The organism is uncultured Clostridium sp. (assembly GCF_947039605.1).
Classification (GTDB): domain Bacteria; phylum Bacillota; class Clostridia; order Clostridiales; family Clostridiaceae; genus Sarcina.
The window spans coordinates 1-81844 of sequence record NZ_CAMQZG010000012.1; the positions used below are offsets into that span (position 1 = coordinate 1).

General features: G+C 29.9%; 75 protein-coding genes, 1 tRNA gene, 1 pseudogene and 1 riboswitch. Of the genes and pseudogenes, 55 read left to right on the plus strand and 22 right to left on the minus strand.

What is annotated here, in order from left to right; translation table 11 throughout:
- Nucleotides 1-280 precede the first annotated feature (280 nt).
- Nucleotides 281-356, plus strand: a tRNA-Met gene (locus Q0V24_RS05970).
- Between the two features lie 64 nt (nucleotides 357-420).
- Here the strand turns inward: Q0V24_RS05970 and Q0V24_RS05975 are convergent.
- The gene (locus Q0V24_RS05975; RefSeq protein WP_297519058.1) at nucleotides 421-645 is read right to left on the minus strand and encodes a hypothetical protein; all 225 of its coding nucleotides are present in this window, start codon (nucleotides 643-645) and stop codon (nucleotides 421-423) included.
- Nucleotides 646-839: 194 nt separating this feature from the next.
- Here Q0V24_RS05975 and Q0V24_RS05980 point away from each other — a divergent pair, with 194 nt between their 5' ends.
- The 6 genes from Q0V24_RS05980 to Q0V24_RS06005 all read left to right on the plus strand — a co-directional run bounded on the left by Q0V24_RS05980 (nucleotide 840) and on the right by Q0V24_RS06005 (nucleotide 5917).
- Nucleotides 840-2129: an SH3 domain-containing protein gene (locus tag Q0V24_RS05980; RefSeq protein ID WP_297519056.1), complete on the plus strand. Its 1290-nt coding sequence runs from the start codon at nucleotides 840-842 to the stop codon at nucleotides 2127-2129.
- Nucleotides 2130-2264: 135 nt separating this feature from the next.
- A complete protein-coding gene (locus Q0V24_RS05985) occupies nucleotides 2265-2447 on the plus strand; it encodes a hypothetical protein (RefSeq protein WP_297519054.1) in 183 nt (60 codons plus the stop codon).
- Between the two features lie 270 nt (nucleotides 2448-2717).
- Nucleotides 2718-3227: a hypothetical protein gene (locus Q0V24_RS05990; protein ID WP_297519052.1), complete on the plus strand. Its 510-nt coding sequence runs from the start codon at nucleotides 2718-2720 to the stop codon at nucleotides 3225-3227.
- A gap of 319 nt (nucleotides 3228-3546) precedes the next feature.
- Entirely contained in the window at nucleotides 3547-3882 is a 336-nt protein-coding gene (locus Q0V24_RS05995) for a zinc ribbon domain-containing protein YjdM (protein WP_297519050.1), read from the plus strand.
- Between the two features lie 102 nt (nucleotides 3883-3984).
- Nucleotides 3985-5016: a DNA methylase gene (locus tag Q0V24_RS06000; RefSeq protein WP_297519048.1), complete on the plus strand. Its 1032-nt coding sequence runs from the start codon at nucleotides 3985-3987 to the stop codon at nucleotides 5014-5016.
- 355 nt (nucleotides 5017-5371) lie between these two features.
- Nucleotides 5372-5917 (plus strand): hypothetical protein, encoded by a 546-nt coding sequence (locus Q0V24_RS06005; RefSeq protein ID WP_297519046.1) that lies wholly within the window; start codon nucleotides 5372-5374, stop codon nucleotides 5915-5917.
- Nucleotides 5918-6074: 157 nt separating this feature from the next.
- Here Q0V24_RS06005 and Q0V24_RS06010 read toward each other — a convergent pair whose 3' ends face one another.
- Entirely contained in the window at nucleotides 6075-6509 is a 435-nt protein-coding gene (locus tag Q0V24_RS06010; RefSeq protein WP_297519045.1) for a hypothetical protein, read from the minus strand.
- A gap of 34 nt (nucleotides 6510-6543) precedes the next feature.
- Nucleotides 6544-6717 (minus strand): hypothetical protein, encoded by a 174-nt coding sequence (locus Q0V24_RS06015; RefSeq protein ID WP_297519043.1) that lies wholly within the window; start codon nucleotides 6715-6717, stop codon nucleotides 6544-6546.
- Nucleotides 6718-7024: 307 nt separating this feature from the next.
- Here Q0V24_RS06015 and Q0V24_RS06020 point away from each other — a divergent pair, with 307 nt between their 5' ends.
- Entirely contained in the window at nucleotides 7025-7405 is a 381-nt protein-coding gene (locus Q0V24_RS06020) for a hypothetical protein (protein ID WP_297519040.1), read from the plus strand.
- Between the two features lie 143 nt (nucleotides 7406-7548).
- A complete protein-coding gene (locus Q0V24_RS06025; RefSeq protein ID WP_297519038.1) occupies nucleotides 7549-7803 on the plus strand; it encodes a hypothetical protein in 255 nt (84 codons plus the stop codon).
- 35 nt (nucleotides 7804-7838) lie between these two features.
- Here the strand turns inward: Q0V24_RS06025 and Q0V24_RS06030 are convergent, their stop codons facing one another.
- Nucleotides 7839-8021 (minus strand): YjfB family protein, encoded by a 183-nt coding sequence (locus tag Q0V24_RS06030; protein ID WP_297519036.1) that lies wholly within the window; start codon nucleotides 8019-8021, stop codon nucleotides 7839-7841.
- Between the two features lie 342 nt (nucleotides 8022-8363).
- Here Q0V24_RS06030 and Q0V24_RS06035 point away from each other — a divergent pair, with 342 nt between their 5' ends.
- Together Q0V24_RS06035 and Q0V24_RS06040 are read left to right on the plus strand one after the other, a co-directional pair.
- Nucleotides 8364-10586, plus strand: a complete 2223-nt coding sequence (locus Q0V24_RS06035) for a ribonucleoside-diphosphate reductase subunit alpha (RefSeq protein WP_297519034.1) — start codon at nucleotides 8364-8366, stop codon at nucleotides 10584-10586.
- 159 nt (nucleotides 10587-10745) lie between these two features.
- Nucleotides 10746-11780: a ribonucleotide-diphosphate reductase subunit beta gene (locus Q0V24_RS06040; RefSeq protein ID WP_297519032.1), complete on the plus strand. Its 1035-nt coding sequence runs from the start codon at nucleotides 10746-10748 to the stop codon at nucleotides 11778-11780.
- 115 nt (nucleotides 11781-11895) lie between these two features.
- Here the strand turns inward: Q0V24_RS06040 and pnuC are convergent, their stop codons facing one another.
- A complete protein-coding gene (gene pnuC / locus Q0V24_RS06045; RefSeq protein WP_297519030.1) occupies nucleotides 11896-12693 on the minus strand; it encodes a nicotinamide riboside transporter PnuC in 798 nt (265 codons plus the stop codon).
- A gap of 199 nt (nucleotides 12694-12892) precedes the next feature.
- Here pnuC and Q0V24_RS06050 point away from each other — a divergent pair, with 199 nt between their 5' ends.
- The 4 genes from Q0V24_RS06050 (at nucleotide 12893) to Q0V24_RS06065 (ending at nucleotide 15485) form a co-directional block, all read left to right on the plus strand.
- A complete protein-coding gene (locus Q0V24_RS06050) occupies nucleotides 12893-13018 on the plus strand; it encodes a hypothetical protein (RefSeq protein WP_297519028.1) in 126 nt (41 codons plus the stop codon).
- Nucleotides 13015-13182 carry a hypothetical protein gene (locus tag Q0V24_RS06055; RefSeq protein ID WP_297519026.1) on the plus strand — a complete coding sequence of 56 codons (168 nt, stop codon included), beginning with the start codon at nucleotides 13015-13017 and terminating at the stop codon, nucleotides 13180-13182. The genes Q0V24_RS06050 and Q0V24_RS06055 overlap by 4 nt, the downstream gene beginning before the upstream one ends.
- 284 nt (nucleotides 13183-13466) lie before the next feature.
- Nucleotides 13467-14705, plus strand: coding sequence for a cation:proton antiporter (locus Q0V24_RS06060; RefSeq protein ID WP_297519024.1), 1239 nt, complete (start codon nucleotides 13467-13469; stop codon nucleotides 14703-14705).
- Nucleotides 14706-14972: 267 nt separating this feature from the next.
- Nucleotides 14973-15485 carry a YbhB/YbcL family Raf kinase inhibitor-like protein gene (locus tag Q0V24_RS06065; protein WP_366938272.1) on the plus strand — a complete coding sequence of 171 codons (513 nt, stop codon included), beginning with the start codon at nucleotides 14973-14975 and terminating at the stop codon, nucleotides 15483-15485.
- An 84-nt stretch (nucleotides 15486-15569) separates the two neighbouring features.
- Here the strand turns inward: Q0V24_RS06065 and Q0V24_RS06070 are convergent, their stop codons facing one another.
- Nucleotides 15570-15890 (minus strand): helix-turn-helix domain-containing protein, encoded by a 321-nt coding sequence (locus Q0V24_RS06070; RefSeq protein ID WP_297519021.1) that lies wholly within the window; start codon nucleotides 15888-15890, stop codon nucleotides 15570-15572.
- Nucleotides 15891-16330: 440 nt separating this feature from the next.
- Here Q0V24_RS06070 and Q0V24_RS06075 point away from each other — a divergent pair, with 440 nt between their 5' ends.
- From Q0V24_RS06075 to Q0V24_RS06090, 4 genes are all read left to right on the plus strand, one after another.
- Nucleotides 16331-17563 (plus strand): cation:proton antiporter, encoded by a 1233-nt coding sequence (locus Q0V24_RS06075; RefSeq protein ID WP_297519019.1) that lies wholly within the window; start codon nucleotides 16331-16333, stop codon nucleotides 17561-17563.
- A gap of 200 nt (nucleotides 17564-17763) precedes the next feature.
- A complete protein-coding gene (locus Q0V24_RS06080; RefSeq protein WP_297519017.1) occupies nucleotides 17764-19917 on the plus strand; it encodes a YhgE/Pip domain-containing protein in 2154 nt (717 codons plus the stop codon).
- 11 nt (nucleotides 19918-19928) lie between these two features.
- On the plus strand, nucleotides 19929-22088 hold the full coding sequence (locus Q0V24_RS06085) for a YhgE/Pip domain-containing protein (protein WP_297519015.1): 2160 nt from the start codon (nucleotides 19929-19931) through the stop codon (nucleotides 22086-22088).
- Nucleotides 22089-22261: 173 nt separating this feature from the next.
- Nucleotides 22262-24445 (plus strand): vWA domain-containing protein, encoded by a 2184-nt coding sequence (locus Q0V24_RS06090; RefSeq protein WP_297519013.1) that lies wholly within the window; start codon nucleotides 22262-22264, stop codon nucleotides 24443-24445.
- A 78-nt stretch (nucleotides 24446-24523) separates the two neighbouring features.
- Here Q0V24_RS06090 and Q0V24_RS06095 read toward each other — a convergent pair whose 3' ends face one another.
- Together Q0V24_RS06095 and Q0V24_RS06100 are read right to left on the minus strand one after the other, a co-directional pair.
- The gene (locus tag Q0V24_RS06095) at nucleotides 24524-25111 is read right to left on the minus strand and encodes a DUF4489 domain-containing protein (protein ID WP_297519011.1); all 588 of its coding nucleotides are present in this window, start codon (nucleotides 25109-25111) and stop codon (nucleotides 24524-24526) included.
- A 103-nt stretch (nucleotides 25112-25214) separates the two neighbouring features.
- A complete protein-coding gene (locus Q0V24_RS06100; protein ID WP_297519009.1) occupies nucleotides 25215-26006 on the minus strand; it encodes a hypothetical protein in 792 nt (263 codons plus the stop codon).
- Between the two features lie 132 nt (nucleotides 26007-26138).
- A riboswitch (SAM riboswitch) is annotated at nucleotides 26139-26239 on the plus strand.
- A gap of 96 nt (nucleotides 26240-26335) precedes the next feature.
- On the opposite strand from Q0V24_RS06100, the gene metF reads away from it, so the two are divergent.
- The 7 genes from metF (at nucleotide 26336) to Q0V24_RS06135 (ending at nucleotide 34621) form a co-directional block, all read left to right on the plus strand.
- Nucleotides 26336-27220 carry a methylenetetrahydrofolate reductase [NAD(P)H] gene (metF, locus tag Q0V24_RS06105; protein ID WP_297519007.1) on the plus strand — a complete coding sequence of 295 codons (885 nt, stop codon included), beginning with the start codon at nucleotides 26336-26338 and terminating at the stop codon, nucleotides 27218-27220.
- 13 nt (nucleotides 27221-27233) lie between these two features.
- Nucleotides 27234-27686, plus strand: a complete 453-nt coding sequence (locus Q0V24_RS06110; RefSeq protein WP_297519004.1) for an S-ribosylhomocysteine lyase — start codon at nucleotides 27234-27236, stop codon at nucleotides 27684-27686.
- A gap of 52 nt (nucleotides 27687-27738) precedes the next feature.
- A complete protein-coding gene (locus Q0V24_RS06115; protein ID WP_297519002.1) occupies nucleotides 27739-28416 on the plus strand; it encodes a vitamin B12 dependent-methionine synthase activation domain-containing protein in 678 nt (225 codons plus the stop codon).
- Nucleotides 28406-30790, plus strand: a complete 2385-nt coding sequence (locus Q0V24_RS06120; RefSeq protein WP_297519000.1) for a homocysteine S-methyltransferase family protein — start codon at nucleotides 28406-28408, stop codon at nucleotides 30788-30790. Before Q0V24_RS06115 ends, Q0V24_RS06120 begins: the two co-directional genes overlap by 11 nt.
- Nucleotides 30791-30884: 94 nt before the next feature.
- On the plus strand, nucleotides 30885-31610 hold the full coding sequence (locus tag Q0V24_RS06125) for a staygreen family protein (RefSeq protein ID WP_297518998.1): 726 nt from the start codon (nucleotides 30885-30887) through the stop codon (nucleotides 31608-31610).
- Nucleotides 31611-31769: 159 nt separating this feature from the next.
- Nucleotides 31770-33134: a sodium-dependent transporter gene (locus Q0V24_RS06130; RefSeq protein WP_297518996.1), complete on the plus strand. Its 1365-nt coding sequence runs from the start codon at nucleotides 31770-31772 to the stop codon at nucleotides 33132-33134.
- Nucleotides 33135-33322: 188 nt separating this feature from the next.
- Nucleotides 33323-34621, plus strand: coding sequence for a homoserine dehydrogenase (locus Q0V24_RS06135; RefSeq protein ID WP_297518994.1), 1299 nt, complete (start codon nucleotides 33323-33325; stop codon nucleotides 34619-34621).
- A gap of 96 nt (nucleotides 34622-34717) precedes the next feature.
- Here the strand turns inward: Q0V24_RS06135 and Q0V24_RS06140 are convergent, their stop codons facing one another.
- The 3 genes from Q0V24_RS06140 to Q0V24_RS06150 are packed head-to-tail and all read right to left on the minus strand — an operon-like array spanning nucleotide 34718 to nucleotide 37723.
- Nucleotides 34718-35407: an ABC transporter ATP-binding protein gene (locus Q0V24_RS06140; RefSeq protein WP_297518992.1), complete on the minus strand. Its 690-nt coding sequence runs from the start codon at nucleotides 35405-35407 to the stop codon at nucleotides 34718-34720.
- 9 nt (nucleotides 35408-35416) lie between these two features.
- Nucleotides 35417-36676: a hypothetical protein gene (locus Q0V24_RS06145; RefSeq protein WP_297518990.1), complete on the minus strand. Its 1260-nt coding sequence runs from the start codon at nucleotides 36674-36676 to the stop codon at nucleotides 35417-35419.
- Nucleotides 36677-37723, minus strand: a complete 1047-nt coding sequence (locus tag Q0V24_RS06150; RefSeq protein WP_297518988.1) for a hypothetical protein — start codon at nucleotides 37721-37723, stop codon at nucleotides 36677-36679.
- Nucleotides 37724-37856: 133 nt separating this feature from the next.
- Here Q0V24_RS06150 and Q0V24_RS06155 point away from each other — a divergent pair, with 133 nt between their 5' ends.
- Entirely contained in the window at nucleotides 37857-38195 is a 339-nt protein-coding gene (locus tag Q0V24_RS06155) for a hypothetical protein (protein ID WP_297518987.1), read from the plus strand.
- Between the two features lie 70 nt (nucleotides 38196-38265).
- Here Q0V24_RS06155 and Q0V24_RS06160 read toward each other — a convergent pair whose 3' ends face one another.
- A complete protein-coding gene (locus Q0V24_RS06160; protein ID WP_297518985.1) occupies nucleotides 38266-38634 on the minus strand; it encodes a MerR family transcriptional regulator in 369 nt (122 codons plus the stop codon).
- A gap of 155 nt (nucleotides 38635-38789) precedes the next feature.
- Between Q0V24_RS06160 and Q0V24_RS06165 the strand changes: the two genes are divergently transcribed.
- Nucleotides 38790-39542, plus strand: a complete 753-nt coding sequence (locus tag Q0V24_RS06165; protein ID WP_297518983.1) for an SDR family NAD(P)-dependent oxidoreductase — start codon at nucleotides 38790-38792, stop codon at nucleotides 39540-39542.
- Nucleotides 39543-39584: 42 nt separating this feature from the next.
- Here the strand turns inward: Q0V24_RS06165 and Q0V24_RS06170 are convergent, their stop codons facing one another.
- Nucleotides 39585-40958, minus strand: a complete 1374-nt coding sequence (locus Q0V24_RS06170) for a YjiH family protein (RefSeq protein WP_297518981.1) — start codon at nucleotides 40956-40958, stop codon at nucleotides 39585-39587.
- Between the two features lie 306 nt (nucleotides 40959-41264).
- On the opposite strand from Q0V24_RS06170, the gene hcp reads away from it, so the two are divergent.
- Entirely contained in the window at nucleotides 41265-42914 is a 1650-nt protein-coding gene (hcp, locus tag Q0V24_RS06175) for a hydroxylamine reductase (protein WP_297518979.1), read from the plus strand.
- Between the two features lie 59 nt (nucleotides 42915-42973).
- On the opposite strand, the gene Q0V24_RS06180 is transcribed toward hcp, so the two are convergent.
- Nucleotides 42974-44266: an NCS2 family permease gene (locus Q0V24_RS06180; RefSeq protein ID WP_297518977.1), complete on the minus strand. Its 1293-nt coding sequence runs from the start codon at nucleotides 44264-44266 to the stop codon at nucleotides 42974-42976.
- A gap of 391 nt (nucleotides 44267-44657) precedes the next feature.
- Here Q0V24_RS06180 and Q0V24_RS06185 point away from each other — a divergent pair, with 391 nt between their 5' ends.
- From Q0V24_RS06185 to mgtA, 7 genes and pseudogenes are all read left to right on the plus strand, one after another.
- A complete protein-coding gene (locus Q0V24_RS06185; protein ID WP_297518975.1) occupies nucleotides 44658-45431 on the plus strand; it encodes an SDR family oxidoreductase in 774 nt (257 codons plus the stop codon).
- A gap of 113 nt (nucleotides 45432-45544) precedes the next feature.
- Complete coding sequence (locus Q0V24_RS06190; RefSeq protein ID WP_297518973.1) at nucleotides 45545-45718, plus strand: hypothetical protein; 174 nt, start codon at nucleotides 45545-45547, stop codon at nucleotides 45716-45718.
- Nucleotides 45719-45887: 169 nt separating this feature from the next.
- Nucleotides 45888-46166 (plus strand): SDR family NAD(P)-dependent oxidoreductase, encoded by a 279-nt coding sequence (locus Q0V24_RS06195; protein WP_366938271.1) that lies wholly within the window; start codon nucleotides 45888-45890, stop codon nucleotides 46164-46166.
- Nucleotides 46167-46673: 507 nt separating this feature from the next.
- Nucleotides 46674-47282, plus strand: a complete 609-nt coding sequence (locus Q0V24_RS06200; RefSeq protein WP_297518971.1) for an IS607 family transposase — start codon at nucleotides 46674-46676, stop codon at nucleotides 47280-47282.
- Nucleotides 47275-48447 (plus strand): annotated as a pseudogene (locus Q0V24_RS06205) (RNA-guided endonuclease TnpB family protein). The gene Q0V24_RS06200 and the pseudogene Q0V24_RS06205 overlap by 8 nt, the downstream one beginning before the upstream one ends.
- Before the next feature lie 184 nt (nucleotides 48448-48631).
- Entirely contained in the window at nucleotides 48632-49234 is a 603-nt protein-coding gene (locus Q0V24_RS06210; protein ID WP_297519064.1) for an SDR family oxidoreductase, read from the plus strand.
- Between the two features lie 999 nt (nucleotides 49235-50233).
- Nucleotides 50234-52885 (plus strand): magnesium-translocating P-type ATPase, encoded by a 2652-nt coding sequence (gene mgtA / locus Q0V24_RS06215; protein WP_297518970.1) that lies wholly within the window; start codon nucleotides 50234-50236, stop codon nucleotides 52883-52885.
- Nucleotides 52886-53070: 185 nt separating this feature from the next.
- Here the strand turns inward: mgtA and yidA are convergent, their stop codons facing one another.
- Nucleotides 53071-53880, minus strand: coding sequence for a sugar-phosphatase (gene yidA, locus Q0V24_RS06220; RefSeq protein ID WP_297518969.1), 810 nt, complete (start codon nucleotides 53878-53880; stop codon nucleotides 53071-53073).
- 206 nt (nucleotides 53881-54086) lie between these two features.
- Between yidA and proB the strand changes: the two genes are divergently transcribed.
- Entirely contained in the window at nucleotides 54087-54899 is an 813-nt protein-coding gene (proB, locus tag Q0V24_RS06225) for a glutamate 5-kinase (protein WP_297518967.1), read from the plus strand.
- A gap of 1 nt (nucleotide 54900) precedes the next feature.
- Nucleotides 54901-56145 (plus strand): glutamate-5-semialdehyde dehydrogenase, encoded by a 1245-nt coding sequence (locus tag Q0V24_RS06230; RefSeq protein ID WP_297518965.1) that lies wholly within the window; start codon nucleotides 54901-54903, stop codon nucleotides 56143-56145.
- 49 nt (nucleotides 56146-56194) lie between these two features.
- Here the strand turns inward: Q0V24_RS06230 and Q0V24_RS06235 are convergent, their stop codons facing one another.
- The 3 genes from Q0V24_RS06235 to Q0V24_RS06245 form a co-directional block, all read right to left on the minus strand.
- The gene (locus tag Q0V24_RS06235) at nucleotides 56195-56773 is read right to left on the minus strand and encodes a VanZ family protein (protein ID WP_297518963.1); all 579 of its coding nucleotides are present in this window, start codon (nucleotides 56771-56773) and stop codon (nucleotides 56195-56197) included.
- A gap of 85 nt (nucleotides 56774-56858) precedes the next feature.
- Nucleotides 56859-57293, minus strand: coding sequence for a DNA starvation/stationary phase protection protein (locus tag Q0V24_RS06240; protein WP_297518961.1), 435 nt, complete (start codon nucleotides 57291-57293; stop codon nucleotides 56859-56861).
- Between the two features lie 78 nt (nucleotides 57294-57371).
- Nucleotides 57372-58532: an iron-containing alcohol dehydrogenase gene (locus Q0V24_RS06245; protein WP_297518959.1), complete on the minus strand. Its 1161-nt coding sequence runs from the start codon at nucleotides 58530-58532 to the stop codon at nucleotides 57372-57374.
- Nucleotides 58533-59081: 549 nt separating this feature from the next.
- On the opposite strand from Q0V24_RS06245, the gene ahpC reads away from it, so the two are divergent.
- From ahpC to Q0V24_RS06325, 16 genes are all read left to right on the plus strand, one after another.
- Nucleotides 59082-59645 carry an alkyl hydroperoxide reductase subunit C gene (gene ahpC, locus Q0V24_RS06250; protein WP_297518957.1) on the plus strand — a complete coding sequence of 188 codons (564 nt, stop codon included), beginning with the start codon at nucleotides 59082-59084 and terminating at the stop codon, nucleotides 59643-59645.
- Nucleotides 59646-59794: 149 nt separating this feature from the next.
- Entirely contained in the window at nucleotides 59795-61456 is a 1662-nt protein-coding gene (locus tag Q0V24_RS06255) for an FAD-dependent oxidoreductase (RefSeq protein WP_297518954.1), read from the plus strand.
- A 206-nt stretch (nucleotides 61457-61662) separates the two neighbouring features.
- Complete coding sequence (locus tag Q0V24_RS06260) at nucleotides 61663-62472, plus strand: Cof-type HAD-IIB family hydrolase (RefSeq protein WP_297518952.1); 810 nt, start codon at nucleotides 61663-61665, stop codon at nucleotides 62470-62472.
- Nucleotides 62473-62486: 14 nt separating this feature from the next.
- A complete protein-coding gene (locus Q0V24_RS06265) occupies nucleotides 62487-63221 on the plus strand; it encodes an ATP-binding cassette domain-containing protein (RefSeq protein WP_297518950.1) in 735 nt (244 codons plus the stop codon).
- Entirely contained in the window at nucleotides 63214-64404 is a 1191-nt protein-coding gene (locus Q0V24_RS06270; protein WP_297518948.1) for an ABC transporter permease, read from the plus strand. Before Q0V24_RS06265 ends, Q0V24_RS06270 begins: the two co-directional genes overlap by 8 nt.
- A gap of 206 nt (nucleotides 64405-64610) precedes the next feature.
- Nucleotides 64611-65300: a DUF3784 domain-containing protein gene (locus tag Q0V24_RS06275; RefSeq protein WP_297518946.1), complete on the plus strand. Its 690-nt coding sequence runs from the start codon at nucleotides 64611-64613 to the stop codon at nucleotides 65298-65300.
- A gap of 252 nt (nucleotides 65301-65552) precedes the next feature.
- Nucleotides 65553-68318, plus strand: a complete 2766-nt coding sequence (locus Q0V24_RS06280; RefSeq protein WP_297518944.1) for a sigma 54-interacting transcriptional regulator — start codon at nucleotides 65553-65555, stop codon at nucleotides 68316-68318.
- 249 nt (nucleotides 68319-68567) lie between these two features.
- Complete coding sequence (locus Q0V24_RS06285) at nucleotides 68568-68873, plus strand: PTS sugar transporter subunit IIB (RefSeq protein ID WP_297518943.1); 306 nt, start codon at nucleotides 68568-68570, stop codon at nucleotides 68871-68873.
- A gap of 68 nt (nucleotides 68874-68941) precedes the next feature.
- Nucleotides 68942-69247, plus strand: coding sequence for a PTS lactose/cellobiose transporter subunit IIA (locus tag Q0V24_RS06290; RefSeq protein WP_297518941.1), 306 nt, complete (start codon nucleotides 68942-68944; stop codon nucleotides 69245-69247).
- A gap of 87 nt (nucleotides 69248-69334) precedes the next feature.
- Nucleotides 69335-70225: an N-acetylglucosamine kinase gene (locus tag Q0V24_RS06295; RefSeq protein WP_297518940.1), complete on the plus strand. Its 891-nt coding sequence runs from the start codon at nucleotides 69335-69337 to the stop codon at nucleotides 70223-70225.
- 48 nt (nucleotides 70226-70273) lie between these two features.
- Nucleotides 70274-71365: a MupG family TIM beta-alpha barrel fold protein gene (locus tag Q0V24_RS06300; protein ID WP_297518938.1), complete on the plus strand. Its 1092-nt coding sequence runs from the start codon at nucleotides 70274-70276 to the stop codon at nucleotides 71363-71365.
- Between the two features lie 375 nt (nucleotides 71366-71740).
- Complete coding sequence (locus Q0V24_RS06305; protein WP_297518936.1) at nucleotides 71741-73078, plus strand: 6-phospho-beta-glucosidase; 1338 nt, start codon at nucleotides 71741-71743, stop codon at nucleotides 73076-73078.
- 101 nt (nucleotides 73079-73179) lie between these two features.
- Nucleotides 73180-74466, plus strand: coding sequence for a PTS sugar transporter subunit IIC (locus tag Q0V24_RS06310; RefSeq protein WP_297518934.1), 1287 nt, complete (start codon nucleotides 73180-73182; stop codon nucleotides 74464-74466).
- A gap of 164 nt (nucleotides 74467-74630) precedes the next feature.
- Nucleotides 74631-75842, plus strand: a complete 1212-nt coding sequence (locus tag Q0V24_RS06315; protein ID WP_297518932.1) for an MFS transporter — start codon at nucleotides 74631-74633, stop codon at nucleotides 75840-75842.
- Between the two features lie 182 nt (nucleotides 75843-76024).
- A complete protein-coding gene (locus Q0V24_RS06320) occupies nucleotides 76025-76480 on the plus strand; it encodes a LytTR family DNA-binding domain-containing protein (protein WP_297518930.1) in 456 nt (151 codons plus the stop codon).
- 1 nt (nucleotide 76481) lies between these two features.
- On the plus strand, nucleotides 76482-76901 hold the full coding sequence (locus tag Q0V24_RS06325; protein WP_297518927.1) for a DUF3021 domain-containing protein: 420 nt from the start codon (nucleotides 76482-76484) through the stop codon (nucleotides 76899-76901).
- A gap of 51 nt (nucleotides 76902-76952) precedes the next feature.
- Here Q0V24_RS06325 and Q0V24_RS06330 read toward each other — a convergent pair whose 3' ends face one another.
- Nucleotides 76953-78260: a ComEC/Rec2 family competence protein gene (locus Q0V24_RS06330; protein ID WP_297518925.1), complete on the minus strand. Its 1308-nt coding sequence runs from the start codon at nucleotides 78258-78260 to the stop codon at nucleotides 76953-76955.
- Nucleotides 78261-78418: 158 nt separating this feature from the next.
- On the minus strand, nucleotides 78419-78700 hold the full coding sequence (locus Q0V24_RS06335) for a hypothetical protein (protein WP_297518923.1): 282 nt from the start codon (nucleotides 78698-78700) through the stop codon (nucleotides 78419-78421).
- Between the two features lie 457 nt (nucleotides 78701-79157).
- On the opposite strand from Q0V24_RS06335, the gene Q0V24_RS06340 reads away from it, so the two are divergent.
- A complete protein-coding gene (locus Q0V24_RS06340) occupies nucleotides 79158-80468 on the plus strand; it encodes a PTS transporter subunit EIIC (RefSeq protein ID WP_297518921.1) in 1311 nt (436 codons plus the stop codon).
- Between the two features lie 116 nt (nucleotides 80469-80584).
- Here the strand turns inward: Q0V24_RS06340 and Q0V24_RS06345 are convergent, their stop codons facing one another.
- Nucleotides 80585-81163 (minus strand): hypothetical protein, encoded by a 579-nt coding sequence (locus Q0V24_RS06345; RefSeq protein WP_297518919.1) that lies wholly within the window; start codon nucleotides 81161-81163, stop codon nucleotides 80585-80587.
- 12 nt (nucleotides 81164-81175) lie between these two features.
- Nucleotides 81176-81697 (minus strand): hypothetical protein, encoded by a 522-nt coding sequence (locus tag Q0V24_RS06350; RefSeq protein WP_297518917.1) that lies wholly within the window; start codon nucleotides 81695-81697, stop codon nucleotides 81176-81178.
- Nucleotides 81698-81844 lie beyond the last annotated feature (147 nt).

Below are 81844 nucleotides of genomic sequence, written 5' to 3' on the forward strand. Positions count from 1 at the left end.
CTCATAACCCAAAGGTCATAGGTTCGAGTCCTGTCCCCGCTACCAGAAGAAAAGCGGAAAAGGTCAAATCATTTTAGAATGATTTGACCTTTTGTTTTATATAAATTTCTAAAAAAGTTAGTATTATATTTATAGTATTGAACTATGATAGTTATAAGTAGTTGAAGAGTTATTTTAAGAGTCTAAGAGAGATGAGTCTCTTAGATGAGGAAATATGTTTTTGCACTGATATAATATATGTAGTATAATAAATTTATAGCTTGAGAGAGCAAATTAATATCGCGGGGTGGAGCAGTTGGCAGCTCGTTGGGCTCATAACCCAAAGGTCATAGGTTCGAGTCCTGTCCCCGCTACCAGAAGAAAAGCAGAAGAGGCTAAATCATTTTAAAGTGATTTAGCCTCTTATTTTTTTATAGTTTTTTAAGGTTGGTGATAATAGCTCATACCAGGATAGAAAAATACGATTTTTTCTATATCTATATATACAGTGGTATTTGCTGGTGGGCTTAGACTTGGTGATGTGTTAGTTATGATTAATTGTAGTACAGTCCCTTTTATTGCAATAATTTTTCCTATTAATCTATGATCTATAGATAAATGAAGTGTAATTTCTTGATTTATAAAATCTCTTAAGGTAGCTCCCATAAAAGTCCTCCTAAATATTCAAAGTTTATAATATATACTATTCGACTCAACATAATTCTGTGCATGTTTAATATTTTTTGTAATAATTTTGTTTTGGTAAAAGATTGAAACATTCTTTGGAAATTGGAAGAAAAAGCAGAATGATGGTAAAATGTAAAAAGAATAAAAAAACAAAGGATTAAGGTAGTATTATTATGAACAAAAGAAAATTAGTGGTTATGTTAACAAGTCTAACGCTTGGTGTTATAGGAATTACGTATAGTGGACAAGCTAATGCACAGGTTAAGGAGACAAAACATATAGAAAGTAATGTAGTATTATTAGCAAGACATAATGTTGGTGATACTGTTGCAAATTATACAATCAGTGCAAGCAATAGAAATCGTGCTTGGAATGAAGCTGTAAGACTTCATAGCGGAAATAGAAAAAATAATTGTACTTATTATTTAGCAAGTCTTTTAAGAGGGGCTGGGGTTCATGTTCCAAGTTGGATTGGATATACAACAAGTCTTGGAGATTGGCTTGGTCAAAATGGATGGAAAAGAAGTACAAATATGAGTAATTTAAAGCCAGGAGATGTAGTTTTCTCTGGTGATACACATGCTTATATGTTTTTATCTTGGGCTGATAAAAGTGATTTAATTGCAAATGTTAATGATGAGCAGATGGCTGCTTATGATAATAGAGTTTCTTATGAAAGAAGATTAAAAGGAGCTCATAGTAATGGGACAATCCCAGGTGAGGGTAATAGATGTTCTTATGTTAGAGCGACTTATTATATGACTCCAGCAAATGATAGTCATGATTCATCAGGAAATGTGGAAGCTATAAGTGGAAATACAACTATTCAGAGTTCTATAGGATGGTTAAGATTTAGAAGTGGAAATAGTACAAACTATTCAGAGCTTGGAAAGATACCGACAGGTACAAGTGTTGAAGTTATAGGTAAAAGTAATGGCTGGTATAAAGTTAAATATAATGGAGAAATAGGATGGATTTCGGGTGATTATACTAATGGAATACATTCAGATTCACAAGGGTCTGGAGGATCTGGGGAATCAACAAATGTAAGTGGAAATACAACTATTCAAAGTTCTATAGGGTGGTTAAGATTTAGACGTGGAAGTAGCACTAATTATTCAGAGATTGGAAAAATCCCTACAGGGACAACTGTGAATGTACTTGGTCAAAAGAATGGCTGGTATAAAGTAAGCTATAATGGTGAAATTGGCTGGATATCTGGAAGTTATACAACAGGGGTAAGTCAAGAATCTAAAAGTGATACTTTAGGGTCTACTAGAATAGATAGTTCTATTGGATGGTTACACTTAAGAGCTGGTTATGGAACTAGTTATGGAATCTTAGGAAAGATACCTACAGGGGCGCAGGTTAAAGTTTATTCAAAAGTAGGTAGTTGGTATAAGGTAGAATATAATGGGCAAATGGGATGGATATATTCATCATATACAACAGGAATTAATTAAATTTCAAAAGAGCTTTAGGGCTCTTTTTTTTATGAAAATTTTATTAGGTAAAGTAAAAAAAAGAGTAACATAATTATGCGGCGTGTAATATTATATATTAAAGAAATTTTAATATAATAATAGGAGTTGTTGGTTATGGGAATGTATAATAATTATAATTGTGGATGTTGTGGGTGTTATTCTTGCAAATATTACCTAATAAATGGATGTGTTTATAGCTACGAGTATAATCCATGTACTTGTTGTTATGAGTATAACTTTATAGGTAAGGTAGATCCATGTAAGTGCAAAAAAAGATGCTGTGGTTGTTGTAATTAAAGATACTAATAGTGATAAAGTATTTAAAGAGAAGTAATTAAACCTTTAAAAAGGAGGGAATTACTCTCTTTTTTTTATGTAAAGCAGATGAAAGAGTAACATAATTTAATTGTAGTGAATAGTATATAGTATAAAAATAATTAGAAAGAGGAGCAAAAAATGGGAAGAGATAAATATGGAAATTGTAGTTGTAGCAGTAATAGTAACTGTAATATTTGTGGGTGCAATCCTTGTAGATGTAATAAATCAAATTATGGAAGTTGCAACAATATGAATTATGGAAATTGTGATAATACAAATAGTAGTGGACATTCATATGCAACATTTTGTACTGAAAATTTAGAACAACATGTTTATAGAGGTGAGGAAGTTAGATTTGATAAAGGTAGTAATTGTATTGAGGGTATTAAATTAGTAAGAGGTGGAAGAAGAGGGCGTGATAGACATATAGAAGTATGTGAAGCGGGCGTGTATTATATTTCATATATGGTTCATAATGAAATTATTGGAATTGCTGATTATGATGGAAGTATAAATAATCAAATGTGCATATATGTTAATGATTTAATTCAAGATTGTAGTAGAGGTGGGTCTCTAGTTCCTAATCCAGGTCCTGATAATAAATTATGTACAACAATTACTGGTAGTTTAGTTCTTTGTCTTAGTGCTTGTTCTGCAATAACTTTAAGAAATTGTAGTCCAGATGGCCCAGGAGATCACATTCATCTTTGTACTGATCTTGGAATAGAAGCTAATATTAGTATTTTTAAAATTTGTTAGTTTTAGATTAGTAAGTGTTAATTGATGAAAAAGTAATCTAAGTATTAAAAACTTAGATTACTTTTTTACTTAATATGGAAGAAAAGGGGCTAGTTTGTCAATATTGTAAGACTATGATATTATATACTCCTATAGGGAAATGCCTATATGTTTTTTGCATTAGTAATTAGTACATAACTTATATTTGGGTAAAATAAATTTAGGCTTAATTGTTTAGTTTAATTTGTTAAGCAAATATAAGCAGGAATTCAATTTGCAAAAAAATACGAAATATAAGATAAAGTTATTCTTAAAGAATGCTATTAGGAGGAATTTTAGAATGAGTATACCAAATTGTCCAAAGTGTAAATCAGAATATGTTTATGAGGATGGAAGTTTATATATCTGTCCAGAATGTGCTCACGAGTGGGGTCAAGGTGAAGAAGTTGTAGATGAGTTTGCTTTAGTAGTTAAAGATTCAAACGGAAACATACTTCAATCAGGAGATTCAGTTTCAATGATCAAAGACCTTAAAGTTAAGGGATTTGTATTTGCACTTAAAAAAGGTACAAAAATTAAAAATATAAGACTTGTTGATGGTGACCACAACATAGATTGTAAAATAGATGGTTTTGGAGCTATGTGCTTAAAATCAGAGTTTGTTAAAAAGTTATAATCATGAGAGCTAGTTTTTACTAGCTCTTTTTTCTAGCAATTTTATATTATGTAATGTAATATTGTAAATATAATTATAAAGAAATGAGAGAGGTACAAAAGAATGAATCAATATGCAATTTTAGCAAATCCAGGACATAACAGAATATATTTTGATGCGGCTATGAGTATAGCTTATTCAGAGTTAAAGGCTATAACATCAGGCTATGAAATAGAACTTATGGAAGTGGAAGAGGGAAATATAGGACTTCCAGCTTGTATATGCTTTAAAACTAAAGAACCTTTAACAGCAGAAATATTAAAAGCTATAGGAACATCTTCTATATATTATGCTTTATTTGAAATTGTTGAGGGTGCTTTATTAAAACCAATATCACCAGAAGATTTTAAAACATTCCCAGAGAGTATGACACAAATACTTAGATATAACGGTAAGACAAATGAGCAATTCACAAGACTTATGGTTAATCTTGCAGTTAGTGCATGTGAAACTAAAGCACCAGTTTTAAAACTTTTAGATCCTATGTGTGGTAAGGGAACTACATTATATGAGGGATTAATAAGAGGGCTTGATGTTGTTGGTATAGAGATAGATGAGAAATGGGTACATGAAATAGAAACTTTCATAGTTAGATTTATGAAAACAGGAAAGTATAAACATAGAATACAAACAGCTAAAATACCAGGACCTAATGGCAAAAAGATGGCTGATAGCTTTACGTTAACAGCAGCAGTTGAAAAAGAAGATTTCTTAAACGGAGATTTCCAAACAATGCAGTTATATTCTGCTGATACTAGAAAATCAGATTTGATTTTAAAGAAAAAATCATGTGATATTATAGTTTCTGATTTACCATACGGTGTTCAGCATGGAAGTAAAAATCAGGGAGTATCAAATATGGAGAGAAATCCTTTATGGCTTTTACAGTCAGCATTACCTGCTTGGCACACAGCTTTAAAAGCAAAAGGGTCAATAGTACTTTCATTTAATGAATTTACAATGAAAAGAGAAGACCTTGCAGTTCTTATGGAAGAAAAGGGATTCAAAGTTCTTGATGAGGAACCATATAATGATTACCTACATAGAGTAGACCAATCAATAAACAGAAACTTAATAGTCGCTATTAAAGCTTAATTTAAAACTACCACTAAAATATAGTGGTAGTTTTTTTATGGGATTTTAAAATATACCAATATAATACAAATAGCAATGGTAAAAATACCTTTTAGAAGGCTTTTAAGCCTTTTAAGCATTTCAAAGAGTGTGGAAAGATACTAGCTTTCGCTAAGGTTATATAGCTATAGTTTGCAGAACCTAAGTTAGCGATTCACTGAAAGGGATTTATTTACTTTATAAATTTGTTTATAATTACCTATAAGAGTTTTCTTTGGTAGAAATACACTAAGATTAGCTTATAGAATCCCACCAGCTTTAGTGGTGTGGAGTGTCAATTATACTAATAATTATAAATAAAAGAGGATGAAGTTATATGTACGTATACCATGCTGTTAGGGAAGATATGCTTAGTGAGAAAATAGTTCCAATGAGAGATTTGTGTAAAACAAGCGAAGAGTTATATAAGGGTAAAATGTCTAAATTTCCAAATCAATATAAGCGTGAAAATCAAAAGGTTGGTGTACTTAATTGTGAAAAAAGAGATGTGATTTTTATGACACCTATTCCACCAAATATTTTAGAGGAAGAACTTAAAAGACGAGTTGGAATTAGTTTTGAGGGAACTAGTTTTTATAAAATTGACTTAAATAAACTTGATAGAAAAAAAATGTGCATATACTTAAATTTTGATCCAGATGATGAGAGTGAATTCTTTCCTGTAAATGACAAGACATTGAAAAAATTTGATAAATATATGAGTTATACCCAGGAGGCAAAAGAGTATTGGGAAAACATTATGTTAAATAGCACGAGGTTAAGATCTTTATTATTTGCAGGTACATATTTGTTTTTACATGAGGGGGAAATTGATATTAGTGATTGTGAGATAGTTACAATCGAAAAAGCACAACCTGTATAGGTTGTGCTTTTTTTGTAGACATTTAGGAGTGTCATATGCTTTTTTAATTAATTAAATTAGGGGTAATTAATCAAAAAACATATTGACAAAAAATTTTCGCCAAATATATTGTGGAGTATATTTGGGATTTATAAAAAGCAATAAATTGCTTGATACCTTATTTACTAAGTGTTTTTATCCATTTATCAGCTATATTTTGTTCGTGTTTTTTGAAGTGCTCGTATTTTTTATACTCTCTTAATGAGTGTTTAATACTTTTATCAAGCTCTGCTATATCCATATGATCTTTAGTAGCTTCATTAGTGTAAACTTCTCTAACAGCTTTCATAGCTTCTCTTTGTTCTTTATGGTTTTTAAGATTTTCTAATAATTTTTTAAGAATATCTTTTTTAGCCACAAGATTTATATCAGTTCCTTCTTCAGCAATTGCTAAAAGAGTTTCTAATCTTTTTTTTGTGTGTTTTAAAGTTACGTCCTCAAGACTATCCTCTATTCCGTAAGCTTTTAAGAATTTTTCAAATTCTACTAAGTCTGATTTTTTATTAAATAATGTATCTAATTCTAATTCTAATTCTGTATATAATAATTCCATTTCTAGGTCCTCCTTTGATTAAAAAAATTACTGATTAGTGTTTGTGATGATCAAAAGCTTCGCCACCAAATTTATGTTCTTCTTTAAAACTTTCTTTGTGTTCTTCTTTTAATTCTTCTCTTTGTTCTTCTCTTCTTAATTCATTTAATTTAGTTTTTTCTGTGTGTATTGCATTTTCTTTGAATTTTCTATCACCTGTATGACCCATGTCTAATCACCTCTACTCTTTAATATATTTACATAGTATCACTTGGATTTTAGAATGTAAAAAAAAAAAAATGAGCCTATTATAATCTATTTAAGGAATAAATTGATGAAATTAAAGTGATTTTAAACTTTTTTTACCTTTAGCAAAGCTAAAAGTTTAAAAAAATATTTTTAGTATAAAAAAGATATCTTTATTCTATATATTTCCAATAGTATAAGATGATTAAATATTAAATATACGAATAGTATTGATAAATATTGTATAATGAAATAATAAGAATTTTATTTGATAGGAGATGTTTAAAAAGATGGATTTAGTAACTTTATATAATGAGTATAAAAAATATTCACAGGAATATATGTCATATATATCTGACCTTGTTGATTCAGATTTAGGGAAATGTGAGAATGAGGGGATTTTAGATAAACTTAAAAGTTATCAAGTTAAGTTTGAGGATATAAAAATAAAAGCTGATGTTGTAGAGGTTGATGAGGCTAATATGCAAAATCTTCAAGATTTAAAATATCTAGTGATGGATGTTTTATTTGCAGCACTTGATTTAGCTACTTTTTATTCATATAAAGAAGTAGAGAGATTTAAGATGAGAGCTACAAATATTATAAATAAAAAAAGAAGATCTGAAATGTTTAATGAGTCAATGCACGCTCCTTGTAGAGTGGATTTTTAAAATTTAGAGTTACCTTTATTAAAAGGGTAGCTCTTTTTTATAAATTACACATATTTTTTTAGGATAATAGTAAGTAAATAATAAAAAAAGAGAGAGTGCTTTTAGACACTTGTAGAACAAATGAGAAAGTGAGGCGTATGGAGATGGAAAATTACAAAGAAAAGGATATTAAGTATGTAAGAAATGAAGCAAAAACATTGTATGATTCAATGTTTTCTGATGATGAAGTTGTTGAGGCAAAAAAGCATGTTTATGCTATGATTTATAATAATATGGAGATGATTTTTGGTTGTCAAATTGGTGGTTTTTCAGAACTTGAAATAACTAAGACTGAGATAAAATCAATAATTAAGGAAGTTGTTGATACTGATGCTAGACAACTAAACTATTTAAAATAATTAAAAAAATCTGTGGAAATTATCCACAGATTTTTTTATGCTCTAGTATCTAGTTTAGTTCCACGATTTGAGTCTGTTACCATTATTGATTCTAACATTTGAGTCATTCCATTTGCGACTTCTTGATTATTATTCATTGTCATTTTTAGCAATGATATAGAAACTGCACTTTTAAGTGAGTTTTGACTCATTGACATAGACATTCTTCCTACATCCATAAATTTCTCCTTTCAAATTTATAAGGTCGATAAAATTATCGGCATTTTTTTCATATATTTTAGATGTTAATTTTATAAAAAAATATTTACTTTAAAAGTTATTTGTGGAAAAATAATATAATAATAAATTTTTAATAGTTATTACAGATATACATTAAATATAGAGGTATTTTTAAGTAGCATAAGATTACATAATGTTTTCACTAGAAAACAAAACAAAGTTGGTTTTACAAGGGGTAATTTAATAACTATAATAGAGAAGGCAAAACACTAGATATAGTGTTTAATAGTTGGACGTAAATAAAAGGATACTATATGTTGTATAGGGGGATTTAGAGAAATATGATAAACAAGGCATGTACACAGGCAATGGGCTATTTAAGAGAGGGATCTGAAAGCTATTCAGAGGGGGATTTAAAAGCAGCATTAGAGAATATATTAACATCGAATATGAATGAGAGAGAAATTAACAATTCTATTATACAAACAGCGTTAGAATTGACAACTCAGTTTGAACCGAATTGGCAGGACATAGCTTCACATATATATGTCCTAAACCTAAGAGAAGACATCGCGAAAAATAGAGAGAGAAGTAGCGAGGTAGCTTATGATAATTATTATGAGCTTGTAAAAGAACTAACAGAGAAAAAATTATATGGTAAATATATATTAGAAAATTATTCTAAAGAAGATATAGAAGAATTAGAGAGTGCAATAAAACCAGAGAGAGATTTCTTATTTACTTATAGCGGAATAAAACTTTTAGCTGAAAGATATTTAGTTGAGAATTTTGATAGAAGTAAAACAGAACTTCCACAGCAGATGTTTATGGGAATTGCTATGCACCTTGCTATACCAGAGAAGAAGGAAGATAGATTATACTGGGCTAAGAGATTTTATAATTCATTAAGTCAGCTTAAAGCAACAATGGCAACACCTACAATGTCAAATGCTAGAAAGCCTTTTTATCAATTAAGCTCATGCTTTATAGATACAGTTGATGATAGTTTAAATGGAATATATAAGACTGTGGACAATTTTGCTAAAGTTTCTAAGTTCGGTGGTGGAATGGGAATTTATATTGGTAAAGTTAGAGCGCTTGGGTCTTCAATAAGAGGGTTTAAAGGGGCTTCAGGTGGAATTATACCTTGGGTTAAGCTTATGAATGATACTGCTATTGCAGTTGATCAACTTGGTGTTAGAAATGGTTCTGTTGCTATATGGCTTGATGCTTGGCACAAGGATGTAGCAGAGTTTTTACAGATAAGAACTAATAATGGAGATGATAGAAAGAAAGCACATGATGTTTTCCCTGGTATTTGCTACCCAGATTTATTTTGGAAACTTGCAGAGAAGGATATGTCATCTAAGTGGTATATGATGTGTCCACACCAAATAAAAGAAGTTATGGGATATTCACTTGAAGATTTTTATGGAGAAGAGTGGGAAACAAAATACTATGATTGTGTAGAAAATGATGCAATAGATAAGAGAGTTATGGAAGTTAGAGATGTTGTAAGACTTATAATTAAGAGTGCAGCTGAAACAGGAACTCCATTTGCTTTCTTTAGAGATACAGTAAATAAAATGAATCCTAATAAGCATAAGGGAATGGTTTATTCATCAAACTTATGTACTGAGATTATGCAAAATATGAGTGCTGCGGAGGTGTTGCAAACTGAAATAGTTGATGAAAATGGAGATAAGATAATAGTTGAGAAAACTAAGGCTGGAGATTTTGTTGTTTGTAATTTATCATCAGTTGTTTTAGGTAATGTTGATGTTAACTCACAGGAAGAACTTGAAGATATAGTTGAAACTCAAATTAGAGCTATGGATAATGTTATAGACCTTAATTATTATTCAGTACCATATGCAGAGGTAACTAATAAAAGATACAGAGCAATTGGTCTTGGGACTTCAGGATACCATCATATGCTAACTAACAATAAAATTGTTTGGGATAGTAAGAAGCACTTTGCTTTTGTTGATAAAGTTTATGAGGATATTAACTATTATGCTATCAAGGCTAGTATTAAAATAGCTAAGGAAAAAGGTAGATATAGTTTATTTGAAGGTTCTGATTGGGATAATGGAGATTACTTTAAGCTTAGAGGATATAATACAGAAAAATGGGATAATATAAGAGAAGAAATATCTCAGTTTGGTATGAGAAATGGTTACCTATTTGCAGTTGCTCCTAATGGCTCAACAGCTACAATAGCAGGAACTTCAGAGGGAATAGACCCAGTAATGGCTAAGTTCTGGCTAGAAGAGAAAAAGGGAAGTATAATTCCTAAAACTGCACCAAATTTAACAGCAGATAATGGATACTTATATATGTCAGCATATGACATGGACCAACAGTGGTCAGTAGAAGCTGCAGCTATAAGACAAAGACATATAGACCAAGCACAATCATTTAACCTTTATATAACAACAGATTTAACTATGAGACAAATAGCTAATCTTTATATTCAGGCATGTAATCAAGGCGTTAAAAGTATTTACTACGTAAGAAGTAAGTCTCTTGAAATAGAAGAATGCGCAATGTGCTCAGCATAAGTGACACCCCCAATCTTGATTTGGATAGTGGAACTTACCCAGCTAGCGAAGGGTTTCTTTTAAAGAAGAAAATAGCAATTATAAAATAGATAATAAATAAATTTAGTCCCCAATTTAAAAATTGGGGTTTAAGTTTCTATAAATATAAAGAGGTGTGTAATGATAATTAATAAGAAAGCTCTATTTAATGAGTTTGGAGATATAGAAGTATCTAAAAAAAGAATGGTTAATGGTAATACTACTAACCTTAATGATTTTAATAATATGAAGTATTCATGGGTTTCAGATTGGTACAGACAAGCAATGAATAACTTCTGGATACCAGAAGAGATAAACCTTGCACAAGATTTAAAGGATTATAAATTGCTTGAACATGATGAAAAAACTGCTTATGATAAGATACTTTCTTTCTTAATTTTCCTTGATTCAATTCAAACAGCTAACCTTGGGAATATAAATAACTATGTTACAGCATCAGAGGTTAATTTATGTCTTACAATTCAGGCATTCCAAGAAGCGGTGCACTCACAAAGTTATAGCTATATGCTTGATAGTATTTGTTCACCAGAGCAAAGAAATGAAATATTATATCAATGGAAAGATGATGAAGTTCTTCTTGGAAGAAATAAATTCATTGGTGATTTATATAATGGATTTATAGAAAATCCAACAATGCATACTTTTATAAAATCTGTAATGGCTAACTATATTCTTGAGGGAGTTTACTTCTATTCAGGATTTATGTTTTTCTATAATCTTGAGAGAAATGGAAAAATGCCAGGTTCAGCTCAAGAAATCAGATATATAAACAGAGATGAAAATACTCACCTTTGGTTATTTAGAAATATGATAAGAGAACTTATAGGAGAAATGCCAGAGATATTTACTAAGGAGTTTGTAGCAGAACTTAGAGGTATGGTTCAAACTGGAGTTGAAAGTGAAATAGCCTGGGGTAAATATGTAATTGGAAATAGAATTAAAGGAATGAATGAAACTCTTATAGAGAACTATATTAAATATATAGGGAATTTAAGACTTAAAGATTTAGGCTTTGAAATATTATATCCAGAACATACAGAAAATCCAGCTAAATGGGTAGACCAATATTCAGATCCTAATATGGTTAAAACAGATTTCTTTGAAGCAAAGTCAACAGCTTATGCAAAGGCTGGAGCTTTAGTAGATGATCTATAAAATATAGAATACAAAAGCTATCGAAACTAGTGCATTTTGATAGCCTTTTTCTTTTATAAAGATAAAAAAATGTGGATAACTTTTAATAAAAGTTATCCACATTTTTTATATTATATTAAGCTTTTGCATGTTTTCTTTTGTATAAAGCTCTCCAACAAATGAATCCATAGATAGCACTTGTTAAGTATTGAATCCAACCTACAGCACCTGACATTGTTGTTACATTTACAGTTCCGTGGTGGATAAGTTGCATTACTACTGGTTTTAAGAATAAAACAACTCCTATTCCGTTAGATAATAACCAGAATGTCCATTGCTCTAAGTATCTTTGTCCTGTTAACCAAACGGCATATATTGTTAGGATAGCTGTAAGTGAATCTAGTATAAGATCACTATCAGGAGCTATTTTAACATGGAATAATGCTTCCATTATATTTGGTAGATAATAAGTGAATGCAGCATATGCTACCCAAAATATTACAAGCCCAATTATTGTAAGAATCCATTCTTTTGAACCGAATTTTTTAACATCTATACTATCATCTTGATTATTTGATGCTTTCTTTTTCTTTAAAGCTTTCATCCATGAAATAAGACCAATAACTTCTAGTGGGAAAATAAAAACAATATTTTGTATAACTTGTCCATAAAATTGACTCTTATATGCTATAAATGCATAAGTTAAAGTATTTATTATCCAGAAGAAGTAAGCTCCTATATCTGCTCTTGCGATATAGATTGAGTTAAATACTCCAGAGACTGCTGAAATAAGACTTATAATTGAAACTATTCCAAATACTTCTCCCCATGTTGAACTATGTGTCCAAGCTGGAAGTAAGAATACGATAATACTTATTATTGAGAAAAATACTATAAAACCTATTTGGAATGGCGTGAATTTTTTATTTTCCATTTATGATACCTCGTCCTTTGTTTAAAGTTTATTAAAAATTTGTTTACGATTAATTATTACATTTTTTATTTTAACTGTTTATGAAAAGGATTTCAAATACAAAATAGTTAAAAAATAATTTCAAAAAGAATGAAAGGATTAAGTGAAAGCTTGCGACTATATTATTGAGCATTCAAATGTAAGTGAGGGGTTATAAGTGGTGAAATTAAATTATATAGAGGATTTAGAAATGTTAAGTTATGTTATAGATTTATATTCTAACTTAGTATTCAAAAGGAAGAGAAAAAATATTAGATATAAAGACTGTTGGAAGAATGAGAGATGATAAAACTGATAATGATGGAATTTTTAGAATTCTTTACAGATAAAGGTGCAAAATTATTTGATAAGAAGAAGCTTGCAAAAGGAGAGGCGCTATATTACCTTGCTACTTGGATAATGATTGCGATAGCACTTTTTTATATAGGTAGGGCAATTATTAATTTGTAAAAAATATATTAAAGGTATAGGATTCTACATCTTTTATTTTTATGGTAAAAAAGTAGGGATAGATATATCAATTTGTGTAAAAATATTAATGAGTAAAGTAATACTACTAAGATTATATAGAAAATATAACAAAAATGGTTTATACTAAAGGTAAATCAATATCAATCACATAAAAGGAGAATTTTTGTTAATAAATTATGACAAAATTTTAAAAAATTCAAAAATAATATATAAAATATTATTAAATTACAAAACATAAGATAAAACCGAAAGGGGAAGATTTAATGTCACATGGTTATTTATTAGACCTTGCATTAATACTTCTAAGTACAAAATTATTTGGACTATTAACAAAAAAGTTTAAGTTACCACAGGTTGTGGGAGCACTTCTTGCAGGAGTTATTTTAGGACCATCTGTACTTGGAATATTACATGAAACTAATTTTATAGATCAATTATCATCACTTGGAGTTATAGTTTTAATGTTTGCAGCAGGTCTTGAGACGGATGTAGCAGAACTTAAAAAAACAGGTAAAGCATCTCTTGCAGCAGCTCTTTTAGGAGTTATTATTCCACTTGTAGCTGGAATAATATTAGCAATGGTATTCCATGAAGGTTCAGGTTCTAATGTAATGCTTAAATATGTATTTATAGGAATTATATTAACAGCGACATCAGTAAGTATTACTGTAGAAACTCTGAAAGAACTTGGAAAACTTAGTACAAGAGCTGGAAATACAATACTTGGAGCAGCACTTATAGATGATATCCTTGGAATCATAGGGCTTACAGTGGTTACAAGTATGGCTGATTCAACAGTTAGTATAGGAATAGTTTTACTTAAAATTGTATTATTCTTTGTTTTTGCAGGAATTGTAGGATTTATAGTAAGAAAATTATTTATAAAATGGACAGCAAAGCATGGAAAAGATATGAAAAGATTTGTTATCATGTCATTTGTATTGTGTTTAGGACTATCATACATAGCAGAGGAGTTCTTTGGAGTTACAGATATAACAGGTGCATTTATTGCAGGTATGGTTATATCTAATACAGAGAGAACCCACTTTATAAACAAGAAATTTGAAACATTATCATACATATTATTATCCCCAATATTCTTCGCAAGTATAGGTATAAAGCTAAATGTAGATTCTATGGATATGAAAACTATCATATTTACAATTGTTTTAATAGTAGTAGCTATACTAACGAAGATTATAGGTGGAGGGCTTGGAGTCAAGTTCTTTGGTTATAGCAATAGAGAGGCAATGCAAGTTGGGGCGGGAATGGTTTCAAGAGGTGAAGTTGCACTTATAGTTGCAAATAAAGGAATGGCGGTTGGGCTTATGGCACCAGAGTTTTTAGTTCCTGTAGTTATAATGGTTATTGCAACTACAATAGCAGCACCAATATTATTAAAAATAGTATTCAAAAATAAACCAGGTCAAAATGACCCAGGAGAAGAAAGTATTCAACTTGTAAAAGACTATGTTGAAGTAGCTAGTGAAAGAATAGAATAAAATTTTGAAAAGTTATTATAGTGCTAGAAATAGCATGAATAGTAGCTTTTCTTTTTTTATTTTTAGAGTTAGAGCACAAATAAAGGTTACTTACAAAAAAGTCGGTACTTTTAAAAATTTGTAGGTAGGATATAATAATATTTGTAAGCGACACACAAGTTGCTTTTAAGACAAGTATAAAAGACTTGTAATAATGAATAATAATATTAGCAGAGTAAAATTGACAACTAAGAATAAAATAGATAAACATAAGAGGAGGAATTTTCAATGATGAAAATATTAAGTAACTCTATAAATGCACAAGGTCACTTTGAGGACAAGTTCGGTAAGCATGGTGAAGATTTCACAAAGGGAATGCCATCAAGATCAATAGATTTTGAAATAGAAGGAGCACCAGAAGGAACAAAAACTTTTGCATTTGTATTAGATGACCATGATGCTATGCCAGTATGTGGATTCACATGGGTACACTGGGCAGGAGCAAATCTTAAAAGAACTAAGGTTGCAGAAAATGAAAGTATTACAGCAACAGATTTCCTTCAAGGAATCAATAGCTGGGGTGCAGCAATGATGGGTGAAAATGCTTTATCAAGAGAAGAAGCAGCAGCATATGGCGGAATGGCTCCACCTAACTGTACACACACATATGAGCTAAGAGTTTATGCATTAGACTGTGAGTTAAACTTAGAAGAGAACTTCTTTGTAAATGATCTTTACAGTGCTATGAGAGGTCACATCTTAGAGCAAGCTCATTTAACTGGATTATATAGACACGAGTAAAAGAAAATCCTAAAAGACCAAAACTAAAAAAAATCTAAAATTCCAAATTTGAATTATATAATAAAGAGTTCTAAGAACAGAGTACTACTGCTGTTCTAAGAACTCTTTTCCTATTTGTTGAAAAATAATAAGTCCATCAAGGTATCTTCTACCCCAATCTGTTAAAAAGTACTCTACTTTTAATGGATAACCATCATAGACTTTTTTATCTACTATATCAAATTCTGCTAATTCTTTTAAATGCTGTATAAGCATTTTTTGATTAATACCTTCTATATTTCTCTCAAGATATGATAATTGGTATGGTCCATGTCTTAAAATCCATATAATTATTGGTTTCCATTTTCCTTTTATCAAATCTAGGGATAATTCTAGTGGGCATGTGAATTTATCTCTTATTATCATATATATGTATTGCTATTATTTAGCAATATTTCACCTCCATCATTTTTTATCTTTCCTTATTATAGTATACAAATTTCAAGTTTTAATAGATATTAAAAAATATTAGATAAAGTTTATGTGAATTTATAGTTTCTGATTAAGAAAAACAGTTGAAGTATGAGATAATATTTTTGAAATCAGAAATATATAAGTTGAAATATCAGAAATTTATTAAAAAATAATATATAAACCTTTAATAAAGTGTTAATAATTGTTAATAAATACAAAAAATGGAGGTATAGAGAGGTACACAGAGGATAGAAATGTATTTTAGCTATGTAAAGGTAACAATGAATTAAAATAGATAGAAATCTAAAGAAAGGGATAAAAAGGGGGTTTGTAGAGAAGTTAAAATAGGAATATAATTTTCTTTAGAATTCAATTTAAGGGGGACAATTGTAATGTCACATAAATTTTTGCTAGACATTGCAATTATTTTGCTAAGCACTAAACTTTTAGGCTTAATTACAAAAAAATTGCATATGCCACAAGTCGTAGGGGCTTTAATTGCAGGTCTTGTACTTGGACCTGCAGCATTAGATATTTTGCATGAAACTGATTTTATTCAGCAAATTGCGTCACTTGGAGTTATAGTTTTAATGTTTACAGCAGGACTAGAAACAGATATAAAAGAACTTAAAAAGACAGGGAAAGTTTCATTTTGCGTTGCTATAATGGGAGTTTTGTTACCTTTAATCGGGGGATTTATAGTATCACATTTCTTTAATGATGGTGTAGGTGGAAAAGCTATGCTAGAAAATATTTTTATAGGGATTATTTTAACTGCAACTTCAGTAAGTATTACTGTTGAAACTTTAAAAGAGCTTGGTAAGCTTAATACAAGAGCTGGTAATACAATACTTGGAGCAGCACTGATAGATGATATCCTTGGAATAATAGGTCTTACTTTGATAACAAGTATGGCAGATTCTTCTGTAAATGTGGGAATAGTTCTTCTAAAGATAATTTTATTCTTTGTATTTGCCGCTATTATGGGGGTTGTTTTCCATTTTGTTTTCATGAAGTGGGTTGCAAATTATAAGGCTGATTTAAGAAGATTTGTTATAGTTGCTTTTGCATTATGTTTACTTCTTTCATTTGTTGCTGAGGAGTTCTTTGGAGTAGCAGATATAACAGGTGCTTTTATAGCAGGTCTGATTATATCGAATACAGCAAAAACACATTATATAAATGCTAGATTTGAAACCTTATCATATATGATTTTATCACCTATATTCTTTGCGAGTATTGGGATAAAAGTTGAACTTACAGAGATGAATGGTACTATAGTATTATTTACATTGTTACTTTTAATAATAGCAGTTACAACTAAAGTATTTGGTTGTGCTTTAGGTGCAAAACTTTGTAAGTATAATAATAAAGAGGCTTTCCAAATTGGAACGGGAATGGTTTCAAGAGGTGAAGTTGCCTTGATCGTTGCAAGTAAAGGGATAGCTGTTGGGCTTATGAATCCTAAGTTTCTTGCACCAGTTGTCATAGTTGTTGTTGTAACTACTATAGTTACACCAGTAATGCTTAAATTTATATTTAGAAATGATGATAAAGGCAATGGGGAAGATGATACTAGTTTAGTTGATAAGTATGAGACGGTAACTAGAGAGAAAGTTTATTAAATAGAGTAAAATAGCTTACTAATGCGGATTAGTAAGCTATTTTTTTGTGTTTAGTGTTAGTAAGGTTTTATTAAGTGTAAATTAGTTTACTTGTAAACTAATTTTTGATATATTTAATATAAGAAATAAAATTTATTTTAAATAAATTTCACTAAATAAGAAGACACTATAATATTAAACAAAAGAGGAGGCGATGTTACATGAGGAATGTTTTCAAAGTTTTTAAAAGAGATATTAAGAGTATTTTTACAAATCCAATAGCACTTTTAATAATTGTAGGGCTTTGCATTATTCCATCTTTGTATGCTTGGATTAATATAAAAGCAGCTTGGGATCCGTATTCAAATACAGGAACACTACCAGTTGCGGTCATTAATGAAGATAAAGGTGCGACACTTGCAGGGAAAAACATAAATATAGGTGATGGTATAATAGATGAGCTTCATTCAAATGATAAAATTGGATGGAAGTTTGTGAGCAAGGAAGAAGGAAATGTAGGTCTTGTTGATGGTAAGTATTATGCTATGATTGAAATTCCAGCAAACTTTTCAGAAAGTTTAGCTAGTATAACTACAGAAAATCCTACAAAAGCAGATATTATTTATAAAGTTAATACAAAGGTAAACCCGGTAGCAAATAAAATTACGGAAGTTGCTGAACAAACATTAGTCACTCAAATTAAAACGAGTTTTGTTGAATCTGTTAACTCAGAGTTATTTACAAAATTAAATGCGGTTGGTGATAAATTAAATGAGAATAAGCAAAATATAATTAATCTTAAAGAGTCAATCATTAATATTAATAATAATATGGGACTTATAAATAATGTTTTAAATGGTGTTAGTTCAGGAGCAACTAGTCTTGGGACATATATAAATACAGTTAAAACTGCATTGCCAGCAATTAGCTCAAGTCTTAGTAATGTTCAAAGTATTACAGTAAATACAAGTTCAATTATTGATAATACAAATTCTACTTTAAATTCAGCATTTAATAATATTAGTGTGAATTTAAGTACTGCGAAAGCGAATGTCCAAAATGTTCAAAATTCTTTAGCAGGTCTTAATACAGATAATGTTACAGCAGAGCAAGCAAAGGCTACAATTGCTAATGCAAAGAATAGACTTACTAATGTTGAGACATCACTGAGTGCTATTACTACTTTCTTAGAAAAGATAAATGGGACAGTAAATAATAAGTATGTAACACAAATGATTACTAATGTTACAAATATTAAGAATTCAGTTTCTAATCAAATTAAAAGTTTAGGAATTGCATCAGGTAGTATTGACCAAGCAGGAAAAGTTAAAGAATCAGTTATTACAGGTTTAACTGATGGAACTAATTCAATTTCTAATTCACTTGGAAATGCTATAGATAATTATAACAACAATACAAAGGGTCAACTTCAATCAATAGGAAGTAACCTTTCAAATACAACTAAAACAGCAGCAGGCCTTATAAATGAGGCTAATGGGCTTGTAGGAAAAGTTCAGGATGTTGTTAATTCAGCTAGTTCAAATACACAGATGGCCGCAAGGACAGCTGCAAGTTTAAAAACTACATTAAATCAATTTACTGGAGTTATATCAGAACTTGCAAAAAATCTTGGAAGTATAAGTAATGATAATTTAGACCAAATGATAGCTGTACTTCAAGGAAATCCAGCTATTATGGGTAATTTCATTTCAACACCATTTAATATACACCAAGAATCAATATTTAAAATTGATAATTATGGTTCAGGAATGACACCTATATATACAGTGTTAGCACTTTGGGTTGGTTCACTTTTACTAACTTCACTTTTAAAAACTAATCCTCCTAATTTTGAAGGATTAGAGAAAATTAGTATTAGAGAAAGATATTTTGGAAAGTTACTTACATTTATGGTTATAGCAATTATTCAGGCTATAATAGTTGCACTAGGAGATAAGTATCTTTTAGGAGTTCAAGCAGCTAGTGTTCCATTATTAGTTGGAGTATCAATAGCAACCGCTATAACTTTCAGTATTATAATCTTTACTTTAGTTTCTATTTTTGGAAACTTTGGAAAAGCTATTGCGATAGTTTTAATGGTTATTCAGATTGCAGGAACTGGTGGGACTTATCCAATTCAAGTTTTACCATTATTCTTTAGAATTATAGAACCTTTAATGCCTTTTAGTTATGCAGTAAATGTATTTAGAGAAGCAATTGCAGGACCTATATTCTCTCATGTGGCAAGTGATTTGATTGCACTCGCTACGTTTTCAATTATATTCTTACTTTTAGGATATTTCTTTAAACCTAAGTTACATGGTAAGTTAACTAAATTTGAAGAGAAATTTGAAGAGTCAGGAATTGGGGAATAGGAGGTGAGTGTATGAAAAAGATATTTAAGATTTTTACTAAAGATTTAAAAAAGATATTTACGAATAGAGCGGCGATACTTGTTATAGTTGGGATATGTTTTATTCCTTCACTATATGCTTGGATCACTCTTAAAGCTAACTGGAATCCATATGTGAATACAGCTAATATAGCTATTGGTGTTGTTAATGAAGATATGGGGACAATAGTTAATGGAAAGATTATGAATGTTGGAGATCAAGTTATGGATGAGCTTAAAACCAATACAAGTATAGGTTGGAAGCCTACAACTGTAGAGGCTGGGGATGCACAACTTAGGGATGGTAAGTATTATGCACTTATTATAATTCCAAAAGATTTTTCACAAGATTTAGCATCACTTACAACAGCTAATACTATGAGACCAACAATAATATATAAAGTTAATGATAAGACTAATATTATTGCTACAAAAATTACAGAGGTAGCAAATGAACAGTTAACTAATCAGATTACAGATAATTTTGTAAAAGCAGTTAATGAGCAAACTATAGCACTTGGAAATAGTTTAGGTAAAAAACTTAAAACTAGTGAGCCAGTTTTAAATCAGCTTAAAAGTGTTATGGATTCAGCTGATACAAAAATTTCAGAGATAAAGGGTAACATAAATAATTCAAGTGAGAGTGCAACAAAGCTTTCTAATTATCTTGATATTATGAAACATGATTTACCTCAAATAACAGGACAAATAAATTCATTACAATCAGTAGTTGAAGCTAGTAAAAGTCTTATTTCTTCAACACAGAATAATGTAAATTCAGTTGCTAGTTCAATAAGTAGTAATACTCCCAATATTACAAATACTAATAATGAATTATCCAATCTTATAGGTCAGTTAAAGCAGTTAAGTGATACTGCGGGTGATAATTCTAGTCAAAAAGCTATAATTGATAATGCAATTGGTGTTACAAATAAACTTATAGCAGCAGTTGATAAAAATATAAATCTTTTAGAGGGAATAAATAATCAGTTTAAAAATCCTATAATTTCAGCTGGTATTCAAAAGCTAAATGATGTAAAAGCTCTTATTGTTGCAGAGCAAAATCAACTTAGCTCTATAAAAGGTTTATATGAAAAAGGGGAAGCTAAAGCAGCAGATGTAAATGCTAAGCTTACAGGACTTCAAACTATGAATACAAATCTTATGAATAGTGTAACTGCACTATCAAGTAACATGTATTCAAGTGTGGTTCCAACTGTAAATAATTTATCATCAAATCTTACACAAGGTTTAAACAATGCAAATTCATTGTTAGAAAGCAGTAAATCATTAGTTCCACAACTTCAATCACTTGCAAACTTTGGTATTTCAACAAGTGATATGACAGTTTCAAAAGCTAATGAATTAAAGACAAAGATTAATGGATTTAAAAATACACTTGACGAACTGCAAGAAAAAGCAGGGCAGGTTAATGATGCAGATTTAAATAAAATGATAGATATGCTTAGTAAAAATCCAGGGAAAATTTCTTCATTCTTAGCTTCACCTATAAATGTTAAACAAGAAGAAATTTATGGTAGTTTTGCATTTGGTGTTGGAATTATGCCATTCTATACTGTTCTTGCAATATGGGTAGGTTCACTTTTACTTACTTCATTATTTACAGTAGAAGCAAAAAACAATGAGGAGGATAAGCCTAATCATTTACAAGTTCATTTTGGAAAGATGTTACTATTCTTAACATTATCATTTGTTCAGACAACTATAGTAACTCTTGGAGATAAATTTGTTTTAGGTTTTAGTCCTTATAATATGTGGCTTATGATGGGAATAGCTTGGCTATGTTCATTCACATTTACAATGATAATTTATACTCTTGTTTCATTATTTGGAAGCATGGGAAAAGCATTATGTGTTGTAATCATGGTATTCCAAGTTGCAGGGTCTGGGGCTATATATCCAATTCAAACAAACCCAGAAATATTTAGACAACTTGAGTTCTTATGGCCATTTAAATATGCGCTTGATGGATTTAGAGAGGCAATAGCAGGTCCGATTTGGAGTTATGTGCAAAATGATGTTATATCATTATTAATATTTGCAGGAGTATTCTTCTTACTTGGATTCTTAAAGCCACTGCTTCATAAGCAAACACACTTTATGGAAACTAAATTTAAAGAATCAGGATTATAAAAATAAGGTAAAAAGATTGCATGAGAGTGCAATCTTTTTATTTTTTATAAATTTTGATTCTTTAAAATATTAAAAAATAATATAGAATCAAAAAAATACATTAAAAAGTTCTATTCTTCATATATTTAAATAAAATGAAGGAATTTTGTAGTAATAGTTTAGGAGAAATTGTGATGAAGGTAGGAAGGACTAATATTGAATTTTTAGGCCAAAAAAATTTGATGTTCGAAAGTAATAATAAAAATTGTAAGTTTTATTCTTTAAAGTTAAATGCTGAATCAACAAATTGTATAAATCACCATATACTTTTAATTGATGTTTCAAAGAGTATGGGGGATGTTATTGATAAGCTTAAAAAAAGCATGAAAGAGACTTTGAAAGTTTTGAAAAAAGAAGAAAACAACTATGTTTCTATAATTCTTTATTCAGGAGAGAAAGATGTTACTCTTATTGCAAGGGCTATTAAGTGTGATGATAATTCATATAGGTTAACAAGAATATATAAGAACATAGATGAAGAAGTTTATTCAAGAGAAAATACTGTGCTTTCTAGTGCTTTAAAAAGAACTGAAGAAATAATTGAAGATATGGATATAGAGGGCGTAAAGCAACATATAATTTTATTTACAGATGGATATATAGCAGAGCTAGATAACCAAAAAGCTGAGAGAAAAAGTTGTTTTGATATAGTTAAAAGATTAAGAAAAAGACAAGTATCACTTAGTGCTATAGGACTTGGGTTTTATTATGATAGAAGTTTTCTAAAGGAAGTGTCGAGTTATTCGTATAATGGGAGTTTTAATCACATTAGTGATATTAAGGACTATTATAAAGTTGCTATAAGTGAGGTTCAAAGAGTCAATAATAGTGAGGAAGTAAATATAGAGATAAGCAATGATGAGTTCTTTATAGTAAATGAAAAGAGAATGTTTTATGATAATAAAAAAATAGAGACTTTAAGTTTAAACAAGGAAAATATAATTGTTGTGTTAAATGATGATTTAGTTATTAATGACCTTAAAGTTAAATCAACTAAAAAGGCTATTAAGAAAGAGTATCTTGATGATTTAAGTTATGCGTTAGCAAGATATTATGTTGCTGTAGATGATATGCACAATATGGAAAATGCCATAGAGCTAAGTGGTGATCAATTTGTATATGATAGCTTAGTTAATTGTAATTCTTTTATAGAAAAAGGCAGAGCAATAGAACTTCTAGAGTCACTTGTAAATGATAGGGATAAAAGATTTAAGTTGGGTGAAAAAAATACTAAGATTATAAAAGATAAAGAGCCAATATGTCTTTTAGAACTTTTAAATGAAATTATGAGTGATGATGAATGTAAGCTTTTATGGGATTATTCATATAAGTATAGGAGGATTGGGGTTAAGGAAAAAGAAGTTAAGGATAAGTATGAGTTTCAAAGACCAGAGGTTGGATTTGGTGAAGTAACAGATATAACTATTGGTGATAAAAAACTGAATATAGGTATGAGAGTTAAGATTAAAGGTGAAGTTCAAAATCAGGTTAATAAATTAAAATTGGATGCTTGCATATATAGAGATTATAAATTAGTTGTTAATGGAAATATAAATACAGATGAAGTTTGTTGTATTCTTTCTAAAAATGCTAAGTCGATTTTAAGAAAAGAAAAACTTATAAAAGGTATTATAAAAGTTTATAACCAAGAGGTTTGTATAATAAATCTGAAAAATATGAAACTTACTAATAAGAAAATTTCAAATTTAATAGATGAGAAAACAATAGCAAGATATCTTTATGATATAGAAAAATTAAAATGTGAAACATGGGTTTTAGATAAGTTTGTAAAAGAGATATTTAAAGAAAAAGATGAAAAATTTGATTTAAGATATGTGACAGAAGAAGAAGTTGAGGCAAGAAGGTTATTTAGAGTTGATAGTAAAGGTGTGTATAATCCTTTGAAAATTGAAAAAGATTTAGATAGACCGTATGAATTTTATATATCAAAAGTAGTTGATTGGAAGATAGAAAAATTCCCAAGAGCAAAAGAGAGAAGTATAGCTTTAGAAAAGTATAGAATGCTTATTGTTGGTGAAGTAAATGAAAGTTATCGACGAGTTAAGAGTAAACTCAAAGAACTTAATAAAGAAAAAAGATATAAACAAAGTATAGTTAATATGATTAAAATATCTAACCGTTTAAATGGTAAGAGTGTGTTTATTTGGGATACTATTAACGAAAAAAAGAAAATTGAAACTGATATAGAGATTAAAAAGAATATGGTTGTTGGTGGTACTGTTAAGATAAGTCTTAAAGAACTTGATGGAATAAAAATTAGAGAAGATTTTTATGAGGTAATAAATAAATATAACTAATAAAAAGGGAGTTGCCTGTGCACCTCCCTTTTTATTAAGTTTTTATTCACTTATAAATTATCAGGAGTTTGCTTTAAATTAGCATCCTGATTTAGCCATAGCGCATAATGTTGGATTTTTAACATCAAATATTAAAAGCTCTAATGGTGTATGAACTACATTTACTATTCTTACTGAATAAGTTGTACATGCAGGACAAGCATTACCTTCTATTTTTTTGAAGCTAAAGTTGTGTGTTACTTCATCATTAGCAACTGCTGCTTGATTAAAGTGTGAGTAAGTCCATGTTCCACAAACTGTTTCGCATCCATTTTCGCATTTAACAAGTTCAAATTCTATTCTTGCTGGCATTGTTTGAGCAGCAGCGAATTTAATAAATACTTGAGCTGAAAATTCTATTTGAGATACAGGGTTTTTTAAACAACTTGTATCAAGTGTTAGACATACAAGTGATTTAGGGTTAACAGTTACAGCGATAGCTCCTGTTATATCAAATGAATGAGGAACATTAGTTGTTGAACCAGAAGAAGCTTCAAATAATACAGGGTGAGCACAAGGGCTTAGTTTAGTTACACATTTTGAATATTTTCTAGGCTCACAGTCACAATAAATTGGATCTGGTGTACAGCAACAGTTAGGGTCTTCGTTACAATAATTAAGTTTCATAATAAAATTTACCTCCGTTTTATCTTAAGTTATTAATTTATTTGCTTTGCATAGTATATACTATGTTAGGTAAACTACTTTGACACAATTTTAATATAATATTTTATTGTTTAATAATTCTTGCTACAAGCCCTTTTTTAGTATCAAAACCAACTTCTACATGAGCAATTTCATTAGCTGTTTTAATGTTTCCACAAGCATCATACTCAGCTACTACATTAGCATCACCACAAGGTTCTGGTATGAAAACTTTTTGATTTTGAAGGATAGAAAGTCCAAGAGTTATAATAAGTTTTGTTACATATTCTTTAGAATTTGAATATTCTATTTCCTCAAATTCTTCTTTAAGTTTAGTATATTCATGAACCCAAAAAAGTTTTTCAGCTGGTGAAAAAAAATGTTCTGAGGAACAGTTATTTTTTGAATTACTTTTATATTCTGTATCATATTTAGGTTCATTTGAATAAGTAATATCTACTATTGTTTTAAATGGAATAGTTATAAGAGTATTTTCTTCCTTTCTTTGCACATCAAAACATATCAAAAGTTTCTTTTCAACATAACCTTCAATTAGTAGCTTTCTATTTTTTGCGACAAGCTTAAATTTTTTGACAATGATTTTACTTTCCTTTGTTTTTATAGAGTGGATAGGATATTTGTATTTAAGTTCGCAATATATGTCTGTTTCAAATTCAGATAAAATTACAGGAAAGACTCCAACTAGATGTCCAGAAGAGCCCATTGGTGTTTTAAATTTTGTTTTATTATAGTTTAAGTTTTGTGGCTCTTGGGATTCTGAACAATTGCTTTTTTTAGATTCATTTATAGTAGGATTTTCTTTTGTTTTTGCAGTAAAGATTCTAGTTTGTTTATTTAAATCATTAGATTCCATCATTCCTCCAAGTTAAAAATGTTTAGTTTTGAAAACTATATTATTAGTTATAATATTCAATATTTTTGAAAATGATATTAAAATATATTTATTTACAATTAAAAGGAAATAATGTATAATATTAGAAAAAAGAATAACTTATCTAGAGTGGTGGAGGGACTGGCCCTATGAAGCCCAGCAACCAATAGTATTTTTACTATGGGTGCTAAGTCCTGCAGATTTCTGAGAGATAAGGGTAAAAATTTGTGCGATATTTCGTGCCTAAAGGATACTCCCTTTAGGCATTTTTTTATTTTTTTTGTTTTAGCAATAAGCATTTGGGGGTAATTTAAATGAGAATAAAAGAACTTTTTGATAGTAAGGAATTAGTTTTTTCCTTTGAGGTTTTTCCGCCTAAGGCAAGTTCATCTATTGATGTTATCTATAAAACTTTAGATGAATTAAAGGGTCTTAGTCCAGATTTTATTAGCGTTACTTATGGGGCTGGTGGAAATAGTAAGGATAATAGAACTGCTGAGATAGCAGGACTTATAAAAAATAAGTATGGAATTGAATCACTTGCACATTTAACTTGTATAAACTCAAGTGAAGATGAAGTGAGAGAGATTCTTGAAAATCTAAAGAAGAATAATGTGAATAATATTCTTGCACTTCGAGGTGACATACCAGAGGGAGAAACTTTGAGAGGGAATTATAGGTATTCAGATGATTTAATTAAAACTGTTAAAGATTTTGGAAGTTTTAATATAGCTGGTGCTTGTTACCCTGAGGGACACAATAAAGATGAGAGTTTAGATAAGCATATTGATATGCTTAAAAGAAAAGTTGATGCAGGGGCAGAGCATTTAATATCACAACTCTTTTTTGATAATGATGATTTTTATAGATTTTTAGATAAATCTAAAAACTTAGGTCTTGATGTACCTATTCAGGCAGGGATTATGCCTGTTTTAAATGGAAAGCAAATTGATAGAATTATTTCTATGTGTGGTGTTAAGTTTCCAAATAAGTTTATGAAAATTGTAGATAGATATGGTCATGACAAGATTGCTTTAAGAGATGCAGGTATAGCTTATGCTGTAGAGCAGATAATAGATTTAGCATCTAGTGGAGCTGATGGAATACATCTTTACACAATGAATAATGCTTATGTAGCAAGTAAAATAAATGATAGTGTAACTTCTATAGTTACATCTTTAAATAGAAAGATAGTTTAGGAGGAATTTAAAAATGGAAAAAGTAGAAAGTTTTGAGTTAGATCATAGAATTGTAAAAGCACCGTATGTTAGAAAGTGTTGCACACTTGATGGGGTAAAAGGAGACAAGGTTAGTAAGTATGATTTAAGATTTTTACAACCTAATAAAGAGAGTTTTGGAACAGCAGCGATGCATGGGTTAGAGCATTTACTTGCTACATACTTAAGAGCTGAAATTACAGATATTATAGATATTTCACCTATGGGATGTAGAACTGGTTTTTATTTAAGTGTTTGGGGAGATAAAGACCCAAGTGAAATAAAAAAAGGTTTAGAAAATGCATTAAAGGTAGTATTAGAAGCTACAGAAATTCCAGCAGCAAATGATATTCAGTGTGGAAATTATAAGGATTTATCTTTGTTTGGAGCAAAAGAATATGCAAAAGATGCTTTAGATAAAGGATTTTCTTTAGAGATATACGGTTAAATTTTTAAGGCTATCTTTTAGATAGTCTTATTTTAATAAGTTGGTGATTATTATGGAGAGTATATTTATAGATAAATTAGAAGTGTTAAGGTATCTTGGGCATAAAGGTCAGGATATAGATGCGGATTTAAATTCATTAATTGATAGTTGTATAAATGAAGTTAAAGAAAAAGTAATTCCAAAGCAAGTTTTTGAAACATATGAAATTGAAAGAATTGATGATGCTATTGAAATTAAAGGGACAAGACTTAAATTAGTTGGTGATGACATAGCAAGTTGTCTTGAAAATTGTGATAAGGTAATTCTTATGGCAGTGACTCTTGGAAATGAGATTGAAAAAATGATTAGATTATCACAAAGAAGAGATATGACTAAAACAGTTATACTTGATTCTATTGCAACAACTTACGTTGAGGCAGTTTGTGATAAGATTGAAGATGAGATTTATACAAAGTATAAAAAACTTGGGAAGAGTCTTAGTTTTAGATATAGTCCGGGATATGGAGATTTACCACTTAGTGTTCAAGGTGAATTTTTAGATACTTTAAATGCAAGGCGAGTAATAGGTTTAAATCTTACAAATACAAATCTTTTAACTCCAAGAAAGTCTGTTACAGCAATTCTTGGAGTTAAAAATGAGGAGAGTAAAAGATTTAAAAGAACTTGTGAAAATTGCTTGAATTATAATACATGCAAATTTAGAAAGGATGGTGTTAAGTGTGGGGATTAAGGAAAGAATAGCTTCTGAAATTTTGATTTTTGATGGGGCTATGGGAACTATGCTTCAAAAGAAAGGTTTGAAGCTTGGAGAGAATCCAGAGATTTTTAATATAGAGCAAGAAGAGAAGATATTTGAGGTTCATAAAGAATATATAGATGCTGGTGCAGATATAGTAACTACAAATACTTTTGGTGCAAATGAGAGAAAATTAAATGAAATAGGATTTAGTGTATCTGATATAGTTACAAAGTCTATAGAGATAGCTAAAAGAGCTAGAGGTGATAAGAAAGTCTATATAGCACATGATATAGGGCCTATTGGTGAAATGCTTGAGCCTATGGGGACTTTGAGCTTTGATGAGGCTTATGATGTCTTTAAGAATCAAATGGTTGCAGGTGAGAGAGCTGGAGCAGATTTGTTTATTATAGAAACTATGACTGATTTATATGAAGCAAAGGCGGCGGTTCTTGCTGCAAAAGAAAATACAAGTTTGCCAGTTATAGTATCTATGAGTTTTGAAGCGAATGGAAGAACTTTTACAGGATGTACAGCTCAAAGTATGGTTTTAACTTTAGAAGGTCTTGGTGCGGATGCTATTGGAGTTAACTGTTCTCTTGGACCAGAACAGTTATTCCCGGTTGTGAAGGAGATTGTAAGTCATACAAATTTACCTGTAATTGTTCAGGCCAATGCAGGGCTTCCAGATATTATTAATGGTGAGGCTGTTTACAATATTTCTGCTAAAGAGTTTGCAAAGGGGGCAGAGCATTTCTTTAAGCTTGGAGCGACTATAATTGGTGGATGTTGTGGGACAACTCCAGAATTTATAAGTGAAGTAAAAGAGATTTTAAAAGGAAGAGAAATACCTAAAAGAGAGAGAGTAATTCAAAATGCACTTTGCACACCATCAAAAGTTATTCAGATAGATGGTGTTAGAGTTGTGGGGGAGAGAATTAATCCTACAGGTAAAAAGCTTTTTAAAGAAGCCCTAATCAATGAAGATATGGACTATATACTTAACCAAGCAATAGAGCAGGTTGAGGCAGGGGCAGATATTCTTGATATTAATGTAGGGCTACCAAAGATAGATGAGAAACAAATGATGGTAAATGTTATAAAAGATATACAAGCAGTTCTTGATGTACCACTTCAAATAGATTCAACAAGACCAGAGGTTATAGAGAGTGCATTAAGATATTACAATGGAAAGGCTATTGTAAATTCTATAAATGGTGAAGAAGAAGTTATGGAAGCGATTCTTCCTATAATTAAAAAGTTTGGAGCATCAGTTATAGGACTAACTCTTGATAAAAATGGGATACCGCCAAAGGCTGAGGATAGACTTAAAATAGCAGAGAAGATAGTTAAAAGATGTTTAAGTTATGGAATTAAAAAAGAAGATATTTATATAGATTGTCTTGTTTTAACTGCATCAGCACAGCAAAAAGAAGTTAAAGAAACTTTAAAAGCAGTAACACTAGTTAAAGGAAAATTAGGAGTAAGAACTCTTCTTGGAGTTTCTAATATATCATTTGGTCTTCCAAATAGAAAACTTATAAATGAAACTTTCCTTTCTTTAGCATTTGGTGCAGGTCTTGATTTACCTATAATGAATCCTAATATTCAGGGGATGATGGATGTTGTACATTCATTTAAGGTTCTTAGTAATGAGGATAAAGATTCTGAGAATTTTATAAATATATATGGTGGGACCAATAATGAACCAACTAAAAAGGTTGTATCTAGTAATAATGAAGAACGAGATCTTTTGACAATTGTAGTTAAGGGTTTAAAAGATGAGGCAAAGGGGGCAACACAAAAGCTTTTAAATCATGGAAAAGTAGAGCTAGATATAGTTAACCAAGATTTGATACCAGCACTTGATATTGTTGGTGAAAAATATGAAAAAGGCGAAATATTTCTTCCGCAACTTATAAGGTCAGCGGAAACAGTTAAGGGTGCTTTTGAAGTTTTAAAAGAAAGCCTAGTAAAAAGTGGAGCGGCTAAAATTACGAAAGGTAGACTAATACTAGCAACTGTAAAAGGTGATATTCATGATATAGGAAAAAATATAGTTAAGGTTATTTTAGAGAACTATGGATATGATGTAATTGACCTTGGAAAAGATGTTCCTATAGAAAAGGTTGTTGAGGTTGCAAGAGAAAAGGATATAAAACTTGTTGGGCTTAGTGCACTGATGACCACAACTCTAGTTAGTATGGAAGAAACTATAAAAGCTATAAGAGAAGCTGGACTTGAGACTACTGTATTTGTAGGCGGTGCAGTTCTAACAGAAGATTATGCACAGATGATAGGTGCAGATTATTATGCTAGAGATGCTAAGGAGTCGGTTGAAATAGCAAAGAAAATATTTAATCAATAAAATTAGTTAGTATTATAAATAGGGGGAACATTTCTCACACATTAATCTTAATTACATATAATAATATGAATTAATTAAGAAAGGTGAGAGATAAATGGCAGATAATAATAAAAGAAATGTTATATGTGATTATAAAGGTTCTGTAAACCAAGACCAACCAGTAAATCATAGAAGATATACATTTCTTGAGAAAGAAGAAAATGATAAGTTAGTTATAGGTTTAAGATTTGATTCTAGAAATACAAGTTCAAATAGAAATGAAATTTTAGGTCAGTGGGCTATATCTGATGATAGATATGTTTTATATTTTCATATAAATATAGAGGCTGATGAGAATGTTCAAAGTATAGCAGTGCGAAATTCTATAATTAGAAGTAAACTAGCGGGTTATATTAGAAAAATATTAAATGCAGATAAAAAACTTATAAGTTTAAATGAGGAATTATTTAAATCGCCAATTATTGTTTATTTTAAATGTGCTCTCCCTTATTATAATCGAGTTGAAAATTGGGGAACTGTAGAAGAGTATTTATCAGAAAAAGATTTAATAATTCTACAATATAACAGAAGAGAAGTAGAAATTATAAAATTATTAACAAGAGAACATATTGATAAAAAAATGTTTGAATTTTATAACGGGAGTACAGATTATAAAATAGGGGAAATAGAACTCGTAGAAATTGATAGTAAAGAGATTTTAGGGATATATAACTTAGAGTTCTTTGTGAGTGTAATTAAAGAAAATAAAACAGATAAATTTAAAATGAGTTTAAAGATTTATGATGATATAGTTGATATAATTCAGTTTGAGAAAGTCTAAAAGTTAAGGGATGTATTAAAAATACATCCCTTTTGCAATTTTATTGATAGATTATTCGTTATTAGATTGATAAATTTTCATATTATCAGATAAATATCTTGAAAATTATTAAATTAGTAGTATATAATGTAAAAAACATACATGTTAGGGGGATAATATATGTCAGTTAAAAAAGAGAAAGGTAGAGAAAAATTCTCGTCAGGTCTTGCAGTATTCTTAGCTACTTTAAGTTCGGCTGTTGGACTTGGAAACATTTGGTTATTTCCATATGTAACAGGAGAAAATGGGGGAGCAGCTTTTATTTTTGTTTATTTTATATGTCTATTGCTAATAGCATTACCTGTACTTTTAATTGAATTTTCAATTGGTAGAGGAACTAGAAAAAATATATATGGAGCTATAAAAAAATTTACAAATAAAAAGATTTTTAGGGCGATAGGATTCATAGGAATTATTTCAACATCATTTATATTATTTTTCTATACAGCAGTTGCAGGGTGGGTATATTCTTATATATTTAAAGCAATAAGTGGCTTATTTAATGGAATGAGTGCAGCAGAAGTTTCTAATGTATTTGTTCAAACTAGTTCGAATCCAATAAGTGCTATAAGTTGGCAAGTTGTTGCAGTTATAGTTGCTTGTGGAATTCTTGCTTTTGGTGTTAAGGGGGGAATTGAAAAAATAACAAAAACTCTTATGCCAGTTTTAATTGGTCTTTTAGTATTTTGTGTTATTAGAAGTCTTATGCTTCCGGGGGCAATGGAAGGTGTAGAATTTTTATTAAAGCCTGATTTTTCAAAGATTAATTTAGGGGTTGTAGTTGCAGCTATGGGACTAGCATTCTTTAAACTTTGTGTTGGAACTGGGACAATGGTTACATATAGTAGTTATTATACTGATGATAATAATCTTGTAGGGACAGCAACAAAGGTTGCACTTGCTGATACAGGAGTTTCTATACTTGCAGGGCTTGCTATATTCCCAGCAGTATTTTCATTTGGACTTGAACCTACAAGTGGGCCTGGATTATTATTTGAAACAATACCTTTAATATTTAGTGGAATTCCAGGTGGGCAAATTCTTACAGTTGCATTCTTTACATTAACAGCTATGGCAGCAACAATGGCTATGATATCTTTATTTGAAGTATTAACAGCAGCGTTAGTTGAAGAGTTAAAACTTGATAGAGTTAAAGCACAAGTTATAAATGCAGTGGTTATATTAAGTTTTGGGTCACTTGCAGCATTATCAGGACATTCACAGGCACCACTTTCACATATAAAGATTTTTGGAAATACATTCTTTGATTTTTATGATAAAGCAGTACAATTATTTATGTTACCGCTTAATTGCATTTTGATGTGTATCTTTGGAATTTACTTTATAAAAAGACAGTTCTTTATAGATCAACTTACGAATTATGGAGCAATTAAAAATGAGAAAATAGCTAAAATAGTATTATTTACAGCAAAATATATTACACCAGTTTTAATAGCTATTGTGTTTATTGGTGCATTCATATAAATTAATTAAATTAAAAAAAGTGTCTATTTTATAAAAAAATAGGCGCTTTTTTGCATGAAAGTACACGTGTGAAATACAAGTGTATTTTATTTTTGTGATTTAGTGGTAAAATATGGAATCTAAGTATATAATAATGTTATAGATTAGTTTCTATATTGGGGTATTTAGAAAAAAAGGGGGTTATATATATGAAAAAAATTAAAATTGCACTACTAGGATTGGGGAATGTTGGTCGTGGAGTATGGAAAATATTCGAGTCTAACAAAGATGAGGTATTAAAACGTTCAGGTTATGATGTTGAGATTACAAAAATTCTTGTAAGAGATAAGTCAAAACCAAGAGGGGTTGAAGTTCCAGATGAACTTTTAACAACAAGTTACAGTGATATTATTAATGATGATGAAATCAAAATTGTTGTTGAACTTATGGGGGGAATAGACCCTGCTAAAGGATATATTCTTGAGGCTATAAAAAAAGGAAAACATATTGTTACAGCGAATAAAATGTTACTTGCTAAAATGGGTGATGAACTTTTTGAGGAAGCTGACAAACATGGAGTTAAATTCAACTACGAGGCTAGTGTAGCTGGAGGAATTCCAATAATAAGTGGGATAAATGAGAGTCTTACTGCTAATAAGATAGAAAGAATGTATGGAATAGTTAATGGGACAACTAATTATATATTAAGCAAAATGGAACTTGAAGGTGTTGATTTTGATGATGCACTTAAAGAAGCACAAGAAATGGGATATGCAGAAGCAGACCCAACATCAGATATAGAAGGATATGATGCACAGTATAAACTTGCTATTTTAGCATCTCTTGCTTTTGGAACAAAAGTTGAGGTTGAAGATGTTTATAGAGAAGGGATTACTAATATTACATCACAAGATATTGAATATGCAAAAGAGCTTGGTCTTAAAATAAAGCTTCTTGCAACAGTTAAAGAAGATGATAAAGGGCTTGATTTAAGAGTTCACCCAACTATGATTCCAGCAACACATCCACTTGCGAATGTTTATGATGCATTTAATGCTATATTTATAAGAGGTAACGCAGTTGGTGACCTTATGTTTTATGGTAGAGGGGCTGGAGACTTACCTACAGGAAGTGCGGTTGTGAGTGATATTATCTCTATACTTAGAAGTAATGTTGACCATGAGAATGATATTCCGGTAGTTAAAAATAATCTTTGGAAGAAAGAAATTAAAGATATAAAAGATGCTGTATGTAGATATTATATTAGAATTACAACTATTGATGAGCCAGGAGTTTTAGGTTCAATAACTAAAGCATTTGGTGATAATGAAGTTAGTATTAGGTCTATAATTCAAAGAGGTAAAAAAAGAACTGGGCAGTATGTAACATTAGTTCTTGAAACTCATCATACAACTGAAGGTAGTATCATATCAGCAATTGATGATATATATGAAATTAAAGAAATCAAAAAGATTGATAATCTTATTAGAATAGAAGAGTTTAGATAGGTAATAAAATTTATCTAAAGCATAGGGAAAGGCAAACCTTTATTTGAGGTTTGCCTTTTTATTAATTCTTTATAGTTGTTTATTTTATCAACAATATTAAACTAAATTCTCTGAAGGTTGTGTATCAGAAATTAAAACACCATCTTCTAGCGTTAGTATTCTATTACATTTTTTAGCTACATTAATATCATGAGTTATTATAATAACAGTTTTCCCTTCTTTATTTATCTCTAAAAATAGGTCCATTATTTCATCTTTTGTTTTTTTATCTAAAGCGCCAGTAGGCTCATCAGCTAAAATTAATTCTGGATTATTTATTAATGCTCGTCCAATAGCAACTCTTTGTTTTTGTCCACCAGATAACTCTTCAATTAATTTATGTTTATGCTCATATAAGCCTAGCTGTTTAATCATTTTAGCAACTTTATTATGCATATTATCTTTATTAGTAGAGTACATAATTGGAATACTAATGTTATCAACTATGGTGTAGTTATTCAATAAATTAAAATTTTGAAATACTATTCCAACTTCTTCATTTCTAAATTTACATATATTTTTATATAACATTTTAGTTATATCTTTATCCTTGAATATATATTTACCGCTAGATGCATTATCTATCAATGACAATATATTTAAAAGAGTTGTTTTTCCTGAACCAGACTCTCCCATTATAGCTACTAATTCACCTTTTTTTATTTCAAGATTTAAACAATCTAATGCTTTAAATTTAGTTGCCTCATTTTTATTATAAGTTTTATTTATATCAATTAATTTAATCATTATACCTCCCTAGTTTTCTTTTAATAATTCTATTAATTTGAGTTTTTTTAGATGTTTTATAGGCAAAATTGATATTATCATTGTAATTAATAATATTAAACCTATATTTATTGATATTATTAGTAAAGAAGGAACTTTTCCTATAGAAATACTTATAGAAATAATACTCGCTAAAATACAAATAGCTCTAATTTCTTTTTTGAATTCATCTATTATATTATTTATAGTAGCACCATTAGTTAGTTTTATAGCAAATTCTCTTTGCCTTTGTTTAATAATACCTAATAATATACATGTAGTTCCCATCATAGAGAGTAAACATAATACGACTCCAAGAATTAGTGAAGATTTATAATCTCTAGTTAAATTTAATGCTGTATTATTAAGCATTCCAAGATCTGATATATCCACCTTGAAATCTAATTTATTAAATTTTTCGTTTAAATAATCTTTTATATAACTTATACTTGTATTATCATTTAGTTCTAATATAACTCCACTATCACCTATTGCTGCACCATGAGATAAGGAAAGAAAATTATCAACTGTTGGAATAACAGTAAAAGCATTTCCGAGTAATACACTACTTGCAAATGCATCTCCATAATTTCTAGTAGCAGGTATAGCATAATCTTCCATTATTCCGACTACTTCAAACATTATATTATCGAACTCATCTATAGTTGCCCAATTTTCAGCTGGTATTTTATCACCTATTTTATAAATGTCTTTAAAGTCGCTTCCTAATAATATTGGTATATTATCTTTTTTATAATCTTTTTTTGTATCTTCTGCTGTTAAAGTTCTTCCTTTTGAAACTTTAATAGTATTTTTATTTAAAAAATTATCGCATACTAATATTTTAGATAATGCCTCCATTTGATTAATTTCTGATAAATTTTGATGCTTTTTTGGAATGTTTTCTAAATTTATTTCTTTTATAGGCATAATACTTGGATAATAAATAAAATCATTTTTTATTAAATTGCTTTTTTTCAAGTCTAAAAATACATCATAGTTTTCATTAGCTACTGTAAATGATTCAAAATAGTCGAAATTTTCATCTTGATTATCAAATCCATCTATTGGAACTAATCTAACTAAATATGACTTACTAGCATTAAATAAAGATTCTAATCCTTTCTTTTTACTTTGATTCGCTAATAATAAATTACTACTGTTATTTATTATTGATAAAGACAATGATAATTGTAATAATATCAATATCAATAAATATCCCATCTTTTTAATTCTCTTTAACGTATACATCTAAGACCTCCTAGTAATAACTACGGGTTTAATCTTCATTATATAGATTAAAAACGGTATTATAGATATAATTGAAAAAATTATTATAAATATAAATGAAACAAATAGATTCATAATAGATATTGATATATTCATATTTCCTAAATATCCTCTAGTAATTAAATTCACTATAAAATGTGATGTTAGAGCAATAACTAAAGAGATTAAAGTTATCTTATTAAAGTAAACAAAAAATTCTTTAATAAGACCAAGGTTAGTTGCTCCAACAACCTTTTTTATAATTATCTCTTTTTCTAAACTTTTTACCAAGAAATATGAAATTCCAATAGTATTAGAAAATGTTATTAAAAATATTAATACTAAAGAAAATATAAGGGAGGTCCATTCGCTTGAAGTATCATGTGTAAAATAATCATTTACTGTAATTTCTTCATCTAAATTTAGAAATTCTTTCTTTATAAGGTTTATACAATTTGCTATTTCTTTTTCCTCTCCAGATAATACAATAATTACTTCTTCTCTAGTTAAGTTTTCACTTTTCAAAAATTGATTAAAGAGATTATTAGAAATAATCATCTTACCTTCAATAGAATATACTGTTCCAATCTCTTTTAAATTAACATTATTAATGACTCCTACATCATTTTTTATTTCTAAAGTTTTTTCTCCATTAAAAGTATTGCTGAATACAGCAAAATTATTTTCATCTCTAAAATCCTTCATAGAAAGAACTTCACCTTCAGCAACATCCTGAAGATAAAAATTATCATTGATATTCAAATAGGTTTCTACAATCATATCATCATCTCTATATTTTCTTAATTTTATGGTGATATTTTCTTCTTTTAGCAATTCATATAAATTATTTAACTGAATTGTAGATTCTCTTGGCAATGTAATTTGTTTATTATATTTGGGGTTGTTGACTTTATACTTTCCTATTTCATGACTAATAAATGATATGCTTAACGAAAATATAAAAATAATTACCGAACATGAAATAACAAAAAAATAATCAGATAATTTTAAATTTAGTTTTTTATCCATAAAAACCCTCCTTTTTATTAAATAATACAATAAATTATCATAATATTGGTAATATTTACAAAAATTATTTATATATGTTGGTAATGTTTACATAATATACTAATTATAGAAATGTTTTGATGGAGGTTTTCTTATGAAAAAAATATCTAAAATTTTAGCTGCAACTATTTTAGTAGGAGCTATTGGAGCACCAATAATTGCATCTGCATCACAGTCTAAGGCGATGGTAAAATCTAAAGGTGGTTGGGAATATCAATCTAATGCTTGGAAAGGAAATGCAGGAGGATTTACAGGGGATTCACAATATCTACAATATCATGAAAAAATAAAAGCTGTTAGTTCAAAAGCTGGATATACTCCAACAAGAACACATAGATATAGAGCTATATCTAATTATTCTAATCGTGTTGTCAAAAATGGTGCACAGGATCCTTATGGATGGGCTTATCATAATAATAGTAATTTTAAATAAAGTTAGTTCTTAACTTTAAAATAAGCTTTACTAGATACTAAAAAATTACCTCGTTAGATAGAATTTAGCTCTATTTAACAGGGTGTTTTTTTATTAATTCTTTATAATTTTGAATTTTATATTCAAGTTCCTTGTTAACGATATCTAATAGCGCTAATTGATGCTGAATATTTTCTTGTTGTTCTTGCAGGATAGCAAGTCTTTGATTACTTGTATGCTCACCTTCTTTAAATAATCTTGTATATTCTTTTATTTTTGAGATAGGCATTTGTGAATTTTTTAGTCTTACAACAAACTTAATCCATTTAATATCATTGTCTGAATAAGTTCTATTTCCTTGTGCATCACGATTTGGAAATAATATCTCTTCTTTTTCGTAGTATCTAAGTGTATATGAACTAACATTAGTTATATCTGAAGTTTCTTTAATTGAGTACATTTGATTTTCACCTCGTATCTTTTCTTTTGTATGATGCTATTATAGTTTAAAAAAATAATAAAAAAAAGATATTGACTTAGAGTTCACTCTAAGGTGTATATTTAGAATAACGAATAGGAAAAATGAAATATAAGAACACTAAGGAGGAATTTTAAATGAAATATACAGTTATAACAGGAGCGAGTACAGGGATAGGTAGAGAAGCAGCTAAGGAGTTTGCTAAGAGAGGTAAAAACTTAGTTGTTGTTGCAAGAAGAGAAGCAGAACTTGAAAGCTTAAAATCAGAAGTAAAAGAGATAAATAAAGAACTTGATGTTATTATCAAAGTTTCAGACCTTGGGAAATTAGAGAATGTTTATAAGTTATATGAAGATTTAAAAAGTTTAGATATAGAAACTTGGATTAATAATGCAGGGTTTGGAGATAGAGCTACAATTGCAGATGTTGATTTAAGTAAAATACATAATATGATAGCTTTAAATATTGAGGCTTTAACAGTTTTATCAACTTTATATATTAAAGATTATGAGAATGTAGAGGGAACACAACTTATAAATATATCATCAGCAGGTGGTTATACAATGATAGGTGATAATGTAACTTATTGTGCTACAAAGTTTTATGTTAGTGCTTTTACAGAGGGGATTGCAAAAGAGCTTGAGTTCAGAGGTTCAAAAATGAAGGTTAAAGTTTTAGCACCAGCAGCTACTGAAACTGAGTTTGCTATAAATGCACTTGATACTAAAGAATTTAGTTATAAAGAGCATATGAAAAAATTCCATACAGCTAGTGAGATGGCTGGGTTTTTACTAGATTTATATGATAGTGAGAAGGTGGTAGGAATAGTTAATGGAATGACATATGAATATAATATGGTTGATCCAATGTTTAATCATGCAAGAAGATAATAGATAAAAAATGCTACCTCAAAGTTGAGGTAGCATTTTCTTTTAGAATAATATGTGTGCGATTATCGCAATTATTGGTAGCGTTATAAGTGTTCTTTGTATAAATATTATAAATAATTCTTTTATATTTATTGGTATTGATGAACCAAGAATAACACTTCCAACCTCTGACATATATATAAGTTGTGTAACTGATACACAAGCAACTACAAATTTTGTGATTTCTGCAATTCCATCTTGAGCTATTATAACTGAAGGTAGGAACATATCTGCAAATCCAACAAGTATTGTACTAGCAGCCTCGCTAGCATGTGGAATATTTAAAAGCCAGAATAATGGGATAAATGGAAGTCCAAGTATTTTGAATATTGGTGTGTACTCAGCAAGGATAAGAGCAATTCCTCCCATAGCCATAACTACTGGAAGTACTCCGACCATAATATCTAGGACATTATGTATTCCCTCGGAAATAAATCCTTTTAAACCAGTACTTGTACTAGCTTTAGTTACTGCAAGTTCAAGTCCATAGCTAAATGAAGTATGACCTTTTGGAATTAAATCAGATGACTGAGGTTCCATATCATTATAATATTTTGTTGATTTGTTTTTTAAAGGACCTATCTTTGGAAGTATTATAGCAGCTATAATTCCTGCAAACGTAATTGTAATATAAAAAGGTACAAACATATGTTGAAGTCCAACTTGAGAAATAATAATAAAACTGAAAGTAATAGAAACTGCTGAGAATGCAGTACCTATAGTACAAGCTTCTTTTTCTGTATAATGCCCTTCTTCATATTGTCTTGAAGTTAAGATAACTCCGATTGTTCCATCTCCTATCCAAGATGTTAAGCAGTCTACAGATGCTCTTCCTGGAAGTCCAAATAAAGGTTTCATGATTTTTGTAAGCATAGTTCCACAGAATTCTAAAAGTCCAAAGTTTAAAAGTAGTGGTAAGAATAATCCGGCAAAAAGGAAAACTCCAAATAATGTTGGTAGAAGTCCTGTAAGTAAAAGCCCAGATGTATTTTCACTAATTATAAATTCGGGCCCAACTCCAAAGAATGTAAGTAGTGCAAATATAGCACCAATTATTCTTACTGAATACCAAATATTTGATGTGTTAAAAAGTGAATATAAAGTTTTATTGTTTATTATAAAACTTGGTTTAATAAATTTTGTAACCGTAGATAATATTGCTATTGTTGTAATCATTATAGTTAGTATAAGTGGTAAATAAGATTCTAATGAAGTAGTTATAAAACCAGATAAGAATGCGACTGGTATTGTTATTCCATCAGCAGTTTTTATAGGAACCATAAAAAGTAAAACTCCTAATAATGATGGTAATATAAATTTGCATATATCTGAAGCTGAATAAGCTTTTTTTTCAGTTGTATTTAAACTATTTAACATTTTAATTCCCCCTCGAAATTTAAAATTAACGTAACTCTTAAAAATATTATATATTAGAAAAAAATGTAAATCAACATATTTATGCATAAAATACCTAAAAGTTGCATAAATATACGTAAATTTTTAGTGAAGATTTGTTCATAGAAAATCTATAGTGAATTGTAGTGTTGGTAACATTAGTTACCGACTTTAATGAGATAACCTGATATTATAAAGCCATAAAGAAGAAATTTAAAGCTCAAAGGATAAAAAATATCTTTTGATAGTTTATTAATATAAATTATATGAATGGATAAGGAGATTATTATGGAGAAAAAAATGTTTTGTTTTCAATGTCAAGAAACAGCAGGGTGTTCTGCTTGTACTGTAAGAGGAGTTTGTGGTAAGAGCCCAGAACTTGCAGGGCTTCAAGATTTATTAGTATATGTGACTAAGGGACTTTGCATGGTTACAGTAAAAGCTAGTGAGGTAGGGATAACTAAAGAGTTTATAAATAAATATATTGTAGAATCATTATTTACAACTATTACAAATGCCAATTTTGATAATGAAGTATTTATAGAAAGAGTTAAAGAAACTATAAAACTTAGAGATGAACTTAAAAATGAAGTTGTTATAAATGGTGGTAATGTAGATAATTTAGTAGATGCTGCAATATGGATAGGTGCTAATAAAGAAGAAATGTTAGAGAAAGCTAAATCAGTAGGTGTTCTTTCAACAGAAAATGAAGATATTAGAAGTTTAAGAGAACTTATAATTTATGGTTCAAAAGGACTTTGTGCTTATCTTAAACATGCAAGTGCACTTGGATATGATAATGCAAATATCAATCTTGAAATGCAAAAAATGCTTGTAGCTACAATGGATGATTCACTTTCAGGTGAAGTTCTTACAGGAATGGCTCTTGAAATGGGTAAGCTTGGTGTTGATGGAATGGCTATTCTTGATAAAGCAAATACAACTAGCTATGGTAACCCTGAAATGACAATGGTTAATATAGGAGTTAAAAATAATCCTGCAATATTAATTTCAGGTCATGACCTTAAAGATATGGAACAATTACTTGCTCAAACTGAAGGGACAGGAGTAGATGTTTATACTCATAGTGAAATGTTACCTGCTCACTATTATCCAGCATTTAAAAAATATAGTCATTTTGTAGGAAACTACGGAAATGCTTGGTGGAAACAAAAAGAGGAGTTTGAAAGTTTTAATGGACCAGTTCTTATGACTACAAACTGTATAGTACCTCCAAAAGATAGTTACAAAGATAGAGTTTATACAACAGGGGCAGCAGGCTATGAAGGTATGAAACATATTGAGGCTAATGAGAATGGAGTAAAAGATTTCTCTATATTAATTGAGCATGCTAAAAAATGTGGGTCACCAACTGAAATTGAAACAGGAGAAATCATTGGTGGATTTGCACATGCACAAGTTTTTGCTTTAGCAGATAAAGTTGTAGATGCAGTTAAATCTGGAGCTATAAAAAGATTCTTTGTTATGGCAGGATGTGATGGTAGAGCTAAATCAAGAAACTACTACACAGATTTTGCAAAAGAACTTCCAATGGATACTGTTATTTTAACAGCAGGTTGTGCAAAGTATAAATATAATAAATTAAATCTTGGAGATATTGGTGGTATACCAAGAGTTCTTGATGCAGGACAATGTAATGATTCATATTCACTTGTTCTTATAGCATTAAAACTTAAAGAGATATTTGAACTTACAGATATTAATGAGTTGCCTATAAGCTATAACATAGCTTGGTATGAGCAAAAAGCAGTAATAGTATTGCTTTCATTATTACATCTTGGAGTTAAAAACATTCATCTTGGACCAACTCTTCCAGCATTCTTATCACCAAATGTTGCTAATGTTTTAGTTGAAAACTTTGGTATTGGTGGAATTACAAATGTAGAAGATGATATGAAAATGTTTCTTGGAAACTAAGTAGAATATAATATAGATATAGAAAAAGCCTACTAATTTTAAAATTAGTAGGCTTTTTCTTATATATTGAATGCGTGCATTAGTAGGTAGATTAGGAAAATTCCTGAGACTACATACGTAGGAATTGGAACTTCTTTACCTTTTTTTACACATATTTTTGTGATTGGATAAAGTATAAATCCAAATGCCATACCATCAACAATACTAAATGTTAAAGGTATTAATATAAATAATATGAATACTGGGAATGACTCTGAGAAATCAGAAAAATCTATTTCTTTTATGTTAGCCATCATAAGTGATCCAATTATTATTAGTATTGGTGCAATTGCTGCATTTGGTATAAGTGTTATTGTTGGTATAAAGAATAATGATAGTAATATGAAGAAGGCTGCAAAAACAGCTGTTAATCCAGTTTTACCACCTGAAATTATACCAGATTGTCCTTCAACTGTTGAAACTGAAGGGCTAGTACCAAATATTCCACAAGCTATTGTAGAAAGAGCAACTGACATAAGTGCTTTTTTATTTTTATGTGGTGCATCAAGCATTCCGTTAACTTGTGCATGGAGTAGACCAACATTCTCGAATACAAGTACAAGAGTTAGTGAGAATACTGCAACCCAGAAGTTCATGTTTGCCATTCCTTTAAAATCAAATTGCATAAATACAGAACCGTAATCAGAGAAGCTTGGCACCGCAAAACCTGCTGTACTAAAGTTTGTATCTCCAAGAATTATTGATAATACTGTTCCAAAGATTATTCCGATAAGGAAGTTTCCAGGAACTTTTTTTATAAATAATATAACCATAAGAATTAGTGTTAAAACAAATACTAATATATGCGCTTGTCCAAGACTAGCCATTTTTACAAGAGTTGTTTTATCAGCTATAACAAGTCCTGCTTTTTGAAGACCAAGGAATGTTATAAATAACCCTATTCCAACAGTTATTGCTGCCTTTAGTGAATGTGGTATTCCTTTATCAAGTAAATTTGATATTGGAGTTACCGCAATAATAGTAAATAATATACCTGAAACAATTACTGCTGTAAGTGCTTGTTCAAAACTTAGTCCCATAGTTTGGACTATTGTGTAGGTGAATAAAGCATTGATTCCCATACCTGGCATAATAACCAGAGGTGCATTACTTATGAATGCAACTAACAGGCAACCTGCTATTGATGCTAGAACAGTCGCTATAATTAGCGGTTGCATCCCTTTTCCTCCATCACTTAAAATACTAGCATTAACTACAACAATATAAACTGCTGCAAAGAAAGAAGTCAATCCAGCCATAAGCTCGATTTTAACATTTGTGTTATGTTCTTTCAGTTTAAAAATTCTATTCATTTTTTCTCCTTGTTAATGTTGTAGCCCTCACCCTCCCATATTATAAAGTGAAAGTTTCCACAAATAATACTTTCATATTATAACAAGCTAAAAAGTATAGCACAATAAGGATTTAAACATTTACATAAAATTATTACGATTTTTCTAACCAAACATCCTAAAAAAACACTAATTTGTTAAAGTTTATAACATTATTTTGTTATATTATAGTTTTTAAGGAATTAAAAGGTTACATATTTAAATTTAATAATCTTGACTGTAATTGCTTTGTATTTTTTTGGTATTTAAAAGAAAATAGAAAAAAGTTTAATTATTGAAAGTTTATATTTCTATATCATTCAAAAAATAATAAACTTAATATAATTAATATTAAGGTATAGAGGAGTAGAAAATGAAAAAAAAAGTTTTAATTACAGGTGCTACAAGTGGAATTGGATTATCTTTTGCAAAAATATTTGCGAGTAATAATTATGATTTAATACTTGTTGGAAGAAATAAAGAAAAGTTAGATACGATAAAAAAAGATTTTGATAATAGGTCTAATATAAAAACTACTATATATATAGCAGATATTTCAGATAGAGATAAATTAGAAAGTCTGTGGATAAGTATTGAGGAAAGTTTTCCACAGGTTGATGTTGTAATAAATAATGCAGGTGCTGGTTTTAATGGTGAATTTCCAAGTATTTCATGGGAGAAGCATGAGGATATAATGGAAGTGAATATGAGAGCTTTAACTAGATTTTCATATCTTGCTATAAATCATATGAAGAAAAATAAATGTGGAAAGATTTTAAATGTAGCATCAACAGGTGCCTTTCAGGCAGGACCTATGATAGGTGTTTATTATGCAAGTAAGGCTTATGTTCTATCTTTATCTATAGCGATTAGAGAAGAGGTAAAAGATTATGGAATTAGTGTTGTAACATTATGCCCTGGTGCAACTAAAACAGAGTTTTGCACAAAAGCAGGGAAAGAAGATTTAAGCAATGCTATGTCATCAGATGATGTTGCAAAGATAGGATACAAGGGACTTATGAAAAATAAGGCAATTGTAGTTCCAGGATTTTTTAATAAAGTAGCACTTGGGGTATCAAAAATATTACCTTATATACTAATGGCTAAAATTGTTAAAAAAATACAAAGCAAGGTGACAAAAAATTGATTTTCAGTAATAGTAAATTTAATTTGTACTAGCAAAAATGATATTTTAAGGAACTTGTCTTTATTTAGAGATGTTGTAATATAGAGAAGTATTCAACTTAGGAGGCGTACGTTATGAGCGGAGAGGAATTGAAAATGAAAATCGGTAAGATAAAAGAACTTGAATCAGAGTTAAAAGAGAAAAGTTTAGAGGAATTAGAAAATGAAATGGAAGATTTAAAGGAAGGTCTAGATGAATATGCAAAGGCCAACACAGATAAATCATTTCCAGACTTCTATGGATGCTAGAAGATAAGACGTATATTTCAATGTGTTACTTTGAAATGACTTATATTAAGATAAAAACTATTATATAAATTTACTTTTGAGGTTAAGAGTAAGTTATATAATGGTTTTTTTATATTTTCCTTTGAAAAAGTCCATAATACTAGTAAATATAATTTGAGAGGATGATTTTATGGACTTAGTAGATAAATTTATTGAAGATTTGCCAGCACAACACCAAAGTATTCAACCAGGAATAGAGGAAGATATGATACCACTGCCTATTTATGAAATGGAAGGTTATGATTATTCTTGTAATAGATTAAAGGACAAGGTTGCAATTATAACAGGTGGAGATAGTGGAATTGGAAGAGCTGTTGCGATTGCCTATGTTAGAGAAGGTGCAAAAGTAGTAATTTCATATTTAAATGAAGATGTAGATGCATACAAAACAGTAACAAATAGTTTATAAATCGTAATAAAAAGATTATAAAAATATAAACTATAAAGCTGCGTATGTTGAGAAATTAGCATAGGACACAGATTTAATTGCAGGTAATGGGTAAAGCCTTACACCACAATATGGGCGAAAGCACTATATCACGGTACGAAAGTAGAAAAAACGTAAGGATAAATATATGGTTAAATCCTAAGTGTTTATAAACAATCCTTGTTCATGCAGGTAAGCTCCTAAGTCAAAAGATATGGAGAAACTTCAACGACTATCGGTTGAGATACCGAGTAAAGCCCTAAGTGATTGAGGGAAGAAAAGGTCTGCCCTAAACACATAATGGTGTAGGTGAAGAAATAGTCTTTGCACTCTAGGAAACTAGGTGGTCATTAGAGTAATCGAAATGACATCATATAAGTAGCGTTATATGGTAAAAGGATATAAACTTTATAATTAAATGTAAATACTTTATAATTTTTATAGACTTCTAATACAGATGTGTTATTATATTTGTAGGAGGTGGTCGCAATGAAAAAATATTCGATAGGTCAGTTTGCTAAAAAAATTAATAAAACACAACAAACACTCCGTAACTGGGATAAAAATGGAAAGTTAAAGCCACAAGTAGTTGATTCTGATACTGGATATAGATATTATACAGAAAAACAACTTAAAGAGTTTTATGGAGAGATTAGTAATAAAGAGAGGTTAGTTATAGGATATTGTAGGGTTTCTAGTGCTAAACAGAAAGAAGCGTTAGAACGACAAGTTGAAAATGTACGAACTTATTTAATTTCAAAAGGTTATCAATTTAAGATAATAACCGATATTGGTAGTGGTATAAATTATGATAAAAAAGGGCTTAATCAATTAATTCAACTTATTTTACAAGATGAAGTTTCTAAGGTTGTCGTATTGTATAAAGATAGATTAGTTAGATTTGGATTTGAACTTATAGAAAATATATGTGACTTTAAATCTGTTGAACTAGAAGTTATTGATAATACTGAAAAGTTAGAGGAACAAGAGGTTGTAGAAGATTTAATTCAAATAATCACAGTATTTAGTTGTATGCTTCAAGGAAAGAGAGCAAAGAAAACTAAAGCTATGATTAAAGAGTTGGCTAATAATGATTAAAGCAATTAAAGTAAAACTATATCCTACTAAAAAACAAGAAGAGTTAATGTGGAAAAGTGCTGGTGTAGCTAGGTTTTCTTATAATTGGGGACTAAATTATTTAAATAACTATTATGAAGAAAATAAAAAATCTCTATCAATAGGAAATTTAAGAAAAGTCTTTACAGAGATTAGAAAATCAGAAGAATACAAGTGGTTGAAAGAAGTTTCTTCGGAGATACCACAACAAGCACTTAAAGATTTAGGAGATTCGTTTCAACGATTTTTCAAAAAAGAATCTGACTATCCTAAATTTAAAAGAAAAGGCAAATGTCAAACCTCATTCTTTCACCTAAACAATAAATTTGTTGTTGAGGATAACTATATCAGGTTAGAAAAGATAGGTTATGTAAAAATGAAAGATGAAGATAGACTACCAGTTGGAAACTATAAAAAAGATGAAATTAAAGTCTTAAATCCTAGAATAAAACATAACGGAAAGTTTTGGTATTTAGCACTTGCTTTTGAGTGTGAAGATAATACAAAGGAAGAACTAACAGGCGAAAGTGTAGGAGTAGATTTAGGCATTAAGAATTTAGCAATAGTTTCTAATTTTGAAAAAACTTTTAAAAACATTAACAAATCTAAAGAAATGAGAAGATTAAATAAGAAACTTAAAAGACTATAAAGACAAGTTTCAAGAAAATATGATATGTTGAAGGATGGCAAAGTTTTTGAAAAAGGTCAAAAACTTATTAAAACTCAAAATATCATAAAACTTGAAAAAGAAATTAAACTTGTTCATAAAAAAATTGCAGATATTAGATTAAATCATATACATCAAAGCACAAATGCTATCGTGAAAACCAAGCCTAGCAGAGTTGTTGTAGAAGATTTAAATGTTAAGGGTATGATGAAAAATAAATACTTAGCTAAAGCAATTTCAGAGCAATGTTTCAATAAGTTTATAACTATTCTTAGTCATAAATGTAAGTGGAAAGGTATTGAGTTTGTAAAAGCAGATAGATTCTTTCCAAGCAGTAAAATGTGTTCTTGTTGTGGAACTATAAAAAAAGACTTGCAACTAAAAGATAGGACTTATATATGTATAAATGATAAGTGTAATCTTATAATGGATAGAGATAAAAATGCAAGTTTTAACTTAGCAATGTATAAATTAGCTTAAAAAATCAAATTAAAAGATTAAGCTAATATGTAGGCAATGACGAGGTCGAATTTAAGCCTTTGGAGAATTATATCAAATAGAAGTAGCTTTAGAGTGAAACTAGATTCAATGAAAAAGGAAATAGAACTATAAAAATTATAAAGCATTTATAAGGAATTATAGAGTTTATACGTCAGAAAGTATTATAAAAAGTAGAGGTGGAGAGTGTCTTTTGGTTAGAGGAGATATTACAGAAGAGGATATGTGTAAAGAAGTAGTGAATCAATGTGTGGAGAGGTTTGGGACAGTTGATATTCTTATAAATAATGCAGCAGTTCAGTATCCACAATATGATATTTGTGATATTACAAAGGAGCAACTTTTAAAAACTTTTAAAACTAATATTTTTTCTGCATTTTATCTTTCAAAAGCAGTTATTCCATATATGAAACTTGGGTCTTCTATAATTAATACAACTTCTATAGTTGCGTATAGAGGGAATGAAAAACTTATAGATTATTCATCTACAAAAGGAGCTTTGACTAGTTTTACAAGGTCACTTGCACTTAATTTAGCTGATAAAGGAATTAGAGTTAATGCAGTTGCCCCAGGACCAGTTTGGACACCTCTTATAGTTTCATCATTTAGTGCACAGGATGTTAAAAAGTTTGCAGAGAATAGAGAGTTCTTTAGAGTTGCACAACCAGTTGAAATTGTAGAACCTTATGTCTTTTTAGCTAGTCAAGCAGGTTCATATACTACAGGGACTACTATTCATGTAGATGGAGGTAAAATTGCTAATACATAAACATAAAAGATACTAGATTTCAATTCTAGTATTTTTTGCTTTTTTAAAGAAAAATTAAATTAATGAATTTAGAGAATTTTTTTTGATAAAATATAAAAAATATAATTCATTAATTGCTATTTTATTGAAATTAAATGGCAAAAAAAAGAAATATAGAAATCTAATTAGAAAATGAGTTTCTAATTTATAATATTAATAAGTTATATATGCTAATGTGTTATATTCACTCAATTTCAATATTTTGATAAGAATAGTATAATTTAGTGTGACTTAGCATTTAGCAAAGTTTTTCAAGGTTATTAAATTAACTTCGATAGTAAAATTTTCACAAGTTTTTATTGGAGGCAAGCAGTTAATTAGGTTCAAAAATTTAATTAATTAAAGCTGTAAGTCTCCCGTGTTCGTAAAGAGCATTGAGTTGTAAGTATTTTGTACTTACACAAAATCCTTTGAATTGCTGGGAACTCTTAAAGCTAGCTAAACTAAAACATAAGGTTGAAATATATCTAGGTGTGAATGTTACGAAAGTAAAAAAAATTAGCTGGATAGCATATGGTTAAATCCTAAGTGCTAGTCCAAAGTAGTAATATCTGTACTACTTAAATTACTTAATAGGTTAAGTAAGGAAAATAGACAATCAGCAGGTAAGCCTCGAATAGAGGAAACTTCAACGACTATGGCGTAATGCCAGTACACTATAAGTTATTGATAGTGGAAGTGGAGGACACCTAACTACTTTTATAGTAGCAGGTGGTAAGATAGTCTACGCTTATGTGAAAACATAAGAAGTTCATAAGAGAACTGCATAGAAGTAGCGATTCTATGTGAATGAAATGTCTATGAAAATGACCTAGGTTCATTGATAAATTTAAAACTGAATAATTAAATTTTAGAACAGAAGGCTGTTTTTATATGCAGACATTTCCTCTGTTATTTTATAGACTCAATTTATGTTTATAAAGTGACCAAACCAAAAAAAATGATTGGAGAGGATCGCATATGAAAAAAGATAAAGCTAAAAAACAGTTTGATAGAGAGGGTTTTGATAGAGTTGTAAAACATCTACAAAGAAACACTAATTTATCTAAAGAAGAACTATGTGAAAAGTTCACTACATCAGAGAATGGTTTAAAGCCAGAACAAGTTTCTAAAAATGCTAGTCAGTACGGAAAGAATAATACAAAAGAAGAGAAGAAAGTTCCAGTAGTGGTACAACTCTTTAAATCTTTTGCGAATGCGTTTGTATTAGTCCTTTTAATTATAGGAATTATTACATATCTAACTAATGTTGTATTTGTGCCAAAAGCTCAAGAAAGTTGGTCACAGGTAATAATTATAGGAATTCTTATATTCACAAGTGGGATTATTTCATTTGTTCAGGAATATAAGTCAGAAAAAGCAGCAGACTCACTTAAAAAACTTATTACTACTACTTGTAATATTAAAAGAAATAATGGTGAATATGAAAAAGTAGATATGCTTAATATAGTTGTAGGGGATATTATAAAACTTACAACAGGAGATATTATTCCAGCAGATTTAAGAGTTATAAATTGTAAAAACTTTTTTGTAAGTCAGTCAGCTTTAACAGGAGAATCTGAGCCAATTGAAAAGAAAGTTGAGAATAATATAGTAGGTAAAGAGGCTGGAAATTATGAAAACATTTGTCTGTTAGGTACAAATGTTGTTAGTGGTACTGCTACTGCAATAGTTATTGGAGTTGGAGAACACACATATTTTGGAGCTATGCAAAGCTCAATGGCAGATATTGATGAGGAAACAAGCTTTGAGAAAAGTGTTAAAAAAGTTTCATCTATGCTTTTAAAGTTTATGCTTATTATGGTACCTTTAGTTTTTATTATTGATTGGTATCAAACAAAAAGTTTCTTGAATTCATTAGTGTTTGCAGCCTCTGTAGCAGTTGGATTAACACCTATAATGCTTCCAACTATAGTTTCAGAAAACCTTGCAAAAGGTGCAATTAAAATGTCTAAGAAGAAAACTGTTGTTAAAAAAATAAGTGCTATCCAAAACTTTGGTTCAATGGAAATTCTTTGTACTGATAAAACAGGAACACTTACAGATGATAAAATAGCAGTTGAAGCACATATTAATATAAATGGTGAAACATGTGATAATGTCCTAAAGTACGGATTTATAAATAGTTCACTTCAAAGTGGACTTCAGAATGTTATAGATTTTGCTATTATGGACCTTGCTAAAGAAAAAAACTTTGATAAAGAGTTACAAGGTAAAGTTAATAAAGTAGATGAAATAGCATTTGATTTTACAAGAAGAAGAATGTCAGTTGTAATAAAAGATGAGTTTACAGATAAAGCAAAAATTATTACAAAAGGTGCATTAGAGGAGATGCTTTCAGTATCTAAATATGTTGAGGTTGATGGTCAAATTCTTGAGATTAATGATAAGATTTTATCAAAAATTAGAAAAGAGGCCAGAGCGCTTAATAATGAAGGTATGAGAGTTATTGGTGTTTCTATTAAGAATGACCAAGACCCTGAAAAAAGATTTGCACCGGTAGATGAGAGCGACATGATTTTAGTTGGATTCATAGGATTTTTAGATCCACCAAAAGAGAGCACACAAGAGGCTTTGAAAGCTCTTGCATATTATGGGGTTGATGTAAAAATCTTAACAGGAGACAATGAACTTGTTACAAGAAAAGTTTGTGAGCAGTTAAATTTTGAAATAACTAATATTGTTCTTGGTCCAGAAATGGAAGAAATGGATGATGATAAATTATTTAGAGTTGCTATGAAAACAAACATATTTGCAAAACTTAATCCACTTCAAAAAGCTAGACTTGTTAGAGTTTTAAGAAACGGTGATAAGATAGTTGGGTTCATGGGTGATGGAATAAATGATTCAATCGCTTTAAAAGAAGCAGATGTTGGAATTTCAGTTGATACAGCAGTTGATATTGCGAAAGATGCTGCCGATGTAATACTTTTAGAGAAGGATTTAATGGTTCTTAAAGAAGGTATTATTGAGGGAAGAAAAGTTTTTGCAAACACTACTAAATATCTTAAAATTACAGCTAGTTCAAATTACGGAAATGCTATAAGTGTTCTTATGGCTAGTATTTTCCTACCATTTGTACCTATGCTTCCTATTGAGCTTTTAATTCAGAACTTGGTTTATGATATCACACAAGTATTTTTACCTTGGGATAATGTAGACGAGGAGCTTATTGCAAGACCAAGAAAGTGGGATGCTAAGGATATTGGTAAGATGATGGTTGTATTTGGACCTACAAATTCAATATTTGATATTTGTACTTTTGCACTTATGTGGTTTGGATTTGGATGTACTACTATTGCTTCAGCAGCAACTTTCCAAACTGGATGGTTTATAGAAGGATTTACAACTCAGGTTCTAGTTCTTTATATGCTTAGAACAGAGAAAATTCCATTCCTTCAAAGTAATGCATCATGGCAGCTTAATATTTCAATTGTAGTTTCACTTCTTATTGGATGGTTCTTACCATACACAAGTTTTGGACATACAATCGGAATGGTTAAACTTACACCATACTTCTTTATATTTATAGTATTTGTAATAATAGCTTACTTCTTCTTAACACAAGGAGCTAAGAAACTTTATCTTAAAAGATTTGGAACAATATTATAAGAAAGTTTATGAGGTGATAACTATGAGTGCATTAACAATATTAGGATTTATAGTTGCAGCAATAGCGTATATTATTTTACCAGCTGTGATTTTAATAAAAAAAGATTTATAAAAAATAAAAACCTGTGGACAACTTTTCATAAAAGTTATCCACAGGTTTTTTATTTATAACTCAGAATTAAATATTATAATCCTAAAACTAATTTTTCTATTGCTTTTGCAACTCCATCATTATCGTTTGTATCTGTGATGTACTGTGAAGCAGCTTTAATTTCAGGTACTGCATTACCCATAGCAACTCCCATTCCTGCATATTCAATCATTGGGAAGTCATTCATTGCATCTCCAATAGTTATAACCTCTTCTTTTGTAATTCCAAGGTGCTTTACAAGTCTATCAAGTGCGAGTCCTTTGTTTGATTCTTTGTTGAAGAATTCAAGGAAGAAAGGTGTGCTTTTAGCTACACTATATTTATCCCAAAGTTCTTTTGGAAGTTTAGCCATTGCAGCATCTAAAACTTCTGGCTCATCAATCATCATAACTTTAACTATTGTTTCTTCTGGATTTATATTATCATGAGAAACAATATTTATATCTATATCATTTATATCAGCTTCAACTTGTGTGTATTTACTATGTTTAGGTGTTATAAGTCCTCTATCTTTTGAGAAACTATGTATGTTAACTCCTACTTCTTTACTATGAGCTAAAAGGTCTATAAGGTCTGAACCTTTTAAAGTAATATCTGAGATTACTTCTTTTGTAGCTACATTTTGCACAAGACATCCATTATAACTTAAAGCATAATCATTTTTTGTAATAAGTTCTAATTGGTCTAGTGATTTTAAAAGTCCTTCAAGTGGTCTACCAGATGCTAAAACTACATAAACACCTTTTTCTCTTGCTGCTTTTATTGCATCTTTAGTTCTTTGTGTGATTTCCTTCTTACTATTTAAAAGAGTTCCATCCATATCTATTGCTATTAATTTATACATATTAACCCCCAAGTTTTTTTATTTCAGTATATAATTTATCTTCTATAAATAGCTTATATTAATACTAAAAATTTATCAAGGCACTAAAAGGTAACTAATGATTATGAAATTTATACTTTCTAAAGTATGATTATATAGATAGAAGAAATACATATAGGGTATAATAAATATTAATAAAATACAGATAAGAAGGGGCGAATAGAGTAATGGCAGTAAGCATAAAAGATGCAAAAAGAATAGTTGTAAAGGTTGGGACATCAAGCCTTACACATAAGAATGGAAATATAAATCTTGGGAGCATAGAAAAATTTGCAAGAGTTTTATCTGACCTTCAGAATATGGGGAAAGAAATGATACTTGTTTCTTCAGGGGCAGTTGGAGTTGGAATTAGTAGAATGGGTCTTAAAGAAAAGCCTACTACTACTAAAGGAAAGCAAGCAGCAGCTGCTGTTGGTCAATGTCACCTTATGAATATATATAGTAAGTTTTTTGCAGAGTATGGGCATTTAGTTGCACAAGTTCTTTTAACTAGAGATGTTATAGAAGATGAAAGAATGAGAGATAATGTTTGTAATACATTTGATACATTGCTTGAACAAGGAATAATTCCGATAGTAAATGAGAATGATACGGTTTCTATAGATGAGATAGAGAATATATGTAATTTTGGAGATAATGATAATTTATCAGCGATAGTTTCACTTTTAACTAGTGCTGATTTACTTGTTATATTATCTGATATAGATGGTTTTTATAATGGGGACCCAAGAAAAGATAAGAATGCAAAGCTTATAAATGAGATAGAGGAAATAACTGATGAGGTTAGAGGCTGTGCAGGAGATGCTGGTTCATCACTTGGAACTGGTGGAATGAGAACTAAAATTTCAGCAGCTGAAAAAGTAGTTAATAAAGGTATTAGTATGGTGCTTGCAAATGGTGAGAATCCTGCAATACTTAGAGATATTTTAATTGAAGATAGAAAAGTAGGAACATTATTTATTGGTAGAAAGGAGAATTAATATGAGTGAATTAATAGTTAAAGGTAAACTTGCAAAAGAAGCAGCTTATGAACTTGGAATAACAGCAACAGCTAAAAAGAATGAGGCACTTTTAAATATAGCAGATAAGCTTTGTGAGAGATGTGATGAAATTCTTGTAGAGAATGAAAAAGATGTTAAGGTTGCAAGGGAAAAAGGAACTAAAGAATCTTTAGTTGATAGACTTGAACTTTCTAAAGAGAGAGTCGAGGCAATGGCAGAGGGTGTTAGACATATAGTAAAACTTGATGATCCAATCGGGGAAGTTACTTCTATGAAAAAGATGATGAATGAGCTTAAAATTGGAGTTCAAAGAGTTCCACTTGGAGTTGTAGGAATAATATATGAATCAAGACCAAATGTAACTGCTGATGCAGCGGCACTTTGCTTGAAAACTGGTAATGCAGTACTTTTAAGAGGTGGAAAAGAAGCTATAAATTCAAACTTGAAAATAGTTGAGATTATAAAAGATGCAGTTAAAGAAGTTGGACTTTTAGAGGGAACAGTTCAAATTTTAGAAGATACTTCAAGAGAAACAGCGAGTGAGTTTATGAAACTTAATGATTATCTTGATGTCTTAATTCCAAGAGGTGGTGCTGGGCTTATAAAAGCAGTAGTTCAAAATGCTACAGTGCCAGTTATTGAAACTGGTACTGGAAATTGTCATATATATGTTGATGCAGAGTGTGATATGCAGATGGCAAAGAATATAATTATAAATGCTAAAACTTCAAGACCAGGAGTTTGTAATGCAGCAGAATCAATGCTTGTGCATAAAGATGTAGCAGAAAAATTCCTTCCAATAGCTTTAAAAGAGTTAATGGATAAAGGTGTTGAAATTAGAGGGTGTGCAAGAACTAAAGCAATAGTAGAGAATATAGTTGATGCAACAGAAGTAGATTTTAATACAGAATTTTTAGATTTTATACTTTCAGTAAAAGTTGTTGATAGTTTAGACGATGCTATAGCACATATAAATAAATTTGGAACAGGACATTCAGAAGCAATAGTCACAACTAACTATTTTAACTCAGAAAAGTTCCTTCAAAGAGTTGATGCAGCAGCAGTTTATGTTAATGCTTCAACAAGGTTTACAGATGGTAGCGAGTTTGGTTTTGGTGCAGAGATAGGAATAAGTACACAAAAGCTTCATGCAAGAGGTCCTATGGGGCTTAAAGAGCTTACAACAAGTAAGTATATTATTTATGGAAATGGACAAATTAGATAATTAAAATAAAAAAATCTACCTAACCTTAGAAGAGGATAGGTAGATTTTTTTATGTAAAAGCTTTTCTTGGGCATATTATTTTGAATAATATAATTCCTACAATAAAACCAAAGCTATTTAATACAATATCTCCAATATCAAATATACCAAGAGAGAATATATACTGAGCTATTTCGCATAGAGTAATTATAATGATTCCTGAAATAATTCCTATGCTATATTTTGCTCTTTTAAATATATAAGCAAGTGGTAAGAATAATATTGCATTCATAAGTGCAATAAGAATATTAGTGCTATTAGCAGTCCATTGATAGTAGTCTGTAACTAAATTAAATTCATAGCCCTGTACACCTTTTTGTCTTACAAATAGAACAAAAACAAGTGTTATTAAATAAAGTACACCTATAGCAAAAATACTAATTTTATTAATTTTTCTATTTAATATAGAAAATAAAATTATAAAGGTTAAGATGGCTTGGACAATATTAAATCCTAGATACACCCAAATTAAATAATCTTGATTAAAGTACATAAGGTCAATTAATTTTATAGTCATAAATCTATATATCACAAAAGATAGGACTATTGATATAAGCGCTGTTATAAGTATAGTAACTGGCTTCTTCATTTGTTTACCTCCGAAGTTTAAAATAACTTCTACATTATACAATAAAAAACAGTCGTATAAAAATTATACGACTGCTTAAAATTATTTATCCAAGGTATGCATTAAGCATCCAAATATCTTTTTCAAATCCAGCAACATAGCCACTCATTAAGTCTACAATAGCTTGTTTTTTATCTTTATCAGCAAGAGTAGCTATTTTTTTAGCATCATCTTTCATTAGTGTAAAATCTGCTAAAACAGTTTCCATTGCTTTTCTTGCACTAACTTTTGTATCTGCAAGTTCTTTGATAGTAGTTATAGCAAGCTGAGCTTTTAATGAAGCTACTGGCTTAAAACCTGATGATAGAAGAAGTTCTGCAACAGCATCCATTTCTGTAGCCATAGCTGTATAGAGTTCTTCTAATTTTAGGTGGATTGTAAAAAATCCTTCCCCTGATACATACCAATGTAAATTATGTAGTTTTGTATGAAGTACACTTTGGTTTGCAAGGTATACGTTCAATTCTTTTTCTAAATGCAATGTTAATTCCTCCCTAGATATATTATTTGAAGAACCAATATACTTAGCAAAAGTCAAAACTATATAAGATGTGCTATATTAGAAAGCGTTTTTAAGAATTTCTCTACTTACTTCAAGTGTTAAGTCACCTGTTTCTGATAAAGCTACCATTCCATGAGTTTCTAAAGCTTTTACTATATCTTCGATTTGTTCTTCTTTAATATTATAATCAGAAAGGTGTGTTTTTACTCCAAGACTTTCAAAGAAAGCTCTTGTTTTAGCAATTGCCATGTCAGCTTTTTCTGAATCTGTTCCTTCTGTGATATTCCAAACTCTCTCTGCGAATTGAACAAGTTTAGGTTGTTTTTTATCTTTTCTTATTGTCCAAATTGCTGGTTGAAGTATTGCAAGAGTTACAGCGTGGTCAAGTCCAAACATAGCTGTAAGTTCATGTCCTATCATATGACATGACCAATCTTGAGGTACTCCTGAACCTATAAGACCATTAAGTCCCATAGTTGCACACCAAACAAGGTTTGCTCTCATATCATAATTTTCTTTGTCAGCAAGAGTTTTTGGTCCAACTTCTATAAGAGTTTGAAGGATTCCCTCTGATGTTCTATCTTGGAATCTTCCCTCAGCTGGGTAAGTTACATACTGCTCACATACATGTATAAATGTATCTATGATTCCATTAGCAACTTGCTTATCTGGAAGTGTCATTGTAAGAGTTGGATCTACAAATGAGAATTTAGGGAATACTAAATGATTTCCAAATGAAAGTTTAGCATCTCCTATACAAACAACTCCACCGGCATTCATTTCTGAACCAGTTGCAGGAAGTGTACAAACAGTTCCAAGTGCTATTGCATTTGTGAATGGTAATTGTCTTTTATTTGGGCTTGTTAATATATCTTCAGAATTTCCATCGTAGCAAGTAGCAAGTGATATAAACTTAGTTCCGTCCATAACAGAACCACCACCAACTGCAAGTAAGAAATCTATTTTTTCATTTTTAACTATTTCTATAGCTTTCATTAATGTAGTAAATTGTGGATTTGGCTCAATTCCACCAAATTCAAAAACTTTTCTACCTTTAAGTGAAGCTATAACTTTATCTAAAGTACCGAATCTTTTAACAGAACCACCACCGTAAGTTATAAGAACTCTGGCATTCTTTGGAACTACGTTATCAAGCTCTGCTAATCTATCCTTACCAAATATTATCTTTGTTGGGTTATAAAAATCAAAATTATTCATATGAATAATCCTCCTTTGTTTTTAAATAGTTTTGTTAAATTTAATTTCATAAAATTATAAATTAATTCTATACTTTATTAATGTGAATTTTATGGAGAATTATTCATTTTTCTAAAGATAATAGTATATTTAGAAGTAAATAAGATTTTAACTTAATTTGAGAGAATTCTCCCACTTCAAGCTTTAGCTAAGTGGTGAGTAGTTCACACTAAACTAAATTATAAAAATAAATATTATGAAAAATCAAGAATTTTACAAGATAGCTTAGGTTAACTGAGATAAAATAATCTCTAATGTATAACACTGTTAATAGAAGTTTATATTTATAATAAAAGGAAATATATATGAACAAAGAATTTTACATCTAATTGAAAGATATTTTCAATTAAGTATTGACATCAAACTAAATAAGAACTATTATTAGTACATAAAGATTATTTGATTAATTAATCAACGGAATTTAAAACTAAAAATAAATAAGAATAAATATAAAAATTAGATATAAAATAGATATAAAAAAATAGAGAGAAAAATTAGGAGGAATTAATTATGTCATTAATAAATAAAAAAGTTTCAGATTTTAAAGTACAAGCTTACCAAACAGGTGAATTCAAAGAAGTTTCATTAGAAAATTTAAAAGGACACTGGTCAGCAGTAGTATTCTACCCAGCAGATTTCTCATTTGTATGTCCAACTGAGTTAGAAGACTTAGAAGACCACTATGCAGAGTTTAAAAAAGTAGGATGTGAAATATATTCAGTATCATGTGATACACATTTCGTACACAAAGCATGGGCTGATACATCAGAAAAAATTGCTAAAGTAACATACCCAATGTTAGCTGACCCAAGAGGAGTTCTTGCTAGAGATTTTGAGGTTATGATAGAAGAAGAAGGTCTTGCTTTAAGAGGAACATTCATAATTAATCCAGATGGAGAAATTAAAGCTTACGAAGTTAACGATTTAGGAATAGGAAGAGATGCTAAGGACTTATTAAGAAAAGTTCAATCAGCTCAATTCGTTGCAGAACATGGAGATCAAGTATGTCCAGCTAAATGGCAACCAGGTGAAGATACATTAATTCCAAGTCTTGATTTAGTAGGAAAACTTTAAGAAATATAAAATTAATAAGGGGGCTGTCAATGGCAGCTCCCTTTTAATTAAAATGTTATTGAGAAATATTATCAAACCTTTCAAGTAAAGAGCTTGAAATGCTTGATAATATTTTGAATTAAATAGTAAATTAGTAGGAGGTAAGAATTATGGAAAAGATATATGATTTAGTAATTATAGGTGGTGGCCCAGCAGCATTATCAGCAGGAGTTTATGCTGGTAGAGCAAAAATGAGTACCCTTATTATAGAGAAAGAAAGATTTGGTGGACAGGTTACTACAACAGCTGAAATAGTTAACTATCCAGGAATTAGAGAAACTACAGGACCAGTTCTAATGGAAGATATGAGACTTCATGCAGAAGATTTTGGTACAGAGTTTAAAATTGCAGAGGTTCTTGAGGTTGAACTTGAGGGTGATGTAAAAACTTTAAAAACTTCATTAGGTGATATAAAAGCTAGAGCGATTTTAATTGCTACAGGAGCATCACCAAGAAAACTTGGTTTTAAAGGTGAGAAAGAATTTACTGGTAGAGGTGTAGCATATTGTGCAACTTGTGATGGTCAATTCTTTGAAGGACTTGAAGTATTTGTTGTAGGAGCTGGTTTTGCAGCAGCAGAGGAAGCAATGTTCTTAACTAAGTATGCAAGAAAAGTTACTATAATAGCTAGAGAACCTGAATTTACTTGTGCTAAATCAATAGCTGATAAAGTTCTTAGTCATCCAAAAGTTGAAGTTAGATTCAATATGGAAGTTCTTGAAATTAATGGAGCTCAAATGCTTAACTATGCTAAGTTTAAAAATAATGTTACAGGTGAAATTTCTGAACATTTTGCAGATGAGAAAGACGGAAGTTTTGGAATGTTTATATTTGTAGGATATGCACCTGCGACTGAATTATTTAAAGGTAAAATAGAGCTTGATAGAGGCTATGTTGTTACAGATAATGATATGAAAACTAATGTTGCGGGAGTTTATGCAGCTGGAGATTTAAGAATCAAAAATCTAAGACAAATAATAACAGCAGTAGCTGATGGTGCTATTGCAGCAACAGATGCAGAAAAATATATTATGGATTTAAAACATAGACTTGGAATCAAAGAAGAAGAGAAAGAGTTTGTGAAAAGAGAAGTTAAAAAAGAAGAATCTAAAGCATCAGTAGATTCAGGTAATGGAAGAAGTGCTCTTTTAAATGATGCTCTAAGAGGTCAAATAAAAGGTGTTCTTGATAGAATGGAAAGTAGCGTTACTCTTGTTTCAATAGTTGATGAGAGTGATGCAAAATCAGTAGAGCTTAGGGATTTAGTCCTTGATATAGCAGGTCTTGGAGATAAACTTAATGCACAGATTTATAAAAAAGGTGAGAATAAAGAAGTAGAAGAAAAAGTACATGCTAATAAGTTCCCTATAGTGGCACTTTTAAATTCAGAGGGGAATTATAGTGGGGTTAAATTCCATGGAGTTCCTGGTGGACATGAGCTTAATTCATTCCTTCTTGCTATATATAATCTAGCAGGTCCTGGTCAAGCAATTGATGCAGGGGTTCTTAGTGAAATTAAAGCACTTGATAAAAAGATTAATGTTAAAGTAGCAGTTTCACTAGCTTGTCATATATGTCCAGAGGTTGTTGTTGGAGCTCAAAGAATAGCTGTAGAAAATAAAAATATTGAAGTAGAGATGATTGATATTTCTTTATTTAAAGATATTAAAGATGAATTTAATATTATGAGTGTACCAGCTATTATAGTTGATAATGATAAAATTTACTTTGGAGCTAAAAAGATAGAAGAAATAGTTTCAATGCTTAAATAAAATAGAATATAGATTAATTTAAAGGGAGCTATCATTAATTTGATGGCCCTTTTTTGTATAGAAAAGTATATTTAACTTTTTTCATGGTATATGTGGAAAAGTATAGCTTTTTTATTGTGAGAAAATCTGATATTATTTAGACATATTTTCCAATTATAATGATGGGGGTTAGAGAGTTATATAATATTACTTTAGGAGGTTTATTTATGTATAAATTAGTTGCAATAGATATGGATGGAACACTTTTAAATAGTGAGAAACAATTATCTGAGAGAAATGGACAAGCTATTAAAGAAGCAGTTGAAAAGGGTGCAATGGTAGTTATTTCAACTGGTAGAGGGTTTTCAGGTATAGAAAAATATTTGAAAGAGTTAGGTTTAGAGAGAGAAGGACAGTATGCACTAACAATGAATGGTGGTGCAGCTTATGATTGTTATACAAAAAAAGCAATAACTAATATAGGGATAAAAGGTTCTGATCTTCATAAAATATTTAAGGTAAATGAAGAATTAGGTTTAAAGATACAAGCATATACTTTAGATAAATGTGTTGCGTTAGAGGAGAATGAATACACAGAGTTTGAAAGAGTTCATGTTGGAACAAAAATAGAGATTGTAGATTTTTGTAAAGACATAAAATCAGATGATGATATAATGAAAGTATTACTTATGGAAGAACCAGAGATTTTAGATGAGAAAATAAAACTTATACCTAAGGAAATTATAGAAGAATATAATTGTGTTAAAAGTCTGCCTATGTGCTTTGAAATACTGAATAAAAGCTGTAACAAAGGGATAGGATTAAAAGAGTTAATAGAAAAATTAGGTATTACACCAGATGAAGTCATAGCAATTGGTGATGAGTGTAATGATTATGAGATGATAGAGTTTGCAGGTCTTGGGGTTGCTATGGGAAATGCCAATCTAAAGATAAAAGAGATTGCAAACTATATTACTGATACTAATGATAATGATGGTGTTGCAAAAGTAATAGAAAAGTTTATTTTAAATAATTAAAAAGGAGAAAGTTAATGGGGTTGGAAGTTAAAGGACTTACTAAAAAGTTCAAAGATTTTATAGCTGTAGATGATGTTAGTTTTAATGTGGATGAGGGTGAAGTTCTTGGGCTTTTAGGTGAGAATGGAGCTGGTAAAACAACTACACTTAGGATGATAGCAACTATGCTAAAGACATCAGCAGGTACAGCAATTATTGATGGAAATGATGTAAATAAAGACCCAGTTGCGGTTAGAAAAAGTATTGGGATTCTTTTTGGTGGAGAAGTTGGAATATATGATAGACTTACAGCGCGAGAAAATATTACGTATTTTGGACAGCTTAGTGGTCTTACAAAAGAAGAAATTAATAAAAATATAGATAAGCTTATAAAAGATTTTAAGATGGAAGAGTATATTGATAAAAGGGCTGGAAAGTTTTCTAGGGGTATGAAGCAAAAAGTTTCTATTGCTAGAAGTATAATTCACAATCCTAAAGTTATGCTTTTTGATGAGCCAAGTACAGGTCTTGATGTATCAGCAACAAGGTCAGTTCATAAGTTTATTTTAAATTGTAAAAAAGATAATAAGGCTGTTATACTTTCAAGTCATAGTATGTATGAGGTAGAAAAACTTTGTGATAGAGTAGCTATTATAAGCAAGGGTAAAATTGTTGCAATAGGTACTATTCAGGAGTTAAAAGATAAATACAATGAGCAAAACTTAGAAGAATTATTTATTATGTTAATAGGGGGTGATTCTGATGAGTAATATGACATGGATTGTTTTTAAAAAGGAAATAACAGATCTTTTTAGAGATAGAAAAGCATTTTTAAGTGCTGTAATATTACCAATATTTTTACTTCCTGTAATGATGCTTATATTAGGTAGTTCTGCTGCTAGTAATACTAATGTTGTTAAGCAAGGTATTAGAATAGCAATTGTTGGAGAACAAAATTCATCACTTGAAAATGTTTTAAAACAAGATTCTAATATTCAAATTATAAAGACTGATAACCCAGAACAGTCTCTACAGAATGAACAAATTTACTTATATCTAAATGTTCCACAAAATTTTGATGCTAACATCAAAAATAAAGATGGAAGTGCTAAGGTAAATATTTATTTTGATAATACAAGTCAGAAATCACAGATTGCTCTTGCTCAAATCGAAGGTATCATTAATGAGTATAATGAGGCTGAGGTTGGTGGAAGATTAAAATCTTTAGGTGTTAGTGAGAGTTTACTAACTCCTGTTAGTGTTAATGCTATTGGTGTTGGAATTAAGAGTGAAAAAGAAGCTCATGCACTTCAACTTGTAGCAATGCTGCTTCCTATGTTTGTTCTTGTTTATGCAGCTCAAGGTGGAGCAGCAGCAGCTACAGACCTTGCAGCTGGAGAAAAAGAAAGAGGTTCTCTTGAGCCACTTTTAAGTACAAGTGCAAGTAGGGCATCTATTCTTATGGGAAAACTTATGGCGATTACAGTTATGGGAATACTTTCAACCTTGTCCGGATTTATAGGACTTATAGTGTCGATGATTGTTCCAAATAGTTTGCTTATGACTGAGGGAGGAATAGTATTACAACCAGAGGCAATTGTTATAATTGCAATTCTTGCGATACTTATAACACTTAGTTTTAGTGCACTGCAACTTGCAATAAGTGTTTATGCAAAATCATTTAAGGAAGCTCAAACTTATCTTGGATTCTTAACATTTGCACCTATGATAATTTCATATGGAACAATGTATATGGATGCTAGTGGTATGGGAGCATTTCTTTATAATATTCCAATTTTAAATGCTGTTCTTGTTATGAAGGAAGCTATATTTGGAATTTATGACCCTATGCATTTGATACTTACATTTGTTTGGTCAGTAATTTATATAATTTTAGCATTAGTACTTGCGAGGTATATGTTTAACAGAGAAGAAGCTTTATTTAGAAGTTAAAATTATAGAGAAAGATATTATAAAACCTGTGGAAAACTTTTTGAAAAGTTATCCACAGGTTTTATTTTTGAAAAATTATATAATATTAGGATGAAAAAGAGTGGAAATTTAGAATTAAGAAAAATTTAAGAAATAAATAATACTATATTAAGAGAGTTATAATACAATATTACTAACTTAATTTTTAAAGTGGGGTAAAGATAAATATGATTTTAATTTCAATTATATTTTTAGTTATAGGTTTAATGATACATGTATTTAAAATGTATTTTTTAATTTCGGGGTATAGTATGATGACAGATTCTCAAAGGGATAATGAGAATGTAAAACGATTAGGCAAGCATATGGGAATATGCTGTTATGCAATTTCAGGGATATTTGCGATTACTTTAATTTTAAGAGAAATACATCCTAATATTGAGATTATAGCATTTGCACTTATGTTTATAATAATAGCTTATATGCTTATGGTTGGACATAGATTTGATATAAGTGGAGATTCATATCAAAGTGAGAGTAAAGCGGCTATTTTAACAATGCTTCTACCAATATCACTTATAATGTTTGTATGCTTTTATTCATTTGGAAGTGTTGAAATTGAGGTAGATAGTGATGGAATAGAAGTTGAGAATATAAAGATAGCATTTGATGAGATAGAAGAGTATAAAATGTTATATGAATTACCAGATAATAAAAAAATATTTGGTGCTAGAATAGGATATTTTAATAGAGGTGATTTTGAGGTTGAGGGCTATGGTGAGTGTAAGTTATATACAAGTGATAGTGACCATAGTATAGTCATTAAAACTGATGAGGAAACCTATATAGTTAATGATAGTGGAAATACAAAAGTTATTTATCAGCAGATTGTTTATGAAATGAATAAATTAGAATAAATTTGGGAGTTTGTTGTGAAACAAACTCTTTTTTTATGATAATTATTTAAGAGTATGAAAAAAATATATATTAATGTAGAAAAAAGAAAAATATATTGTGAAAAAAGAAATAATATACAATATTTTGTTATCTAGCTAGTATGTAAGTATTGTATAATAGAGTAAATAGGTAAGATATTTGCTATTTAATTAAAGAAATAGTTTTTAGATAATATGGTGAAAAAAATTAAGGTTTAAAATGGAGGCTTTACTGTGGCAAAAAAGATAGATGATGTATTAAATGCTGTTAGAGAGCTTGAAAATATAAATAGACAAGCAGTTACAGCTAATGAAGTTAGTGAATTTATGAAACTAGATAGAGCAAATGTGAGTAGATATTTAAATAAGCTTTATAAAGATAAAGAATTAGAAAAGTTAGATGGTAGACCTGTTAGATATAGTTTAGGTGATAGGTTAAATGAGGTTGAAGAACAAAGTGGACAAAAAAATTATGTTGAGTCTTTTGCACCGGCATTAGAGGTTGAAGAAGAAAATAGTTTAGATTCTTTAGTTGGAGCTAATAGTTCGTTACAGGTAGCTATCCAACAAGCAAAGGCAGCTATTTTGTATCCGCCAAATGGACTTCATACAATTATTTTAGGCGAAACTGGTGTTGGAAAATCTATGTTTGCAGAGGCGATGTATGGGTTTGCAAAAGATGCAAATGTTTTAAAGGATAAAGCACCATTCATAAGATTTAACTGTGCAGATTATGCAGATAATCCACAGCTTGTTATGGCACAAATATTTGGAGTTAAAAGAGGCGCATTTACAGGAGCTGATAAGGATAAGGATGGTCTTTTAAAGAAAGCTGATGGGGGAATATTATTCCTTGATGAGATTCATAGATTGTCGCCACAGGGACAAGAAATGTTATTTACTTTTATAGATAAGGGAGTATTTAGACCTCTTGGGGAAACTGAGACTCAGATAAGTGTTAAACTTCAAATAATTGCAGCAACAACAGAGGATCCAAAATCATACCTGTTGCAGACTTTTACAAGAAGAATACCAATGACAATTATTCTTCCACCTCTTAGAGAGAGAAGTTTAAGTGAGAGGTATGATTTGCTTGATGCTTTTATTAAAGATGAGTCAGCAAGACTTGGAGAGCCTGTATATTTCAATAGAAATGCTCTTTCATCATTTGTTTTATATGATTGTAATAATAATATAGGTCAGTTAAAGAGTGATATACAACTTTCGTGTGCTAAGGCATTTTTAAATTACAAAAGTGGAAAGAAGAATATTATAGTTGTAGAACAATCTGATTTACAAAGTTCTGTAAAAAGAGGAATAATGAAGCTTCAGGATAAAAGAAGTGAGATAGATAAGATGTTTAATACAATAGGGGATGTTGTTTGTTTCTCTAATAATGAAGTGAATAATTTTTTAGATACAGATTTAGTTGTTCATAACAATGATGAGGAACATGTTGAGCATTTTTATTTAACGATAGAAAATAAGCTTAAAAAATTAAAAAAACAAGGACTTACTAATAACGAGATTGATGATATTTTAAACCTTGATATAGAAGGTTATTTTAGAAAATATATTAGTGAGTTAAAAGGTACGTTTAGAAAAGATGAGATTTCAAAGATTGTTGATAAGAGAGTTGTTGATGTTGTTGAAGAGGCTTTAGGTTATGCAGCAAAAGAACTTGGAAGAGAGTTTGGGGAAAAAGTTTATTTTGGATTAGCACTTCATTTACAAGGAAGTATTGAGAGAATTATAAATGGAAATGAAATTTATCACCCAAAACTTAATAAGGTAAGAAAAGAATACAGAAAAGAGTTTATGGTAGCTATGGAAATAGCAAAACTTATAGAGGATAAATTTGAAATAGCGATTTCTCTTGATGAAATAGGATATATAACTATGTTTCTTGCAACGGATGCTGATAAGTTTGAGAAGAAAAATGAAGAGAAAGTTGCAGTACTTGTTATAATGCATGGAAGAGCAACAGCTACAAGTATGGTAGAAGTAGCAAATACTTTTATTGGTGATGAGTATGTTCAAGCTTTAGACATGCCACTTGATATGAAGGCTGAGATAATGTTTGAAAAAGTTAAGCATAAAGTTAAAGAGATGAATACAGGCAGGGGGGTAATTATTCTTGCTGATATGGGGTCACTTGTTAACTTTGGGGATATTATAAAAGAAGAAACAGGGGTTAATATAAAAACTGTTGATATGGTTAGTACACTTGCAGTTATAGAGGCGGGAAGAAAAGCTTTGAATGGTAGAGATTTAACTTCTATATATGAGTCATGTTCTGATATAAGTAAATTTGGTCTTAGATATGTAGTTGAAAAAGAACAAAGAAAAAATCTTTGTATTGTGACAACATGCTTTACTGGTGAGGGTTCAGCAGCAAGACTTAAAAAGTTTATAGAAGAAAAGCTTGTTAATATAGAGAGAGTTAATGTTATTCCAATGAATATATTAGAAAGAGAAAAGTTCATAGAAAGCCTTTCAGAGGTTAGAGCAGAAAATAAAGTTCTTGCTATAGTTGGAACTGTAGATATGGATGTAGAGAATATTCCTTTTGTTTCAGGTGCTGAGATATTTACAGGTGAAGGTCTTATAAAGCTTAATAAAATGGTTAAAAGAGAAATAGACTATGATCAAATAGCCGAATCGTTGAAAACTCAAATTAAAGACATAGATTCATATGAGCTAGTACATAATATAAGGCTGGCTATTGGAGATATGGAGAATAACTTAGAACTTGTGATTGATGATGATGCAAAAATGGGAATGCTTATGCATATGGGATTCCTTGTTGATAAGATTAAAAAAGGAAGAAAAGAAACTTTATTTGTTAATCTTAATGAGTATAGAGCAAAGAATAGTAAAGCATTTATAATGGTTAAACAAAGTTTGAAGTTAGTAGAAAGAGAATATAAAGTAAGTATTGGGGAAAATGAAATCGCATTTATAGTAAAAATGATACTAAATAATAGTATTTTTAAATAAAAAATATTTAAAATTTAATAGTGTGTTTAAAAAAAACAGTGTGTAAAATTTGCACACTGTTTTTTTGCATTTTTACTGAAATAATAAATGGCTTAAATACTAGGTTTGAGGGATAAAAAACTTTTATTTGTGTAAAATAAAAGTTGGCACGCAAATTGCTCTATATATAAGCATAGTTAAAAAGAAATAAACAAAACAAAAAATAAAAAAACGGAAGAAGTAGTTAATACTTCGTAGGAGGATTTACTTATGAAAAATATATTATTAGTATGTTCAGCAGGAATGTCAACAAGCTTATTAGTTACTAAAATGGAAGCAGCAGCAAAAACTAGAGGAATAGATTGTCACATAGAAGCAGTTGCAGAAGCAGATGCTATAAACAAAGTAGACAATATCGACGTATTATTATTAGGACCTCAAGTTAGATTCTTATTAAAGAAATTCCAAGGTTTAACAGAAGGTAAAAATGTACCAGTAGAAGTAATTGAAACAATCGCTTACGGAACAATGAATGGTGATAAAGTATTAACAAGAGCTTTAGAGTTAATCGGTTAATATTTAATATAAATTAGAAATTAGTTTAAGTTATATCAAGTTATATTTATAAGAAGGACGTGAATTTAATGGAAGAAATAATCATGAATCTTATCATACACAGTGGGGAAGCTAGAAGTTACGGAATGGAAGCTATGGGATTAGCTAAAGAAGGTAAAATTGCAGAAGCTAGAGAATTAATAACTAAAGCATCAGAGCAATTAGCTGAAGCGCACAAATCACAAACTGCTTTAATCCAAGGCGAAGCTGGTGGAAATAAAACAGAAGTTTCATTATTACTAGTACATGCTCAAGATCACTTAATGACATCAATGACATTAAAAGATTTAGCATCAGAAATAATAGACTTACATGAAAAAATAGATAACAAGTAATTTGTTTATATGAAAGCTCTAATATTAGTATTAGGGCTTTCTTTATATAATAAAGTACAATAGATAAGGATCAAGGTGGGGAAGATAATGAATTATATTATAGGTGTTGATGGTGGAGGTACTAAGACAGAGGCAGTTGCTTATGACTTAGAAGGAAATGTTTTAAAGGTATCTTTAAAAGGTTTTGCAAATCTACTTAATAATAAAGAAGAAGCTTTAAAAAATATACATGACTCAATTAAAGATCTTACAGATGAGTATGGAATGGAAAGTTTAAAAGGTTTATATCTTGGGATTGCAGGTTCAGAAACAGCTGAAAATACAAAACTTATAAAAGATATGGCAGATAAATTTTTAGATACAGCTATAGTTATGAATGATGGAGAATTAGCACTAAAAGCTATGCTTGAAGGTGAAGATGGTATTTTAACTATTGCAGGAACAGGGTCAATATCATTTGGAGTAAAAGGCGATAATAGAATCAGATGTGGTGGATGGGGACACCTTTTAGGTGATGAAGGTTCAGCATATAAAATTTCTATTGAAGCAATAAAAAGAATGATTTTTGAAAATGATAATAATTTAGAAAAATCAGCTCTTACAGAAAAATCAATGGAACATCTTAAAATAAGTAGCGCAGATGAGGTAATTCCATTTGTATATTCAGCTACTAAGGATGAAGTTGCAAAACTTGCACCAGTAGTTTCAATACTTGCAGAGGCAGGCGATGAAATTTCTATAGCTATAATGAATGCAGAAGGTTTAGCACTTGCTAAAACTACTGAGAATACATACAAGAAACTTGGATTTGATAAATGTTCAATAGGTCTTGTAGGTGGAGTTATAAGAAAAAGCAAAATTGTAAGAGAAGTTTTTGAAAAATACTTAGGTGAAAATATTAATGTAGTATCATATGTTGATTCAGAAGTTTCAGCAGCAAAAGGTGCTTATTATATATACTTAAAAGAAAATAAATAAAAATTACTTTTAAGAGGTAAAAATAAATAAGAGTAGGAGTGGCTTAATATGAGAAGACTTGGAATATCAGTATATCCTAACAAAGATAACATTCAAGAGGTTGTAGACTATGTACATTTAGCGGGAAAGTATGGATTTGAAAGAATCTTTACATGCTTAATATCAGCTACAGAAAGACCTTTAGATGAAGTAATAGCAGAGTTTAAAATAGTTTTAAAAGCAGCAAACGAAGAAAAAATGGAAGTTATTGCTGACCTTGATCCTGCTGTTTTCAAAATGCTTGGTGGTTCAATAACTGACTTAAAAGCATTTAAAGAGATGGGACTTTCAGGTATCAGACTTGATGCTGGTTTTAGTGGACATGAAGAATCAATAATGTCATACAATAAGTATGGATTAAAAATAGAGCTTAATGTAAGTAACGGAAACAAATATGTAGAGAATATTCTTTCATATGCAGCAAATAAAGAAAATATATATGGATGTCATAACTTCTATCCTCATGTTTACACAGGATTATCTTATGAGCATTTCATAAAAACAAGTAAGCAATATAAAGATTTAGGAATTAAAACAGCTGCTTTTGTAGATTCAAAAGATGCAACTCATGGACCATGGCCTGTATCAGAAGGGCTTTGTACTCTTGAAGAGCACAGAACTATGCCAATAACTGTTCAGACTAAGCATTTATTTGCAACAGGTTTAATTGATGATGTTATAATAGCTAATGCTTTTGCATCAGAAACTGAATTAAAAGCTTTAAGTAAGCTTAATAAATCAATGATTACTTTAACAGCTGAAGTTTTTGAAGAAACATCAGAGCTTGAAGAAAAAATTATATTTGAAGAGCACCACTTTAATAGAGGGGATGTTTCAGAGTATATGATAAGAAGTACTCAAAGTAGAGTTAAGTACAAAGGTGAAAAATTCCCACCTAAAAATACTAGAGAGATAAAAAGAGGAGATATATTAATCGACTCAGATTTATATGCTAGATATGCAGGGGAACTTCAAGTTGCTTTAAAAGATATGAAAAATTCAGGTAAAACAAGTGTAGTTGGAAGAATAGCAGAAGATGAGATATTCTTATTAGACTATATTACACCTTGGATGAGTTTTGGTTTTTCAAAGAAAAAATAGATTTACACCATAAATTTTAATCAGATATAAAAGCCCGTACGAGTTTTGAACTTGTATGGGCTTTTTTGAAGTTATAAAGAATTATAAAGTTAATAAAATATGAATATTATTGATAAAAGTTAACTAAATGATTAAGTTAGTTAACAGAATGTAATTTAAAGTGGCATTACACTAACAGAGTGTAAAAATAGAAGTATTTTACATTGCAAGTGTGTAAGAATTTGTCGAATTCAAAAATGGCTTAAATAAAGGGTTTAAAGAACATTGGTCTATACAAATAAGTAGAACTTAAAGTTGGCACAGTTATTGCTACTATATATAAGTGTAAGAACAAAAGAGAGAGTACGTTATAAGAGAAAAGAAGGTGGGAGTAAAATGATAAAGAAGTTAAAGATAGTTACAATTGGTGGGGGATCAAGTTACACACCAGAACTTGTAGAAGGATTTATAAAAAGATATGACAGATTACCAGTTTCAGAATTATGGCTGGTTGATATAGAGGCAGGAAGAGAAAAATTAGAAATTGTAGGAAACCTTGCAAAGAGAATGGTAGAAAAAGCAGGAGTTCCTATGGAAATTCATATTACTTATGATAGAAGAGAAGCATTAAAAGGTGCAGATTTTGTTACAACGCAAATGAGAGTAGGTCTTTTAGATGCAAGAGTAAAGGATGAAAGAATTCCTTTAAGCCATGGAGTTATAGGACAAGAAACTAACGGAGCAGGTGGAATGTTTAAGGCATTCAGAACAATTCCAGTTATTCTTGAAATAGAAAAAGATATTGCAGAGCTTTGTCCTAATGCTTGGCTTATAAACTTTACTAACCCAGCAGGGATGGTTACAGAGGCACTTAATAGATATGGTGCAAGACAAAATGGAAAATATATTGGATTATGTAATGTTCCAATAGGAATGGAAAAAGCAGCAGCAGGAGTTTTAAATGTTAAACATGAAGATTTAAATATGACTTTTGCAGGTTTAAATCATATGGTATTTGGAACTAAGGTAGAAGTTAATGGAGTTGATAGAACTAATGATTTAATTGAAGCATTAGCAAATGGTGAGATTGGTCAAATAGTTAGAAATATATCAGATTTCTCATGGAATCCAGAATTTATAAGAGGACTTGGAATGATGCCTTGTCCATATCATAAATACTATTACCAAAGAGAAAAAATGTTGCAAGAAGAGCTTAAAGAGTTTGCTAAGGGGCAAACAAGAGCTGAGGTTGTTAAAAGTGTAGAGGGAGAGTTATTTGACCTTTATAAGAATCCAGATTTAAAAGATAAACCTACACAACTTGAAAAAAGAGGCGGAGCTTATTATAGTGATGCTGCTTGTAGACTTATAACATCAATATATAATGATACACAAGATATTCAACCAGTAGATTTTAGAAATGGTGATTCAATATCAGATATAGACCCAGAGTCTGTAGTAGAAGTTTCATGTGTAATCACAAAGGATGGTCCAAAGCCACTTAAAATAGGTGAGTTACCACTTGCTTCAAAAGGGTTAATTCAAGAAATTAAGACTTTTGAAAGATTAGTAGTAGAAGCAGCTGTTGAAGGAAATATTGAAAAAGCAGTGCTAGCACTTACAATAAATCCTCTTGTAGCATCAGATTCTCTTGCTAAAACTTTAGTAGAAGAGTTATTAGAAGCTCACAAAGAATATTTACCACAGTTTAAAGAATACTTTGAGAAAAAATAAGACAAGTTACGTTACAAATTTAAATTAGAGTACGAGTAAAATTAAAATACATGTAGAAGAAAGAAATGACTTTAAGAATAACAAACAAGGGGGAAATACAGATGAAAAAGTTTTTTGATTTCATGGACAGATACTTTGTGCCGTATGCGGCTAAGGTGGGTTCACAAAGACACTTAGTGGCAATTAGAGATGGTTTCGTTACAATCAGTCCACTTATCATGGCAGGTGCATTTGCAACTTTATTAAATAATATAGGGTTTGAATGGTACCAAAACATGATGAATACAATATTCCCAGCTAACTGGAAAGATTTTGGTGGCGGAATATATGCAGGTTCACTTGCTATAATGTCAGTGCTTGCAGCATGTACAATAGCTTATCACCTTGCAAAAGGTTATGGCAAAGATGGTTTAGCAGCAGCTATGCTATCACTTGGATGTAATATGTTATTATTTACACCGAATGCAGATGGAAGTATTCCAGCAACATTCCTTGGTGGATCAGGATTATTCGTAGCAATTATAGTAGCATTAGTAGGTACAGAAATTTTTGTTAAACTTGCAGGAAACCCAAAATTAATCGTTAAGATGCCAGAAGGGGTTCCTCCAGCAGTAGCAAAATCATTCGCAGCATTAATACCAACAATTATTGTTATATCAATCGTAGCATTGGTTAAATATTTATTCGCATACGCAGGGATATCAAATATCCACGAAGCTTTATTTACAATAATACAATCACCACTTCAGAATATGGTAGGTAGTGTTTGGGGTCTTGTAATATTAATCATAGTTCAACAATTATTATGGTTCTTTGGATTACATGGTTCAAACATATTAGCTCCAATCATAAGTGCAGTATTATTACCACTTACAGAAGCAAATATGGCAGCAGCTCAAGTAGGTGGAGTACCAGAGCATATTATAAATAGCCAATTCCTTGATTCATTTGTAAATATGGGTGGTTCAGGAACTACAATCGCTTTAATAGTAGCTATATATATTGGTGGAAGAAAGAGTAAAACTCAAATGATGATTGCAAAACTTGGTACAGCACCAGGATTATTCAATATCAATGAGCCTGTTATATTTGGTATGCCACTTGTGCTTAACCCAATATACTTTATACCATTTATGTTAGCACCTCTTGCTTCAGGCTTAATCGCTTATGTAGCAACTTTAGTAGGAATAGTACCTCCGGTAACAATATTAGCATCATGGACAACACCTCCAATTCTTGGAGCTATACTTTCAACTAACTCAATCATGGGTGGAGTTGTAGCAGTAGTTTGTATCATAGTATCAGTGTTAATATACTTACCATTCGTTGGTATAGCAACAAAAACAGAGTTAGATTTAGAAAAAGCTAATAATGAAACAGTAGCTTAATTGATATAGCAAAACCTCGCAGAGAAAATCTGTGGGGTTTTCTTTTTAGAAAAAATCTATATTAGTTTTTTTTATAATTTTCATTTATAATAATCTATGGATTAAATAAAATATATCAAATTTACACATTATATGATGAAAATATAATAAACTAAGGAGAAAAGATGAAGAGTAATAAATTTACTAGAGCAGAACTAACTTTTGTATCATTACTTAGTCTTGCACTTGGGGTAAGACAATTAGCAACAGCACTTATATCGGCATACATCTCGAATTATGCACAGACGTTACAGTTTGGAACAGTTGAACTTGCAGCTATATCACTAGGTATATTTGGGCTTTTACAAGCAATATTCCAAATTCCATTTGGGGTTTTAAGTGATAAGCTAAATAAGAAGTTCATTATACTACTTGGATTATTTATGCTTGGGGCAGGACTTGTACTAACAGTAGTTAGTGATAATATTTATGTATTTATCTTTGCAAGAGGACTTCAAGGAGCGGGAGCAATAGCTGCATCAGCATTTGCATGGCTTTCTATGGGAGTTAAAGAGTCAAAGGTATCTAATGCTATAAATATTGCAGGGATAGGAATTGGACTAGCATCTGCTATTGGATTATCAGGTGGAACTATACTTGGTACATTCATGTCATTTGAGCAGTTAACATATTTAGACGCAGCTTGCGTTATAATTTCATTTGTACTTATATTAATTTTCTTAAAGACACCAAAAGTGGACGAGTCTAAGGAAGTTAAAAAAGGAAAGATGGACTCAGAATTTTGGGCTTATCTTGGAAAATTATTAAAGGTACAAGTATTTACACTTTTAAACATACAGTCATTCATAGCTAACTATGTGATAATGTCTATATTCTTTGTAGTACCAGAGTATCTTGAAAAGATACCAAATGGAATATCACATATGTGGGAGATATTTGTTCCTGCAACAATAATAGCGGTAATACTTATGAGATTCTCTATGAACTTTATAAGTAGAGGAAAGACAGGGGAGATATTTGTTATTTCACTTGCGTTAATGTGTGGAGGGATGGCATTCTTCTTATTAAATACCCACATAGTTTACTTAATAATAGGAACAACATTATTTATGATAGGGTATAACATTATAGTTACTTTAATTCCTACAATAACAAACAAAGTTATTGATAAGGATGAATATAGAGGGACTGTAAATGGAATAATAAATACATTCTTATACTTTGGGTCATTTGTTGGTTCAGTAGTTACAGGGGCTGTTTGGAGTCAGTTTGGAGCGGGAGTTGCCCTTTATTCAATAATAGGAGTAGCACTTATATCACTACTTATGGGGGTATATTTACTATTCACAAGTAAGGAATTAAAAGCAATAAAATAGATTGAAGGAAAGGCTTACAAGCAATTGTAGGTCTTTTTCTTTATTTAAAATACCGTTTAACTTATAAAAGTGACCACTTACTTAAAAACTGTCTCTAAATTAAATTTGATAGGATATAATCTTAGTATAGCTAGCGAGAAAATGAAATTTAAAAATAAAAGTGGTGAAAGGGAGGGATGAATTTGAAAATTGACTTAGATATTAATGATAATTATGAAGAAGTGACGGTGGTAATAAAAGCACCAAGTATTGATGATGTTGTCATGGATATTATGGAAAAGCTTAAAAGTGAAAGCAAAAAAGAAAAAAGCATAGTAGGAAAGAAAAATCAGAAGGTTTATATTTTAAATCCAAAGGATATCATTATGTTTTATAGTGAGGAGCAAAAAGTTTTAGCTGATACGAGTGAGGGAAGTTTTGAAATTAAAATGAAACTGTATGAAATTGAGGAACTTTTAGCAAAGACATCTTTTGTTAGAATATCTAAATTCACGATAGTGAATGTAAAGAGAATAAATAATATAGAGCTTTTCTTTAATGGTAGTTTAATTATAAATTTATCAAATGGAAAGCAAGAGACTATATCAAGAAGATATGTTAAACAAGTAAAAGAATTTATAGGCATGGAGGGAAAGTAAAATGAAATATATTAAAGGTTATATTAAGTTATTTATTAAAGGAGTTCCAATTGGAGTTTTAATGGGACAAATATTTTTAACTATTGCAATGGTTATTTCAAAAAGTAGTATAAATTACGATGCTTTATTAGAGCAGAATATTTTAGCCGCATTAGTTGGAGGATACTGTTTTGGAACCTCAATAATTTATAGAGTAGAAAGTTGGAGTCTTTTAAAACAAACTGTAGTGCAGAGTGTAGCTTTATTACCATATTTACCATTTGCTTGGTATGTTGGTTGGATGCCAAGAAATACAACTGGTATAATAGCAAGTATTGTATTTTATATAATTTTTAGCGTTGTTACTTGGCTAATATTTAAAAATAAATATAAAAAATATGAGCAAGAACTAAATGCAGACTTAAAAAAATGGAATAAATAATAGAAGGCAACTTATAATTTCTAATAATTATAAGTTGCCTTTACTTTTATATTAACATTTAGAACAATCTTCAAAACCTTGTGCTTTTGCATCTGATAATGAAATTTGTCTAGCTTTAGCAGGATTCATTCTACCACAGTTATTTTTACTATGATATTTTTCACCAGTAGCAGATAACCATACCATTCCACCTTGCTCTGGAGCTGGTGTTGGGTCAGGTTTTACAGTTTCAGTAGGCTTATCTGATGAACTATTGTTTGAATTATTATTTGAATTAGTGTTTGATGATGATTCATTAGAAGGTTTATTTTCTACAACTTTATCATTACTTGGAGTTGTTACAGGCTTTTTAACTTCTTCCTTTTTCTCACCATCTCTGTAAGAGTAGCTACCATCTTTACAAGCAGTTTCTACACCTTTTCCAGTAGATTTAAATACTACATTTCCACATTCATCAGTTCTGTGTATTTTTACACTATCTGATTTAAGTCTATCCATAACAACTTTATGTGGGTGATTATATTTATTGTCATCTCCAACAGTTATTACTGCAAATTCAGGATTAACTTTATCAAGAAAACTTTGAGTTGTGCTTGATTTTGAACCATGATGTCCAACTTTTAAAACATCTACATCAGAGACTTGTGATAAAATTTCAGATTCTGTTTCCTTTTCAGCATCTCCTGTGAATAAAAATTTATCTTCACCATTAACATAGAGTGTAACTAAAGATTCTTCATTAGTATCAGAACCTCCATTAGTATTAAGCATTTGCATGTAAGCACCATTTCCAAGGTCAAACTTAGCATTTGCAAGTGGTACACTTGGAGAGAGTTTTTTTGCACTTATTGAGTTTATAAAGTCTTGGTAAGTTTTTGTATCTTCATCACCATTAGATACAAGAACTTGACCTATTTCTAAATTATTTATAACAGAATCAAGTCCGCCGATATGGTCAGCATGATTATGACTTGCTACAAGATAATCTATTTTTTTTATTCCTTGATTTTTTATATATTGAACAATTGAATTTTCATCATTGTTATCTCCACCATCTATAAGAATATTTTTTTCACCTTTGATTAAGATAGCATCACTATTTCCAGTATTGATAAAGTGAATTTCACTATCTTTAAAAGCTTGAACTTGTGAATCTTTAACCTCTTCAACTTGTTTATTGGTATCTGTGTTTTCTGAAGTTGTAGGCTCTGGTGTTGAGGTACTTTCAATTGCTGGTTTATTATTTTTTTGTGTAGTTTGAGTGGTTTCTATAGCAGCAGAACTTCCGCACGCAGTAAATAGTAGTGTAGCGGCTGTTATAGCACTAAGTGCTAACATATTAATACTTTTTCTTTTCATTTAAATTATCCCCCCTTATTTTCCATACAATAAAGATTGTATAACCTTAAAATAAAGTCCCTATTAATAGGATGTAAAATAAGTGTAATAATAAATTATTTTTAAAAAAGAAACCACCTATAAAATTGTTTAAAACAGTTTTATAGGTGGTAAGTATTTTATAATTTATTGGTTGATAAAAATTTTTCTAAAACATCATCTGCTAGAAGATGTTCTTTTTTAGGTGTATGTTCTTTCTTTAAGTCTCTTTTATGAGCTATTTTAGCATCATGTAATTTCCTAGCTTCTTGTCTATCTAAAGCATGTTCTGCTCTTTCCTTAATACTCATACTCATTAGAGCTTCTTCTTTAAGGATTTCTAATTCTTCTAAATTCTCTATACCATGTCTTACTAAATCTTCTTCTTTATGTATAATATCTATTATTTTATCTTTAAACATTCACGTCACCATCCTTACCTGATTTTTTATAGTTTATAGTTATAATAGTATGTTGAAGTATAAAAAAATTAAAGTATAAATAATTACAGCTTATTTACAAGTCTATAAAGTTTAAAATAGTGTGTAAAGACTTATTAGGGCAGAGTTAATACACACTTAAATGTGTAAAAATAAAAAACAATATAAATGGCTTGTTAACTAGCTTTACAAAGAAGTAACAAAATTAATAAATTTGGCATGAAAATTGCTATAATAATAAGTATACTTTTAATATTGTTTTATTGTGTATTGTTAAGAAATAAGCTTTTTTAGTATCAAGTTTATTATGAAAAGAAATGAAAATGTTTACTGAGACTAAAAAGTAGCTTTACATACTACCGAAATGATATTAAAATATTTAGGATGTCTAATTAATTAAATTAGTGATTACAAAAGAAAAAATAAGGAGGACAAACATATGAAGAAATTTATCGAATGGATGGAAGAACATTTCATTCCTATCGCAGCTAAAGTTGGTGCTGAAAAACACCTTGGAGCGATTAGGGATGGATTTGTAGCAATTATACCTATCATTATGGCTGGTGCTTTCGCAATATTAATTAATAACTTTGCATGGGAAAGTTACCAACATCTTATGACGACAATATTTGGACATGACTGGAAATCTTGGGGAGGTGCAATTTGGAACGGTTCATATGCAATTATGAGTTTACTGATTTCATTTACAGTTGCATACAACCTAGCTAAGGCAAGAGGAAAAGATGGACTAGCTTCAGGATTAGTTTCTGTTGCAGCGTTTATTATATTCTTTGGTGATTTATCAAAAACATCATCATTCCTTGGTACAAACGGATTATTACTTGCAATCATAGTTGCTTTAATAGTTGGAGATTTAATGTGCTGGTTACTTGGTAACAAAAGACTTGTAATGAAAATGCCGGCTGGAGTTCCACCTGCAATTGCAAGATCATTTGCATCATTATTCCCTGCTATTATCATAATGGTAATCGCAGCTTCAGTAGAAAGATTATTTGCACTTGTAAGTGCAGAGAGTTTACCAGTATTTATCTATCAAATAATTCAAGCACCACTACAAGGTGTTGTTGGATCATTCTGGGGAGTACTTGTACTTATAGCAGTTATTCAAATATTATGGTTCTTTGGACTTCATGGTTCAAACATGATGTTACCTATCGTAAACGGTGTGTTATTACCACTTACTATAGATAATATGCATAGAGTTGCAGAAGGATTAAAACCATTATATATCGTTAATGACCAGTTCCTTAACTCCTTTGTATTCTTAGGTGGGGCAGGAGCTACAATAACACTTATTATTGCTATATTTATAGTTAATAAGACTAGAAAGAAAAAGAGTGAGGTTCAGCTTGTAATTTCAAAAATTGCACTTGCACCTGGTATCTTTAACATAAATGAGCCACTTATATTTGGTATGCCAATATGTTTAGATCCAATATACTTTATTCCATTCTTATTGGTACCTTTATTAAATGCAGTAATTGCATTCTTTGCAATGACATGGCACTTAGTACCATTAGTACAACTTGAAGTAAGTTGGACTCTTCCACCTATTTTAAGTGGAGCATTAGCTACTAACTCATGGCAGGGTGCAGTATTATCAATATTACTTCTTGTAATAGACGTTATAATCTACATGCCATTTGTAATGATAGCGGCAGATAGAGATGTTAAAAATATGGAAGAAGCTGTAGCAGCAGAACAAGCAGCAGCTGAAGCTAAAAACTAATATAGATTAGAAGGATTCACAAATTGTGGGTCCTTTTATTTTTTTATATTGTTAATTCATTTTTAGATTAACTAAAAAATACCCTTAGATTTTAAAAATCTAAGGGTATTTTTATGCTATCTATAGCAATAAAAGTTACTTATTCTTTTAATTGGTATGCTAAAAAATTTCCATTTATAGTTTTTCCATTTCCACCCTGAAAGAGTATTATGACTTACATAGGTTGGATAGCACCAAAATGACCTTCCATTACGTAGCCATAAATAAGTGTATCTGTAAGTACAATATTTGAGCTTTTTATTATAATGATCGCTATAGTGAGAAGAGTGGTCTGAATTATAGTAAGGTATTTTAACAATACCTTGTGAGTGATAACTTGGGTGTTTTGATGGTGGATATCCCATATTAAAAGGTGTTGGAACACCACTTTGCTGATAATGGTTATTATGAGAACTATGATTACTTGGGAATTTGTATGGCCCATGGTTTTTATCTATAGATTTATATTTTTTCTTTTTCTTTCTATCATCATCTTCAAAAGAATCTTCTACACTATCAGGAAGTCTAAAATCTTTGTCAGATGTCTCTAAAAAATCTTCTGTATGTTGAGATAGTAATTCTATTTGTTCTCTATCTAATATTTCAAATTCACCAATCCCATTAGGATTATCTTTTTCTTGATAAATTACTTTCATGGTTATTCCTCCTTATCTTCTGCAAGTAAAGGCTTCAACTTTAGATATATCTACTCCAAAGTAAACCCAATCTTTAATATATTTATTCCATCTCCAACCTACGAATGAAACATGGTCAAGATAAAATATATAAGACCAATATTCTTTTTCATCATTTTGCCAAATATAAGTTAGTTTATTTAAACATACTGATAAAGCCTGGGGACTAACAGCATAAGTTGGATAGTCAGCTGCACCAATTTTTTGCTGTTGAATGACAAATTCAGAGTTCTTTGGTGGAACTTCTTTTGGTGGCAATTGCATAGGTTTTATTTTACTAGATACATTAGAATCATCACTACGTAGGCTGTTTCTTTTTAAGTTTTCATCAATAGTGATATCTTTTTTCACAACTTCTTTTGAAATACATTCAATAACATCATCTGGATTTTCGATACTTGAATCAACTTCTTCTTCATTAATTTTTTCAGGAAGTTCTTCAGTAATACCTCTTCCAAACAGAGTATTAAAATCTTCTGGGTAAAAAATTTCCATATTAAATTTCTCCTGTCTAAAGTTATATCAATAATATATTATGAAAGGATTTTAATTAGGTGATAAAAATAAAAAAACTGTCTCAAATTTAATTGAAACAGTTTTGAATATTTATTTTTTTATAAATTGCTTGTATATAAAATCTGC

Excerpts from the sequence above, each read along its gene's own strand:
- Q0V24_RS05975 (WP_297519058.1), bottom strand. The coding sequence starts at position 645 with ATGGGAGCTACCTTAAGAGATTTTATAAATCAAGAAATTACACTTCAT.
- Q0V24_RS05980 (WP_297519056.1), top strand. The coding sequence starts at position 840 with ATGAACAAAAGAAAATTAGTGGTTATGTTAACAAGTCTAACGCTTGGT.
- Q0V24_RS05985 (WP_297519054.1), top strand. The coding sequence starts at position 2,265 with ATGGGAATGTATAATAATTATAATTGTGGATGTTGTGGGTGTTATTCT.
- Q0V24_RS05990 (WP_297519052.1), top strand. The coding sequence starts at position 2,718 with ATGAATTATGGAAATTGTGATAATACAAATAGTAGTGGACATTCATAT.
- Q0V24_RS05995 (WP_297519050.1), top strand. The coding sequence starts at position 3,547 with ATGAGTATACCAAATTGTCCAAAGTGTAAATCAGAATATGTTTATGAG.
- Q0V24_RS06000 (WP_297519048.1), top strand. The coding sequence starts at position 3,985 with ATGAATCAATATGCAATTTTAGCAAATCCAGGACATAACAGAATATAT.
- Q0V24_RS06005 (WP_297519046.1), top strand. The coding sequence starts at position 5,372 with ATGTACGTATACCATGCTGTTAGGGAAGATATGCTTAGTGAGAAAATA.
- Q0V24_RS06010 (WP_297519045.1), bottom strand. The coding sequence starts at position 6,509 with ATGGAATTATTATATACAGAATTAGAATTAGAATTAGATACATTATTT.
- Q0V24_RS06015 (WP_297519043.1), bottom strand. The coding sequence starts at position 6,717 with ATGGGTCATACAGGTGATAGAAAATTCAAAGAAAATGCAATACACACA.
- Q0V24_RS06020 (WP_297519040.1), top strand. The coding sequence starts at position 7,025 with ATGGATTTAGTAACTTTATATAATGAGTATAAAAAATATTCACAGGAA.
- Q0V24_RS06025 (WP_297519038.1), top strand. The coding sequence starts at position 7,549 with ATGGAAAATTACAAAGAAAAGGATATTAAGTATGTAAGAAATGAAGCA.
- Q0V24_RS06030 (WP_297519036.1), bottom strand. The coding sequence starts at position 8,021 with ATGGATGTAGGAAGAATGTCTATGTCAATGAGTCAAAACTCACTTAAA.
- Q0V24_RS06035 (WP_297519034.1), top strand. The coding sequence starts at position 8,364 with ATGATAAACAAGGCATGTACACAGGCAATGGGCTATTTAAGAGAGGGA.
- Q0V24_RS06040 (WP_297519032.1), top strand. The coding sequence starts at position 10,746 with ATGATAATTAATAAGAAAGCTCTATTTAATGAGTTTGGAGATATAGAA.
- pnuC (WP_297519030.1), bottom strand. The coding sequence starts at position 12,693 with ATGGAAAATAAAAAATTCACGCCATTCCAAATAGGTTTTATAGTATTT.
- Q0V24_RS06055 (WP_297519026.1), top strand. The coding sequence starts at position 13,015 with ATGATAAAACTGATAATGATGGAATTTTTAGAATTCTTTACAGATAAA.
- Q0V24_RS06060 (WP_297519024.1), top strand. The coding sequence starts at position 13,467 with ATGTCACATGGTTATTTATTAGACCTTGCATTAATACTTCTAAGTACA.
- Q0V24_RS06065 (WP_366938272.1), top strand. The coding sequence starts at position 14,973 with ATGATGAAAATATTAAGTAACTCTATAAATGCACAAGGTCACTTTGAG.
- Q0V24_RS06070 (WP_297519021.1), bottom strand. The coding sequence starts at position 15,890 with ATGATAATAAGAGATAAATTCACATGCCCACTAGAATTATCCCTAGAT.
- Q0V24_RS06075 (WP_297519019.1), top strand. The coding sequence starts at position 16,331 with ATGTCACATAAATTTTTGCTAGACATTGCAATTATTTTGCTAAGCACT.
- Q0V24_RS06080 (WP_297519017.1), top strand. The coding sequence starts at position 17,764 with ATGAGGAATGTTTTCAAAGTTTTTAAAAGAGATATTAAGAGTATTTTT.
- Q0V24_RS06085 (WP_297519015.1), top strand. The coding sequence starts at position 19,929 with ATGAAAAAGATATTTAAGATTTTTACTAAAGATTTAAAAAAGATATTT.
- Q0V24_RS06090 (WP_297519013.1), top strand. The coding sequence starts at position 22,262 with ATGAAGGTAGGAAGGACTAATATTGAATTTTTAGGCCAAAAAAATTTG.
- Q0V24_RS06095 (WP_297519011.1), bottom strand. The coding sequence starts at position 25,111 with ATGAAACTTAATTATTGTAACGAAGACCCTAACTGTTGCTGTACACCA.
- Q0V24_RS06100 (WP_297519009.1), bottom strand. The coding sequence starts at position 26,006 with ATGATGGAATCTAATGATTTAAATAAACAAACTAGAATCTTTACTGCA.
- metF (WP_297519007.1), top strand. The coding sequence starts at position 26,336 with ATGAGAATAAAAGAACTTTTTGATAGTAAGGAATTAGTTTTTTCCTTT.
- Q0V24_RS06110 (WP_297519004.1), top strand. The coding sequence starts at position 27,234 with ATGGAAAAAGTAGAAAGTTTTGAGTTAGATCATAGAATTGTAAAAGCA.
- Q0V24_RS06115 (WP_297519002.1), top strand. The coding sequence starts at position 27,739 with ATGGAGAGTATATTTATAGATAAATTAGAAGTGTTAAGGTATCTTGGG.
- Q0V24_RS06125 (WP_297518998.1), top strand. The coding sequence starts at position 30,885 with ATGGCAGATAATAATAAAAGAAATGTTATATGTGATTATAAAGGTTCT.
- Q0V24_RS06130 (WP_297518996.1), top strand. The coding sequence starts at position 31,770 with ATGTCAGTTAAAAAAGAGAAAGGTAGAGAAAAATTCTCGTCAGGTCTT.
- Q0V24_RS06135 (WP_297518994.1), top strand. The coding sequence starts at position 33,323 with ATGAAAAAAATTAAAATTGCACTACTAGGATTGGGGAATGTTGGTCGT.
- Q0V24_RS06140 (WP_297518992.1), bottom strand. The coding sequence starts at position 35,407 with ATGATTAAATTAATTGATATAAATAAAACTTATAATAAAAATGAGGCA.
- Q0V24_RS06145 (WP_297518990.1), bottom strand. The coding sequence starts at position 36,676 with ATGTATACGTTAAAGAGAATTAAAAAGATGGGATATTTATTGATATTG.
- Q0V24_RS06150 (WP_297518988.1), bottom strand. The coding sequence starts at position 37,723 with ATGGATAAAAAACTAAATTTAAAATTATCTGATTATTTTTTTGTTATT.
- Q0V24_RS06155 (WP_297518987.1), top strand. The coding sequence starts at position 37,857 with ATGAAAAAAATATCTAAAATTTTAGCTGCAACTATTTTAGTAGGAGCT.
- Q0V24_RS06160 (WP_297518985.1), bottom strand. The coding sequence starts at position 38,634 with ATGTACTCAATTAAAGAAACTTCAGATATAACTAATGTTAGTTCATAT.
- Q0V24_RS06165 (WP_297518983.1), top strand. The coding sequence starts at position 38,790 with ATGAAATATACAGTTATAACAGGAGCGAGTACAGGGATAGGTAGAGAA.
- Q0V24_RS06170 (WP_297518981.1), bottom strand. The coding sequence starts at position 40,958 with ATGTTAAATAGTTTAAATACAACTGAAAAAAAAGCTTATTCAGCTTCA.
- hcp (WP_297518979.1), top strand. The coding sequence starts at position 41,265 with ATGGAGAAAAAAATGTTTTGTTTTCAATGTCAAGAAACAGCAGGGTGT.
- Q0V24_RS06180 (WP_297518977.1), bottom strand. The coding sequence starts at position 44,266 with ATGAATAGAATTTTTAAACTGAAAGAACATAACACAAATGTTAAAATC.
- Q0V24_RS06185 (WP_297518975.1), top strand. The coding sequence starts at position 44,658 with ATGAAAAAAAAAGTTTTAATTACAGGTGCTACAAGTGGAATTGGATTA.
- Q0V24_RS06190 (WP_297518973.1), top strand. The coding sequence starts at position 45,545 with ATGAGCGGAGAGGAATTGAAAATGAAAATCGGTAAGATAAAAGAACTT.
- Q0V24_RS06195 (WP_366938271.1), top strand. The coding sequence starts at position 45,888 with ATGGACTTAGTAGATAAATTTATTGAAGATTTGCCAGCACAACACCAA.
- Q0V24_RS06200 (WP_297518971.1), top strand. The coding sequence starts at position 46,674 with ATGAAAAAATATTCGATAGGTCAGTTTGCTAAAAAAATTAATAAAACA.
- mgtA (WP_297518970.1), top strand. The coding sequence starts at position 50,234 with ATGAAAAAAGATAAAGCTAAAAAACAGTTTGATAGAGAGGGTTTTGAT.
- yidA (WP_297518969.1), bottom strand. The coding sequence starts at position 53,880 with ATGTATAAATTAATAGCAATAGATATGGATGGAACTCTTTTAAATAGT.
- proB (WP_297518967.1), top strand. The coding sequence starts at position 54,087 with ATGGCAGTAAGCATAAAAGATGCAAAAAGAATAGTTGTAAAGGTTGGG.
- Q0V24_RS06230 (WP_297518965.1), top strand. The coding sequence starts at position 54,901 with ATGAGTGAATTAATAGTTAAAGGTAAACTTGCAAAAGAAGCAGCTTAT.
- Q0V24_RS06235 (WP_297518963.1), bottom strand. The coding sequence starts at position 56,773 with ATGAAGAAGCCAGTTACTATACTTATAACAGCGCTTATATCAATAGTC.
- Q0V24_RS06245 (WP_297518959.1), bottom strand. The coding sequence starts at position 58,532 with ATGAATAATTTTGATTTTTATAACCCAACAAAGATAATATTTGGTAAG.
- ahpC (WP_297518957.1), top strand. The coding sequence starts at position 59,082 with ATGTCATTAATAAATAAAAAAGTTTCAGATTTTAAAGTACAAGCTTAC.
- Q0V24_RS06255 (WP_297518954.1), top strand. The coding sequence starts at position 59,795 with ATGGAAAAGATATATGATTTAGTAATTATAGGTGGTGGCCCAGCAGCA.
- Q0V24_RS06260 (WP_297518952.1), top strand. The coding sequence starts at position 61,663 with ATGTATAAATTAGTTGCAATAGATATGGATGGAACACTTTTAAATAGT.
- Q0V24_RS06265 (WP_297518950.1), top strand. The coding sequence starts at position 62,487 with ATGGGGTTGGAAGTTAAAGGACTTACTAAAAAGTTCAAAGATTTTATA.
- Q0V24_RS06270 (WP_297518948.1), top strand. The coding sequence starts at position 63,214 with ATGAGTAATATGACATGGATTGTTTTTAAAAAGGAAATAACAGATCTT.
- Q0V24_RS06275 (WP_297518946.1), top strand. The coding sequence starts at position 64,611 with ATGATTTTAATTTCAATTATATTTTTAGTTATAGGTTTAATGATACAT.
- Q0V24_RS06285 (WP_297518943.1), top strand. The coding sequence starts at position 68,568 with ATGAAAAATATATTATTAGTATGTTCAGCAGGAATGTCAACAAGCTTA.
- Q0V24_RS06290 (WP_297518941.1), top strand. The coding sequence starts at position 68,942 with ATGGAAGAAATAATCATGAATCTTATCATACACAGTGGGGAAGCTAGA.
- Q0V24_RS06295 (WP_297518940.1), top strand. The coding sequence starts at position 69,335 with ATGAATTATATTATAGGTGTTGATGGTGGAGGTACTAAGACAGAGGCA.
- Q0V24_RS06300 (WP_297518938.1), top strand. The coding sequence starts at position 70,274 with ATGAGAAGACTTGGAATATCAGTATATCCTAACAAAGATAACATTCAA.
- Q0V24_RS06305 (WP_297518936.1), top strand. The coding sequence starts at position 71,741 with ATGATAAAGAAGTTAAAGATAGTTACAATTGGTGGGGGATCAAGTTAC.
- Q0V24_RS06310 (WP_297518934.1), top strand. The coding sequence starts at position 73,180 with ATGAAAAAGTTTTTTGATTTCATGGACAGATACTTTGTGCCGTATGCG.
- Q0V24_RS06315 (WP_297518932.1), top strand. The coding sequence starts at position 74,631 with ATGAAGAGTAATAAATTTACTAGAGCAGAACTAACTTTTGTATCATTA.
- Q0V24_RS06325 (WP_297518927.1), top strand. The coding sequence starts at position 76,482 with ATGAAATATATTAAAGGTTATATTAAGTTATTTATTAAAGGAGTTCCA.
- Q0V24_RS06330 (WP_297518925.1), bottom strand. The coding sequence starts at position 78,260 with ATGAAAAGAAAAAGTATTAATATGTTAGCACTTAGTGCTATAACAGCC.
- Q0V24_RS06335 (WP_297518923.1), bottom strand. The coding sequence starts at position 78,700 with ATGTTTAAAGATAAAATAATAGATATTATACATAAAGAAGAAGATTTA.
- Q0V24_RS06340 (WP_297518921.1), top strand. The coding sequence starts at position 79,158 with ATGAAGAAATTTATCGAATGGATGGAAGAACATTTCATTCCTATCGCA.
- Q0V24_RS06345 (WP_297518919.1), bottom strand. The coding sequence starts at position 81,163 with ATGAAAGTAATTTATCAAGAAAAAGATAATCCTAATGGGATTGGTGAA.
- Q0V24_RS06350 (WP_297518917.1), bottom strand. The coding sequence starts at position 81,697 with ATGGAAATTTTTTACCCAGAAGATTTTAATACTCTGTTTGGAAGAGGT.